The organism is Azospirillum sp. UENF 312511, assembly GCF_058780635.1.
The window spans coordinates 2191889-2304201 of sequence record NZ_JBSNCG010000003.1; the positions used below are offsets into that span (position 1 = coordinate 2191889).

Here is a 112313-nt window from a genome sequence, read left to right on the forward strand (position 1 = left end):
ACCCGCACGCCGGCGTGCTGTCCGCCTACGGCATCGGCCTCGCCGACACGGTGGCGATCCGCGAGCGCGCGGTGGAGGCCCGCCTCGACGACGCCCTGGTGGACGAGCTGACCGCCACGCTCGCCGCGCTGGAGGCCGAGGGGCGGATGGAGCTGGCCCGCCAGGGCGTGCCGGAGGACCGTCTCGCCGTTCTGCGCAAGGCGCACATCAAGGTGGAGGGCTCCGACAGCCCGCTGGTCGTCGATTTCGGGCCGCTCGACGCCATGGCCGCGGCCTTCGAGGCGGCGCACCGCCAGCGCTACGGCTTCATGATGGAGGGCAAGGCCTTGGTGGTCGAGGCCGTGTCGGTGGAGGCGGTGGGCCGCACCGAGAGCGCCGACGACCAGGACCTGCCCAGCGTCACCGGCGCCCTGCCGCGCCGCCTCGCCACCGTCACCCTGCACACCGGCGGCGCCGACCGCGAGGCCCCGGTCTACGACCGTGACCAGCTCCAGCCCGGCAACCGTGTGACCGGCCCCGCCGTCATCAAGGAGAAGATCGCCACCACGGTGGTCGAGCCCGGCTGGATCGCCGAGGTGACGCGCAAGAACCACCTCGTGCTGACCCGCTTCGAGGAGCTGCCGCAGCGCCTCGCCATCGGCACCAAGGCCGATCCGGTGATGCTGGAGGTCTTCAACAACCTCTTCATGTCCATCGCCGAGCAGATGGGCTTCACGCTGGAGAAGACCGCCTATTCCGTGAACATCAAGGAGCGTCTGGACTTCTCCTGCGCCCTGTTCGACGCCGACGGCGGGCTGATCGCCAACGCCCCGCACATGCCGGTGCATCTCGGCTCCATGGGCGAGAGCGTGCGCGCCATCGTCGAGCGGCGCCACGGCGCGATGAACCCCGGCGACGTCTACATGCTGAACGACCCCTATCATGGGGGCACGCATCTGCCGGACATCACCGTCATCACCCCGGTCTTCGACGAGGCCGGCGAGCGCGTGCTGTTCTACGTCGCCTCGCGCGGGCACCACGCCGACGTCGGTGGGATCACCCCCGGCTCGATGCCGCCGGACAGCACGACCATCGACCAGGAGGGCGTCCTCCTCGACAACATCCAGCTGGTCGAGCGCGGCCGCTTCCTGGAGGAGGAGGTCGTCGCCCTCTTCACCGCCGGGCCGCAGCCGGCGCGCAACGTGGCGCAGAACCTGGGCGACCTGAAGGCCCAGATCGCCGCCAACGAGCAGGGCGCGCGGGAGCTTCGCCGCATCGTCGCCCAGTTCGGGCTGGAGACGGTCAACGCCTACATGAAGCTGGTCCAGGACAACGCCGAGGAACAGGTCCGCCGCGTCATCGACGTGCTGACCGACGGCGAGTTCGTGCAGGAGCTGGACAACGGCGCGGTCATCAAGGTCCGCATCACCATCGACAAGGACGAGCGGTCGGCGCGGGTGGACTTCACCGGCACCAGCCCGCAGCTCACCAGCAACTTCAACGCCCCGACGGCGGTGTGCCGGGCGGCGGTGCTCTACGTCTTCCGCACACTGGTCGACGACGAGATCCCGATGAACGAGGGCTGCCTGAAGCCCATCGAGATCGTCATCCCGCCGGGCACCATGCTGTCGCCCAGCTACCCCGCCGCGGTGGTGGCCGGCAACGTGGAGACCAGCCAGTGCGTCACCGACGCGCTGTACGGCGCGCTCGGCGTGCTGGCCTCGGCCCAGGGGACCATGAACAACACGACTTTCGGCAACGAGCGCTACCAGTATTACGAGACGGTCTGCGGCGGCTCCGGCGCCGGTCCCGGCTTCGACGGGACGGACGCGGTGCACACCCACATGACCAACTCGCGTCTGACCGACCCGGAGGTGCTGGAGTGGCGCTTCCCGGTGCTGCTGGACAGCTTCCGCATACGCCGCGAATCGGGCGGGGCGGGGCGCTGGCGTGGTGGCGACGGGGTGGTGCGGCGTCTGAGGTTCCTGGAGCCGATGACCGCCGCCATCCTGTCCAACCACCGCCGCGTGCCCCCCTTCGGTCTGAAGGGCGGTGCCCCCGGCCAGATCGGGCGCACCTGGGTCCAGCGCACCGACGGCTCGGTGGAGGAACTCGGCCCCCAGGACAAGACCGCCATGGGGGAGGGCGACGTGCTGGTCGTCGAAACCCCGGGCGGCGGCGGCTACGAGGAAGTGTGACGGCGCCAATCCCCTCTCCCCTCCGGGGAGAGGGTTAGGGTGAGGGGGTTGCGCGTGGCGATACGTCCGGCAAAAGCGCAACCCCCTCACCCTCCCCGCGCCTGCGGCGCGGGTCCCCTCCCTCTCCCCGGAGGGGCGAGGGGCTTCCAAAAGCGCAAGCCCCCCACCCATGCGCGCGAGTCGCTTGTCTGCGCGGGCGGCGGGGCTTAGCTTCTCCGGTCCTACCACCGCACGGCTTCGTGCCAAAAGGACCCCCGGGGAGATTCGTCCATGACCGCCGTACCCGCCGCCCAGCCTCGCGTCGCCTTCACCGACGAGATGAAGGCCGAGTTCAAGGCCCTGCTTGGGGACCGCTTCACCACCGCCGCTGCGGTGCGCGAGCATCACGGCAAGGACGAGTCCTACCACCCCAACTTTCCGCCCGACGGCGTCGCCTTCGCCACCTCCACCGAGGAGGTCAGCGCCATCGTCAAGCTCTGCGCCAAGCACAAGCTGCCGATCATTCCCTTCGGGACCGGCACCTCGCTGGAGGGTGGCGTTGCCGCGCTGGCCGGCGGCGTCTGCATCGACGTGTCGAACATGAAGGAGGTCCTGCGCGTCAGCCCGGAGGACCTCGACGTCACCGTCCAGGCCGGCGTGACCCGCAAGCAGCTCAACGAGCATCTGCGCGACACCGGCCTGTTCTTCCCCATCGACCCCGGCGCCGACGCCTCGCTCGGCGGCATGGCCTCCACCCGCGCCAGCGGCACCAACGCCGTGCGCTACGGCACCATGCGCGAGAACGTGCTGGGGCTGACGGTGGTTCTGGCCGACGGCCGGATCATCAAGACCGGCGGGCGCGCCCGCAAGTCGGCCGCCGGCTATGACCTGACCCGCCTGTTCGTCGGGGCGGAAGGCACGCTCGGCATCATCACCGAGGTGACGCTGCGCCTCTACGGCATTCCGGAGGCGATCTCGTCGGCGGTCTGCCCGTTCAACGACATCCGCGGCGCCGTGGACACCGTGATCCAGACCATCCAGTCGGGCATCCCGGTCGCCCGCATCGAGCTGCTGGACGAGGTCCAGATGGACGCGGTGAACAAGTATTCCAAGCTGGACTACAAGGTCGCCCCGACCTTGTTCTTCGAGTTCCACGGCACCGCCGCCGGGGTGAAGGAGCAGGCGGAGATGGTCTCGGCCATCGCTGCGGAGTTTGGCGGCAGCGAATTCACCTGGGCGACCCGTCCGGAGGACCGCTCCAAGCTCTGGCAGGCCCGCCACGACGGCTATTACGCGGCGCTGGCGCTGCGCCCCGGTTCCAAGGGCTGGCCGACCGACGTCTGCGTGCCGATCTCGCGGCTGGCCGACTGCATCCTGGAGACCAAGAAGGACATCGCCGAATCCTCGATGCTGGCCCCGCTGGTCGGCCATGTCGGCGACGGCAACTTCCACCTCGTCTACGTCATCGACCCCGACAAGCCGGAGGAGATGGCCGAGGCCAAGCGCCTGAACGACCGCATGGTCGACCGGGCGCTCGCCATGGGCGGCACCTGCACCGGCGAGCACGGCATCGGCTACGGCAAGATGGAGTTCCTGGAGAAGGAGGCCGGCGATGCCTTCGCCGTGATGGGCGAGCTGAAGCGCGCCTTCGACCCGGAGAACCGGATGAACCCCGGCAAGGTCGTCCGCATCTGAGGACAAAAAAAGGGGAGCGCCGCGGCGCTCCCCATCTCCTTTCCCTCAGCGCGTCAGCCGCGTCATCAGGCTGGAGGTGTCCAGCCGATTGCCGCCCATCCCCTGGACCTCGGCGTAGAACTGGTCGACCAGGGCGGTGACGGGCAGGGTGGCGCCGTTGTTGCGCGCCTCGTCCAGCACGATGCCCAGGTCCTTGCGCATCCAGTCCACGGCGAAGCCGAAGTCGAACTTGCCGTCCAGCATCGTCTTGGCGCGGTTGTCCATCTGCCAGGACTGCGCCGCCCCCTTTCCGATCACGTCCACGACCTTGTGCCCGTCCAGACCCGCCTTCTGCGCGAAGGCCATGCCCTCGGCCAACCCCTGCAGCAGCCCGGCGATGCAGATTTGGTTGACCATCTTGGTCAGCTGACCGGCTCCCGCCGGCCCCATGTGGGTGACGGAGCGGCCGTAGCAGGCCATCAGCGGCTGGACGCGGGCGAAGGCGTCGGCGTCGCCGCCCACCATCACCGTGAGCACCCCGTTCTCCGCCCCGGCCTGCCCGCCGGACACCGGCGCGTCGAGGAAGAACAGGCCGCGCGCGCGGGCCAGTTCGGCCATCTCGCGCGAGACGGTGGCGGAGACGGTGGAATGGTCGGCGACGATGGTGCCGGGCTTCATGGCGCCCATCGCCTCGCCGGCCACCGCCCGCACGTCGTCGTCACCGCCGACGCAGAGGAATACCACCTCGGCGTCGCGGGCGGCCTCGGCCGGGGTGGCGGCGCTGGCGCCGCCGAAGCGGGCGGTCCAGGCCTCGGCCTTGGCGGCGGTGCGGTTGAAGACGGTCACCCGGTGGCCGCCCCGGACGGCCAGATGGCCGGCCATGGGAAAGCCCATCGTCCCAAGCCCCAGAAAGGCGATGGAGCGGGAAGCGGTCGCGGTGTCGGCCATGGTCCTGTCTTTCTTCGTTGTATCGGCTGCGGATTGCTTTTGTCGGCGATCGCCTTTTGTCGGCGTCTGCCCTTGGACCGCAAAGCTAGGCCGGGAGCGCTCCCCGATCAAACGCCGTCCGTCGAACGCAGCGCGATTGAAGCGCGGCGGGGTCCTTCCCCCATCCGGCATCCCTGGGGAGCGGCACTCTGCCGCGGGAGGCATGACTCTTTCGAACGAGGTTGTCTTGCCGCGCCCTTGCTACCGGCGCGTGATGTGTTAAGACGTTGAATGCCGGGTTTGCAGCGCAGCACCCGGCCATGCCGGCGCAACGGCGCCGGTGAACCAGGGCAGAGCCGGGGCCGCAAGACCCGGGCCGGAGAACAAGGGAAGGATAGCCGCATGACGAATCAGTCGGGTTTCCAGGATGCGCCGCCGGACGAGCGTTCGAACCTCACGGACGAGCAGGAAAGCGCCATCCGCGTCCTCGCCAACAGCCTGCACCGCCTGAACGACGCCGTCGTCAAGGCCGTGGAAGCCGGCGTGACGGTCGAGCTGATGCGCACGGCCCGCTATCACAACGCGACGGGCAACTGGGGCGACCAGCTCACCCCGATGATCCGCACCAAGTAAGCGGCTCGTCCCATCCGACCGGAAGGCCTCCCGTCCGAAAGGACAGGGAGGCCTTTTCCTTTTCGGCATGCCCTATCCTGCCTGATCGATGTTCCTGCCGCGCGGCGGAACCGCGGCGCCCTTCACCGGTTCCTTCCTTTTGGCCCCCAGCAAGGAAACGGTCATGAAGGACGCTCAGAACCACACCCCGCAGCGTCAGGGGCAGCGTCAGGGCATGAACGACCGCGAAGCGTTCTGGCGCATGCACTGCCTGTCGGAACCGACCTTCACCGACCTCACCCACGGCATCTTCCTGGGGCTGATCTGGTCGGCGGTGCTGTGGGCGCCGATGTTCATCAGCGTTCTGCTCTGACCCTTCCAGCCGTCAGGCGGTCTTCGCGGTGCGGAGCAGGGCGCGGACGCGGGCGGCGAGCTGGTCCGGGGTGAAGGGCTTGGGCAGGACGGCGGCATCGGCCTTGAGCCCGCTCAGCGATTCGGGGCTGTAGCCGGAAATCAGCAGGACCCGGATGCCGGGCCAGCGCTCCTGGACCCGCCGCGCCAGATCGATTCCCGACACGCCGTAGGGCATCACCACGTCGGTCACGATCACGTCGAAGGCCGCGTCCTGCTCCAGGATCTCCAGCGCGGCGGCGCCGTGGTCGGCGGTCTCCACCTCGAAGCCCTCCTGGGTCAGCCCCTCCACGGTGGCCATCAGGACCAGCGCGTTGTCCTCGACCACCAGCAGGCGGACCGGGCCGCTCGGCGCCGACTCCGCCGCGTCCGGCACGGCTTCCGGCTCCGGCGCCCGGCCGGACACCGGCAAGGAAACGCGGACGACCGTGCCGCGGCGCGGCGCGCTGGAAATGGTCGCGTTGCCGCCCGACTGCCGGGCGAAGCCGTAGACCATCGACAGGCCCAGGCCCGTCCCCTTGCCGTGCGGCTTGGTGGTGAAGAAGGGCTCGAAGGCGCGGGCGGCGACCTCCGGGGGCATGCCGCCGCCGGTGTCGGTGATCTCCAGAACGGCCAGCGGGCCGTCGGGCGTTTCCTCCTGCCGGACGGCGATGCGGATGCGCCCGCCCGACGGCATCGCGTCGCGGGCGTTCACCACGAGGTTCAGCACCGCCAGTTCCAGCTGGACCGGGTCCACCTCCACCCGCAGCGGGGCGTTGGATAACACCCAGTCCAGCGCGATGTCGGCGCGGATGGAGCGTTCCAGCAGATCGGCCATGGCGCGCAGGGCATCCCCCAGATCGATCACCTTGGGGTCCACCGCCTCCTGGCGCGAGAAGGCCAGCAATTGCCCGGTCAGCGTCCGGGCGCGCTCCAGCGCGGTGCGGGTGCCGTCCAGATAGCGCGTGCCTTCCGCCGGCAGGTGCCGTTCCATCAGATGCAGGTTGGTCAGGGCGGCGGTCAGCAGGTTGTTGAAGTCGTGGGCGACGCCACCCGTCAACTGGCCCAGCGCCTCCAACTTCTGCGACTGGCGCAGCGTGTTCTCCAAGGACTCGCGGACACGGGCCTCCTCGGTCCAGCGGCGGACCGCCCGCATCTCGCTCTGCGCGCGGCGCAGCGCCAGCAGGGTGATGCCGACCAGAGCCAGCATCGCCGGCACGGCGAAGCTGGCGTACAGAAGGATGTTGCGCGCCCAGCTGGCCCGGATCTCGGAGATCGGGATGCCGTAGGTGACGTAGATCGGGTAGGGGGTGACGTGCATGAAGCCGTTGAGCCTCGGCATGCCGTCCATGCGGCCCCGAGAGCGGAACACGCCCTCGGTCCGCCCGGTCGCCATGGCGCCGAGCAGAATGCTGTCCGCGGCGTGGCGGGCCTGCCGGTCGCCCATCGAGGGGAAGCGGACCAGGACCGAGCCGTCTTGGCGGACGAGGGAGATCGACTCCTTCGGATCGGAAACGACGAGCTGGTAGAAATCCACCAGATAATCGGTCAGCACCGCGGTCAGCAGGACGCCGTTGAACGGCCCCTCCGGTCCACCCGCGGCGGTGCGGCGGCGCGTGACGTTGAACTGCCGCTTGCCCGAGCCGCGCCCCGTGATCGCCTCGCTGACGAAGATGCCGGCGTCCGCGGCCGCCTGCGTGCGGAAATACTCGCGGTCGCCGACGTTGATCGACGAGGTGGGGAACAGGCGGTTGTCGTTGCGCACAGCGCCGTTGGGATCGATCAGCCCGACGACGCCGATTTGCGGAAGCTCTTCGATCAAGGTGCGCAGATAGCCGTGCAGATCGTCGGAACGGCCGATCTCGTCCCAGCTCATGCCGGCGCTGCGCTCGTCCAGCCGGTCGAGAACCTGTTCGACCGTGTCGAAGACCTTCTGCATGTGCTCGTGCAGGATCAGCACGGTCTTGCGGATGTTGCGCTCCGCCTCGGCTTCGGCCTCGTGATAGTCGTGCCAGGCGATGGCCGTGAACAGCAGGGCGGGGACCAGGATGGCGGCCACCAGCAGGATGCGCAGAAGACGCACCATTCCCGCCGATTCGGTTGCCAGGGCATCGAGGTAGCGAAGAGGCATGGGCTGCGGAGCTGCGGAGCTGTGTGGCGACGGGGGGAGGGCGATCGCGGGCGGCGGTGGGGCGGGACACCATGCGCGGGCCAGCGCGGTCAGGAAGCTATGCCGGTCCGGGACAACCGGGGCAACCTGAACTTTCCGGCATCCCTATGACTTTCAGCGTGGTTGGGGGTAGGGCCTAAGCCATTCCCCGTGGCCCCGCCGTGCGGAAGCGGCGAGAATGCGGCGAAGCCGGTGCCCCCACCGATGCCAACGCTGCCGAGGAGACCATCCACCATGCCCCTGAAGCCCATCGAGCACGCCGACGCCGCTCCCGAGGTGCGCGCCGTCTACGACGACATCAAGGCGGCCCGCAACGTGCCGGACGTCAACAATTTCTGGAAGATGGCCGCCCATCACCCGCCCACGCTGAAGCGCACCTGGGAGAGCCTGAGGGAGGTGATGGCTCCCGGCGCGCTGGACCCGCTGGTCAAGGAGATGATCTTCGTCGCGGTCAGCGTGACCAACGGCTGCGACTATTGCATCCGCTCGCACGAGGCGGCGGCGCGGCGCGCCGGCATGACCGACGCCCAGTTCGGCGAGCTGATGGCCGTCATCGGCATGGCCAACGAGACCAACCGCCTCGCCAAGGGCTATCAGGTGGAGATCGACGAGGCGCTGAAGTAGCGCGTCACGCGATGTCGTCGAGGGCGTCCTCCAGCGACGGGTAGATGCCCTCGGCCAGCGAGCCGTCCACCCGCACCGGCCGGGGCAGGACCGCCACGGCGTCCAGCGCGCCGCGCAGCGTCAGGCCGGTGACCTCGACGAAGCCGCCGCGGTTGCCGTAGCGCCCGGCGGTCCATTCCGCCCGGTCGGGGTCGCCGGACAACCGTCCGTTGCAAGTGATCATCTCGTGGGTGTCGTCGCCGCCGCGCCGGTTCCAGGCCATGCCGCCGCCCAGGCCGCTGCCGATGTCGCGGGGACGGAAGCCGTGGGGCTGGAGCAGGTCACGCACCGCGCGGGACACCACCACGGCCTTGGGGTCGATTTCGGTCCCCACCGGGCCGCCCGCCGCCTGGGGTTCCTGTCCGATCGCCTGTTCCATGGGTCCGCTCCCCGTCTTGTGTCGCTTACCAGGGACAACAGGCGGGAGCGCGGCCTGTGCCGCGGCGGCGGAGCGGAAACGCGAAAGGGCCGATGCGTTGCTGCATCGGCCCTTTTCGTGTTGGTCGGAGAGAGAGGATTCGAACCTCCGGCCCCTGCCTCCCGAAAGCAGTGCTCTACCAGGCTGAGCTACTCTCCGGTCCAGTCGGTGCCGCCGTTGCCAGCGTCGCCGTGGAGCGGGTGTATAGACCCATTGCCCGCGGGCTGCAATGGGAATAAGCGGCATTTGCGGAATGTTTTTTTTGCCGGGCGGCGAAAGCCGGTGCGCAGGCCGCTGCAACGGCTGGTTGGCCGGGCCGGAAACGCGAAAGGGCCGATGCGTTGCCGCATCGGCCCTTTTCGTATTGGTCGGAGAGAGAGGATTCGAACCTCCGGCCCCTGCCTCCCGAAAGCAGTGCTCTACCAGGCTGAGCTACTCTCCGGTCCGTCGGTGGCGCCGTCGCCAGCGTCACCGTGGGCCGCGTATATAGCCGCTCGATCCGGGGGCTGCAACGTGAAAATCACCCCCGGCGGCGAAAAAGTTCCCGAAGCTTAGAAATCGCGCTCGATCACGAAATCCAGCACCTCCAGCAGGGCGGCCTTCACCGGCGTGTCCGGGAACAGGCCCAGCGCGTCGCGCGCGATGGAGCCGTAGTGGCGTGCGCGCTCCACGGTGTCCTTCAGCGCGTTGTGCTTGGCCATCAGCTCCTGGGCGCGCTCCAGGTCGCCCTCCTGCTGGTCCAGCTCCTCCATGGTGCGGCGCCAGAAGGCCCGCTCCTCGTCGTTGCCGCGGCGGAAGGCCAGCACGACGGGGAGGGTGATCTTGCCCTCGCGGAAGTCGTCGCCGACCGTCTTGCCCAGCTTCGCCTGCTTGGCCGAATAGTCCAGCACGTCGTCGACGAGCTGGAAGGCGATGCCCAGGTTCATGCCGTAGTCGTAGAGGGCCAGCTCCTCCGCCTGCGGGCGGGCGGCCACCACGGCGCCGACGCGGCAGGCGGCGGCGAACAGCTCCGCCGTCTTGGCCTTGATGACCTCCAGATAGGCCTGCTCGCTGGTCTCGGTGTCGTTGGTGGTGCGCAGTTGCAGCACCTCGCCCTCGGCGATCACCGCGGACGCCTTGGAGAGGATGCGCAGCACGTCCAGCGACCCGACCTCCACCATCAGCTCGAAGCTGCGGGAGAACAGGAAGTCGCCGACCAGCACGCTGGCCTTGTTGCCGAACACCGCGTTGGCCGAGGCGAGGCCGCGGCGCAGGTCGCTCTCGTCCACGACGTCGTCGTGCAGCAGGGTGGCGGTGTGGATGAACTCCACCACCGCGGCCAGCATCTTGTGATCCTCGCCCTTGTAGCCGCACAACTCGGCGGCGGCGAGGGTGAGGACGGGGCGCAGGCGCTTGCCGCCGGCGGCGATGAGATAGCCGGCAAGCTGCGGGATCATATCGACGGATGAGTGCATCCGCTGGACGATGATCTCGTTCACCGCGCTCAGGTCATCGGCCACCAGGGCGGTCAGATCGTCGAGCGGGGTGGACTTCCGCCGTTTCGGCTCGAGGTTGGTCACGACCGCCAAGGTCGACTCCAATGATGATTGACGTGACGAATTCCGGCAGGGAGCATAACGGCATAGCCTCTTCGGTCAAGTCCGCAAGGCGAATAAGGGCACAGAACAGCCGGGATTTCATGAAGGAACTGCTGCGCACCACCGATCCGGTCCGTCTGAGCTGGCTTCTCGCCCTGCTGACCGACGCGGGAATCGAGGGGATCGTGCTGGACACCCACACCAGCATCCTGGAGGGCTCCATCGGCGCGATCCCCCGCCGCCTGATGGTGGCGGAGGAGGATCATGCGGCCGCCTGCCGCCTGCTGCGCGACGCCGGGGAGGAGCTGGGGGCGTGACGATGGAGAGCGACGCGGCGTTCGACACGCTTCTCGACGGGCGCGTCCGCCTGCACCAGCCGCAGGCCGGCTACCGCGCCGCCATCGACCCGGTGCTGCTCGCCGCCTTCACCGCCGCCGGGGCGGGGGAGCGGGTGCTGGACGTCGGCACCGGCACCGGGGCGGCGGCGCTGTGCCTCGCCGCCCGCGTGCCGGGTGTCGTGGTCGTCGGGCTGGAGAAGCGGGCGGAGGCGGCGGCGTTCGCCCGGCGCAACGCCGCCCTCAACGGGCTGGAAAGCCGGGTGGGCGTCCTTGAGGGCGACTTGCTGGCCCCGCCGCCGGAGCTGGTTCCCGGAATCTTCGACCGGGTGATGATGAATCCGCCCTATCTGCGCGCCGGGGCGGCCAGCGTCCCGCCCGATCCCTGGAAAGCCGCGGCGAACGTGGAGGGGGAGGCGGGGCTGACCGACTGGGTGCGCTTCGCCGCCGCGATGCTGAAGCCGCGCGGCACGCTGACCATGGTCCATCGGGCCGACCGGGTGGACGAGATCCTGGCCGCCCTGCACGGCGCCCGATTCGGCTCCCTGACGCTCGTCCCACTCTGGCCGAAGGCGGGGGAGGAGGCGCGGCGCATCCTGCTGGCGGTGCAGAAGGGGGGGCGATCGCCGGCGCGATTCACCGCAGGGCTGGTGCTGCATGGCCCCGATGGTGCCTATGGCGGGCAGGCGCAGCGGATTCTGCGCGACATGGAACCGCTGATCGCTTAAGCCAACGCTTTCAATCCGGCGTCAGCGCCACCATTTCAACCGGCGATGAACATGACGAAGCTGCTCGCCAAACTCCCGTTCGGCCCCTGGCGCGACGCCGGGCCGATCGTGTCCGTCCTCCGCCTGTCCGGTGTCATCGGTCAGGCCGGAGCCTTCCGCCAGGGCCTGACCATGGCCAACATGGCCGGGCTGATCGAACGCGCCTTCGCGCCGAAGGGTCAGGCGGCGGTGGCGTTGGTCGTCAACTCGCCGGGCGGGTCGCCGGTGCAGTCGGCGCTGATCGCCAAGCGCATCCGCGACCTCGCCACCGAGAAGAAGGTTCCCGTCTTCGCCTTCTGCGAGGACGCGGCGGCGTCCGGCGGCTATTGGCTGGCCTGCGCCGCGGACGAGATCTGGGCGGACGAGAGCAGCATCCTGGGGTCCATCGGCGTGGTGTCCGCCGGCTTCGGCGCGCACGAGTTCATAGAGCGCTACGGCATCGAGCGGCGGCTCTACACCGCGGGCGACAAGAAGGTGATTCTCGACCCCTTCTCGCCCGAGCGGGAGGACGGGGTGGCCCATCTGAAGGCGATCCAGGCGGAGATCCACGACGCCTTCAAGGCGATGGTGCGCGACCGCCGTGGCGCCCGCCTGTCCGGGGCGGAGGAGGAGCTGTTCTCCGGTGCCTTCTGGGCGGGGCGGCGCGCTCTGGAACTGGGGCTGATCGACGGCATCGGCGACCTGCGCACCGTGCTGCGCGGCCGCTTCGGCGAGAAGGTCCGGCTGCGCGTGGTGCAGGAGGACCGGCGCTGGTTCCGCCGCATGGGCTTCCGCGTGGATGCGCCGGTGGGCACGGCCGCGCTGGACCGTCTTGCGGCGGACCTTCCCGCGGCGGCTCTGTCCGCCGTCGAGGAGCGCGCGCTCTGGTCGCGCTACGGCCTCTGAGTTTTCCGTTTGTGGTCGCCGTGAGGCCCGGTTCGAGGGCTCATTCCCTCTTACCGGGGCTCCGGACTCTCACTGGGTGACCTCGCGCAGGCGTTCGGACGGAGGCGGGACCGGCGCGCCGGTGCGGCGGGCGTTCTCGATCCAGGCGGCGATGGCGTCGAGCGCCGCCGTGCTGGCGTCGGCGGGGGTGGCGCCGCCCGCGGTGCAGCCCGGCAGGTCGGGCACCTCGGCCACATAGCCGACACCCTGTTCCGGGGGCAGGGGGCGGACGATGACCGGATAGGCGCTGGCGTTCATGACGTTGCGTCTCCTCTGCGCACGGTTTTCATCCATTAGGTGCCGCTTCCGCTGCGGACGACAAGGATTCTTTGCGCTGGACGGGCGCTTCTTTCGAAGTTCGATCCATTTTCGATGGTTCAACCGTTCGAGGTGCGTTCGGGGTGAAGGCCGCTCTTGACCGGGCGGCCCCGCACCCCCTAATCCTCCTCCCATGTTCAGTCTCTCCAAGATCCTGTTCCTGGTCCTGGTGATCGGCGCCGTGTGGTTCGGCTGGCGCTGGTACAACCGCGTCGGCGCGGTCGGCCGGGAGCGCCTGCGCGAGCGGGAGCGTCGCGGCTCCGGAAAGCCCACCTCCACCAGCGGCGGCGGCTCGCCCCGGGTGGCCGCGGAGGACATGGAGAAGTGCCCGGAATGCGGCGCCTACGTCGCCCCGCGCTCCGCCGTGGCCTGCGGCCGGCCGGTCTGCCCCTACGGGCGCTGAACCTGTAACCCTTGGCGGGCGCTTGATTCCGGGGATACCGCCGCGTATCGTGCGGCGCGTTTTTCCACACCAATCATAAGTGACCGCCGATGGCCTCCCCGAGCGGGTCTTCCCAAGACAGCCGCGGCCTGTCCTTTCAGGCCCTGATCCTCAAGCTCCACCAGTTCTGGTCGGAGCAGGGCTGCGTGATCCTCCAGCCCTACGACATGGAGGTGGGTGCGGGCACCTTCCACCCGGCGACGACGCTGCGCGCGCTTGGCCCGCAGCCGTGGAAGGCGGCCTATGTGCAGCCCTCGCGCCGCCCGAAGGATGGCCGCTACGGCGAGAACCCGAACCGGCTCCAGCACTACTACCAGTATCAGGTGATCCTGAAGCCCTCGCCGGCCAACCCGCAGGAGCTGTATCTGGAAAGCCTGAAGGTGCTGGGAATCGACCCGTCGCTGCACGACATCCGATTCGTCGAGGACGACTGGGAAAGCCCGACGCTGGGCGCCTGGGGCCTCGGCTGGGAGGTCTGGTGCGACGGCATGGAGGTCACCCAGTACACCTACTTCCAGCAGGTCGGCGGCATCGAGTGCGACCCGGTCGCGGTCGAGCTGACCTACGGGCTGGAGCGTCTGGCCATGTATGTCCAGGGCGTGGAGAACGTCTACGACCTGGACTTCAACGGGCAGGGCGTGAAGTACGGCGACGTGTTCAAGCGCGCCGAGGTCGAGTATTCGGCCCACAACTTCGAACACGCCAACACCGACATGCTGCTCCAGCATTTCAAGGACGCCGAGGCGGAGTGCCAGTCGCTGATCGCCAAGGGCGTCGCGCTGCCGGCCTACGACCAGTGCATCAAGGCGTCGCACCTCTTCAACCTGCTGGACGCGCGCGGCGTCATCAGCGTCGTGGAGCGCGCCGCCTACATCGGCCGCGTGCGCGCGCTGGCGAAAGCCTGCTGCGAGGCGTGGACCGCCGGGGGGGCCAAGTAACATGTCGGTCAACATGCCCGAACTTCTGATCGAGTTCTTCTCCGAGGAAATTCCGGCGCGCATGCAGGCGCGCGCGGCGGACGACCTCAAGCGCCTCGTCACCGAGAAGCTGGCCGCCAACGGCCTGATCTTTGCATCGGCCGAGGCCCATTCCACCCCCCGCCGCCTCGCGCTGGTGATCGATGGCCTGCCCGAGCGCACCGCCGACGTCCGCGAGGAGAAGAAGGGGCCGCGCGTCGGCTCGCCCGAGCAGGCGGTCGCCGGCTTTCTGAAGTCCGCCGGCCTGACCAGCCTGGACCAGTGCGAGCAGCGCGATACCGGCAAGGGCGTCTTCTACTTCGCCGTGGCGGAAAAGAAGGGCCGCGCCACCGCCGAGGTGCTGGCCGAGATCATCCCGGCGGTCATGGGCGACTTCCCCTGGCCGAAGTCGATGCGCTGGGGCACCGGCACGGTGCGCTGGGTGCGCCCGCTGCACTCGATCATCGCGCTGTTCGGCGGCGCGGTGCTGGAGGGTTCGTTCGACCTGGGCGGCGCGCAGGGCAAGCTGGCCTTCGGCAACAGCACGCGCGGCCACCGCTTCCTGTCGCCGGACGCCTTCACGGTCACCGATTTCGCCGACTACAAGGCCAAGCTGCGCGCCGCCCACGTCGTGCTCGACCGCGCCGAGCGCAAGGCCAAGATCAAGGCCGACGCCGAGGCGCTCGCCGCGCAGGAGGGCCTGACCCTCTCCCCCGACGACGGGCTGCTGGAGGAGGTTGCCGGCCTCGTTGAATGGCCGGTCGCTCTGGTCGGCACCATCGACGAAAAGTTCATGGATGTGCCGTCGGAGGTCCTCATCACCTCCATGCGCACGCACCAGAAGTATTTCGCGCTGCTGGACAAGACCGGGACGATGGCGCCGCGCTTCGTCGTGGTCGCCAACACGGTGACGGCGGACGGTGGCAAGGCCATCGTCGCCGGCAACGAGCGCGTTCTGCGCGCCCGCCTGTCCGACGCCAAGTTCTTCTGGGACCAGGACCGCAAGACGAAGCTGGAAGACCGCGTGTCCAAGCTGGGCGCCATCACCTTCCATGCCAAGCTCGGCACGGTGGCGGAGAAGGTCACCCGCGTCCAAGTGCTGGCTGCCGAGATCGCCCGCGCCATCGGCGCCGACGCGGACGCCGCGACCCGCGCCGCCCTGCTGTCCAAGGCGGACCTCGTGACCGAGGTGGTCGGCGAGTTCCCCGAGGTCCAGGGCATCATGGGCCGCTACTACGCGCTGGGCGAGGGCGAGAACCCGGCGGTGGCCGAGGCGATCGCCGAGCACTACAAGCCGCTCGGGCCCTCCGACAGCTGCCCGACGGCGCCGGTGTCGGTCGCCGTGGCGCTGGCCGACAAGCTCGACACGCTGGTCGGCTTTTTCGCCATCGACGAGAAGCCCACGGGCTCCAAGGACCCCTACGCGCTGCGCCGCGCCGCGCTGGGCATCATCCGGCTGATCCTGGAGAACGGGCTGCGGTTGAACCTGACGCAGCTGTTCAAGGCGGCGCACGGCGCTTACACGGTCGGCGGTTTCGCCGCTGCCGACGGCGTCGCCACCGACTTGATGGCCTTCTTCGCCGACCGCCTGAAGGTCACGCTGCGCGACCAGGGCGTGCGGCACGATCTGGTGGACGCGGTGTTCGCGCTGGGCGGCGAGGACGATCTCGTCCGTCTGCTGGCCCGCGTGAAGGCGCTCCAGACCTTCGTCGGGTCGGAGGAGGGGGCGAACCTGCTCGCCGCCTACAAGCGCGCCAGCAACATCGTCCGCATCGAGGAGAAGAAGGACGGCAAGGCCTACGACCAGCCGGTCGATCCGGCCCTGCTGACGCTCGCGGAGGAAAAGGACCTCTACGGCGCCCTGTCCGCTGCCGGCGAGACGGCCCGGCCGCTGCTGGCGAAGGAGGACTTCACCGGCACCATGGCGGCACTCGCCCGCCTGCGCGGCCCGGTGGACGCCTTCTTCGACAAGGTGACGGTGAACGCCGAGCAGGCCGACCTGCGCGCCAACCGCCTGCGTCTGCTCAGCCAGATCCGGGCGACGCTGAACGCGGTCGCGGACTTCTCGCGCATCGAGGGGTGATGGGGGAGGGGTGCCGCGGTGCCCCCTCCCTCCCACGCTTGCGCGTGGGTCCCTCCCTCCCCCGCTTTCCGGGAGAGGGGAAAGTTCCAAAGTCCCCTCCCTCGCCGCAGGCGGGGGAGGGTTAGGGAGGGGGCCCAGCGCCAGCACTCCCATCCAACAAAAAAGGGGCGCCCCACCGGGCGCCCCTTTCTCATGTCCCCGAACCCCTTACCGCGCGGCGCGGTTCGCGGCGCTGACCAAGGCGCGCAGCGAGGCGGTCACGATGTCCGCGTCCATGCCGACGCCGAACAGCGTGCGGTCGTCGTTGGTCTTCACCTCGACATAGGCGCAGGCCTGGGCGTCCTCGCCCTCGCCGACGGCGTGCTCGCGGTAGTCCACCACATGCAGGTCGATGCCGGTGCCCTGGCGCAGCGCGTCCAGGAAGGCGTCGATCGGCCCCTTGCCCGAGCCCTTCAACGTGCTGACCACGCCGTCGCGCGACACCACCACGTTCAGCACGCGGGCGCCGGAGTTCGGGCCGCGCGGCTCGGTCGAATGCTCGATCAGGGCCAGCGGGGCGTCGATGTCCAGATACTCCGCCTTGAAGGCGTTGTGGATGTCGGCGGGGGCCAGCTCCTTGCCGGTCTCGTCGGCGATGCGCTGCACCGTCTTGGAGAACTCGATCTGCAGGCGGCGCGGGATCTGGATGCCGTAATCCTTCTCCAGCACATAGGCGATGCCGCCCTTGCCCGACTGGCTGTTGATGCGGATCACCGCCTCGTAGCTGCGGCCCAGGTCCTGCGGGTCGATGGGCAGATACGGAACCTCCCAGGTGCCGTGGTTGGACTTGGCCAGCGCCTTCAGGCCCTTGTTGATGGCGTCCTGGTGCGAGCCGGAGAAGGCCGTGAAGACCAGCTCGCCGGCGTAGGGGTGGCGCGGGTGGACGGGCAGCTGCGTGCAGTATTCGGCGACGCGGACGATCTCGTTGATGTCGTCGATGCGCAGCTCCGGATCGACGCCCTGGGTCAGCAGGTTCAGCGCCAGCGTGATGACGTCCACGTTGCCGGTGCGCTCGCCGTTGCCGAACAGGGTGCCTTCCACGCGGTCGGCGCCGGCCAGCATGCCCAGCTCCGCCGCCGCGACGCCGGTGCCGCGGTCGTTGTGCGGGTGCAGGGAGATGATCGCCGCGTCGCGGTTCTTCATGTTGCGGCAGAACCACTCGATCTGGTCGGCGTGGATGTTCGGGGTGGACATCTCCACCGTCGCCGGCAGGTTCAGGATGACCTTGTTGGCGGCGTCGGCGCCCCAGGTCTCCATCACCGCTTCACAGATCTCCAGGGCGAACTCCAGCTCGGTCCCGGTGAAGCTCTCCGGCGAGTACTGCAGGACGATCTCGGTGTCGGGATGCTCGGCGGCCAGCTGCTTGATCAGCTTGGTGCCGGCGACGGCGATGTCGACGATGCCCTGGCGGTCCAGCCCGAAGACGACGCGGCGCTGCAGCTCCGAGGTCGAGTTGTACAGGTGGACGATGGCGCGCTTGGCGCCCTTGATGCCCTCGAAGGTGCGGCGGATCAGTTCCTCACGGGCCTGCGTCAGCACCTGGATGGTCACGCTGTCGGGAATCTTGCCGCCCTCGATGATCTCGCGGCAGAAGTCGAAATCGGTCTGCGAGGCGGCGGGGAAGCCGATCTCGATCTCCTTGAAGCCCATCTTCAGCAGCGCGTCGAACATCGCGCGCTTGCGGTCCGGACCCATCGGCTCGATCAGCGCCTGGTTGCCGTCGCGCAGGTCCACGGAGCACCAGACCGGCGCCTTCTCGATGGTCCGGTTCGGCCACTGGCGGTCGGTCAGCTTCACCGGGGCGAAGGGGACGTACTTCTCATGCTTGGCAGAGGTGGCGGCGGCGGGGGTGGCGATGTGGTTCATGACGCTTCGTGATCCCTTGGGAGCCCCGGTTTGTGCAGCGGGGCGTTGTCTCGTGTGGTGTGGGGACCGGCGGGACTACGGTCGCCGAGCTGCCGGACGGCTCAGCGACCGTTCCTAAGTCGCAGCCCCGGCCCCAGCCGGGAGACACGCTTCACCCCGCAAGGGCGCGTGCCGAAAGGACGCGTGCAATAGGTGCTCATGGGAAAACAGACACTTCGACCAGAGAACAGGGCAGACGAACGCAGACGACCCGGACGCTCAAAGCGCCGGGGTGATAAGTCGCAGAAGGGCGTTCGTGTGGTCGATGCGGGTCATGGGGCACACTCTGCGCAGGCAGGCTTGCTCTGTCAAGCCACGTTTCCATGAAATCTTCTGTCGCGGAACGGGGCTTCACGTGAAGAACAGGCGGTAGAGGACCGGCAGAAGGATCGCCGTCACCAGCCCGTTCAGCCCCATCCCCAGCCCGGCGAAGGCCCCCGCCACCTCGTTGACCTGGAGCGCGCGGGCGGTGCCGATGCCGTGGGCGGCCACCCCCAGGCCGAAGCCGCGCGCCCGCCAGTCCGTCACCCGGACGAGGTTCAGCACCCAGGTGCCGAAGGAGGCGGCGATGATCCCGGTCAGGATCACGAAGACCGCGGTGAGGGAGGGCAGGCCGCCGATCTGTTCCGACACGCCCATGGCGATGGGGGAGGTCACCGACTTCGGCGCCAGCGACAGCATGGTGCGCTCCGACGCGCCCAGCGCCCAGGCGATGGCGACGGCACTCAGCGCCGACGCGGCGGAGCCGGTCAGCAGGGCGACCAGCAGCGCCACGGCGGAGCGGCGGACCTGCTGGAACTGGCGGTAGAGCGGGACCGCCAGAGCCACCGTGGCCGGGCCGAGCAGGAAATGCACGAACTGCGCGCCGTCGAAATAAGTACGGTAGTCGATCCCCGCCACCATCAGCGTCGCGGCGATCAGCAGCACCGCGATCATCACCGGGTTCAGCGCGGGCCGCCGGCCGAACCGCTCGAACACCCACATTCCCGCCTGATAGGCGGCCAGCGTCAGGGTCAGGCCGGCGAGCGGGCTGGCCGACAGATAGACCCAGATCTCGTGGAAATCGGGACTCACGGCGCGTCCTCCCCATTGCCGGTTTCGGCGTCGGGGCCGCGGCGGCTCAGCACGCTCATCACCCAGGCGGTCAGCGCGACGCCGATCAGCGTGCTGCCCAGCAGGGCGGCGGCGATGGGCAGGGCCTCCGCCTCCAGCCGGTTCAGGTGCGCCATCACCCCGACGCCCGCCGGAACGAAGAGAAGGGACAGGTGGCGCAGGATGCCGCCCGCCGTCTCCTGCAACGGCTCCGGCACGCCGCCGCGGACCAGCAGGCCGACGAACAGCAGGACCATGCCGAGCACCGGCCCCGGCACGGGCAGATGCAGCAGGCGGGCGGTCAGTTCCCCCGCCAGCTGGCAGGAGAGAAGAAGGGTCAGGGTGCCGAGCATCGGCAGGCTCCGGGCTTTTCGGGGAGGTGGCCGCAGCCTAATCCCGGAGGACGCCGTGGGGGAGAGGATATGCCCTACCGCGCCAGCAGTTGAGCCTTGAGCCAGTCGCGCACCTCGCGGCAGACGGCCTCGGCGGTCTCGTCCAGGCAATGGCCGGCGCCGGGCATCAGGACCAGCTTTTTCGGCTCGCGCGCCATGCGGTGGACGTGGATGGAGCACATGGGCGTCAGCACCTCGTCGGCCTCGCCATGGACCAGCAGCACCGGGCAGCTCAGGTCCGCCACCGCGTCGGTGCCCAGCCCCTGGGTCGCCAGCGTCACCACCGTGCAGACCGCGCCACGGTTCGAGGCCGCGGCCTGGATCGCCACCGCCCCGCCGAAGGAGTGGCCGACCAGGGCGACATGGTGGATGCCCATCCGGCCGAGGAAGGTCAGGCCGCACAGCGTGTCGTACACCGCCTCGTCCAGCGCGCGGGGGTTGCGGTAGCGGACGCGCAGCGAGGCGATGCCGTCGGGCCTGAGATCCTCCGCCAGCCGCGGATACAGCCCATGGGCCGGCGAGTCGAAGCCGCCGCCGACGCCGCCCAGCCAGATGACGCCCAGCGTTCCCGCCGCCTTATGCCCGTCCGGGGCGGCGTAGAGGCGGGCGTCCACGGGGCCGCGGTCGGTCTCCAGGCGCACGGGGGCGAACCCCTCGTCCAGGGTATCACCGATCTGCGCCGACAGGAGCGGCATGGGTGTTCTCCGGCTTGCCAAGGTCTTGCGGGGATTAACAGGTCACCGGGCATCTGTGTTGCTTCGGAACCTCGCCGCACCGTCTCCGGTTGTGCCGAGAGGCGGTTCGCGACACGGGCTCCGCGACAAGGGGTGCGGGCAACGCCCCGCTGCGCCAAGGCCGCCAAACCGACAAACCACACCGGGAGAAACCCCATGTCCCGCAGCAACCGCGACACCGAGCAGGAAAAGCACCAGTCCGGCGGTGCCGGAAAGGCCGCCAAGTCCGGCCATGAGGACCCGGACAAGGCCGCCGGCAACAAGCCCGGCCAGAACCAGTCCAGCGGGCAGGGGCGCGAGCGTGGCTCGGGCTCCGGCGGGTCCCGCGGCGCCTCCGACGAGCAGCGCAAGCGGGACGGGTGACCGGGGTTCCTCCGCGACGAACCCCCAGCCCGGCTGTTGGCGTCGGGCAAAGCCGTGCAACTGAAAAGAAGTGCGACACATGCTCAAACAGATTTCGGTCGATACCGTGAAGCAGGCCGCCGACCTCGCGTACGAGGCCGTGGCCGACCGTCAGCGTTTCCTCGCGGGAATGCGCAACATCGACCTCGGGGAGCAGACCAGCGAACGCGGTTCGCGGAACCCGACCGATCTCGACGCCCTCAGCATCCTGTCCTCCGACGCCAGCGGCGCGCTGAGCCAGTTGAACCGGATGCTGGAGGACCTGACCCCCGAACAACGGATGGAACTGCGCGCGGTCATGTTCGTCGGGCGCGGCGATTTCGCCGGAAACCAGTGGGACCGCGCGCTGGACGAGGCCGGGCGGGCCCCGGACGCCACCCACTACACCGACATCGCGGAGCGCATCGACCTGCACCGCGACCTGATGAAGGGGCTGTACGAGCTGGACCTGCTGAAGAAGAAGGACGGGCAATGACCAGGGGCCGGGACGGCAGGCGGCGCCCGGAGGGCTCCGCCGGGACGCTCGAACGCTGGGCCGCCATCCTCGGCGGCACGGCGCTGGGTTTCGCCGGGGTGCGGCGGGGAAGCTGGGCGCTGGGCGCGCTCGGCGGCGGGCTGTTCCTCGCCGGGGCGGCGGGGGTTCCGCTGTCCAGCCCGCTGCGGCAGGCCGCGCTGCCGGCGCTGCGCCGGGAGCCGACGACCACCCAGGCGAACGTCACCATCGCGGTCCCGGCCGAGAAGCTGTTCCGCCACTGGCGCAACGTCCGCCATCTGGCGGCGCTGTTCCCCCACCTCGACGCCGTGGAGATCCTGTCCGACACGGAAAGCCGCTGGAAGGCCCATGGCCCCGGCGGCGTTCCGGTGGTCTGGAACAGCCGGCTCGACAAGATCCGGGAAAACGAACTCATCACCTGGCACACGCTGGAGGGGGCCGACCTGCCGCACCGCGGCACCGTCCTGTTCCGTCCGGCGCCGGGCGGCCGAGGGACGGAGGTCAGCCTGACGCTGGCCTACCACCCGCCGGGCGGTGTCGGCGGAAACGCCGTGTCCCGCCTGTTCGGGTCCGCGCCGGAGCAACAGGCGCGCGAGGCGCTGCGCCGCCTGAAGCGGATCATGGAGGTCGGCGAGCTTCCCACCATCAAGGGCCAGCCGAGCGGGCGGGCCGAGCGGGGCGGGGCCGACACGCGATTGCGGGAGGTGACGGGATGAGGGCGCTCTGCTGGAACGGCGTGAATGACCTGCGGGTGGAGCGGGTGCCGGACCCCACGATCCTCGGTCCGCAGGACGCGATCATCAAGGTCAGCCTGTCCTCGGTCTGCGGGTCGGACCTGCATCTGATCGGCGGCTACGTCCCAACCATGCGGGCCGGCGACATCATCGGCCATGAATTCCTGGGCGAGGTGGTTGAGAAGGGGCCGGAGGTGACGCGGCTGAACCGCGGCGACCGGGTGATCACCGTGTCGATCATCGGCTGCGGCAAATGCTGGCACTGCCAGCACGAGGAGTTTTCGCTCTGCGACAACTCCAATCCCCAGCCGGCCTTCGAGGAAGCGGCCTACGGGCACTGCACCGCCGGCATCTTCGGCTACAGCCACGCCTTTGGCGGCTACGCCGGAAGCCACGCCGAATACATCCGCGTCCCCTTCGCCGACACCAACTGCTTTCGCGTGCCGGAGGGGGTGACGGACGAGCAGGCGGTCTTCGTCTCCGACGCCGTGCCGACCGGCTACATGGCCGCCGACATGGGCAACATCAAGCCGGGCGACGTGGTGGCCGTCTGGGGCTGCGGCGGCGTCGGCCAGATGGCGATGAAGAGCGCCTTCCTGATGGGGGCGGAGCGGGTGATCGGCATCGACCGCTTTCCCGACCGGCTGCGCGCCGCCCAGATGAAGGCGGGGGCAGAGACGCTGGATTACAGCCGCATGGACATCTACGACGCCCTGCTGGCGATGACCGGCGGGCGCGGGCCGGACGTCTGCATCGACGCGGTGGGCATGGAGGCGGACAGCGGCGCCTCGGCCATCGAAGACCTTTATGACCGCGGCAAGCAGGCACTGCGGCTGGAGAGCGACCGGCCCGCCGTCCTGCGCCAGATGATCCAGTGCTGCCGCAAGGGCGGCACCCTGTCCATTGTCGGCGTCTATGGCGGTCTTCTCGACAAGTTCCCCATGGGCGCGGCGATGAACAAGGCGCTGACCTTCCGCATGGGCCAGCAGCACGGCCAGCGCTACGTCAAGCGCCTGTTCGAGCACATCGAGAAGGGCGATCTCGATCCCGCCTACCTGTTGACCCATAAATGGGCGTTGGACGACGCGCCCCAGGGCTACCGCATGTTCAAGGAGAAGGCCGACGACTGCATGCGGGTCGTCTTCGCGCCGTGACGGCGGGCCGAAACGAGGGGTGGAAGGCCATGAAGATCGTCTACGCCTACCCGGCGGAGAAAGGGCGCGGCGTCGAGGCGGAGATCGTCGGGGGCTTGCGCGACCGCTGCGGCCATGTCGTCCAAACCGCGCGCGAGGAGCGTGACGCGGAGCGCGGCGGCGCCGTCGATGTCATCGTCACGCTGGAACTGGACGATGCCCAGCGGGACACCGCGCTCAACCGGCTGCGCGCCCACCCCGCCGTGATCGACGCGGCGGCGGAGAGCTTCGGGGAACGGGTCTGACCCCTTCATGATCGCCGCGGGATCGGCTCCAGCGGGGTGGTCCGCCGTCCTCGCACCGGCGCCTCCAGCCCTTCCGGCCGCGCCGCCCAGCGGACGGCGTTGAGGATCACGCGCTGGATCTGCGGGTGGTGGTAGGTGGGGTAGGTTTCGTGGCCGGGCCGGAAGTAGAAGATGCGGCCAAGCCCCCGCCGCCAGCCGCAGCCGCTGCGGAACACCTCGCCTCCCTGGAACCAGCTCAGGAAGACCAGATCGTCCGGTGGCGGGATGTCGAAGGGCTCGCCGTACATCTCCTCATGGTCCAGTTCGATGCAATCCGCGATGCCCGCCGCCACGGGGTGGCCGGGATCGACGACCCACAGCCGTTCCTTCTCCGCCGCGACGCGGTATTTCAGGAAGCAGCCGGTGCCCATCAGCGCCAGGAAGGGCTTGGAGAAGTGGCTGGAATGGAGCGCCACGAGACCCATCCCCTGCTCGGTCACCCGCCGCTTCACCCGCTCCACCACCGCGTCCGAGACCTCAGCGTGGGCGCGGTGGCCCCACCAGACCAGCGTGTCGGCGGCGTTCAGCCGCTCTTCGGTGAGGCCGTGCTCCGGCTCGTCCAAAGTGGCGGTCTCCACGGTCAGGCCGGCGGCGCGCAGAGGGGTGGCAAGCGCCTCGTGGATGCCCTGGGGATAGTGGGCCCTCACCGTCTCGTCCCGGCGTTCGTGAATGAACTCGTTCCAGATCAGGACGCGCGGCGACGGGAGCGGCATGGCGGGAAACCTTTTCAAAGGGATGGCGGAGGCTCCAATGGAATCGCCCATGGGACGAAGGCAGGCGGCGTCTGTTGGTGGGCCGTTGATCGAAACATTGCGGTGGGAGCGTTCCGTGTCGAAGTCCTCCCGATGCAGCGCACGCCGGCGGTTCGGCCTTCGCCGTCCGCCGTTGCCCCATAGGCGTCGAACCGGCGCCCGGCGACCGGGTGCTGGCGCGGGTCTGGGCGCCCGCCTGCCGCGGCGTCCACCTGCTGGTCGGGCCGGAGGAGCGCGCGGTGGCGCTGGACGCGGAGGGGGACGGCTACTTCTCCGCGATGGTCGAAGGGGTGCCGGTGGGCAGCCTCTACCGGTTCCAGCTCGACGACGGCCCGGCCTTCCCCGACCCGGCGTCCCGCTTCCAGCCCGACGGGCCGGAGGGGCCGTCGCAGGTGGTGGATGCGTCCGCCTTCGCCTGGACCGACGCCGGCTGGGCGGGATGCGGTCTGCGCGGACAGGTGATCTACGAGATGCACATCGGCACCTTCACGCCGGAGGGAACCTGGGCGGCGGCGGCGCGCGAACTGCCAAGCTTGGCAGAGCTGGGGGTGACGGTCCTCGAACTGATGCCGGTGGCCGAGTTTCCAGGCCGCTTCGGCTGGGGCTACGACGGGGTGGACCTGTTTGCCCCGACCCGGCTCTACGGCGGGCCGGATGACATGCGGCGCTTCGTGGACCGCGCCCACGCGCTCGGCCTCGCGGTGATTCTCGACGTGGTCTACAACCACCTCGGCCCCAGCGGGAACTTCCTGTCCCGCTTCTCCCCGGACTACTTCACCACCCGCTACAAGAACGAGTGGGGAGACGCGCTCAACTTCGACGGCCCGAACTGCGGCCCGGTTCGGGAGTTCTTCCGGGCGAACGCCGCCTTCTGGGTCGACGAGTATCATCTGGACGGGCTGCGTCTGGACGCCACCCAGCAAATCTTCGACCGCTCCACCCCGCACATCATCCAGGAGTTCGGGCAGGCCGTCCGTCAGGCGGCGCGCGGGCGCGGCACCCTGCTGATCGGGGAGAACGAACCCCAACTGGCCACCATGGCCACACCGGTGGAACAGGGTGGTTGCGGGCTGGACGCCCTGTGGAACGACGATTTCCACCATACGGCCCGGGTCGCGCTGACCGGGCGGAACGAGGCCTACTACACCGACTACCGCGGCACGCCGCAGGAACTGCTGTCGGCCGTCAAGCACGGCTTCCTCTACCAGGGGCAATGGTACCGCTGGCAGGGCAAGCGGCGGGGCTTGCCGGCTTACGGGTTGCCGCGCCCGGCCTTCGTCACCTTCCTCCAGAACCACGACCAGATCGCCAATTCCGGCCGTGGCCAGCGGATCCACGCCCTGACCACGCCGGGGCGCTTCCGGGCGCTGACCGCGCTGACGCTGCTGGGTCCCGGCACGCCGATGCTGTTCCAGGGGCAGGAATTCGCGGCGAGCGCGCCCTTCTACTACTTCGCCGACCACGAACCCGATCTGGCCGCCAAGGTGGAGACGGGACGGGCGGAGTTCCTGTCCCAGTTTCCCAGCCTCGCCACCCCCGCCATGCGCGCCCATCTGACGCGCCCGCAGGACGCGGAGACCTTCCGGCACTGCAAGCTCGACCACACGGAGCGGGAGGCCCACACCGAGGTCTGGGCGCTGCACCGCGACCTTCTGCGCCTGCGCCGCGAGGACCCGGTGTTCCGCGCCCAGGGCGACGGCGGGCTGGACGGCGCCGTGCTGGCGGAGGAGGCGTTCGTCCTGCGCTTCTTCGGCGCGAAGGAGGGTGGGGCGGGGGACGACCGGCTGCTGCTGGTCAATCTGGGCCGCGACCTGCGGCTGGACATCCTGCCGGAACCGCTGCTGGCGCCGCCGGTTGGCAGGGACTGGACGCCCTTGTGGTCCAGCGAGGACCCCCGCTACGGCGGCTGCGGCATCGCCCCGCTGGAATCCTCGGACGGCGGCTGGCGGCTCCCCGGCCACGCTGCGGTCGTCCTGGCCGCCACGGACATTGTTCCGGACCAGGAACGGGGCGAAGGCAACGGTACGAGCGCTCAGGAGACCCATGGCTGATTTCATCCGCAAGATCACCCGCGACGCCCTGCGATCCGCGCCGGACGCCGCGCTGTCCCGCGAATGGCTGGTCGCCAACGGGCTGGGCGGCTACGCCTCCTCCTCCCTGTCTGGGGCGGTGACGCGGCGCTATCACGGGCTTCTGGTGGCCGCCCTGCCGGCGCCGCTGGGCCGGGTGGTGATGCTGAGCCAGCTCAACGACGTGCTGATCGAGCGCGACGGGACCGAGCGGCGGCTGACCGGCCACAACCCGCAGGCGGACCAGTGGCCCGACCCGAACTACCCGTCCGATGCCGCGCCCTCCGGCCTCGCCGAGTTCCGCATGGAATCCGGCCTGCCGGTCTGGCGCTACGAGATCGGCGACGTGGTGATCGAAAAGCAGATCGTGTTGCCGCACCTGCAGAACATCGTCCATGTCACCTATCGGGTGGTGAAGGCGCCGCAGCCGATCTGCCTTCGCCTTCGCCCGGTGATGGCCTTCCGCAAACTGGAATCCGCGGTGGACGAGCCGTTGGCCCGCGACTACCGCGTCACCGCCCGTGGTCACGAGTACGAGATATGGGCTGGGCCGGAACTGCCGGTGCTGCGCATGACCATCGAGGGGGCGGAGCTTCCGCTGACGCTGGACGGCGGGGCGCGGCGCGACATCGTCTATCCGGTGGAGGCGGAGCGCGGCTATGAATCGCGCGGCTCGCTGTGGACGCCCGGCTATTTCAGCGGCCCCCTCAGCCAGGGCCAGACGCTGAGCTTCGTCGCGGCGACCGAGCCGTGGCAGCGGCTGTGGGCGCTGCCGCCCGCCGACGTCCTGCGCTTCGAGAAGGAGCGGCGGCGGCGCATCGTCGGGACGGCCCATCCGTCGCTGCGCGAGGGGGCGATGGCGGAGCTGGTGCTCTCGGCGGACAGCTTCCTGTTCGTCCCGGCCGGCCGCGTCGCCGACCAGATGCGCGCCCGCGCCGAGGGCGACGAGGTGCGCACGGTGATCGCCGGCTACCACTGGTTCACCGACTGGGGCCGCGACACCATGATCAGCCTGGAGGGGCTGACCCTGACCACCGGGCGCCACATGGAGGCCGGCTGGATCCTGCGCACCTTCGCGCACTACATCCGCGACGGGCTGATTCCCAACATGTTCCCCGACGGCAAGGACGAAGGGCTGTACCACACCGCCGACGCCACCCTGTGGTTCTTCCACGCGCTGAACCGCTACGTCCAGGCGACCGGGGACCGCCACACGCTGCAATTGCTGCTGCCCCGGCTGGTCGAGGTGATCGACCATCACCGGCGCGGCACCCGCTTCGGCATCGCCGTGGACCCCGGCGACGGGCTGCTGCGCCAGGGGCGGGAGGGCTACCAGCTCACCTGGATGGACGCGAAGGTCGAGGACTGGGTGGTCACGCCGCGCCGGGGCAAGGCGGTGGAGATCAACGCGCTCTGGTACAACGCCCTGTGCCTGACCGCCGGCTGGCTGACCGAGGAGGGGGACGCCCAGGCCGCCCGCCCGCTGGCGGAGCTGGCGGAGCAGGCCCGCGCTTCCTTCAACGCGCGCTTCTGGTGCGCCCACGCCGGGCATCTCTACGACGTGGTGGACGGGGAGCGGGGGGACGACGACGCCTGCCGGCCCAACCAGATCTTCGCCGTCTCGCTCGACAACCCGGTGCTCGACCGCGCCCGCTGGGAGCCGGTGGTGGAGACGGTGCGGCAGCGGCTGCTGACCCCGGTCGGGCTGCGCTCGCTGGCGCCGGGGCAGCGCGACTACAAGCCGAAATACTTCGGCGATCTGCGCGCCCGCGACGCCGCTTACCACCAGGGCACGGTCTGGGGGTGGCTGATCGGTCCCTACGTCGACGCGTGGCTGAAGCTGCATCCGGACGACAAGGCGGGGGCGCGGGAGCTGCTCCAAGGCTTTCTGCCGCATCTCGATCAGGCGGGGATCGGCACCATCTCGGAGATCTTCGACGCCGAACCGCCTTTCAGCCCGCGCGGTTGCATCTCGCAGGCCTGGAGCGTGGCGGAAGTCCTGCGCTGCTGGGCGGCGACGGCGGAGGATCGCTGACGCCGGTCTTCCCAACACAACGCCTATGAAAAGCGTCATAAGAACTTAAGCAGAGAGGGTACGAAAGCCGTTTGGTTACTGAACAGAAAGCGGCGGGGTGGATAAAGCGCGAATCGATGACGGCGCTATAACATTCGCGAAACCCACATTTTGTTGAAGGTTTCTGCCGCCCGTGCCTATCATTGGTAGCGGGTCGAAAAGAAAACGGACGAACACACGGCCGTGTAACCGACCCGCCCAGGATGAGGACGGGAGGGGTCATGCTGGCACTGCTGTCGAAGCCCACGCGCCCGGCGGTCGATTGGGACCGCTTGAGCCGACGAATTCTGGATCGGAGCGCGCAGGCCTGCTGGGTGGTGGATCGCGAGCTGGTCACCATCGGCGTCAACCCGGCGCTGTGCGCCTTGCTCGGCTACCGGGCCGGGGAGCTGGTGGGAACCCACCTTCTGGCTTATGTGGCCGAGGAAAGCCGAAGCGTCCTGGAGCGGCAGGCGGCCATCCGCGACCTGACCCCGCACCGCAGCTACGACGTCACCCTGATCCGCTCCGACGGGATGCCGCTCCGCGTGATCTTCAACGACTCGTGGCTGGACGGCGACGCCAACTCGGACGAGGGGCCGGCGCCGGGCTTCTGCATCTTCGTCACCGACATCACCCGCCGTGTCGAGGAGGAGACGCAGCGCGCCCTGCGGGTGGACCAGCTGGCGGACGCGGTCGCGCGCATGAACCGCTTCCTGGGGCAGATCTGCCAGGAGCTGAAGGACCCGCTGAGCGCCATTCTCGGCGCGACGCAGATGATCTCCTCCGACGCGGCGCTCCCCGACCCGGCGGGCGGCGGTTCGGCGGTGGGGAGCGCGCATCTCGACGCCTACGCCGCGCTGTGCAGCGACGCCGGGCGGCAGATGATGCGGACCATCGAGAACCTGTCGCTGTGGTCCCGCCTGCAGTTGAATCAGGTGCCGCTCGATCTGCGGAGCTATGAGCTGGGCGGCCTGCTTCAGGACGTGCTGGAGGAGTTGGCGCCACGCGCCCGCGCCCGCGACATCCTGATCGTCAACCGCATCGTCGCCACCCCGGTGCTGGGCGACCTGTCCGCGCTGAGCACCGTGCTGAAGCATCTGGTCGAGAACGCGGTGCGCTTCTCCCCCTCGGGGAGCATGGTCATGCTGTCCGCCGCTCTGGCGGACGGGCGGGTGACCGTGCGGGTCCAGGACAACGGGATGGGCATTCCGGAGGATCTGCAGCCCCATCTGTTCCGCATCGACCCCCACCACGCCGCCCCCGGCGCCGACGGCGAGGTGGGGAGCGGCCTTGGCCTGCTGATCTGCAAGGCGCTGGTCGAGCGCATGGGCGGCGGCATCCGCGTCTTCAGCAAGGCGGGCGGCGGAACCGCGGTCACCGTGACCCTGACCCAAGGGGCTTGCGCCGGATTGTAACACCGGCAAACGGATGGTCGTACAAACCGTTTCCTCCGCCCGGGGTGAGCGGCGGCGGGATCGGGGTGCCCCATGCGGGGAATCCGAACATTCAGTTGTCAACAGGGCACAGACCCGCGCGAAATCGCCGCGCCGGGAGTCCGGCGTCAGAATCCAATTGACAGGCGTGAGCGCTGCAACACCCTTCGGAATCGGGAAAGGCAATGCATTTCAATGGTTTGTGTGACATGCTCAAAAAATGGGCAAATCGCGCTATGGCCTTGTCGCGCTTGACTCGAATCGGGAAAAGCCGGGCCTTGTCAACACAGTTATCCACAGACTCTGTGGAGAGCCTACGCGGGAGGTGAAGGGACGTGCCACCCGGCCCATAACCTTTGGCGGGAGGCCCGTCCAATCAGAATAAGTACTTCAGATTTTAGGCTTCGCGCATTTTTGCCGCTATAGTGGTCGCGCCTCATCCCACCGTGTTGCTCCAATCCAACCGGCACCGGATGAGCAGTGACGGAAGGAGTGCCCATGCTGGATGTCTATGGGACGTCTTGCCCGGCGGCGCGTCCACGCTGGTCATCGCGCGCGGCGACCGGTGAAACACGCGGCCGACGCGTGCAGGGATTTGCCGCTCCGGCTTTGGCGGCGGTGATGCTGTCCGCGTTGATCCTCCATCTCCTGCTGACGCTCGCCGCTCATCTGGGCGGGGCCGACATGGCTGGGGTGCTGGCGGTGGCGGTGGGCATGGCGGCGGTGCTGGTGGTCTTGCTTCCCTTTGCCCTGCTGTGCGTCCGGCGGGCTCAGGAAGCGCTGGCGGCCGGCTCGGATCGCCGCGGGAGGACGGCCTCGCCGCAAGGTTGAAGCGGCGCCGGTCGGGGAAATCCCGGTTGCCCCCTTTTGTAAGTCCGCGCATAAAGTGATGACGCCGTGGCGATGAACGGCGCTGTTCGGCGGGGGCTGTGCATGGGGTTGTTCGATTTTCTGAAGGTCACCGTCAAGGATGAGAAGAAGGCGGCACCGCGCCGGCCCAATCCACCCGGTGGCCCGTCGAATGTGATCGAGTTCGACGGCAAGAGCTTTCCGTTGGCCGGGGTCAGCCACAAGGGCTTCGTGGCGACCGGCTTCGACGGCTCGCTCATTCCCAGCCAGACCGCGCGGATCACGGTGCGGATCGACGACGCCTGCGGGAAGTTCACCTTCGCCGCCACCGTGACCATCGAGGAGGTCAAGGGCGGGTCGGTGTCCGGCGCCTGGAACATGCTGCCGCCGGAGGTCGAGACGACCATCCGCAAGTACCTGCAGATCCGCAAGCAGAAGACCGGAAAGTAAGAGGCACGGTCTTGACCGGGCGACCGCCGTTCAGTTGGCGGCGCGGAGCGCCGCGTCGCCGGCTTTTCCCCCGGCCTTGACAGCGGCGTTCACCCCGGCGTTCACCCCAGCGTTCACCAGGGTCGGGGCCATGGCCGGCGTGGCGAGCTGGTGCATCCGCTCGATCCATTCCGACAGGGTGACGAATTCGCAGCCCTTCGCGCGCATCGCGGCGATCACGCGGGGCAGGGCGTTGAGGGTGGATGGGTAGGTGGAGTGCAGCAGAAGCACGCTGCCGGTTCCCGCCTCGGTCTTCACATGCTGCACGATGCGGTCGGGGTCGCGGACCTGCCAGTCCCGGGTGTCCACGGTCCACAGCACCGGGCTCATGCTCTCCTCGCGGGCGATGGCCAGCAGGTCCGGCGTGTAGCGCCCATAGGGCGGCCGGAACAGCACCGGGTTGGCGCCGAATCCGCGCAGGATGCGGTTGGCCTCGGCAATCTCGTGGCGCTGCGCCTCGGGGTCCATGGCGCGCAGGTCGGCGTGCGTCAGGCTGTGGTTGCCGATCTCGTGCCCGGCGGCGATGAAGTCGCGGATCACCTCGCCCTGGTTCTCGGCGACGCTGGCGACCGGAAAATAGGTTGCGGGGATCTTCTCGCGGTTCAGCACGTCCAGGATCTGGCGGGTGACCACCCGGTGCGGCCCGTCGTCGAAGGTGAGGGCGCAGAGATTCCAGCCCTCCTCCTTCAGCGTCGCCGGCATGACGTCGAGCGTCGTGTCGGGAACCACCGCGCCCAGCCGGCCCTTGCGGCGCCCAGACTTCTCGATGGCGGCCATGGTCCGGGCGGCTTCCGGCGGGTAGGTGAGGGCGACGTCGGCCTTGCCGTCCCCGCCGGGGCGGGGCGGGGCGAGTTGCGCGCTGTCGGCGGGCGGCCTGATCTCCGGTGCTTGGGGCGATGCCTGAGGCGGCGCGGGCAAGGGAGGGGCGGGCGGAGGCGCGGCCGGAGGTGCGGGCGGAGGCGCGTCGAGGACGAGGCAGCCGAACCCGGCGCCGAGCATGCGGCGGCACAGCGCCGTCACGTCCAGCCCCACCGGGGCGGTGGCCCGCAGGGCGACGCCCTCGCCCTGGCGCCGCGCGTCGAGCGGAACGACCGCCGGGCTGAGGCCGTCCGCCAGATCGGGGGAGCGGCGGCGCAGGCTGTCCCACGCCCACCAGGCATCCCCTTCCCTTTGGAAGAGGCCGAGTTGCAGCAGCGACGGCCCATCCGCGGCGCGGGCGGCGGTGTTTGGGAGCGCCATCAGCACTCCCGCGGCCAGCGGCAACGCGAACAGGGAAGAGCGGAAGCGGCGCATGCCCATGAGGAGGGAGGACGTGAGGGAGCGTCCGTGTTCAGGCCGATTCACACGTTTCTCCTCCGGATCGTCGCCGTCGTCGAATACCACCCCTTCGGGATTAATTCAAACGGCGCGGCCTCCGTCGGTTTGCCCGCTCCGATCATCCCTTCGGGAGGAACCTTCGGTGTTCCGGCGCGGTTGACGGGAAGCGCGCCCGGCCCAAAGGCCCATCCCGCAGCGGGGTGTGGGCGGCGCGGAACAAGAACGGACAGGAGGCAGCCCGGATGGCGGATGATTTGGAAAGCCGGATCAGAGCGCGCGCTCACCAGATCTGGGAGCGTGAAGGCCGTCCGGAGGATCGCGCCGAAGACCATTGGAAGCTGGCGAGCGAGGAAATCGCCATCGAGGACAATTACCGGGACACATTGCGCCCGAATCCGGCGCGCGGCCCCGACGACACCGCGGAACGGACCGAGCCGGTCGAACCCGTGCTGAGCATGGAGAGCCAGGGCGAGATGCCCGGCATCGCCGACCAGGGCGAGGAATTCCGCATTCCCGGCCAGGCCCGCGACTCCTGACGGCGGCTCCCACCGCTTTCCTCACGTCGTGCTTAGAGAGGACCCCCATGGACACGAACCTGGAAATCGCCTTCCACAACATGGACTCCCAGCCCGAGCTGGAGGCCTACATCCGCGAACGGGCGGAGAAGACGGAAAAACTGTTCGACCGGCTGGTCGGCATGCGGGTCGCCGTGGAAGCCCAGCATCGCCAGCACAAGACCGGCAACGTCTTCGACGTCCACATCGAGCTGATGGTGCCGGGCCAGGACATCGTGGTCAGCCGCAAGCCGAACAAGGCGAAGGAGCGCTACGCCAACCCCGACGCCCGCACCTCGATCCGCGACGCCTTCGAAGCCGCGGAGCGGCAGTTGAAGGAGTACAAGGACAAGATGCGCCGCGACGTGAAGGTCCATGATCCGGAGCAGCCCGGCCGCGTCTCGCAGCTCAACCCGACCGAGGACCACGGCTTCATCACGACCAACACCGGGACGCAGCTCTATTTCCACCGGAACAGCTGCCTGAACGTGGACATGGACCAGCTCAAGACCGGCGACCCGGTGAAGTATGTGGAGGCGACGGGCGACACCGGCCCGACCGCCGCCAAGGTGTGGCGGGCATCCGGGTCCGACACCGAATTGCGGGCCACCTGATGAAAAAGCCCCCACCAACCGGCGGGGGCTTTTTCTTGGAAGGGTTTTCCTTGAATTCAGGCTCTTTGGGCTGGAGGCATCGGGTCGGCCGAGGTCGGACCGCTCGGGTCCGGTGCCGCGGCTGGAACGGTGTCCTCGTTCAGGTCATAGATGTCCGGGTGCAGGCGGACGGCGTCGCGGTCGTCCACCGTCGCGGTCCAGTAGACGAAGCGCACCGGCACCGGCTGGGAAAGCTTGATCCATTGCGGTTCCTGCCGGTCCAGCATGCGGTCGAGCCGCGCCGTGGACACATGCTCGGTCGCCAGAAGCGCCTCGGCCATGCCGCGCGCGTCCTCCAGGCGGACGCAACCGGAGCTGACGGTGCGGATCTCGCGGTCGAACAACCGCGGCTCGTTGGTGCCGTGCAGGTAGATGTTGTAGGGGTTGGTCATGTTGAACCGGTACCGGCCCAGCGCGTTGTGGTCGCCCGGCTGCTGGACGATCCGCACGCGGCGCGGCGAGACGTTGCGCCAGTCCACGACGCCCGGTTCGACCGGGGCGCCGTCCAGATAGACCACCGCGTTGGCGATGCCCGGCGTGCCCTTGGCCCGCAGCAGGGGCAGCTTGTCCTCCTTCAGGACGGTGGGCGGCACGGTCCAGGTCGGGTTGACGATGACGTGGGTGATCTGGTCCTGAAGCAGCGGCGTCTCGCGCGACGGGCGCCCGACGATGGAGCGCATGGTCAGCGCCTCCTCCCCGTCGCGGACCAGCGTGGTGGTCTGGCTGGGCAGGTTCACCAGGATCACGGTGTCCGGCGCGGTGTCGCGGAAGGCGCGCATGGACAGCGCGCTGCGCCGCATCTGGGCGGCCGCCTCCTGCGGGCTGCGGTCCAGCGCCACCCGCGTGCCGCCGCCGACCAGCCCGTCGACCTTCATGCGCTGGCTGAACTGGAAGGCGCGCACCGCGGTGTCCACCTCCTCGTCGTACAGATCGCCCCGGCGCAGCCGGTCGAGGAAACCCAGTTCGGCCAAGCGCTGCGTCAGCCGCTCCACGCGTTCGCCGCTGCTGCCCGTCTTGAGAAGCGGGCCGGACCCGATGCGGGTGATGGGACGCTCCGGTTCCGCCTCCAGCACCGTGGCGGCGGCGTCCAGCCGGTCGGCCCAGCCGGTCAGCGTGTCGCGGTAGGGGGCCGCCTCGGCGGTGGCCGGGGTGGCGGTAAGGGTGGCGGCCGTGCCGGCGATCACGGACAGCGCCAGCGTCAGCGCGGCCAGGACCGGCGCCGGGCGGCGTGGTTGGTCGGTAAGCGTCTGGGATGTGTGCATGATCCGTCCTCGGCTGGCAGGTGGTCCGATCCCCTGTCCTTTCTATCGAATGTAGTACGTGAAGCCCCGTCCGGCGAGGCGGGGACGCGCGTTCCAGGGGTCGGGAAATCGGCGTACGGCCTCCGGCCAGGGGGCAACCAGTGCGGGTGAGGGCGCCGAGGGCCGATTTGTGACCGATTCGGGCCATTTTCGGGTTGATCCCGGCCAAGCCCTAGCCTATAGGGAATAGTCGTTCGCTATGACCACAATATTTTGGTCCTATCCGAACAATCCCTAGGGGGCCGGCCGGCGCTGGAACGGTGCGGCCCGATCACCAAAATGCATAGGGAGTGATGCTTTTGGGGAGTGACGACCGTGCCGCGCCGATGAATGGGCGCGAGACTGGCCGCCGTGGGTTTCTGACCTTCGCCGCCGCGACCCTGACCGCCCTGGCCGTTCCGGTCCTGGTGCCCGCCGCGCCGGCCCTTGCGGCCCCCCTGGCCGGCGGCGTCCGCCGACTGGCCCTGCACAACATCAACACCAACGAACAGTTCAGCGGCGTCTATTGGGCCGATGGCGCTTACCGACCGGACGCGCTGAAAAGGCTGGACGTGCTGCTGCGCGATCATCGGGCCAAGCAGGTCGGCCGCTACGACCCCCGCCTGTTCGACGTGCTGGCCCGTCTGCATCAGACGCTGGACAGCGACGAGCCCTTCCGGGTCATCTGCGGCTACCGCTCGCGCCGCACCAACGCCATGGCCCGCCGCCGCTCGCGCGGGGTGGCGAAGGAAAGCTACCACACCCGCGGCATGGCCATCGACGTGATGCTGCCGGATGTCGAGTTGAAGGCCATCGCCACCGCGGCCCGCGGCATGGAGGCCGGCGGCGTCGGCTACTACCCGCGCAGCGGCTTCGTGCACATCGACACCGGGCCCGTCCGCACCTGGTGACGTCGGACCTGGGGTGGGGCCTGGGGTGGGGCCTGTGGTCGGCCGCGATCCTCGTCGCGGGCGTCATAGGCCGGGTTGCCGTACGCCCTGTTCCGGGCGCCTGCCCAGTCGGTAGGCACCCCGGAACCATGGCCCGGCGCGCCGGTTGCTCCAATCGGAATTCCCCGAACGAGCAACACGGAGGGCGACGAAGGCGATGTTCTGCAAACACGATCTGGAACGACTCCTGACCGTCGATGCCGCCCCGGCGGTGTCCATCTTCCTGCCCACCCACATCGCCGGGCGCGACATCCGCCAAGACGTGATCCGGCTGCGCAACCTGCTCGCCAAGGCCCAGGACCAGCTGTGCGAGAAGCACGGCCTGCGCCGGCCCGACGCCGAAGCGTTCCTAAAGCCGGCCTCCGACCTGCTGGAGCAGAACGAGTTCTGGCGCCATATGGACCGTGGGCTGGCGATTTTCCTGGCCAAGGGCGTGTCGGCCATCCACCGCGTGCCCGTTGAACTGCCGGAGGAGGTCGTCGTCAATGCGCGCTTCACGCTGCGGCCTTTGCTGCCGCTGTTGGCGGATGACGGAACCTTCATGATCCTGGCCGTCACCGCCGGGCGGGCTCGGCTGTTCTGCGCGACCCGCCACGGCATCGCGGAGGAGGATGCCGGCCTGCCGCAGGGTGTCGCGGAAATCCATGCCGAAACCAATTACGAAAACAACCTGCACTCAGCCCCGCCGGCCCGCCATGCCGACCGCACGGACCGCGGCGGCGTGTCGATGGTCAAGACGCACAATTTCGGCGAAGATCCCGAGGAACTGCGCAAGGCCCATCTCATCGAGTATCTCGGTCGGGTCGGTGGTCGCGTGCGCGATCACCTGAAGCCTTTCCGCGGCCCGCTCGTCTTGGTGGCGGACGAGGAGATCCAGGGGCATTTGCGCAAGGACGCGCATCTTCAGGGACTGCTGGAGCAGGGGGTGGTCACGAACCCCGATGCGCTGGATGTGGAGGAGTTGCACCGTCGCGCCTACGCGGTGGTCCAGCCGATGTTCGAGTCGACCCGGCGGACGGCCGTGGAGCGCTTCAACGCCCTGTATGGCGACCGCAACACGGCGGAACGGACGACGACGCGGGCCGAGGATGTGATGGTGGCGGCGCGCGAGGGACGGGTCGGGGTTCTGCTGGTGGCCGGGAACGAGAAGGTCTGGGGGCATTTCCGGGAGGACTATCACCGGGCCTTCCCGTTGCATCATGAAACGGACGGCGCCATCGACCTCGTCGAGGAGGCCGCCACCGAAACGCTGCTGCGCGGCGGCGAGGTGCATGTGGTGACCAAGGAGGAGCTGCCCTCCGGCGCCTCGACCGCAGCGATCCTGCGCTTCTGATCGCCGATACCAGGAGTCGTTCGGTTTGGGCGGTGTCCTGTGGGGCGCCGCCCCACCGGCGTTTCGCCGTCAGGTGGACGCCTTGCTGGGCTTGCCGGCGTGGTAAATGTCGGCCGGATCCCAGACCGCGCCATGGCGCCGCCGCTTTCCGCCGGTCGTCTCGACCTTGATGCGGGACTTGGCGGGCGCTTTCGCTGCCATCTTTCCCACCGGCGTCTTTCCCCCGGGTGCCCTTCCCACCAGCGCGTTCGACGCCGTCGGGACCGTCAGCGTACTCCTCTCTCCCGGGAAGCCGTTCGGCGCGCTTCCCATGAGCGCGGCGCTCGCCAGTCCACTCTCCTCCTCATCCCGCGCCTCCTGCAGGTGAGGCGACAGGGAGCTGAGGAGCGACAGGAGTTCATCGCCAACACTGTCCGGTGCGGCCCGCCACAAGCGCAGCATGCGCGCCTCGCGGCGGCTGATGGAACTGTCGCTGATTCGCGCGTTGTCCGCGCTGGGCGTCCTCGTGACGGAGGCTTGCGGATCGTCGTAGCAATCGAAGAAAAAACTGACGGGAACGTCAAGTACCTGCCCCAGACGATACAACGTTCCGGCCGAGATCCGGTTGGAGCCGCGCTCGTATTTCTGGACCTGTTGAAACGTCAGGCCAATGGCTTCGCCCAGCTTTTCCTGGCTCATGCCCATCAAGGTGCGGCGCATGCGAACGCGCTGCCCGACATGTGCATCGACCGACCAGGATTCGGGCGATCCGCGCCGCCCCCTTTTGCGCACCGCAGGTTCGCTCATGGACCCGGAACTCCAATGCTTGCGAATAAATATGTAGGATTTGAGAATGTTAAAGAGATTGTTCACACAGAACTTTCCGGTGCGCAAGCGGAATCTCTGAAATTACTGCTCTATGGTTGTTGTTTAGGCATGAATGAGGGCATATGAATTCCCTGGTCCCTTGCGGTCCGGTGTGTTGAAGGCACTGATTGCGGCGCTTTGCCTGCGTCGCGCGTGACGGTTGCACGCTTCCACAGGGCGTTGAACTGGAAATAAATGGCGCAAAATCGCGCTCTATATAAAAATAATATTTTAATTTATGGTGATTTTGCCGCCTCGTCCTGGTGTGGAAACACTTTGATAATCAAATTCGGATAGGCCGGATGAGATAGAATTCGCGCCACAGGCTGCGCCGGGTCCGGGTGCCGGACCGGCGGGGAAGGGTGGCGGCGACGGTCGGCTGCGACGGTCGGCGGCGAGTTTCCTTGCGCTGCCGCGTCGCAATCAAAGGATCAGGTCGATGCAGACAAGCAGTCTGGCGGGACGCTTCAAGGTCGGGACCCGCATTTACTTTGGTTTCCTCGTGGTGTTGCTGCTGCTGGCGGTGGTGGTCGCCATCGGCGTGCGGGGCCTCGGGGTGGCGCGGGACGGCTTCGAATCCTATGCGGCGGTGAGCAACCACTCGATCCAGGTCAGTTCCATCGACGCGCAGGTCGCCCAGATGCGCCGCCTCGCCCTGACCTTCAACACGTTCGGCGACCCGAAGGTGGCGGATCAGGTGCGCGCCGTCCAGGCGACCCTCGTCAAGGATCTGCGGAGCGCCCTGGACGGCACGACCGGCGAACGCCGCGCCCTGCTGGAGCGGATGAATCAGGTCTTCGCCAACTATGTGACCGACTTCAACACGCTGGCGGAGCTTCGCCTGCGCCGCGACCGCCTGTACACCGAGCAGCTCGTCCCGGCGGGCGAGAAGGCGCGCGAGACCGTGTCGCAGCTCGTCTCCACCCTGATCGCCGACGGCGAGCACGAGGCCGCGGCCAACGCCGCCCTCGCGCAGGAGCAGCTTCTGCTGGCGCGGCTGGCCGCGTCGCGCTTCTTCACCAGCCCGAACGAGTCGATCATCACGGAGGTGTCGGCCCGTGACGACGCCTTCGGCGAGGCCATCCGCCGGGCGACGGAGCGGCTGAACAACCCGGCGCGCCGGGCCGCGGCGCTGGCCGCCGACCAGCTGGCCGACCGCTACGTCTCGCTGTTCCGCGAAACCGCCGCCGTCATGCTGGAAAACACCCGGCTGGTCGACGTGATGGGCGCCCGCGGCGTCGAGTTCGCCGATCTTTCCGACCGCACCGTCGCGATCGAGGGCAAGGACCGCGAGGGCGTTCTGGCCGAAACCACCGGCAGCATGGACCGCACCCTGTCGGCCAACGTGACGATTGCGGCCGGCGCCTTCCTGTTCGGCCTGCTGCTGGCCTGGGCGGTGGCGCGGTCCATCGTGAAGCCGGTCGTGTCGATGACCGAGACGATGACCAACCTCGCCGGCGGCGACTTGACGGTGACCATCCCGGCGCTGGCCAACCGCGACGAGATCGGGCAGATGGCGCAGGCGGTGCAGGTGTTCAAGGACAACGCCATCCAGAAGAAGGCGATGGACGAGGCCGAGCGCGAACGTCTGGAGGCCGAACGCCGCGCCGACGAGGCGCAGCGCGCCCGCGAGACCGCCATCGGCGAGGAGATCGCCGCGCTGATCGACGGCGTGTCGAAGGGCGACCTGTCGCGTCGCCTGGAGCTGACCGGCAAGGACGGCTTCTACAAGACCATGTCGGAGGGCATCAACCGCCTGACCGACACGGTCGAGGCGGTCATCGCCGACCTCGGCGCGGTGCTCAGCGCGCTTGCCCAGGGTGACCTCAACAAGCGGGTGGAGCGCGACTACCAGGGCGCCTTCCAGACGCTGAAGACCGACGTCAACACGACATCCGCCAAGCTCGGCGAGATCGTCGGCCAGATCCTGCGCGCCACCGACGCGATTTCCGGCGCGGCCTCCGAAGTCTCGCTGGGGTCGAGCGACCTCGCGGAGCGGACGGAGCAGCAGGCCTCCTCGCTGGAGGAGACGGCGGCGAGCATGGAGGAGCTGGGGGCAACCGTGCGCTCCAACGCTGACAACGCCCAGCGCGCCAACGGCATGGCCGCCGACGCCCGCACCGCTGCGGAGTCCGGCGGGACGGTGGCGGATTCGGCCATCGACGCGATGAAGCGCATTGAGGCGTCGAGCCGCAAGATCACCGACATCATCGGGGTGATCGACGAGATTGCCTTCCAGACCAACCTGCTGGCGCTGAACGCGGCGGTCGAGGCGGCGCGGGCCGGCGACGCCGGGCGCGGCTTCGCGGTGGTGGCGCAGGAGGTGCGCAATCTCGCCCAGCGCTCCGCCCAGGCGTCCAAGGAGATCAAGGGCCTGATCCTCGACAGCGACAGTCAGGTGAAGGACGGGGTGGAGCTGGTCAAGAAGGCCGGCGACGCGCTGGAGGGCATCGTGTCGGGCGTCCAGCAGGTTGCCGGGCTGATCGCCGAGATGGCCTCGGCCTCTTCGGAGCAGGCGGCGGCGCTCGACGAGATCAACGCCACCGTCTCGCAAATGGACGAGATGACCCAGAAGAACGCCGCGCTCGTCGAGGAAACCACCGCGGCGGCCCAGTCGCTCGCCAACCAGGCGACGGACCTGCGGTCGCTGGTCAGCTTCTTCAAGCTGGACGCGGCGGCCCTTGCGGCGGCGCCCGCCGTCCACCATGGCGGGGCGTCGCCGGCTTTGCGGCGCAGCATTGCTCCGACCAAGCCAGCCCCCGCCAAGCCCGCGGTGCGCAAGGCGGCGGCTCCGGCCCGTCCGGTGGCGGCGGGCAAGGCGGCTTCGGCGACCTTGCAACGCGCTTCCGCCGATGAGGACGATTGGAAGGAGTTCTGAGTCGAGCTGCGCTGAAAAAAGCGTGCGATGGAAAGGGCGGCGCGGACGTTTGTCAGGGTAGGCCATCACACCGGCCTCATCCACCAACCGGGAGTGACGAACCCATGACCGCGCGCCGCCCCATCCCCGTAAGTCTCATGGCGCCTCTGTTCCTTGCCGGCGCCCTGTGGACGGTGCCGGCGGGCGCCGCCGACACGCCGCCCCCGCCCGGCGCCACGCCTCCGGCCCCCGGGGCGCCCAGCACGCCGGGCGAGCAGGCCCGCCAGGGCGTGGAATTGCTGATGAAGGCTCTGGAGGGGTGGGTGCGGCAGGTGCCGATGTTCGCTCCCCCCGAAGTCACGCCGGAGGGCGACATCGTCATCCGGCGTCTCGACCGTTCCCGCCCGGCACCGCCCAACCCTGGGCCGGCCGAACCGGCGCCGCCGAAGTCCGAACCACCGAAGTCCGAACCGCCGGTGCCAAACGCACCGACCGACCTTTAAGGCCAGCGGCGAAGCCCGATACAGCGTGTCACGCAGCGCGCCGGCGTGGTCTTCGATGCGTGGCGAAGCCTTCAAGCAGCCTTAACGCTCCCTTAATTCATAGTTAACGGTAGGTTAACGACCGTTTGCGGGCCGAACAGAGGCCGCACGGGGCGGTCTGCGTGACGCGCTGTATCGGCCTTTCCGGTCTGCCGGTCAGCCGGCGTGCCAGGGGCCTCCGGGGCGGGCGAAGCCCTCCACCTGATCGCGCAGCTTCTGGATTTGCGACGGGGTGAGGGTGAGGCCAAGACGCGCGGCGAAGGCGGCGGCCAGCGCGCCGCGCGTCGGGCGCTCCCCCCGGTCCGACAGGGTGCGGTACAGTTCGAACGCCGCGGCGTAGCGTTGCAAGGCGTCCGGGCGGCGGCGCAACTGGGCCGCCTGCGGGGTGGCGGCCCCCTCCAGATGGGCTTCCAGGCGGCGCAGGGCGTCCGCCGCCGACAGGGCGGGCAGGGAAACGGGCGGCTCGGGTTCCCGCTCGGGCCGGCCGATGGCCGCCTTGGCGCGGTGCCGCCGCTGGCGCAGCCGGTCGTCGTTGCGCAGGCGCTCCGCATAGGCGGGGTCGCTGCGCCGCCGCTCGGTGCGGGCCCGGTTGGCGCGGGCGTTGCGCTCCTCCCGATCCGCGTGGCTCTGCGGATCGCTGAGCAGGAAGGCCAGCTCCTCCGCGGTCAGGCGCAGGGAGTCGGTGTCGGGGTCGTTTTCGGCAGTCATGCCGAAAGCAACGTTTCGGGCGCCGGTTCCGATCCATACCACCAAAGAAGGTCACAGTTCGGGGAGCGCGTCAGGCCGCGTGGTGCATCTCCCGGCCGTCCGGGCAGGGGCCGGTTTCGACCTGGACCGTGGCGTGGCCGATGCCGAAGCGTCCGCGCAGGGTCTCGACCAGATCGCGCAACACCGCGTCGCGGTCGGTTCCCGGCGGCACCACGGCGTGCATGGTCAGCAGCGGCCGTTCCGCCGTCAGCGACCAGACATGGACGTGATGGATGTCGGTGACCGCCGGCACAGCCTCGTGCAGGGCGCTGCGCAGCTCGTCCACGTCGATGCCGACCGGCGTGCCCTCCACCAGGATGTGGGCGCTCTGCCGCACCACCTCCCAGGCGCCGCGCAGGATCAGCAGGGCGACCAGCACCGACAGGATCGGGTCGATGGGTGTCCAGCCGGTCGCCAGGATGATGCCCGCCGCCACGACCGCCGCCACCGAGCCGAGCAGGTCGCCCAGCACGTGCAGGGCGGCGCCGCGGACGTTCAGGTTCTCCCGGTCGCCGCGGTGCAGGATGTAGAGGCCGGCGAGGTTGCCCAGCCCGCCCAGCACCGCCACCGCCATCATGGTGCCGCCCAGGACCGGCTGGGGTTCCATCAGCCGTTGCGCCGCCTCCCACAGGATCCAGGCGGAGAGCAGGAACAGGCTGAGGCCGTTGACGAAAGCGGCGAGGACCTGGAGCCGGTGGTAGCCGAAGCTGCGCCGCCGGTCCGACGGGCGCCGCCCCAGCCGGAAGGCCAGCCAAGCCAGCGCCAGCGCCGCCGCGTCGGTCAGCATGTGCCCGGCGTCGGCCAGCAGGGCGAGCGACCCGGACAGCACGCCGCCCACCACCTCCGCCACCATCAGGCTGGCGGTCAACAACAGGACCAGCAAAATCCGCCGCTCGCTGTCGGCCGTCACCGTCGCGGTGTGGGCATGGCCGTGGCTGTGGGCATGTCCGTGGTCATGGCCGTGCTCATGCCCATTCCCGTGCTCATGATCATGGTCATGATGCTGGTGGTCGTGGTCATGATCGTGGTCATGGGCACCGTGGCCCTGCGGTCCCTGCGTCACTGGCCTGCCCCCTCGCGGTCATGCTTGGAATAGGACGACGGCGTCAGGATAGGACCGATGCTGCGCCGCCGTCACGGCGTTTCCGGTCACGGCGATTTCGCTGTCCATCGCAACGGCCCCTCGTGCTAGAGAATGCCTCCGACACGACACGTCACCCCATTTCACAGCAGACGGGACCCGGCCGGCCATGACCCCCAGGCAAGCCCTCCAGCAGCGCCTCGCCGCCCTGGACGCGCATCTCCGCGCGGAAAACCCGAACCTCCTCCCGGTCATTCCGACCTTCCGCAATTTCGACCGGGTGCTGGTCCGGCTGGGCCTGCTGGGGCCGCACGAGTCGCTGACCACGCGCATTCCGTGGTGGCCGATGATCGCGGTGCTGGGGACCTTCTCCGCGGGCAAGTCCACCTTCCTCAACGGCTATCTCGGCGCGCCGCTGCAGAACACCGGCAACCAGGCGGTGGACGACAAGTTCACGGTGATCTGCCACGGTCAGGAGACCCGGCGTGAGGCCCTGCCGGGCACCGCGCTGAACGCCGACCCGCGCTTTCCCTTCTACCGGATCGCCGACGAGATCGAGAAGGTCGCGGCGGGCGAGGGCAAGCGCATCGACAACTACCTGCAGCTCAAGACGCTGTCCGGCGACCGGGCGCGCGGCAAGATCTTCATCGACTCGCCGGGCTTCGATGCCGACGACCAGCGCCGCTCGGTGCTGCGGCTGGTCGATCACATCGTCGAGCTGTCCGACCTCGTGCTGGTCTTCTTCGACGGGCGCCATCCGGAGCCGGGGGCGATGCAGGACACGCTGAAGCATCTGGTGGCGAAGACGGTGGACCGCGCCGATGCGCGCAAGGTCTGCTACATCCTGAACCAGATCGACACCACGGCGAAGGAAGACAATCTGGAGGCGGTGTTCGGCGCGTGGCAGCGCGCCATCGCCCAGGCCGGTCTGGTGTCCGGCCGCTTCTACGCCCTCTACGACAGCAAGTCGGCGGTCGCCATCGCTGACGACGCGGTGCGCGCCCGCTACGAGGCGAGGCGCGACTCCGACCTTGCCGAACTCCAGGTGCGCATCAACGAGGTGGAGGTCGCCCGCGCCTACCGCATCGTCGGCATGATCGACAGCCTCGTGAAGGAGTTGAAGGGCGAGATCGTCCCGCAGCTCGCCGCGGCGATGAAGCGCTGGCGCAAGCTGGTGCTGATCGGCGACGCGGTGTGGCTGGCCCTGCTCGCCCTGCTGTTCGGCGGGATCGCCAGCCTCGCCGGCGGCGACACGGTGTCGGCGTTCCTGACCTGGCTGACCCAGTCGCAGCCGGCCTGGGCCGGCGGCCTGCCGGTCGGGGTTCTGGCGGCGCTGGTGGTGCTGGGCGGCCTGTTCGGCGCGGGGCATTTCTGGCTGCGCTCCTTCATGGCCCGGCGGGTCGCCCGCAGCCTGCCGGAGCGCTACGGCGACGTGGACCTGAACCTCCAGCAGGGCTTCCTGCGCAACACCCGCTTCTTCCGCTCGATCTTCCGCAAGAAGCCGGTGGGCTGGAGCGGCGGTGCGGAAAAGCGCATCTTCTCCATCCGCGAGGCGGTGGCGGAGCATGTCCAGCGCATCAACGACCTGTTCACCGACCCCGCCGGGCGGCGCAACCGCGCCCCGGCGGAGTGAGCGGGCGTCTGCGGGAGAGGGGTTAGGGGATAGGCGATGGCGGGGCGGCGGTGTCTTCTGACCATGCTCCTGCTGTTGGCGGCGGTCGGCCCCGTCCGGGCGGCCCCGCTCGATTCGGCGCTCCTTGGCTCGGCCCCCCTCAACTCGGCCCCCCTCGACTCGGCCCTGGACCTGGTCACCGGCAACGACTTCGCTCCCTTCACCGGGGAGGATCTGCCGGAGGGCGGTCTGCTGGCCGAGATCGTGCGCCGCGCCTTCGGCGAGGTCGGGCTGCGTTACGAGGTGCGCTTCATGCCCTGGCGCCGCGGCTACGACGGCGTCCTGGCGGGCAAGTTCCTGGGCACCTTTCCCTATGTCCGCACGCCGGACCGCGAGATGGAGATGCTGTTCTCCGACCCGCTGCTGGAGGTGCGCCAACTCGTCTACCTGTCCGCCCACAGCGGCATGGTGTTCCACACGCCGCAGGATTTCCGGGGCCGCACGGTCTGCGCGCCGGTCGGCTACGCCCTGCCGGCGGAGCTGGCGGAACTGGCCGCGGCGGGCGTACTGGCGCGGGAAAGCCCGGCGGACCTGCCGGCCTGCGTGCGGATGGTCGCCTCGGGCCGGGTGGACGCCTTCGTCATCGACGAATTCACCGGGCGGAGCGCGGTGGCGAAGGCGATGGTCGGGGACGAGATCCGCGTCGCCCCCTTGCCCTACGCCCGCGCCGGGCAGCACCTGATTCTCTCGCGTTCGTTGCCGGAGGCGGCGGCAATCCTGGCCGCCTTCAACGCCGGATTGAGGAAATTAAAGGATGGCGGCGCCTTCGAGGAGATCCTGCGCCGCCATCTGTCCGCCGCGCCGTGAGGCGTTTGGCGCCGAAGGGGGCAGAACACGCCGAATGGGCGTAACGTTTGCGCCATGCGGCATTGCCAGCGCGACGCAAAGTGCTATAAACGCGCGGACTCGATCTTGGAAAAGGGGCGTGGCCCGTGGCCATCGACGCTTCCGTTCTGGTCCTGAACGGACCGAACCTGAACATGCTGGGCGTGCGCGAACCGCACATTTATGGCTCCATGACGCTCGACGATCTGGAAGGCGCGTGCCAGGAACGCGCCGAACAGCTCGGGCTGGCCATCGACTTCCGGCAGTCGAACCACGAGGGCGAACTCGTTTCCTGGATTCAGCAGGCGCGGACGGAGCATGACGGCATCGTCATCAACGCCGGCGCCTACAGCCACACCTCCGTCGCCATCATGGACGCGCTGATCCTGTCCGAGCTGCCGATCGTCGAGGTGCATCTCTCCAACATCTACAAGCGTGAGGCCATCCGCCACCACTCGCACATTTCCGCGGTGGCCAAGGGGATGATCTGCGGCTTCGGCCCTCACGGGTATCTGCTGGCGCTGGACGCCATGGCGAATATCCTCGAGCGCGACTAAGGAACACGGGAAAAACGAACACCATGGCAAGCTTCGACATCGACGGCGATCTGGTCCGCAAGCTCGCGGATCTCCTGCGTGAGACGGGCTTGAGCGAGATCGAGTTTGCCGAGGGCGAGAAGCGGATCCGCGTCACCCGCCCGACGGCCGCCCAGGCGGTGGCCGTGCACGCTCCGGTCGCCGCTCCCGCCCCCGTTGCGGCTCCGGCCGCCGTCCCGGCGGGCAAGCCCGTCAGCCATCCCGGCGCCGTCACCTCGCCGATGGTCGGCACGGCCTACGCCGCGGCCGAGCCGGGCGGCACGCCCTTCGTTCGCGTCGGCGACACGGTGAAGGCCGGCCAGACCGTCCTCATCATCGAGGCGATGAAGGTCATGAACCCCATCAAGGCCCCGCGGGGCGGCACGGTTGTCGAGGTCCTGGTCTCCGACAGCCAGCCGGTGGAGTTCGGCGAAGTCCTTATGATCATCGAGTGAGCGGGGATCATCCCTTGGCGATGTTCGAGAAGGTCCTGATCGCGAACCGCGGTGAGATTGCTCTGCGCATCCACCGCGCCTGCCGTGAGATGGGAATCCAGACCGTGGCGGTGCATTCCACCGCCGACGCCGACGCCATGCACGTCCGCCTCGCGGACGAAAGCGTGTGCATCGGCCCCGCGTCGGCCCGCGAAAGCTACCTGAACATTCCGGCGATCCTGTCGGCAGCGTCGATCACCGGGGCGGACGCGATCCATCCCGGCATTGGCTTCCTGTCGGAGAACGCCCAGTTCGCGGAGATGGTGGAGGAGCACGGCTTCACCTTCATCGGCCCGACCGCGGAGCACATCCGCATCATGGGCGACAAGGTCACCGCGAAGAAGACGGTGATGGAGCAGGGGCTGCCCGTGGTCCCCGGTTCCGACGGCCCTGTGCCGACGCTGGAGGAGGCGGAGAAGATCGGCCGCGAGACCGGCTATCCGATCCTCATCAAGGCGGCGGCGGGCGGCGGCGGCAAGGGCATGAAGGTCGCCCGCAACCCCGACCAGCTCAAGGAAGCCTACCAGCTCGCCCGTGGCGAGGCGCGCGCCGCCTTCGGCAATGACGAGGTCTACATCGAGAAGTATCTCGGCAAGCCCCGGCACATCGAGATCCAGCTTCTCGGCGACGAGCACGGCAACTGCGTGCATTTCGGCGAGCGCGACTGCTCCGTGCAGCGCCGTCACCAGAAGGTCATCGAGGAAGCCCCGTCGCCGGCCCTGAACGCCGAGCAGCGCGCCTTCATCGGCGATCTGGCGGCCAAGACGGCGGCGGCCATCGGCTACCGCGGCGTCGGCACGATGGAGTTCCTGTTCGAGGACGGGCAGTTCTACTTCATCGAGATGAACACCCGCCTGCAGGTCGAGCACACGATCACCGAGATGATCACCGGCATCGATCTGGTGCGCGAGCAGATCCGCGTGGCGACCGGCGCCCCGCTCGGCTACGGCCAGGCGGACATCCGCTTCCAGGGCCATTCGATCGAGTGCCGCGTGAACGCGGAGCATCCGGAGACCTTCATCCCGTCGCCGGGCAAGATCGACGGCTACCACGCGCCGGGCGGCCTGGGCGTGCGCGTCGACTCGGCGCTCTACGACGGCTACCGCATCCCGCCCCACTACGACAGCCTGATCGCCAAGCTGGTCGTCCACGGCACCACCCGCAACGAGTGCCTGATGCGGCTGCGCCGGACGATCGAGGAGTATGTGATCGGCGGCGTCGACACCACGCTGCCCCTGCACCAGCGCATCATCGCGCAGCAGGCCTTCATCGACGGCAACTACGACATCCACTGGCTCGAACAGCTGATGGGCATGAAGAAGTAAGCCGTCGAACGGTTCGCCGAGCGGGTCAATGAAAAGAGCCCTTCTTCCCTGGTGGGGAGGAAGGGCTCTTTTCGTTTGGGGCAGATTCTAACCCTCTCCCTTCCGGGGAGAGGGAACATCGAAAGCGTTCATTTCGGATGTCACGGCGCCGCGGTCAGCAGCGCGTCGCGGCGGCAGCGGTCGACCACCTTGACGCCGCAGGGCATGAAGGACAGGTCCTTGTTCAGGCACAGCCGCACCTCGGCCACGTCGCGTTTGGAGCAGACCAGCGCCACCGACTCCGGTTCCAGCCCCGGATTGGCCTGCACGAACAGGCGCTCGACCTGGGTCGCCGGGATCGACAGGTCGGGCTTCGGGGCCTGGAGGGCCTCAGGGATATTCACCTTGGCGAAGGCCTTGCGGACCTGCGCGAAATAGTCGGTGACGGGCAGGCCGCTGCAGGTGCCGTGCTTCGTCCATTGGTGCACGATCAGCCCGACGCTGGGCATCACCGGCATGGTGGCGTCGACCACGGCGCGGGGGACCGTGCGGTCGCGGGTGCAGGTGGCCGGATAGCCGCCGTTGCTGTATTGCGGCCACAGGCCGTGGACGATGAAGCCGAACTTGCGCTCCACCCCGCACTGGTCGGGATCGGAATCGCCCTGATTCTTGGCGCAGTGGGTGGGCGACCAGGACAGGCTGAGCACATAGTAATCGAAGGTGCCGGGCTCCGCCTTGCGCTGCGCCCATGACGCGCCGGTCATCGAGAGAAACGCAACCACCGATACGGCGATGGCTGACAGAACCGTCTTCATGTTGGAACTCCTGCGATAAACACCTCTTTCCGTTGCATACCATGGTGGGAGCCACCTGTCGCGCGGAAGTGGTGCGCTGAGATAACGTTGCGGGGGTGAGGGGGCAAACGGCTATAGTGTCCGCGATGATCGAACTGTCCGCATCGCTGCTTCTGCGCGCCTACGCCGCCGGCATTTTCCCGATGGCGGAGAACGCCGACTCCGAGGAGCTGTACTGGTTCGATCCGGAGCGGCGCGGCGTCCTGCCGCTGGAGGGCTTCCACGTCCCGCGCAAGCTGCGCAAGACGGTGCGGCGCGGTCCGTTCGCTCTGCGCTTCGACACGGCTTTCCGCGCGGTGATCGAGGCCTGCGCGGAGCCGACCCCGGACCGCCCGAAGACCTGGATCAACGGCGACATCCTGCGGCTCTACACCGAACTGCACGAGCGCGGCTGCGCCCACAGCGTGGAATGCTGGAGCGGCGGCCAACTCGTCGGTGGCCTCTACGGCGTCGCGCTGGGCGGCGCCTTCTTCGGGGAAAGCATGTTCAGCCGCGTCACCGACGCCAGCAAGGTGGCGCTGGTGCATCTGGTCGCCCGATTGCGGGCGGCGGGCTACACGCTGCTGGACGCGCAATTCGTGACGGAGCATCTGAGCCAGTTCGGCGCCATGGAGATCCCGCGCGCCGAGTACCGCCGCCGGCTGGCCGCCGCCCTGGCGGTGCCGACCGACTTCGGCGGCGTCGACCAGGACGCGGCCATCACGGCGTTGTTCGGCGCGGAGGGCTGAAGGCGGGGCGCTGGGCCGGCCTCAGTCGCCCTCGCAGGACAGGACCCAGACGTCGTAGATCGGGTGCTCCATCGCCGACAGGGCGGGGCTGGAGGCGAACATCCAGCCGCTGAACACCGGCTCGGCCTGCTCGCCGGGCTTGCTCTCGATCACTTCGAGGAAGGCGGCGGTCTCCGGCGGCTCGATCGGCGGGTTCTCCTTGCAGGCGCGCAGGGTGATGCGCAGGCTGCCGAGCGCCTTGGTCTCGCCGACGGCGATGGTGAAGGTGGAGGTGCGGGCGGTGATCTTGTCCAGCCCCTGCAGCTTGGCGGCGGAGCGGCTGACCATCTCCTCCGGCACCGGGGCGGCGGCGGCCGGGCCGGTCAGGCTGGTCAGGCCCAGGGCCGGAAGGCAGAGCAGCGCGGCCGCCAGGGCCGCGTCGCGAACGCGTTTGCCACCGACCGGGCCGATGAGGCTTTTCGGAGTCGTCGTCACTGGGATCGTCGTCACTGGGGATCGCTTCCGTGATGTCGAACGGCGTGGGCCGAAACCCGACAGCCTTCTAGCCCGGAAGCGTCTCCCCGTCTACTCCGTGACCGCTTTGTCGGGGCCGCTTACTGGGTGATGCTGCCGCTGGGGCGGGTGCCGCCATAGGGGGCCTTGGTGGTGGACGGACCGGCGGTGCCCTCCTTCTCCTCGACCTTCTGGGTGGCGGTGCCGCCCGCGGCACCCGCGGCGCCACCGACCACCGCGCCGACCGGCCCGCCGACCACGGCACCCGCCGCAGCCCCGCCCAGTGCGCCGCTGGCGGCCTTCTCCTCGGTGTTGACGCCGCAAGCGGCGGCGAGCAGAGCGAGGCCGAGAACCAGGAAACGGGCTTTCATCGCTGATCTCCTTTGATGAGTCTGGCGTGATGGGTATGCCGTGTTGGGTCTGCGGAAGGAAACGGCAGCGTGGCCGCGGCTGTTCCGAAGGAGGCCGGGAAAAAGTGGGTGAGCAAACGAAAAAAGGGGCCGTGAGGCCCCTTCGTTCGTCGTCTCAATTGTGTGCAGCGTTTACAGCTTGGGCGGCTCGCCGCCCTCCTGGCTGGGCTTGCTCATGTTCTGCAGCGAGAAGATGACCTGGCCCAGGAGCTGCTCGATGCCGGGGGTGCTCTGCGTGTATTCGACGCGGCCGTCCGGCTTGAGCATGTCTTCTTCGCCGCCCGGCTCCAGCGACAGGAACTTGCCGCCCAGCAGGCTTTCCGAGGCGATGACCGCCGCGGTGTCCTTGGGCAGCTTGATGTCCGGGTGGATCGACATGTGCACGACCGCCTGATAGCTCTTCGGGTCGAGCGTCAGTTCGGTGACCGACCCCACCTTCACGCCGCTGATCCGCACGTCCGCACCGCTCTGCAGGCCGGAGATGCTGGTGAAATTGGCGGTGAGGGCGTAGCCGTTCACCTTGCGCAAATCGGCGCTGGTGTAGGCGAAAGCCAGAAAAAAGCCGGCCACGGCGAGGACGACCCCGCCGAGCACGGTTTCAATCACATTGCGGCGCATGAGGGATTCCTAAGGGACCGCGTGGGCGTCTCAGCCCGGAGTCCAGGGTTCGTAATCGCCGGTGGCGCGCACGCGCTGCCCGCCCGCATACTGGTGCCCGGGCGGCCGGTAGGCCTGGAGCGAGCCGGACAGGTTCGGGAGATGTTCCTTCTGCCACGGCTTGTGGAAGGCGCTGTTGCCTTCCGGCAGCGGCTCCTTGGTGGTGTGGTGCAGCCAGGAATGCCATTCCGGCGGCACCTTGGAGGCATCCGGCTCGCCGGCATAGATCACCCAGCGGCGTTCCTTGACGCCGGCGATCGCGCTCGGGGAGCGGTAATAGGTGTTGCCGAAGCGGTCGGTGCCGACCTTGTTGCCCCGGCGCCAGGTGACAAACCGGATGTGGATGTTCGCCATCCAGGTGATCAGGGAGATCTTCTCGCTCATCGTCGCTCGCGGTCGGTAAGCCATTCGGCCGGACGGGCTGGCCGGTTAAACGCGGGCGGCACTATGACACCCCCGGCCACGCTCGTCCACTGACTCCGCAACGTCTTTTCCCGCCTGACGGATTTGCCGTCAGGCGATGCGCCGGTCGGTCAGCAGCAGGCGCAGCGCGAAACCCAGGAACAGCACCCCCGCGACACCGTCCAGAACCGCCCGCACCCGCGCGCTCGACAGGGCGCGGCGTGCGGCCCCGGCGCTGAGGGCGGCGACGCCCAGCAGGTAGAGGCCGCCGATGACGCCGAGGATCGAGCCGAGCAGGAAGATCTGCAACGCGACGTGGCCGAGCGCCGGTGCGACGAATTGCGGCACGAAGGCGAGATAGAAGAGGATGACCTTCGGATTCAGCAGGTTGGTCAGCAACGCCTGGAGGAAGACGCGGTGCGCCGGGGCCGACTCGGGCTTGGCGGTGGTCGCCTCTTCGCCGCCGCGGCGGCCGAAGCCGGTCCGCAGGGCGCTCCACAGCGCCCGCCCGCCGATCCAGCCCAGATAGGCCCCGCCGGCGTAGCGCAGCACGTCGAACAGGGCCGGCGAGGCGGCGACCAGTGCCGAGATGCCGGCGGCGGCGAGCAGCGCGTGGATCAGGTTGCCCAGCGTGATGCCGGCGGTGGCGACCACCCCGGCGTTGCGCCCCTCCATCACGCTGCGCGACAGGACGAGCAGCGAATCCGGTCCCGGCGCCAGCGTCAGGACCAGCGCCGCGACGAGGTAGAGCTGAAGCAGATGCGGGTCGAGCGGCAGGGGCATGGAAGTCTCCGTCAGTCGGGCCAGCGCCGGTGCAGCCAGAGCCATTCGGCGGGGCGCTCGCGAATCCATTGCTCCAACAGGGCGTTCAGACGCTCCATCAAAATCCGCACATCAGCGTTGCGGTCGCCGCTGTTCGGTGGCTCCACCGGCGGCAGGACGGTGATGCGGAAGCGCGCGCCGTTCAGACGCTCGGTGCGCGCCGGCACCAGCGGGATGCCCAGCCGCAGGGCGAGCTGTGCCGCCGCCGGGGCGGTCATGGCGTCGCGCCCGAAGAAGGGGACGGGCATGCCGTCGTTCATCTTCTGGTCGATCAGCATGCCGACATGCCCGCCCTTGGTCAGCACCCGGATCAGCGTGCGCGCGCCCTCAGGCCCCTTGGGAATGTGCGTGCCGCCGGCGGCCCCCCGCAGTTCAGTCAGCAGCCGGTCGACATAGGGGTTGTTGGGCGCGCGGTAGACCACCGCCAGTTCCAATCCCATCTTGCGGGAGCAGACGGGCTTCACTTCCCAGTTGGCGAAATGGCCGGACACCAGGATGCCGGCCTTGCCGTCCTCGCGCAGGGCGTCGATGTGCTCCGCCCCGATCACCTCGGTCCGCCCGCCGGGGCCATAGGCACCGATGGCGTCCAGATGCGGGTACTCGGCGATGACGCGGCCCAGATTGTCCCACATGCCGAGGATGATCGCGTCGATCTCCGCGGGGGATTTCTCGGGGAAGGCGCGCTCCAGGTTGCGGCGGGCGGTGCGGGTGCTGCGAAGGCGCGGGCCGACGGTCCGTCCGATCCAGCCGCCGAGCGCCGAGGCGCGGTCGACCGGAAGGGCGCGGAACAGGCCGCAGAAGCCGTGGACGAGAACGGCCTCCAGCGGGTAGCCGACCCGGCGGGTCAGCCAGGACACCAGGGGGCCGCGCGGCTTAGCCATTGGGAACTCCAGTCGGAAGCCCGGTCAGAAGAGGGGCGAGCAGGCGGTCGAGGGCGGCGGGGTCCCGCCAGACGGCGCGCACCGGCACCGCCCGGACCAGGGCGCGCAGAGGGTCCGGCAGGCGGACGGCGTCCTTCACGGTGGTGACCGGCAGGGCGCCCAGCGCGGTGGCGCGGTCGACCAGCGCCATCACCTCCTCGGGGCGGTAGGGATGGTGGTCGGCGAAGGCGGCGCGCTCCACCACGCGGGCGCCCAGCGCCTCCAGCGTCGCGAAGAACTTCTCGGGCCGCCCGATGCCGGCGAAGGCGAGGACCGCTTGTCCGGCCAGCGCGCGGGCGCTTTCCACCGGTTCCAGGCGGGCGTGCAGGACGGGCAGGGCGCCGGCCACGCGCCGCTCCACCCCGGTGCGGTCCTCGCCCACGACCACAACGGCCCCGGCGCGGGCCAGGCCGCGCTCCACCGGTTCGCGGAGGGGGCCGGCGGGGATGAGACGGCCGTTGCCGAAGCCCACCGCCCCGTCCACCACGATCAGCGAGAAATCCTTGGCGAGGCCGGGATTCTGGAAGCCATCGTCCATCACCAGCACGGGCGCGCCGGCGGTGATGGCCGCTCGCGCCCCGGCGGCCCGGTCGCGCGCCACCCAGCAGCGGCCGTGGGCGGCCAGCAGCAGCGCCTCGTCGCCCACCGCGGCGGAATCATGGACGCCGAGATTGACGGCCAGCGGCCCTCGCTCGCGCCCGCCATGGCCGCGGGTGAGGAAGGCGGGGGCGATGCCGCGGGCGCGCAGGGCGTCGGCCAGGGCGATGCAGACCGGTGTCTTGCCGGCCCCGCCCGCCACCAGATTGCCGACGCAGATCACGGGGACGGCGGCCTGCTCCGGCTGCTTCGCCGCCATGCGCAGCCGTCCGGCCAGCCCGTAGAGCGCGCCCAGCGGGGCGAGCGCCCAGCCCAGAGCCGCCCCGGCGGCTCCGCCGGACCCGTACCAGAAGCCGGGCGTCCTCATGCCGCCGGCCGGACGCTGCCGATGCCCAGGACAGGGGCGAGGGCCGCCAGCGCGCGGTCGACGATCCGCCGGTTGCCCCCGGTCACCGCGGCCGCCCCGGCGGCGACGCGGGCGCGGGCGGCCTCGTCGGCCAGCAGGCGCCCGACCGCGTCGGGCAGCGCCTCCGCTCCGGCCACTGGCAGGGCGCCACCGGCGGCTTCGAGCTGGCGGGTGATCTCCGTGAAGTTCCACATGTGCGGACCGTAGAGAACGGCGCAGCCGAGCAGGGCCGGCTCCACCGGGTTCTGGCCGCCGTGGGGCACGAAGGAACCGCCCATGCAGACCACCGGGGACAGCCGGTAGAACAGCCCCATCTCCCCCATCGTGTCGGCGATATGCACAGCATCGGCGGCGGTGGGCAGGGTGCCTTCGCTGCGGCGCGAGACGGTCAGGCCGCGCCCGCGCAGCAGCGCCGCGACGTCGGCGCCGCGGTGGGCGTGGCGGGGGATCAGCAGGGTCAGCAGGCCGGGCAGGCGTGGGGCCAGCGCCTCATGCACCGCGGCGGCCAGCTCGTCCTCGCCGGGGTGGGTGCTGGCGAGCAGCCAGACGGGGCGCCCGGCGCAGGCCGTGCGCAGCGCCGCCAGTGCCGCCGGGTCGGCGGGGGGCGGCTCGGCGGAGAATTTCAGGTTGCCGACGCTGACAACGCCCCGAGCGCCGAGACGGCGCAGGCGGTCGGCGTCCTCCTCCGACTGGGCCAGCGTGACCTGGAAGGTGGAGAGCAGCGGCGTGATCAGGCCCGACGCGCAACGCCAGCGGTTGAAGGAGCGCTCCGACATGCGGGCGTTGACCAGCGCCGCCGGAATGCCGCGCGCCCGCACGGCGCCGAGCAGGTTGGGCCAGATCTCCGATTCCGTCCACAGCACCAGATCGGGGCGCCAATGGTCGAGGAAGCGGTCCACCGCCGCCGGCAGGTCCACCGGCACATACTGGTGAAAGGCGCGCTCCGGCAGGCGGCGGGCCATCAGCTCCGCCGAGGTGACCGTGCCGGTGGTCATCAGGACCGTCAGGTCCGGCGTCTCGTCGAGCAGGCGGTCGATGAGGACGAGAACCGAGTTGGCTTCCCCCACGCTGGCCGCGTGAATCCAGGCGAGCCGTCCGGGCGGGCGCGGGCGCGCGGCCGTGCCGAACCGTTCCCCCCGGCGGGCGGAGTCCTCCTTGCCGGCGGCAAGCCGTCGGTCGAGGTACAGACGAACCGCCGGCCCGGCGAGGGTCGTCAAGCCGCGGTAGAGTGATTGAAGCATGCGGGTCGAAACGCCATCCGACAAAACCAACGCGGCCAAGTTTCCCGGCCGCGGTCCCCACCACTTTAGCACGGGGGGCTGTGGCAGAGGTAAGGCTTTGCGCTAGTGCCCGCCGGAAGGCTGATGGCCGTATGGGGTTTGCTCGCATACTAGGGTATGACGATTTTGCGACCCATTATGATAATTTTGAAGCAATCCGCTGCTATCCTGGTGGCGTAGAAACGTTGGCAGTTTCGAGGGAGGCGGGCAATGCGCCGGTCTCCAACATTTTGGGATGATAACATCATGGCGGGCGTACAGGAACGTGACGGCCAGGAAAACCGGCTCCGGGCCTTCAACATCACCGAAGCGGACATCGCGCGCCTGCGCGCCAACCGGGAGTTCGCGCAGCACCGTCTGCCCGTGCTTCTGGAACAGTGGCACAGCGCCTTCGCGGCGTGGCCGGAGATCCGCGACGCCCTGACCGTGCCCGACGTCCACGCCGCGCGTGTCGCCCATTGGAGCCGCGTGGTTTCGGGCGACCTCGGTGCGGGCTTCCTGGATTCCGCCCACCGGCTGGCCAAGGCCTTCTACGACAACGGCGTGCCGGGCTATGCGGTGGCCATCTGCCATCACACGGTGTCCAACGGCATCGTCCGCGAGCTGGGCCTCGACGCGGCGGCGGGGCAACGGTCGCTGTTCGGAGCGAAGAGGGCGGCGGAGGCCGCCGCCCTGCGCGACACGCTGGGCCGCGTCGCCTGGCTCGACCTCGAGGTGCTGCTGGAGACCTACGCGGCGGCCGAGCAGGAGAGCAAGCGCGCCATCCTGAGCCAGCTCGCCGACAGCCTGGAAGGCAGCGTCAGCGGCATCGCCGACAACACGGTGGCCGCGTCGGACGAGATGAAGGGCAACGCCCAGCGCATGGCGCAGATCGCCGCCGCCACCAACCGGCAGTCGCTCGCCGTGGCCGCCGCCGCCGAGCAGGCGTCCGCCAACGTGCAGACGGTCGCCGCCGCGTCGGAACAGCTCACCAGCTCCATCGGCGAGATCAGCCGGCAGGTCGCCCAGTCCTCGCAGATCGCCCGCGGCGCGGTGGCCGAGGCGGAGCGGACCAACAGCACGGTGAACGGTCTGGTCGACGCCGCCCAGAAGATCGGCGCGGTGCTTCAGCTCATCAACAGCATCGCCGGGCAGACCAACCTGCTGGCGCTGAACGCAACCATCGAGGCGGCTCGCGCCGGGGAGGCCGGCAAGGGCTTCGCCGTGGTCGCGCAGGAGGTCAAGAACCTCGCCAACCAGACGGCCAAGGCGACCGAGGACATCTCCGCCCAGATCGCCAGCATCCAGGAGGTGGCGCGCGGTTCCGCCGAGGCGCTGAGCGGGATCGGCGCCACCATCGGCAGCATCAACGACATCGTCATCACGGTCGCCGCCGCGGTGGAGCAGCAGACCAGCGCCACCCAGGAGATCGTCCGCAACGTCCAGGAGGCCGCCCGCGGGACCCGCAGCGTGAGCGACACCATCGGCGCGGTGACCCGCGGCGCGTCGGAGACCGGCAGCCTCGCCGAGGAGGTGCTGGGGTCCGCCGGCAACCTGCACCGCGAATCCGACCGCCTGCGCGAGAGCGTGGACCTGTTCATGCAGCGCATCCGCGCCGCGTGATCGGGGGAGCGGGGGCGGCCGTGCGCCGGTCCCGCTCCATGTCCTCCTCAGGCGAAAGCAACCGTGTTTTGCTAAGCGGGAACTACGCCTTTGGACGCAGTTCTTGTTTGGATCCCGCGTGTCTTTAATGTCGAGTTAAAGGAGGTGGCCGTGTGGCAGCGGAGCAGGAAAACCAGGTAACGGCTAGATTCTAGAAAACACGGCGTTTCCTCTAAGCGTCCGTTTCGGCAGACCTTTTCACGAGGATGAGGACCTTGCGGCATTTGCTCTCATTCGAAGGATTTCATGTGCGACGTCGCGAGCTTGCCGCCCATTGGCTATTGCTTCATCGGCACAGATACGGGCCTCTACAGCCGCACTGAGGAGCGTTTCAGACCTGGCTCTAGCCCGGCGAGCCATGTCCTGAAGGCGGCTCGATTGATCTTGGAGTTGTTGCCGTAGCATGGGCAGTCTTTCTCTATGGCGCAGAGAATGAACAGCCGAAGTGGGGTGTCGTCTCTGGTGTAGACCCAATCGAGGCACACTGAGAGTTTACCTGGGTTTTCTGCTCCGCTGCTACTCACCTTTCGGCCGGCAAACATATGGTCTGGAGCGCGCGATTGAACCGGCGGTGCTCCGCGTCAAGGCGGGCGCAAACGCGCCCCCGCCCTGCGGGCGGCCTTGGCCTTGACCCGTCCGCGCCGCCGGTTCGATGTGTTCGGCATCGGTCGACGGCGAGCGCCGACCGTCGGCCTTTCACGCCGGTTTGGCTTCCCAATTGGCTCCCTGGGCGACCATGGCGTTGAGGCGGACAATCAGTTTGCGCATGCAGGCGGCCAAGGCGACCTTCGGTGGCTTCCCTCGTCCGATCAGGCCCTCGTAGAAATCGGCGATGACGCCCTTGGCGTGGGTGGCAGCGGACAAGGTGGCCAGATACAGGGCACGGCGGACATCGGCCCGCCCGCCGGCGATGTGGCGTTGGCCGCGCAAGGTGCCGCTGTCGCGGTCGAAGGGTGCGACGCCGACCAGGGCAGCGATCTTCCCGCCGGAAATCCGACCCAACTCCGGCAGCAGGACGGCCAGCGTCACCGCGGTCAAAGGACCGATGCCCGGTGCGGTCTGGAGATCTTGCACCGTTCGGGACAGGGATGACAGGGTTTTGGCCGTCTGTGCGATGGCGGCGTCCAGCGTGGCGATCTCCTGTGCCAGATGCTCGACCGCGTTGGTCAGCGCCTCCCGGGCGGCGGCTGGGGCATGGGGGATGCCCTTGCCGAGATCAGCGCGTTTGCTGACGAGCAGGCGGCGCGCCTTGATCAGGCCGGCCAGTTCCTCGCGGGCCGGGTCGGCCGGAAGCAGCAGTTCCGCCGTCTGGGTGGCTGTGAACTCGGCGATTACCGCCGCGTCGAGGCGATCGTTTTTGGCCCGCCGCCCCTTGGCTTTGGCAAAATGGCGGACCCGCGCTGGATCGAACACCCGGACCGATACCCCGGCGGCGCGCAGTGCGTTCCGAACCGGACGTTCATAGCCGCCGCTGGCTTCCAGACCGACGACGCCGATTGCCCGTTCCGTGATCCAGGCCACCAGCTCCCGGTGTCCTTCGGACGTGTTGGCCACCCGATGCCAGCCGGCGCCGGGGAACACGGCAACATCCAGGAAATCCTTCCCGCAATCGATCCCCACGGCTCGTTCAGATTCCGGCATCCTCGTGATCCTTCCTTGTGATGCGAGCTCGTGCTCAAGCAACCGTTCGGACTTGCAAGGATGGTTGGCCGCCCTCAAGCTTTCACTCGGCTTCGGAGCCTTGGGCGCGACGGGGTCGGTCAACCTGGACGACAGGTCGCCACCAGCCGTCCAGGGTTAAATATGGACTGAGCTTGTCATACAAGGGCGCAGGTTCGCCAGGAACTGCTCGGCGGAGCGCCGCCAGGAGAAGTTCAGGGCATAGTCCCGGCACAGGTCCGGCGGAATGGTCAGGGCGCGTTCGACCGCCCCCTTCAGATCCTCGTCCAGGCAGCCGACGCCGGAGCCGTCGACCACGTCCAGCGGGCCGGGCACCGGGTAGGCCGCCACCGGCACGCCCGAGGCCAGCGCCTCCAGCAGCACCAGGCCGAAGGTGTCGGTGCGCGACGGGAAGACGAAGACGTCCGCCGCGGCGTAATGCTGGGCCAACTCCTCGCCATGGCGGGCGCCGGCCCAATGGACGTCCGGGTATCTCTGCTGAAGCTCCGCGCGGGCCGGGCCGTCGCCGACCACCAGCTTGCTGCCCGGCAGATCGAGCTTCAGGAATTCCTCCAGGTTCTTCTCCACCGCCACGCGCCCGACATAGAGGGCGATGGGGCGGGGCAGCGCCAGGAAGCTCTTGGCGCGGGGGCGGAACAGCTCGGTGTCCACGCCGCGCGTCCAGCGCCGGATGTTGGTGAAGCCGCGGGCGGCAAGGTCGCTCTCGATGGATGGCGTCGCCACCATCACCGCCGAGGACGGTTTGTGGAAGCGGCGCACCACCGCGTAGCTGAGGGCCAGCGGCACCGGCGCCCGGTCGCGCACATATTCCGGGAAGCGGGTGTGGTAGGCGGTGGTGAAGGGCTTGCCGCGGCCGAGGCAATAGCGCCGGGTGGCGAAACCCAGCGGCCCTTCGGTGGCGATGTGGATGCAGTCGGGGCGCAGCGCGTCGATCATCGCGGTCAGCCGCCGTCCCGCGCCCAGCGCCAGCCGGATTTCCGGGTAGGTGGGCATGGGCACGGTGCGGAAGCGGTCGGGGCCGATCACCTCCACGCGGTGGCCCATGGCCTCCAGCTCCGAGCGGACGGTGCCGATGGTGCGCACCACGCCGTTGACCTGGGGGAGCCAGGCGTCGGAGACGATCAGGATGTTCACGCCGCAACCGACTCCTTGGCCGCCTTCTCCTTCTCCGGCTTCTCCTTGGCCGGGATGTGGGCTGGCAGCGTCGTTGCGGTGCGCCGGCGGATGTCCGCCGCCCAGTCGATGATCTCCAGCCGGCCGCAGGGGTGCTCGACCAAGGCGGTGCAGGACTCGACCCAGTCGCCGTCGTTGCAATAGAGGATTCCTTCCATGTCGCGGATTTCCGCGGTGTGGATATGACCGCAGACGACCCCGTCGACCTTGCGGCGCCGGGCCTCGTCGCCCAGCGCGGTCTCGTAGTTGCCGATGAACTCGACCGCCGTCTTCGTCTTGTGCTTCAGGAAGGCGGACAGCGACCAGTAGGGGAAGCCCAGCTTGCGGCGGACCCAGTTGAACAGCGTGTTGGCCTGGAGCAGGACCACGTAGGCGTTGTCGCCGATGAAGGCCAGCCAGCGGGCGTACTTCACCACCACGTCGAAGCGGTCGCCGTGGGTGACCAGCAACTGCCTCCCGTCGGCGGTGACGTGGATCATCTCCTCCACCACCTGGACGCCGCCGAACTGCAGGCCGGCGTAGTCGCGGGCGGCCTCGTCGTGGTTGCCGGGGATGTAATAGACCTGCACGCCCTTGCGCGCCCGGCGCAGGATCTTCTGCACCACGTCGTTGTGCGCCTGCGGCCAGTACCAGGTCTTGCGCAGCCGCCAGCCGTCCACGATGTCGCCGACGAGATAGAGATGGTCGGATTCGTTGTGCTTCAGGAAATCGAGAAGATACTCCGCCTTGCATCCCCGCGTGCCCAGATGGACGTCGGAGATCCAGATGCTGCGGTATCGCTTGACGTCGCGTGATGCGCTCATGCCCCGCTCCATCGCCGTTCCGGCAAAGTTTCGGTGAAACGCTTTCCCTATATCCGCGGGTCATTGTCTTGACAATGATTTCGAGTGCTCGCATCTGTTGGGGAAAACGATTTCGATAAGACTTCTTGTCGACGTAACAAAGGCGCAAAATGACTTTATCAAAACTGAAACGGGATGGTCATATTGGAGGCTGGCGTGGCTGACGGGGCCGAATCGGTGCCTGAGGCGTCCGGGCCGGCCGCGGCAACCCGGCGGCGCCTTCTGATCATCCACAACCCGGTGGCCGGCGCCCGTCGGGCGCGCCGTCTGGGTGCGGTGCTGGAGCTGCTGGAGCAGCGCCACGGGGCGGTGGTGACGCTTCGGGCCACCGGCGGGCGTGGCGACGCGGAGGCGATGGCCCGCGCGGTGGCGCCCGCCGCCTTCGACGCGGTGGTCGCGGCGGGTGGCGACGGCACCATAAACGAGGTGGTCAACGGGCTGGGCGCGCGCGGAGGCGGGGAGACGACGATCCCCTTGGGCATCGTGCCGCTGGGCACCGCCAACGTGCTCGCCCATGAACTGGACCTGCCGCTGGATGCGGAGGGCGTGGCGCGGGTGTTGGCGGAAGGGCGCACGATGCCCGTGCATCTGGGTGTGGCGAATGGCCGCGCCTTCGCCATGATGGCCGGCGCCGGCCTGGATGCCCGGGTTGTCGAGCGGGTGGACACGCGGCTGAAGCGGCTGATCGGCAAGGGCGCCTATGCGGTGGAAACGCTGGCCCGGATCGCCGCGGGCGGTGGCGGCCCCTATCGTGTGGCGGTGGACGGCGCGGAACCGGTGGAGGTCGCCTCCGTCATCGTCGCCAAGGGGCACTTCTACGGGGGGCGCTTCGTCTGCGCGCCCGACGCCCGGCTGACCGACCCACGGCTGCACGTCTGCCTGTTTCCGCGGGCGGGGCGGGGGAACGCCCTGCGCTACCTCTGGGGCGTCACTGCCGGGCGGTTGCCGCGCTACCCCGATTACCGCGTCCTGCCCGCCCGCCAAGTGGTCATCGAGGGGCCGGTGGGGGAGCCCGTGCAGGGCGACGGCGACGTGATCGCCTGTCTGCCGGTGGAGATCGCGTTGGCACCGTGGGTTCTGCCGGTGCTGGCGCGCTGAACAATGTTTTAAGAGTCCGTTAAGGGGTCTCTGGGGAAAATTACTTGGGAACATTCGATAATTACTTCGATCTCTAAGGATCAAGGCCCCGCGGCTCAGGCGGGACCGCAAGGGGGAAGCCATGTCCACGTCGATCAACGCCCTGTTTTCAGCCACCGCGGCCAGCAGCACCGCGACCGCCACCAAATGGAAGCCCGCCGGGGGGGCCGCAGAGGCGGAGGGGACCTGGAAGGCGGCCTCCGACGCCGGGTCCTCCGCGGGCTCCGCGGCCCTGGCCGCCCTGAAGGGCGAGGACAGCGTGGAACTCAGCGGGCTGGCCAAGTCGCTGACCGGCGTGGCGGGGAAGGTCTTCGCCTCCATCGGCTCCAAGGGCCGCGCGATGCTGGAAGACTTCGTCAAGTCCGGCAAGATGACCGAGAAGGACGTGGCGTTGGGACTGCGCCAAATGGCGACCAACGCCGTGAAGGACCGCTTCATCAAGGAGCGGCCCGAGGATGAGGAGGACAAGGCCTGGGCGGAGAAGCTCGGGGCGGCTGAAAAGGCCTTCAAGACCAAGACGGAACGCATGGACAAGGCCATGTCGGCCCTGAACGAGGCGCGCACCGCCGCTTTCGCCGCCTTCGGGAAGGACGAGGACACCGAGGCGTTCCAGGCGGCGATGGCTCCGGCCAATGCCCTCTTCCGCGCGGAGTTGGCGGACATCGACCGCGAGATGATGGAAACCGTCGGCGGCGACCCGAACAAGATCAAGGGGAATGCCTTCAGGTATTTCGCGACGAAGGGAGAGGACGCGTTCGAAAAATTGGATTTCGGCGCGGAAGCGGAAGGCGGCGAGGGTGGGCTGCTGTCACCGGACAATGAGAAGGGAAAGGCCGCCGCCAAGCTTATGTATGACCTGGGCTTCGAGGGGAAGCTCTGGGCGAATGGTCTCGCGCAGTACGCTGCGGATGTGGACATTCCCGGCATCGGACGCGGTGAGGTCGACAAGAGCCGCCCAAGTGGCAAAGGCTACGAACCCTCCGCCAAGGAGGAGGCGGAGGCCGCCGGCCTGCCGCCGCCGCCCACCACGGTGCTGACCACCAGCCAGACGCCGGGTCTCCAGGGCTTCGCGAAGGTCATCCAGGACGCCCGCGATTCGCTGGACGCCACCTACACGGCCATGGCGAAGGAAGGCAAAGGGGTGAACTACTCCGACCCGACCGGAAAGGACGTGGAGCGGCTGTTCGGCGGCTTCGATCGGCGCAGCCTCCACGCCATCGCCAGCAACAAGGACGGAACCTTCTCCAAGAACGAGCAGGAGGCGGCGCAGTCCGTCATGGCCCGCCAGCAGAAGCAGGCGATGGACGCCGCCGACCCTCTCGGCACCGACAAAGCCGCCGCCTACCGCGCCGGGGTGAAGTTCCTCGACGAGGCCAGCCAGGAGGAGAAGGAGTTGGTCAACTGGTCGGTCCAGCGCGCCGCGCTCCAGTACAGCTACGAGAAGACGATGAAGGAGACCGGCGCGCCGATGGAGCGGCTGGGCAACGGCAGCGCGCTCGCCTCGGTACTGAAGGACGCGCTGGAGGCCCAGGACGCGAAGACCGCCGACGTGATGAAGAGCGTCGGCGGGAAGGTGATGGGCGGGGAGGGCACGGGCTATGTGTCCGACCTGAAGAGCCTGTCGCTGTTTCGCGACTTCCTGCCCAACCTGTCGGTGCGCGGCGCCGGTGGTCCGATGAGCGTGACGGTCTGATATCCCGTTCTTGCCACAGGCCGGCGGTGACGCCAGCGGCTAATCCGATGGGGGTAGGGTCGCGGGTTGCGCTGGCGGCCCACCTTCGGCAGGCAGGGGAATGCGGATCATGAGCAGGGATCGGATGCGGCATTGGGATGGGCGTGCCGCGCTGGCGCTTCTGGCGGTGCTGTGCATCACCGGCCCGGCGCTGGCAGACAAGCCCGACTGGGCCGGTGGTCCCGGTGGTGGGCACGGCAAGCCTCAGGGTGGGCCATCTTATGAATCCCAGGGGCGCGACTCAAAAGGGCGCGCCTCCGGAGGGTCGGTGTCCCGCGGCGAGGTGACGATCATCCGCGATTATTTCGTCGCCCATCCGGTCGGGACGACAGCCCTGCCGCCGGGGATCGCGAAGAAGCTGGCGCGGGGCCAGCCGCTGCCGCCGGGTGTTGCCAAGAAAATGGCGCCCGTCGATCTGCGCCAGCGGGTGCCGGTGTGCATGAGCGGCTGGGAATGCATCCTGGCCGGCGCGGACATGCTGATCCTGGACGCGGTGCACGGCACCATCGCCGACATCGTCCGCGGCGTGGTTCGTTAACAGGGGGTCCGCTGACAGGAAGAGGGGGCGCCTTGCGGCGCCTCCCGTTGCGCTCACAGCCCGGCGATGGTCAGCCCGTCGATGCGGATGGTCGGGGCGTCCATGCCGAAGCGCAGTTCCAGGTCGCTGGCCGGCTCCAGGTTCAGGAACATCTCCTTCAGGTTGCCGGCGATGGTCAGTTCGGTGACCGGATAGGCGATCTGGCCGTTCTCGATCCAGTAACCAGCGGCACCCCGGCTGTAGTCGCCGGTCACCCCGTTGACGCCCGTCCCCATCAGCTCCGTCACGTAGAAGCCGTTGGGGATTTCGGCCAGCAGCTCGTCGCGGCTCTTGGCGCCCGGGGCCATGTAGACGTTGGCCGGGGCCGGACCCGGCGGGCCGGAGGTGCCGCGCGCCGCGTGACCGGTCGTCGACAGGCCGAGCTGGCGGGCCGAGCGCAGGTCGAGCAGCCACGTGGTCAGGTGCCCGTCCTCGATCAGGTTGCGGCGGGTGGTGGCGATGCCCTCCGCGTCGAAGGGGCGGGAGCGCAGGCCGCGCTTCACATGCGGATCGTCGACGATGGTGATGCCGGCGGCGAAGATCCGCTGCCCCATCTTGTCCTTGAGGAAGCTGGTGCCCCGCGCGATGCTCGGCCCGCTGATCGAGCCGGTCAGATGGCCGAGCAGCCCGCGGGAGACGCGGGGGTCGAACACCACCGGCACCTTGCAGCTCTTGACCCGGCGCGGGTTCAGGCGGCGGATGGCGCGCTCGCCGGCCTCGCGCCCGATCGACGCCGGGTCGCGCAGGTCGGAACCGTAGACCTTGCTGTCGTAATCATAGTCGCGCTCCATCCCCGTGCCCGTCCCGGCGAGCACCGAGGCCGACAGCGACTGCCGCGACACGCCGTAGCGGCCGGTGAAGCCGTTGGACGCGGCGATGGCGATGGTGGAGCGGCTCCACCCGGCGTCGGCCCCTTCGGAGTTGGTGACGCCCTCGACCGCCAGCGCGGCCCCCTCGGCGATGCGGGCGCGTTCGATCAGCAGCTCCGCCGAGGGCTCCGACGGGTCGCAGACGTCGAGATCGGGGACGGTGGTGTAGATCTGCTCCGGGTCGGCGAGGCCGCAGAAGGGGTCCTCCGGCACCACGCGGGCCATGGCGACGGCGCGCTCCACCAGCTCGTCCAGCGCCTTGGCGCTGCGGTCGGTGGAGGAGACGATGGCCTGCCGTTTGCCGATGAAGACGCGCAGGCCCAGGTCGCCCGACTCGGACCGCTCCAGCTTCTCCGTCTTGCCGAAACGCTGGCTCAGCGACAGGGAGGCGCTGTCGAACAGCACGGCGTCGGCGGAGTCGGCCCCGGCGCCCTTCGCCTTGCGGATCAGATCGTCCAGCAGGTTCAGAACGTCGGGCTGCGAGGTGGTCGAAACGGGCATTACGGTCTCCGCTAGGTCTCCGGCTTGTCTAGCAAATGGGAGCCCGGAGAAGAAGAGGAAGGGGCATATCGCCTCAGGTCCGGATTGCCCGCCGCGCAAATGCGGCGGCGCGCGGGGGGGCTGGTGCCCGCCCGCGCGCTGCTCGTCATGCTCGCTTCAGGGTCAGGCCAGCCGGTTCTGAAGGGCGCTGCGGCCGGCGGTCGGCAGCTTCAGGGCGAAGGCGCCGTCGCCCAGCAGGGCCTGCACGCCGAGCAGCACCGTCCAGAACACCGGGAACTCCCAGCCGCCGCCCTGGGCCGAGAAGACCCAGCCGTTGCCGGTGTGCTGGAGCGTCGCGCCGATCAGGATCGGCAGCAGGGCCAGCGAAATCCAGCGGGTGAAGACGCCGGCCAGCAGCAGCAGGCCGCCGCCGATCTCGCCGAGGATGACCAGATAGGCGAAGAGGCCGGGGTAGCCGAGGCTCTCGAAGTAGCCGACCGTGCCGGCGATGCCGAAGGTGAAGACCTTGAGGATCAGGCCGTGGGCGATGAACAGAAGGCCCAGGCTGACGCGCAGCAGGAAGGCGGCGTAGGGGGCGGTGCGGGTGTCGATGGCGGCGGTGTTGGCGGTCATGGCGTGGTCTCCTTGTCTCAGCGTGGCGCCCCGCGTCGGGGCCGTTGTCGTCTGAGGGCAAGAATAGCGATGTCCACGTTTGGGATAATCCGCTTAATCATGCACTGATTGTTGCATCAATGAGAACGACGACTCACGCCCGGAAGGCGTTGGCCGGATCGTAGCGGGAGGGCAGGGCGAACAGGTCGGCGGTGGTCCCGGCACCATGCCGGCGCGCCTTGGATGGGCTGTCATAGACCACCAGAAGGGCGGGCGGGGCGCCGTCGCGGCGGACGCAGGCGATGCCCTCCGCGTGGTCGTCGCCCTTGCCATAGGGCAGGTTCAGCAGGGGAACCAGCCGGTCGCGCGGGATGACGGTCTCGTGGGTGACGGACAGGGCGTCGGTCCAGCGCCACACGGCGACGGGACCGTCGAGGTCCATGGTCGGTCCGGCCAGGATGACCAGATCCTCGCCGTCGAAGGTCAGTTCGCGGATGCCCAGACCGTCCAGATCGACGAAATGCTTGCGGTACTTCTCGCCGTTCGGCCCGATGGGGCACAGCCGCAGGCGTTCCTCGACGTCCGGGTGATCCTCCACCGCCAGTTCCAGGATGCAGGCCCAGCCGCGCAGCACCGGGCCGCGCAGGCCCAGCCAGACCCGGTCGCCGTGGGCGGCCATGCCCTCCACGTCAAAGCCGTTCTCCTTGGCGGGAACCGCGACGAAACGGGCCAGATGCTCGTCTTCCGCCAGCGCCTTGGTCAACGCGTTGCCGCCTTTGCGGAACTTCAGGCAACCGGCCGTCCGCTTCCCGTCGCGGCGGACCGGGGTGAGGCGCCCATCCGCCTCGGTGACCAGCGGGATGCGGCCGAGCAGGAAGCGGTTGGGATCGCAGCGCACCTCGGTCAGCCGCTCCAGCGCCTTTTCGGTGCCGTTCTCCGCGCGCTCCGGCTTCTTGCGGGCCAGCGCGTGCGAGCCGGTGACCCACAGCCAGCCGTCGGCGATGGCCATGCCTTCGATGTCCGCCTCGTCCTTCCCCGGGATCGTCACCGGCAGGGTGAAGGCGTCTGCCAGGGGAAAGGTGGCGTCCTGGCGGTAGAGGGTGCCGCCCTCCTCGGCCATCATCCGGACGACCCGCGCCCCCTCATCCGACGCCACGAACAGGGTGTCTCCCGACCGCTCGGCCACCGACAGGTCCCCGGCGGTCTCGCCGCCGTCGCGGAAGACCAGACGGACGGTGGCGATGGGGCGGGCGATCTCGCTGGGCATGGCGGGGGTTCCCTGGAGGGTGCGGACCGTCCCTTAACGCCTCACTTCCAGATCGGGGTCCCGCTGCCCGGAAGACCGTAGGACGCCCATTTGCGCGACACCTCGTCGACCACGCCCTGGTCCATGCGGATCTTCTGGCCCCACTCGCGCTTGGTCTCCGGCGGCCACTTGTTGGTGGCGTCCAGCCCGACCTTGCCGCCCAGGCCCGACTCAGGGCTGGCGAAGTCCAGATAGTCGATGGGGGTGCCCTCGATCACGGTGATGTCGCGGGCGGGGTCCATGCGGGTGCTCATCGCCCACATCACGTCCTTCCAGTTCCGCGCGTCGATGTCGTCGTCCACGACGATCACCCATTTCGTGTACATGAACTGGCGCAGGAAGGACCACACGCCCATCATCACGCGCTTGGCGTGGCCGGGATAGGCCTTCTTCATGCTGACCACGGCGATCCGGTAGGAGCAGCCTTCCGGCGGCAGCCAGAAATCCACGATCTCCGGGAATTGCTGGGTCAGCAGGGGGATGAAGACCTCGTTCAGCGCCTCGCCCAGCACCGACGGCTCGTCGGGCGGGCGGCCGGTGAAGGTGGACAGGTAGATCGGGTTGCGCCGCATGGTCATCGCCGTGACGGTGAAGACCGGGAAGGGCTCGACCGAGTTGTAATAGCCGGTGTGGTCGCCGTAGGGCCCCTCGTCGGCGTATTCGTCCAGGCTGACATGGCCTTCCAGGATGATCTCGGCCTGGGCGGGCACCTTCAGCGGCACCGTCTTGCAATCCACCAGCTCGACCTTCTTGCCGCGCAGCAGGCCGGCGAACTGGTATTCCGACAGCGTGTCCGGCACCGGCGTGACGGCTGCCAGGATGGTGCCGGGATCGGCACCGAGGACCACCGCGCAGGGCAGCGGCTCGCGCTTGCCGCTGGCGGCCCAGCGGTGATGGTGCTGCGCGCCGCCGCGGTGCTTCAGCCAGCGCATGATCGTCTTGTTCTTCCCCAGCACCTGCATCCGATAGATGCCGAGGTTGAAGTCGTCCTCGCGCTTGCCCGTGGGCCCCTTGGTGACGACCAGCGGCCAGGTGATGAGGGGGGCCGGCTCGCCCGGCCAGCAGCTCTGCACCGGCAGGCGGCCAAGGTCGATCTGGTCACCGGTCAGCACCACCTCCTGGCAGGGGGCGGAGCCGACCGTCTTCGGCTTCATCGACAGCACGGTCTTGGCGAGGGGGATCAGCTCCATCGCCTCGCGGAAGCCGCCCGGCGGCTCCGGCTGCTTCAGGAAGGCCAGCGTCTCGCCGACGCCGCGCAGCTCGTGCGGCTCGCGGTCCATGCCCCAGGCGACGCGCTCCACCGTGCCGAACAGGTTGACCAGCACCGGCATCTCCGAGCGGGTGCCGTCGGCCTTGATGACGTTCTCGAACAGCACCGCCGGGCCGCCTTCGGCGAGCAGGCGGGTCTGGATCTCGGTCATCTCCAGCGCCGTGGACACCGGCTCCCGGACCACCACCAGCCGCCCGGCCTTCTCCAGCCGGTCGATGAAGTCGCGCAACGAGGTGTAGGGCATGGTCGAGGGTCCGTTCGGATGCGATGGGTTCGGATCAGGAGAAGGCGCTTAGCATCGGCCTGGAGGGCGCCGCGTCAAGGGGGGAGGTGCCGCCTCACGCGGGTTCCTTCACGCTGCGCAGGGCGCGGCGGACGATGCGGCGGGTGGCGTCCGGGTCGGGGCTGTCCGTTTCCCAGCGGGCGCAGAGGGCCTGCACCCAGCCGGGTTGGTTCTTCGCCGCGTCGTTCAGCCAGTTGGCGACCGAATCCTGGACGTAGCGCGCGCCGTCCGCCCGCAGCGGGTCGAGGACCGGCAACCCGCGCGCCGGGTCGGTCTTCAGCACGCCGATGTGGCTGCACCAGACGCCGCGGGGCCGGGTGGCCTCGCTGGCGAAGCGGCGCAGCCGCTCCGACGGTTCGGCGGTCCAGGGCGTGAGGAGGTCCAGCGCCTCGTCGATGGCGGCGGCGATGTGGGGGCGCAGGGCCAGCCACGCCCATTCGCGCACGCCGAAATGCGGATCGTCGGCCAGCGGGCGGATGCGCTCCAGCCGGTCCGCCAAAGTCAGGCCGGGGGCCGCCGCCAGCGCGTAGCAGGCCCAGCCGCGCACCGTGTCGGAGGGGTGGGCGGCCAGCCGCTCCACGGCCCCCAGACCGAGACGCTCGACGGCCGCGCTTCCCGCCGCCGCCATGCGCCGGGTCACGCCGTCCTTCGGGTCGAAGGACACGGCGTCCGCGGCTTCCGGAACGGCGGCGGCCAGCAGGGCGGCGAAGTCGATGGCGAGCGATTCGGCCAGCGTGGCGGTCTCGCGCCGGCCCGCGTTCAAGTCGGCCAGCACGTCCGGCGGGATGTCGGCCATCCGGGTGGCGCCCTTTCGCGGGGCGGTCGTGGTCATGCTCAGGCCTCCGGCAGCAGGCGCCAGATCACCGTTTCGCGCATCTCGCGGTCCTCCAACTCCAGGGAGGTCGGGACGCTGTACTGCGCGACCCGCTCGATTCCGTTGAGCGGGACATAGGCGCGGCCCGGATCGCCCAGCAGGACCAGCGTGCCGGTTGCGGCGATTCCGCGCAGCCAGGCGGTCACCCGGTCGGCCATCGGCTTCTCGTAGCAGACGTCGCCGGCCAGGACGACGTCGATGCCGGGCAGGGGACGGTCCACCAGATCGGCGCTGACCGCCTTCACGTCGACTCCGTTGGATTCGGCGTTCAGGGCGATGGCGGACAGGGCGAAACGGTCGATGTCGCAGGACTGAACGCGCGCCGCTCCGGCCATCATCGCGGCGATGCCGACCAGCCCGGTGCCGGCGGCGAAATCCAGCACCGACTTGCCCGCGACCAGCTCCGGCCGGTCGAGGACGAGCCGGGCCACCGCCTGACCGCCCGGCCAAGCAAAGGCCCAATAGGGCGGCGGTACATTGGACTCTTTCAAAGAATCCTCCGTAGCCTCCCACAACGGCGTGATTTCCGTCGCCAGATGCAGCGCGATTTCGGGCAGCAAAGGAGTCCGCGTTACGACCGTGTTGGAGCGGATGAAGTCGATTTGAGAAAAGTTGTTCATAACTGGACTCTCACCGGAGCTGCGCGGGGATGGATGATCTATCCACAACCGGTTTTGGTTACATAATTCAAACGGAGTAGACACACCTGCTGTCCCGTGTTACCCGTTCGAAAGGAGAAAAACAAAGGTCATGGGGTCGATATGCGGTCGAAAGGGATTGCACTCTGCGCTTCGTTCGCGGCGTTCATCGCCCTCAGCCCGTTCACCATATCCCAAGCCCAGGCCCAGGACGGGGATTGCGTCCGCACGCTGCGTTCCATATCGGATTTCGAGATCCGGGGCGATGCCTGGACGTGGTGGAACACCGCCGCCGAGCAATATGAGCGCGACAAGCGCCCGGCGCTCGGTTCCGTCCTCGTCTTCAAGCGGTCGCAGCGGTTGGGTCGCGGCCATGTCTCCCTGGTCAGTCACATCATCGACCGCCGCACCATCGAGGTGGACCACTCCTGGCTCGATGGCCGTGGCCTGCGCCGCAACATGCGTGTGGTCGACGTGTCGCCGCGCAACGACTGGACGGCCGTCCGCGTCTGGCACGAGCCGTCGGACCAGCTCGGCCTGCGCGTCTACACCACCTACGGCTTCATCCTGCCGGAGGGCGAGGAGGCGGAGATCCGTCAGGCCGATGCCCGGGATGCCGGCATTGGCAGCACCTTCGCCGTGGCTCCGCAGGGCCGCGCCGCGCCCAAGCCCGCCGCCGGGCCGCGCCTGATGGAAGCCTCCCTGAAAGGCCACGCCGTCGCCGTTCCGGGCCGCAAGCCGCAGGTGCTGACCGCATCCCTCACCCTCTCCGGCAAGGGTATCGCCGCGAAGATGGTTCCGCCGCTTCAGACCGCCGCCGTGCTGCCGGCCCGCAAGCCGACCCAGCCGGCCGCGCAGAAGGGCGTCGAGATGGTGGCCTCCACCGAGGGCATCCGTGCGGTCCTGCCGCCGCGCAAGCCGGGCTCCGGCGACAGCACCGTCGCCGAGCTGACGCGCTGAAACCTCCCTCCAAGTCCCCTACCGCCTAAATTTTCCCGGCCAGGAAGGCCGCCAGCACCAGCCAGCCGAACCAGCGGTTCGACTTGAACTTCTTCAGGCAGTCCGTCTGATCGTCGGGGTTCCAGGTCGCCACCTGCCAGGACAGCTGCAGCGCGGCCAGCGAGAGCAGCGGCAGGAACAGCCCGCCCAGCCCGGCCAGACGCCCGGCGATGCCGATCCCCACGAAGGTCAGCGTGTAGAAGCCGTAAATCCAGATCTTGCTCTGGTCGCCCAGCCGCAGGGCTGTGGACTTCACGCCGATTCGCGCGTCGTCCTCCTTGTCCTGGTGGGCGTAGATGGTGTCGTAGCCCAGCGTCCAGACGATCCCCGCGGCGTACAGCGCCAGCGCGGGCCACTCCAACTCGCCGCGCACCGCCGTCCAGCCCATCAGGGCGCCCCAGTTGAAGGTCAGCCCCAGGAAGGCCTGTGGCCACCAGGTGATGCGCTTCATCAGCGGGTAGGTGAAGACCAGCACCAGCGACAGCACGCCAAGCCCGATGGTGAGCGGGTTGAACTGCACCAGCACCGCCAGCCCGATCAGGAGCTGGAAGCCGAGGAAGGCCAGCGCCTGTTTCACCGACACCTGCCCGGAGGGGATTGGGCGCGTCCGCGTGCGCTCCACCATGGCGTCGAAGTCGCGGTCGAGGATGTCGTTGACCGTGCAGCCGGCCCCACGCATGACCACGGCGCCGATCGCGAACAGGGCCATCAGCCAGAGGTCGGGCAGCGGTCCCGACCCGGCCAGCGCGATGCTCCACCAGCCGGGAAACAGCAGCAACCACGTGCCGATGGGCCGGTCCAGCCGCGCCAGCCGCAGATAGGGCCGGACCGCCGCCGGGGCGAAGCGGTCGATCCAGTCGCCGCGCCGGATGTCGGTGAAGTCGCCGGGGGCGGGGGAGGCGGGGCTGGTCATGGCGGACTCAGGAAATGGGATTGCGGGATGGAGAGTGGAAGAAGCCGGGGGCAAGGTAGCGGCGGGGGTGGGTCCCCGCAAGGCTGGGCCGTTTCCGCCCCGCAGCGTTATCGCTATAGTCGGCGCCGCACACCGGAGACCTCGCGCCATGTCAATCCAACCGAAGACCCGCCTCTATGTGGACAGCCCCCTCGGCGAGGGGCAGGCGGTGGGGCTCGACCCCGAGCGGGCGCATTTCCTGCGTCATGTCCTGCGGCTCGACAAGGGCAACGTCGTGGCCGTCTTCAACGGGCGGGACGGCGAATGGCTGGCCGCCATCGACGGCTTCGGCAAGGGTTGGTGTTCGCTTACCGTGACGGAGCAGCGGCGTCTTCAGGCGGCGGGCCCGGACCTCTGGTTGCTGTTCGCCCCGATCAAGCGCGGGCGCATCGATTTCGTCGCGGAGAAGGCCAGCGAGCTGGGCGTGTCGCGGCTGTGGCCGGTCTTCACCCGCCGCACCGACCCCAACCGCGTCAACACCGACCGCCTGCTTGCCAACGCCATCGAGGCCGCCGAACAGTCGGAGCGGCTGACCGTGCCGGAGATGGCCGACCCGCTGCCGCTGGACAGGGCGCTGGCCGGCTGGCCGGCCGAACGTACGCTGTACCTGTGCGCCGAGGCCGGGAACGTACGCCCCATCGCGGAGGCCGTCCGCGGGCGTCCGCGCGGCCCCGCCGCCTTCCTGATCGGGCCGGAGGGCGGCTTTGCGCAGTCCGAACTTGACGAAATTTGCAAACTCCCCTTTGTTGTTCCCGTCGGTCTGGGGCCCCGCATTCTCCGGGCCGACACGGCGGTGGTCGCGGCGCTCGCCTGCTGGCAGGCCCTTGCGGGGGACTGGACGGCGGACGGCGGCGACACCCGACCGCCCTTCCGCGCGCCGGCCGACCCCACCGTCGGGGAGTAAGGGCCGCTCGACGCGCCGCTGTTCCGAGGCGGGCCGTTTGACACTTTGGCGAATTCAGACTTTTTGAAAGCGGGAGCTTCCATGTCCGCACCTCCGCAGACGCGTGGTGAACCGATCACCGACCGCCGCCAACTGGCGGCCTATCTGGAATCCGGCAACAAGCCGGCCGACCAGTGGCGCATCGGGACCGAACACGAGAAATTCGCCTACCGCGTCTCCGACCACCGGCCGCTGCCCTACGAAGGGCCGGACGGGATCGGCGAACTGCTGACGCGCCTGCAGCGCTTCGGCTGGGACCCGGTGGAGGAGAAGGGCAACCTGATCGCCCTGACCCAGGGCATGGCGAACATCACGCTGGAGCCGGGCGGGCAGGTGGAGCTGTCCGGCGCCCCGCTGGAGACCCTGCACCAGACCTGCGCCGAGGTGCACCGCCACCTCGATCAGGTGAAGGAGATTGGCGGGGAACTGGGCATCGCCATGATGGGCCTCGGCTTCCAGCCGAAATGGCGGCGCGACGAGATCCCCTGGATGCCCAAAGGCCGCTACAAGATCATGGGCGACTACATGCCCAAGCGCGGCAACCTCGGCCTGGACATGATGATGCGCACCTGCACCGTGCAGGTGAACCTGGACTTCGCGTCGGAAGCCGACATGGTGAAGAAGTTCCGGGTCAGCTTGGCGCTTCAGCCCATCGCCACGGCGCTGTTCGCCAACTCGCCCTTCACCGAGGGCAAGCCGAACGGCTTCCAGAGCTTCCGCAGCCACATCTGGACCGACACCGACCCCGACCGCACCGGTGATCTGCCCTTCGTGTTCGAGGACGGCTTCGGGTTCGAGCGGTATGTGGACTACCTGCTCGACGTGCCGATGTACTTCGTCTACCGCGACGGCACGTACATCGACGCCTCCGGCCAGTCCTTCCGCGACTTCATGCAGGGCCGCCTGCCGGCGCTGCCGGGCGAGGTCCCGCTGATCACCGACTGGGCCGACCACATGACCACCTCCTTCCCCGAGGTGCGTCTGAAGAAGTATCTGGAGATGCGCGGCGCCGACGGCGGTCCGTGGCGCCGCCTGTGCGCCCTGCCGGCCCTGTGGGTCGGGCTGCTCTATGACAGCCACGCGCTCGACGCCGCCTGGGACCTCGTGAAGGGCTGGACGACGGAAGAGCGCGCCCATCTGCGCGCCGAGGTGCCGCGCCATGCCCTGCGCACCCCCTTCCGCGGCCGCACGGTGCGGGAGGTCGCGCTTGAGGTTCTGGAGATTGCCCGCGGCGGTCTGGCCCGCCGCGCCCGCAACGACAACTGGGGCGACGACGAGGCGCATTTCCTGAACACGCTGCTCGACATCGCCGAATCCGGCCAGACCCCGGCCGACGAGCTTCTGGCGAAGTTCAACGGCCCCTGGGGCGGCAGCGTCGATCCGGTGTTCAAGGAATACGCGTACTGAGTTCCGCCCTGGCGGCTGTTTGGCAAAGTGGTCGCGTTGAGCCCCCACCCTAACCCTCCCCCGCTATCGCAGGGGAGGGGACTGCCGCCGCTTCGCAGAAGGCACCCTCCTTTGCGCAGCTCTCGCGCAAACCAAAGGTTTGCGCTGACGCGGCAGGCGGACCTTTGGTCCGCCGAGAGCGGGGGAGGGTCGGGGTGGGGGCTCGGTGCGAGAGGACCGAAGGGTTATCCTACCTCTTCCAGGCGATCAGCCGCCGGGCCGCCTCGGCGATGGTCGCCTCCGAGCCGGCGAAGCTGAAGCGCACGAAGCGGAGGCCGCGGGCCGGGTCGAAGTCGACGCCGGGGGTGCAGGCGATGCCCGTCTCCGCAAGGATGCGCTTGCAGAAGGCCTCGCTGTCGTCGGTCATCTCCGTCACATCGGCGTAGATGTAGAAGGCGCCGTCGGCCGGAGCCAGCTTGTCGAAGCCGGCCTTCGGCAGTTCCCTCAGCAGAAGCTCGCGGTTGCGTGCGTAGCGGGCGACGTGGCCGTCCAGCTCCTCGGTGCAGTTGAACGCCGCGACCGCGGCGGCCTGCGACAGGCTGGGGGCGGAGATGAACAGGTTCTGGGCGAGGCATTCGACCGAGCGGATCAGGTCGTCCGGCACGATCATCCAGCCCAGCCGCCAGCCGGTCATCGAGAAGTACTTGGAGAAGCTGTTCACCACCAGCGCGCTTTCGCTGACCTCGGCGGCGGTGACGGCCTCCGGCCCATAGGTCAGGCCGTGGTAGATCTCGTCGGAGACGAGGCGCACCCCCTTGGCGTCGCACCAGGCGGCGAGCGCGGTCAGTTCCTCGCGGCTCAGCATCGTGCCGGTCGGGTTGGCCGGGCTGGCGACGATCAGCCCCTGGATGGGCGGATCGAGCTGCTCCAGAAGCTCGATGGTCGGCTGGAAGCGGTGCTCCGGCCCGGTCGGCAGCTCCACCGGCTTGACCCCGATGGCGGTCAGAGTGTGGCGGTAGGCCGGGTAGCTGGGCGAGGCCATGGCCACCCGGTCGCCCGGATCGAAGGCCGCCAGGAAACCGAGCTGGAAGGCCCCGGACGAGCCGGTGGTGACCACCACGCGCCGCTCCGGTACGTCGATCCCGTAACGGTCGCGGTACCAGCCGGCGATGGCCGCCCGCAGCGCCGGAATGCCCAGCGCCCCGGTGTAGCCCAGCACGTCGGCGTCGAGCATGCGGTGGGCGGCCTCCAGCACGCCCTTCGGCGCGCCGGTCGAGGGCTGCCCGACCTCCATATGCAGGACCTCAAGGCCGGCGGCCTCGCGCTCGGCGGCGGCGCGCATCACTTCCATGACGAAGAAGGGCGGGATGGCGCCCCGTTTGGAGACTTTGGGTGCTTTGCTCATGATTCCAGACTTTTGAACATCAACGCTCGGTTTCGACCAGGATGCCCAGGGCGTGGGCGCGCGGGTCGGCGGCGATCTGGCATTCCTTCCAGCCGCTCTCGATCGAGGTCTGGCAGGTGACGAAGGTGGCCCGGCCCGGCCCGCTCGCGGCGCGGCTGACCCGGATGGCGGCGCCCGGCTCCTTGTCCAGCGCGGCGGGCAGGGCGGCGGTCAGCAGGGCGGCGGGCGCGGCGGCGGGGCCGTCGTTGCCGGCGGCGCTGGCCGCACCGGCGAACTGGGTGCGGCCGACGATGGCGTTGGTGAGCAGGCCGGGCGCGCCGAAGCCGGCGCCGTCCACCCCGCGGGCGGCCAGAAGGCCGGTGCCCGGCACCATGCGGCCGCTGCCGAAGGGTGCCCCCATGGTGAAGGAGCAGGCGACCCCGTTCTCCTCATGGTCGATCACGACGAGGCCGGCGCCGGGCGCGGAGGCGCCGTTGGAGACGCCGTTGGAGACGCCGTTGCCGGTGGCGCCCAGCGCCTGGGCGACGCGGGCGGCGCGCTGGTCGGACGGCAGGTCGGCGGCGGCGTTCCAGGCGGCGGTCAGGGCGGTTCCGTTGTTGGTCTCGGGAAGCTGGGCGAAATGCATGGAGACGATGCCCAGCGGAACGGCGGCGGTGCCGGTCCAGCGCGGCTGGAAGCCGCGGACGGTCGCCGGATCGATGGCGGCGGCCTGCGCCACGGCACCCCCCAGCGGCCCGCCATACATCGCCGCGATGCCGCTGCGCCGCACCTGCGACAGGGTTGCGGCCAGCTCCGGCTGGCTCAGCAGCGCGCCCTCGGCCAGCGGTGCGCCGGTCGGCAGGAAGACGCGGCGCGCCTCCGGATCGGCGGACAGGCGGGCGGCGGAGTCAGTGAGGTCGCGCGCCAGCGCCCGGCTGACCGGGGTGGAGCGGGCGAGCTGCTCGGCCGGGACCACCGCCTGCTCCCAGCGCATCGCCCCATTGGCGGCCTGGAGCGCGTAGACGCCGCGCAGGAAGCCGGGCAGGGCCGCCCCTCCAGTGCCGGCCGGGCGGGGAAGGAAATCGAGCGTGCGGGTTTCCTTCTTCGCCGCATCGAACACCAGGCAGACGCCGCCGCCGGTCATCCCGACGCGCGACGGCAGGGTGACGGTCATCGCCATCGCCATGGCGGCGGCGGCGTCGCCGGCCTTGCCGCCCTGGGCGATGATGTCGCGCCCGATCTCCGCCGCGCGCGGCTCGTCCGCCGCGATGTAGTTCTGGGCGGGGGCGCCGGTGCGGTATTTCGTGTTGACGCAGCCGCCGACCAGCGATGCGGCTATGGCAATCGCGCCCAACCCTTGCCAGATTCGGCGGGTGGAATGGGGCGCCCGGACCGGCATCTTGACCGGCTGCCCGGTGCCCCGGTGTGCGGAGGAAGTAACGGTGCGCAAGCCCAGCAGGCTGGTTTCGGTCATCGCCATGGTTGCCGTGATGGTTCTGTCGTGGTCGCCGCCCGCGGGCGCGCAGCGGCGCCAGGAGATGCAATTCCTGAGCGACGCCGAGACGGAACATATCATCCGCGACATGGCGCGGCCAATCTTCCAGGCCGCCGGCATCGATCCGGACGCGGTGAACATCGTCCTGGTCAACGACAACACCATGAACGCCTTCGTCGCCGGCGGGCAGAACATCTTCCTGCACACCGGCCTGCTGCTGGGGCTGGAGGACGCCGGGCAGTTGATCGGCGTGATCGCCCACGAGACCGGCCACATCGCCGGCGGCCATCTGGTCCGCGGGTCGGAGGCGATGGAGAACGCCTTCCTGTCCTCGCTGATCGGCATGGGCATCGGCATCGTCGGCGGCATCGCCGCGGGCAACGCCGGGGCCGGTGCGGCGGGCGTCATGCTGGGCCAGCATCTGGCGGAGCGCAACTTCCTGTCCTTCTCGCGCAGCCAGGAATCCTCGGCCGACCAGGCCGGCCTGTCCTACATGGAGCAGTCCGGCATCTCGGCGGAGGGGCTGGTTACCTTTCTGGAGAAGCTGGGCGCCGCCGACGACCCGCTGCTGGTCGACCGCGACGCCGGCTACCGGCGCACCCACCCGCTGACCCGCGAGCGCATCGAGACGGTGCGCAATTTCGTGGAACGGTCGCGCGCCGGCAAGAAGCCGGTGCCGGCGCAGTGGAACGAGGAATTCCGCCGCATCCAGGCCAAGCTCTACGCCTATCTCGACCCCAACGGGGCGCTGCGCCGCTACAAGGCGGACGACCCGTCCTTCGTGGCGCGCTACGGCCGGGCCTACGCCTATTTCCGGCGCGGCGAGGTCCGGCAGGCCCTGCCTCTGGTCGACGGGCTGATCGCCCAGGAGCCGAAGAACGCCTTCCTCTACGAGATGAAGGGCGACCTGATGCTTCAGAATGGGCGGGCGGTGGACGCCGCCGCCCCCTACCGCAAGGCGATCGAGCTGGAGCCGGACGCCGGCAGCATCCGCGTCTCGCTGGCCCATTCGCTGATGGAACAGAACGACAGCCGGCTGGCCGACGAGGCGCTGCGCAACCTTCAGGTGGCGTCCAAGACGCAGGCCCAGTCCGCCTTCCTGTGGCGGCTGATGGCCCAGGCCTGGAGCATGAAGGGCAACGCCGGCATGGTCGCCTACGCCACCGCCGAGGAGGCCTTTGCCCGCGGCGACAAGCCGATGGCCCGCTTCCAGGCGGAGCGGGCGGAGAAGCTGCTGCCCGCCGGTTCCCCTGGCTGGTTGCGCGCCCAGGACATCCGCGGGCAGGCGGGCGGCAAGTGAGCCTTCTCCGTTCGCGCGCCCTCCGTTTGCGCGGTGCACAGCCGTCTTGCCTGACCCCGCCGTCCCGGTCCACAGTATCGCCCCGATTCGCGCCGTTTTGGCTCCCCACGAGAGAGTTCGACATGACCCGCTTCCGCCCCGCCGCCCTGGCGCTCGCCGCCGCGCTGGCCCTTCCGACGGGGCTGCTGGCCCCCGCCCTCCAGGCGCAGAGCCCGATGGACGACGCGCAGCGCAAGGCCGTAGAGGAGGTCGTGCGCGACTACATCCTGAAAAACCCCGAGATCATCCTGGAGGCCGTGGACTCGCTCCAGAGGCGCCAGAAGATGGCCGAGGAGCAGAAGGCCAAGACGGCGCTGGCCGAGAACAAGGCGGCGTTGTTCCAGAACCCCGCCGATCCGGTGGCCGGCAACCCCAAGGGCGACGTGACGGTGGTCGAGTTCTTCGACTACCAGTGCGGCTACTGCAAGGCCGTGCAGGCCGACACCGAGCGCCTGATCAAGGACGACGGCAAGCTGCGCTTCGTCTTCAAGGAGTTCCCGATCCTCAGCCCGGCCTCGCTGACCGCGGCCAAGGCGGCCCTGGCGTCGCGCGGGCAGGGCAAGTATCTGGAATTCCACAACGCGTTGATGGCCCACCGCGGCCAGCTCGACGACGACGTGATCCAGCGGCTGGCCAAGTCGGTCGGGCTGGACACCGACAAGCTGAAGAAGGACATGAACAGCCCCGAGGTGCTGAAGGTCATCGCCGCCAACCAGGCGCTGGCCGAGGAGCTGGGCATCCGCGGCACCCCGGCCTTCGTCATCGGCGACGAGCTGGTCCCCGGCGCCATCAAGCTGGACCAGATGAAGGAACTCGTCGCCGCGGCCCGCAAGGGCTGAGGGTGGGGCGGGAATTGACGATGACCAAGCCGACCACCGTCGTCTTCGACATTGGGCAAGTGCTCATCGAATGGGATCCGCGGCATCTCTACCGCGAGCTGTTCGACGGGTACGAGGACCTGATGGAGGACTTCCTCGACACCGTCTGCACCCCCGCCTGGAACTTGGAACAGGACCGCGGCCGTCCGTGGGACGAGGCGGTCGCCACGCTGGCCGCCGAGTTCCCCGACTGCCGCGAGCTGATCCGCGCCTACCACGAGCGGTGGGAGGAGATGGTGCCCGGCCCCATGGCCGGGACGCCGGAAATCCTGATGGAGCTGAAGCAGCGCGGGACGCCGCTCTACTCCATCACCAACTTCTCGTCGGAGAAGCTGGCGCTGACCCGCAGGCGCTTCGATTTCCTGAACGTCTTCGACGGGATCATCGTGTCCGGCAACGAGAGGCTGGTGAAGCCGGACCCGGCGATCTTCCAGCTTCTGCTCGACCGCTATGGTTTGTCGGCGGCAGACTGCTGTTTCATCGACGACAGCCCGGCCAACGTCGAGGCCGCCCGCACCATCGGCATGACGGCGCACCGTTTCTCCGGCGCCGCCGGCCTGCGCGCCGAACTGGAGGAGCTGGGGCTTCTGTAGCCCCCAGCCTTCCTTACGCCGCGTCGCCCGGATAGCGGATGGCGACGACCTCGATCTGCTCAAGCCCGGCGGGGGTGCGCAGGTCCACCACGTCGCCCTCCTGCGCCTTCAGCAGGGCGCGGGCGATGGGCGAAATCCAGCTCACATGGGCGCGGTCCATGTCCACCTCGTCGGCGCCGACGATGGTGACGGTGTTCTCCGTCCCGTCCTCCCGCGCGTAGGTGACGGTGGCGCCGAAGAACACGCGGTCGCGGTTCTTCTGGAGGGTGGGATCGACCACCTCCGCCGATTCCAGGCGCTTGGTCAGGAAGCGGATGCGCCGGTCGATCTCGCGCAGGCGCTTCTTGCCGTAGATGTAGTCGCCGTTTTCCGAACGGTCGCCGTTGCCGGCCGCCCAGGACACCACCTCGACCACCTTCGGACGCTCGACGCGCAGCAGCGAGCGCAGCTCCTCCTGCATGCGCTGGAAGCCTTCGGGCGTCATGTAGTTCTTCACGCCCTTGGGCAAGGGTTTGGGATCGTCGGCCTCGTCGTCGTCGGGGGCGGAGTCGTTCTCCTGGGTGAAGGCCTTGCTCATGGTCGGGACCCTTCGCGGTTCTCAGGAAAAGGAAAAGGCGCCGTAAGGCGCCTTTTCCAGTCTTTACGGCGATAAAGCGCGCGCTTAGCGGCTCCACCAACCCCGGCGCGGCTTGGCCTCCGGGGCGGCGCTAGCGCTGGCCGGCTCATTGGCCGGGGCCGGAGCCGCCGGCGCTTCGCTGACCGCCGGGGCGGGCGCGGCCTCGGCGGGGGCGTCCGCCGCGGTCTTGCGCTTGCGCGCCGGGCGCTTCTTCGCCTCCTCGGCGACCGGAGCAGCGACCGGGGCCGGAGCGGGCGCGGCCTCGGCGGGAGCGTCCGCCGCGGTCTTGCGCTTGCGCGCCGGGCGCTTCTTCGCCTCCTCGGCGACCGGAGCAGCGACCGGGGCCGGAGCGGGCGCCGCCTCGACGGCCGCGGTCTTCGCCTTGCGGCTGCGCGACGGCTTGGCCGGCGGCGGAGCGGTTTCCTCCGGAGCGGCAGCTTTCGCCGCGGCCTTGCCACCCTTGGCGGTGCCCTTCGCGGCGCGCTTCGGCTTGGCGGCGGGGGCCGCTTCCGGCTCTGCGGTCACCACTTCGGCGGCCTCGGCGGCAGTCGCCTTGGCGCGGCCACGGCGCGGCTTGCGGGCCGGAGCCTCCTCGGCCACCGGGGCGGCTTCCTCGGCGGCCGGACCCTCCGTGGCGGTGTCCGCCGCGGTTTCCGGAGCAGCCTCGGCGGCCACCGCGCTGGTCAGGACCCAGTCGAACTCAACCGGTTCCATGTCCGCCGGCAGTTCCGGCGGGTTGACGGCGCGGCCGGCCTCGACGGCGGTCGGGAAGGACTCGGCTTCCGCCTCGCCTTCGGCGCCGTCGGCGGGCAGGCCCTCGCCGGCTTCCAGGCCCTCGCGCTGGCGGGACCGCCGGCGACCACCGCGCTTGCCGCGGCGGCGCTTCTTGCGCTCTCCGTTACCATCGCCGTCGCCGTTCGGCTCGAACGCGTCGGCGCCGTCCTCCGCCTCGGACGCGGCCAGATCGGCGTCTTCGTCCTCGTCGTCCTCGATGTGGGCGGGGCCGACATCGACGTCGTTGATGACGAACTCCGGAGCGTCGATCTGGGCACGCTCGATCGCTTCCTCGTCGACCGCCGTCTCGTCGATGTCGGCGTCGGCGGCGGCCTCCGCTTCGACCTCGTCGCCCTCGGTCGCCTCGTCGGCGGCTTCGGCGGAGTCGCCGAACGGCGCGCGGCCATCCTCGCGGTCACGCCCGCGGCCACGGCGGCGGCGGCGGCGGCGGCGGCGGTCGCCCTCGCTCTCCCCGGCGGCGTCGGCGCGTTCCGTGACCTCGGCCCCGGCGACCTCGGCGGCCTCGACGACGGGCGCCTCCTCCTCGGCCTCCTCGGCTTCGGCGGCCAGGATGCGGTCGGTCTCGGCCAGGACGCGCTCGGCGCTGACCAGCGGCACGTCGTCTTCCGGCGTGCGGGCCTTCACGCGCTCAAGCCGCAGGTCCGGCGCAATCAGCGTGTCGTCGGCCTGGACCATGACGCGGAACCGGTAGCGGTCCTCGATCTTGGTCAGTTCGCCGCGCTTCTGGTTGAGGATGTAGAGCGCGATGCGGGTCGGCACGAAGACGGTGATCTCCGACGACCGCTTGCGGATGCCCTCCTCCTCGATGGCGCGCAGCACGTGCAGCGAGGCGGACTCCACCGAGCGGATGACGCCGGTGCCGGAGCAGTGCGGGCAGCGCTCGAAGTTGGTTTCCAGCAGCGACGGGCGCAGGCGCTGGCGCGACAGCTCCAGCAGGCCGAAGGCGGAGATGCGGCCGAGCTGGATGCGCGCCCGGTCGTTCTTCATCGCCTCCTTCAGGCGGCGCTCCACCGCGGCGTTGTTGCGGGGCTCCTCCATGTCGATGAAATCGATCACGATGAGGCCCGCAAGGTCGCGCAGGCGGAGCTGGCGCGCCACCTCGTCGGCGGCTTCGAGGTTGGTCTTGTAGGCCGTTTCCTCGATGTTGCGCTCGCGCGTCGACTTGCCCGAGTTGACGTCGATGGAAACCAGCGCCTCGGTCGGGTTGATGACGATGTAGCCGCCGGAGCGGAGCTGCACGACCGGGCTGTGGATCGCGTCGATCTGCGTTTCCACCTGATAGCGGTGGAACAGCGGGATCGTGTCGTCCTGGTACTGCATGACGCGCTTGCTGTGGCTCGGCATCATCATGCGCATGAAGTCGCGCGCGGTGTTGAAGCCGGCGCTGCCCTCCACCCAGATCTCGTCGATGTCGTCGGTGTAGAGATCGCGGATCGAGCGCTTGATGAGGTTCGCCTCCTCATAGATGAGGCAGGGTGCGGAGGACTTCAGCGTCTGGACGCGGATGTCGTCCCACAGGCGCAGCAGATATTCGAGGTCGCGTTTGATTTCCTGCTTGGAGCGTTCCAGCCCCGCGGTGCGCAGGATGACCGCCATGCCTTCCGGAATGTCGAGATCGGACAGGATCTCCTTCAGGCGCTTGCGGTCGGCGGGGTTGGTGATCTTGCGGGAAATCCCGCCGCCGCGGCCCGTGTTGGGCATCAGCACGCAGTAGCGGCCCGGCAACGACAGGTAGGTGGTCAGCGCCGCGCCCTTGTTGCCGCGCTCCTCCTTGGTCACCTGGACCAGCATGACCTGCCGGCGCTTGATGACTTCCTGGATCTTGTAGCTGCGCAGCGGGCGGGCACGGCGGCGGTGGGCCTCCTCGACCTCGTCCCCGCCGATGACGTCCGGGCTTTCGGCCGGAGCGGCGCCTTCCGGAGCCTCGTCCGAATCCGCGGCCTCGTCCGAACCGCCATCCGAACCGGCGTCCGTGGCGAAAGCCGGGATGTCGCCCTCGAACCCGTCGCCCTCGGCCTCGGCGTAGGAGCCCGGCATCGGGGAGTTTTCCTCGACCACCACATCCGGGCGGATCGGCTCGGCCATCACGGCGCCGTCGGCGGCGGCCTCGGCGCGGGCCTCGGCCTGCTCCTCCAGCCGGCGCTCCTCGGCCAGCAGGGCCTCACGGTCGGCGATCGGGATGCGGTAATAGTCGGGATGGATTTCCGAGAAGGCGAGGAAGCCGTGGCGGTTCCCGCCATATTCCACGAAGGCCGCCTGGAGCGACGGCTCGACCCGGGTCACCTTGGCAAGGTAGATGTTGCCCTTGAGTTGCTTCCGGGTGGCGATTTCGAAGTCGAGGTCTTCGAGTCTGTTTCCATTGACCACGGCAACCCGGGTTTCCTCCGGGTGCGTGGCGTCCACCAGCATGCGCTTGGCCATACAAGATCCCCATGACGCCCCAGGCCGCCCGCGCGACGGTCAAGCCGCCGGGGCGCGTCATCGTTGTGAGCGAAGCCTGCGGAACCGGCCCCTAACCCGTCGAACGGCGCTGACGAAGCAGCCAGGACGGGTCGGGCTTCGGCCTCCGGGTTACGGCCTTGCGGCCGGCACCAGCTTCGAGGTTTCGTCCCAATCCACCGGCAACCCAGAAGCGTCACGCCCCGGACCGCGCCCGATGATGTAAATTTCGGCCGTGGGGGTCCGCGGGCGACGCCCACAGTCACCCCAAAGAGAAACCTCTCGGAAGAGTGGGCTGGTGGGTCGCGGTATGTCGCAGAGCTACCATAGACAAGCACGAAACCATGCACAACGTGGAATTCGGCGAAAGTTGCGGTCCGTCGCATCCGGTTCGGCGGCATTCCACCGGGATGGGGGCGAAGCAGGGCAGTGTTGCACGAACGGCACCCTCGCCGACAATTCCGCCACGCCCCCGGAAACCACCGTTGAGCGCCTTGATTTCGCTGCGCTATAGCTGACCGCTGGCTTTGCCGGTTTGTGGTTTCTGGTGGAACGGATGCCCCGATTGCTCGCGATTGTCGCTGCGCTGGGCGCCCTTCTGGGGGCGGTCGCCCTGCCGTGCGCCCCGGCGCAGGCCCAGACCACCGCGGCGCTGCCCTTTCCGCCGCCGGTGCAGGAGCGGGTGTCCGTCCTGAACGCGCGGCTCGGCCTGCATCCCGACAAGACGCGGCTGGTGCTGGAGCTGACCGACTCGGTTCCCTTCACCGTGTCGGTGCACGGCTCGCCCTACCGCGTCGTGATCGATCTGCCGGACGTGAGCTGGCCGGGCGGCAACACGGTGATGGCGGGCAAGGGCGTGGTCGCCCGCTACCGCTTCGAGGGGCGCGACGGCGGCGCCTCCCGCCTCGTGGTGGAGACCGATGGCCCGGCGCGGGTGGTCGAGTCCTACCTCATCCCGCCGCGCGACGGCTTCAAGCCGCGCTTCGTCCTCGACATCGCCCGCACCACCCCGGCGCAGTTCGCCGCCTCCGCCCCGGTCGCCGCCACCACGGCCACCGCGTCGGTGAGCCGCGAGGCGGTCCGCCCGCCGGCGAAGAGGGACCCCATCGTGCCGGTCGCCGCGGCCCTGCCGCCGCCGGTCCCGCCGCGGGCGGCGCCGGTGCCGGAAAAGCCGATGGTCGTGGTCGATCCCGGCCATGGCGGCGTCGATCCCGGCGCGGTCGGCGTCGGCGGGGTCTATGAGAAGGACATCACGCTGGCGATGGCGCGGGAGCTGAAGCGCCAGTTGGAAGGCTCGGGCCGCTACCGGGTGCGGCTGACCCGCGACAAGGACGTGTTCATCCGCCTGCGCGACCGCGTCGCCATCGCGCGGGAGGCCAACGCGGACCTGTTCCTCTCGCTGCACGCCGACAGCATCGGCTCCGCCAACATGCGCGGTCTGTCCATCTACACCCTGTCCGACCGGGCGTCCGACCGCGAGGCGGAGATGCTGGCCGCCAAGGAGAACCGGGCCGATGCGCTGGCCGGCATGGACCTGTCCTCCGAGAACGATCTGGTGGCCTCGATCCTGATCGACCTCGCCCAGCGCGACACGATGAACCACTCCAAGCGCTTCGCCAACATGGCGCTGGAGCATCTCGGCCGCGAGGTCAAGCTGATCCCCAACAAGCCGCACCGTCAGGCCGGCTTCGCCGTGCTGACCGCGCCGGACATGCCGTCCGCGCTGGTCGAGATGGGCTACCTGTCGAGCCCCCAGGACGTCAGCCTGCTGAGCAAGTCGGCCCACCGCGAGAAGCTCGGCCGCGGCATGGTCCGCACCATCGACGCCTATTTCAAATGGCTGACCGGGGCGCAGAAGAGCTGAGGCTCGGGTGAAGCGAAATTGGCCGCGCCGGGCACCGTTGCCCGGTGCAGCCATGCGGGCGGAGGCGGTCGGGCATACGCCTTACCCGGTCACCACTTTCTTGCATGCGCCTTGTGGCCGTCACATTTTCCTGACATGGCTGCGAGGGAGTCGGACTGCCGCCCCTCGCGGTGTAGGATGCCGCCCATCGGACGGTTCCGCGTCTTCCCGGTCTCTGTCCCGGACGAAGGCGGCGGGACCGCCGCCATGCCTGTCTGGGAACCGTCATGCGCTTTATTCTGTCCGCCCTGATGGCCGTCGTGATCCTCGCCCTGGCCGGGGCGGGGGGGCTGGTCTACATGCTGGACCATTACGATCACGAACTGCCGGACTACACCAAGCTCGCCAACTACGAACCGCCGGTGACCACCCGCGTCCATGCGGGCGACGGACGCCTGCTGGCGGAGTTCGCGTCGGAAAAGCGCGTGTTCGTCCCCATCGACGCCATGCCGAAGCGCGTGACCAACGCCTTCCTGTCCGCCGAGGACAAGAATTTCTACGACCACAAGGGCATCGACCCCGTCGGCATCGCCCGCGCCATCCTGACCAACGTGGAGAATCTCGGCCGCGACCGCCGGCCGATGGGCGCCTCGACGATCACGCAGCAGGTCGCCAAGAACATGCTGCTGACCAACGAGGTGTCCTTCTCGCGCAAGATCAAGGAGGCGATCCTGGCGGTCCGCATCGAGCGGGCCTTCAGCAAGGACCGCATCCTCGAGTTGTATCTGAACGAGATCTTCCTGGGATACCGCTCCTACGGCGTGGCGGCGGCGGCGCTGAACTACTTCAACAAGGCGCTGGACGAGCTGGACATCGAGGAGGCGGCCTATCTGGCGGCCCTGCCCAAGGCACCCAGCAACTATCACCCGGAACGCCAGCGCGACGCCGCCATCGCGCGGCGCAACTGGGTGATCGGGCGCATGGCCGAGGACGGGCACATCACCCCGGAAGAGGCCAGGATCGCCCAGTCCAAGCCCCTGGTCGTGCGCAAGCGCGACGAGCAGGAGTATGTGACGTCGGAGTATTTCGCCGAGGAGGTCCGGCGCGAGCTGGTGAAGCTCTACGGCGAGCAGGCGCTCTACGAGGGCGGCCTGTCGGTCCGCGCCTCGATGGACCCGGTGCTCCAGCAGGCGGCGACCAAGGCGCTGCGCACCGGGCTGGTGCAGTACGACCGCCGCCACGGCTACCGCGGGCCGGTCGGCAAGATGGAGAATTTCGACAACTGGGCGAAGAAGCTCGCCTCCATGGCGCCGCCTCCGGGGTCCGAGGGCTGGCATCTGGCGGTGGTGCTGAAAGACGACGAGGCGGCGGCGCTCGACATCGGTCTGCCGGACGGCTCGCGCGGCCGCGTGCCGCTGGCCGAGCTGCGCTGGGCGCGGGCGCAGCGCGACGACAACCGGCTCGGCCCGGAAATCCGCCGCCCCTCCGACGTCGCCAAGCTGGGCGACCTGATCCTGGTCGAGGCCGCCGGCAAGGACGAGAAGGGCAAGGAGCCGCCGGCGGGCACCTACGCGCTGCGGCAGGTCCCGGCGGTGCAGGGCGGTCTGGTCGCGCTCGACCCGCACACCGGCCGCGTGCTCGCCATGGTCGGCGGCTTCTCGCCGCACATGAGTTCCTTCAACCGTGCCACCCAGGCGATGCGGCAGCCGGGCTCCTCCTTCAAGCCCTTCGTCTATCTGACGGCGCTGAACCAGGGCTTCACCCCGTCCTCGCTGGTGATGGACGCGCCGTTCGAATACGACCCCGGTCACGGCCAGCCGATCTGGAGGCCGGAGAACTACAGCCACGAGTTCTACGGCCCGACGCCGCTGCGCGCCGGCATCGAGAAGTCGCGGAACGTCATGACCGTCCGTCTGGCCCAGGCCGTCGGCATGGACAAGGTGAAGGCGGTGGCCGAGAATTTCGGCATCACCGACAACCTCCAGCCCTACCTGCCGATGTCGCTCGGGGCGGGCGAGACGACGGTGCTGCGCCTCGCCACCGCCTACGCCATGCTGGCCAACGGCGGCAAGCGGGTGAGCCCGACCTTCATCGACCGGGTGCAGGACCGCAACGGCAAGACCGTCTTCCGCCACGACACGCGCCCCTGCGCCTCCTGCAACCAAGTGGCCTGGAGCGACGGGCTGACCGTTCCCGCCGTCGCCGACACGCGGGAGCAGGTGAACGACCCGCGCACCGTCTACCAGATGGTCTCCATGCTGGAGGGCGTCGTCCAGCGCGGCACGGCGACGAAGCTGCTGTCGCTGGGCAAGCCGCTGGCCGGCAAGACCGGCACGACCAACGACAGCCACGACGCGTGGTTCATGGGCTTCTCGCCCGACCTAGTCGTCGGCACCTACATCGGCTTCGACCAGCCGCGCTCGCTGGGCGCCCGCGAGACCGGCGGCTCGGCGGCGGTGCCGGTGTTCAAGGACGTGATGGAGGTGGCGCTGAAGGACCAGCCGGCCACGCCGTTCCGCGTGCCGCGCGGCCTGCGCCTCGTCCGTGTCAACCCGGAGAACGGGCGTCTCGCCCAGCCCGGCGAGCGCAAGGCGATCTGGGAAGCCTTCATCCCCGGCACCGAGCCGAACCCCGACCAGCCGCAGATGGTGCTGGACGGCTCCGCCCACGCCGCGGACGGCGGCTGGACCGGTGGGGTGTCCGGCGGCGATCCGGCGGCCCAGCAGCCGGGTGGCTGGGGCGCTCCGGCGGCTCCGCCCTCGGCGGCGACGGTGGGGACCGGCGGCCTCTACTGACCGCGTTCCCTCGGCAAGAAAAAAGCCCCGCTTCCCGGTTCGGGAGGCGGGGCTTTTCTTTTATGCGAAACCTCAGGGCCGGGCGGCGGTGTGGGTGTCCGTGCGGATCTGGGCGATGGCCTCGACCGGGGCCGTGTCGGTGGGGCAGTCGGCCAGCGGGCGCAGCCGGTCCTCCATCCGCGCCAGCATCACGCGGACCCCCTCCTGGTTGATGTGCAGGGCGTCCACGAAATGGGCCTCGTCCTCGACCTCGCGGCGGGTGTCGATGACCGGCACGTCGGGCGGCAGGCGGGCTTTCAGATCCTCGAAGAAGGCGTCGAAGTTGGTCACCTTCTCGATGTAGCCGGGGAAGAAGGGCGTGATGACCACGGCGACCCGCGTGCCCTTCTCGCGCGCCGTGCCGATGATGCGGTCCAGCGCGTCCCAGTTCGGCTGGAAGCCCTCCATCCGCTCCGTCGGCGCCTTTTCGAGCTGGGCCTTGAGGAAGGGCGACATGGTGCCGCTCAGCGTCCGGTCCCCGGTCGGGTGCAGCCCGTCGAAGGCCAGCCGGATCGTCTGGTTGTTGTTGAAGATCAGCGTGTTGAACAGCTTGTTGGAGGCCCACATGGTGGCGTCGACCTGCCGGATGAAGCCGTCCACCCGCTCCGAGTAGTAGGCCAGCAGCGGCAGGTCGGCGAGCGCCTTGGGATCGTCGACCACGCTCGTCGGCTCGACCAGCAGCAGGCGGGGGGCGCCGTGCCGGTCCAGATAATCCTCCCACAGCAGGTCGCCGACCGTGGTAGGGGCGCCGCCCATGCCCAGGTTCAGCACCCGGCCGCAGGTCAGCGCCTGCACCTCCTCCACCGGGAAGTGGTTGTCGGCGCGGGAGTTGCCCAGGATCACCACGTCGGCGGGCGGCCCGTTGCGGTAGACGGTCATGAAGCGGTCCGACGACTGGAGGAGCGTGTCGCCCATCCAGGACGCCACCGCGCGGTCCATGGCGACCACCATGCCCAGGATCAGTCCGACGACGGCCAAAAGGCGGATCATGGTTCGGGCTCCCTCAGAACTGGAAATAGATGAAGGATCGGTTGGCGAAGTTGCCGAAAAGCAGGAGCATCAGGATCAGCGTGGCGCAGCCGGCGGAGCGGACCACGACGTTCACCCCGGCGTAGCGGCGGCCGGCGCCGAACTCGATCATCGCGTCGATCATCAGCACGACGAGGCCGAACAGGGCGACGCGGACCAGATAGCTCATCTGCTGCATGCCGCGCGGCAGGCTGAAATCGCCCTCGGCGATGATGCCCAGGATGGTCCGGACCGTGTGCATGTCGTCGGCGCGGAAGGGCAGCCAAGTCAGCGTGATCAGCAGGAAGACCAGCCCGACGGTCAGCAGCTTGCCGGCCATCAGCGGCGCGCCGCTCAGCCGCAGCGGGCTGCGCTTGGCCAGCCAGCGCAGGCCGTCCTCCGCCGCCATCAGGGTGGCGTGCATGGCGCCCCACAGGACGAAGGTCCAGGCGGCGCCGTGCCACAGGCCGGACACCAGCATCACGATGGTCAGGTTGCGGATGCGCAGCCAGTGGGTGCGTCCGCCGCCCATCGGGATGTAGACATAGTCGCGGAACCATGTGGACAGCGAGATGTGCCAGCGCCGCCAGAAGTCCTTCACGCCCAAGGCGAAGTAGGGGCGGGCGAAGTTCTGGCAGAGCGTGTAGCCGAAGATCTGCGCCAGACCGATGGCGATCAGCGAGTAGCCGGCGAAGTCGCCGTAGATCTGGAGCGAGAAGCAGATCAGCCCGATGACGTGGTTCAGCGCGTTGAAGAACTCAGGCTGGGCGAAGCGCGCGTCGACCACGGCGGCGGCGTTGTCGGCCAGACCAAGCTTGAGGAAATAGCCCCAGATGATCTTCTCCAGCCCGGCGAAGCGGAAGGCAAAGCTGACATCCTGGCGGGGACCGTTCTGGATCTGGGGCAGCAGGTCGCGCGCCCGGACGATCGGCCCGGCGACGAGCTGCGGGAAGAAGGCGACGAAGGTCGCGTAGCGCAGCAGCGACCGCTCCGGCTTCTCCAGATGGCCGAGATAGAGGTCCAGCGTGTAGCTGAGATTCTGGAAGGTGTAGAAGGAAATGCCGACCGGCAGGATGATGGACAGCGTGCGGTGACCGACGTCGAGGCCGAGCGAGGCCAGCGCCACCTGCGCGCTGTCGATGAAGAAGTTGAAGTATTTGAAAAAGAACAGGATCGCCAGATTGGTCGCCACGCTGATCTGCATGAAGATGCGCGCGGTGGCCCGGTTCGGCGCGTCGGCGATGCGCAGGCCGCAATAGAAGTCGAGCAGCGTCGTGCCGGCGAGCAGCAGGCAGAAGCGGTAATCCCAGAAGCCGTAGAAGATGTAGCTGGACACCAGCAGCAGCGGCGTGAACAGCCGCGTCCTGGCGAGCATCATAAAGCCCGCCGTGAAGGCCGTGATGAACAGCAGGAACCCCAGGCTGGTAAAGTTCATCGGGGGGCCACGCTATTGTTGTTGGGAAACGGGGGCGCCGATAGCCCGCGCCCGCCGGACGACGGGCACGAACGTCGGTGACGCTATCACGGGGGGCTGCCACTTATTCGCGCCGCGAAAGTGGTTTTGCGGCGCAAAAACGGTTTCATCCGAGTGGGTTGCCCAGCTGTCCCTGTGACGGCGTGGCGCTCCGGCGGGTTACCGTTCCGGTCTGGTCCAGCGTCGCGGAAGCCGGGGAGGCTGTGGAATAAGAGGGTGCAACGCCGCTCCCAACCCGCTACATAAGGGCCAAGACACTGGTTCAACTCTGGCTGACGAGGAGGCACTGCGATGCGGGCCGAGATCGAAGCGGCCGCCGGCGAGATTAGAGAATCGCTGGCGCTGCTGAGGAGGCATCTTTGACTGGGATAACGCGCTGCGTCGTCTCGACGAACTGAACGCCCACGCCGAAGACCCCAAGCTGTGGGACGACCCGTCCCGCGCGCAGACCATCATGCGCGAGCGCACCCAGCTCGAAAATTCCGTGAACGGTTACCGCGCGCTTGAGCGCGACCTGTCCGACAGCCTGGAACTGATCGAGATGGGCGAGGCCGAGGGCGACGCGACCGTGGTCGCCGATGCCGAGGCCCAGCTCTACGCGCTGCGCGACCGTGCCGCGAAGCTCCAGATCGAGAGCCTGCTCTCGGGCGAGGCGGACGCCAACGACTGCTTCATCGAGGTGAACGCCGGCGCTGGCGGCACGGAGGCCCAGGACTGGGCACTGATGCTGATGCGCATGTACCTCCGCTGGGCGGAACAGCACGGCTACAAGACGCAGTGGCTTGAGGAAAGCCCCGGCGAAGAGGCCGGCATCAAGTCCGCCACCGCGCAGATCAGCGGCCACAACGCCTATGGCTGGCTGAAGACCGAGGCCGGCGTGCACCGTCTGGTGCGCATCAGCCCGTTCGACAGCCAGGCCCGCCGCCAGACCAGCTTCGCCGCCGTCTCGGTGTCTCCGGTGATCGACGACAAGATCAACATCGAGATCAACGAGAAGGACTGCCGCATCGACACCTTCCGGGCGTCGGGCGCCGGTGGCCAGCACGTCAACAAGACGGACTCGGCGATCCGCATCACCCACTTGCCCACCGGCATCGTGGTGGCCTGCCAGCAGGAGCGCTCGCAGCACAAAAACCGCGCCAAGGCGTGGGACATGCTGCGCGCCCGCCTGTACGAGCGGGAGCTGAAGATCCGCGAGGACGCCGCCGCTGCCCTTGAGGCGACCAAGAGCGACATCGGCTGGGGCCACCAGATCCGCTCCTACGTCCTGCACCCCTACCAGATGGTGAAGGACCTGCGGACCGAGGTGGAGACCTCGCAGAGCCAGGCGGTGCTGGACGGCGACCTGGACATGTTCCTGGAAGCCGCACTGGCCGCCCGGCTTAAGGGGCAGAGCGACGACGCGGCTGCGTGAGGTTGCGCTTGCCCCCTCCCTAGTCCTTCCCCGCTTTGCGGTGGAGGGGATAATCTCCCTCCCCTGCGATAGCGGGGGAGGGCCGGGGAGGGGGCAAAGGCGCCCCCTAATTTTATCCCTTGGGAAGAAACGCGGCCTCTGCGTTGTTGATCTCCGCAACAAGAAACGGAGAGAGACCATGAACCGCAGCCTGTTCGCCGCCTTCCTCGCCGCCACGGCCTTCGCGGCGCCGGCCTATGCCGCCTGTCCGACGGACTCGATGACGCCGGACATGTACTTCGCCTATGTGGAAGGCATCCAGAAGACCCTGACCGAGCAGGGCTTCCGTCCAGGCGTGATCGACGGGAAGATCGGCCCCAACACCCGCTCCGCCATCCGCGCCTATCAGAAGGCCGCGAAGCTCCCGGTGGACGGCTGTCCGACGCAGGAGCTTCTCGACCATATCAACTTCTCCCAGCCGAAGGTCTACGGACCGGGCAAGCGCTGAACCCTACGTCCCCTCTCCCGGGGCGGGAGAGGGGTTTGGCGAGCAACTTACTTGACGAAGGTCAGGTCCATGACGGACTTGGCGTCCAGCGCCTTGTCCACCTGACCTTCGGACTGCCAGAACTTCACCTGATTGAAGACGTCGTCGACCAGCAGCTTGCCCTTCGGCTCGACATAGGGCAGGCCGGCGGCGACGACCTCGGGCTTCTGCTTCGTCGCCTCGGCGATGATCGCCAGAAGCTCGTCGTAGCCGGGGCCCTTCACCACGGCGCCCGACGCGTCCTTGGCGTTGAAGGCGGCGTGGTATTCGGCCAGCCCGGTCAGATAGGCGCTGACGAACTTCTCGGCCAGCGGGCGGCGCTGGGCGACGGTCTTCGGGCTGGTGAAGAGGGCGCCGAGTTGCCACGGCGTCTCGTCGCCGACCCAGCCCAGGATGGTGCCGGAGCCTTCGGCGGCGAGCTGGCGGGCCACCGTCACCGGGGCGATCACCGCGTCCACCTGACCGCCCTTGAAGGCGGCGACCATCTTCGGCACGTCCTGCATCGCCACCATGGTCACGTCCTTGACCGTGAAGCCGTGCTTCTGGCCGAGCAGGCCGACCATGTAATGGAAGGTCGAGCCCACCGTGGTGATGGCGATGCGCTTGCCCTTGAGGTCCGCCGGCTTGGTCAGCCCGGCGTCGTGCGCCGCCTTGGTCGCCACATAGGCGCTGAGCTGGAAGCCCGGCTCGTCGCGGCTCTGCGCGGCGATCATGGTGACGGCACCCTTGGCGGCGAGGTTGTAGAAGCCCGCCGTCAGGCCGGTGACGCCGAAATCCACGTCGCCGGAGGCCACGGCCACCGGCACCTGCTGGGCCGAGGTGAACATCTTCAGATCGACCTCCAGCCCTTCCTTCTCGAAATAGCCCTTCGACTTGGCGATGAAGATCGGGCCGGAGGACGCCAGCGCCAGCACGCCGATGGAGGTCTTCTCCAGACCCTGCGCCTCGGCGGCGGGCGTCCCGGCCAGCGCCAGGGCCGCAGCACCCATTGCACCCAGAACCAAACGGCGGCTCCAACGCACGACGGTCATTCTCAGTCTCCCATTCTCAATCATCATTTTTCTCACCGCCATTTCAGCAGGCGGCGTTCCAAGATGGACAGCACGGTCCCGATGCTCAGGCCGAGCAGCGAGAGAACCAGCACGCCGGCCAGAAGCTGGTCGGTCAGCATCAGGTTGCCGGCGGTCAGGACGAAGGCGCCGATGCCGTATTCCGCGCCGATCATCTCCGCCGCGACCACCAGGATCAGCGCGATGGAGGCGGTGATGCGGAAGCCGGCGAGGATGCCGGGCAGGGCGCCGGGAAGCACGATCTTGCGCAGGATCGACGCCCAGGGCAGGCCGAAGCTCTGCGCCATGCGGATCAGGTTGCGCGGCACCGAATCGATGGCGCTGTAGGTGGCGATCACGGTCGGGAAGAAGACGCCGAAGCCGATGGTGGCGAACTTCGACGGTTCGCCGATACCGAACCACAGGATGAACAGCGGCAGCAGGGCGATCTTCGGGATCGGGAAGAAGGCCGAGACGAGGGGCACGCCGACCGCCCGCGCGACCGAACCGATGCCCATGGCGAAGCCCACGGTCATGCCGGCCACCGTGCCCATGACCCAGCCGACGCCGATGCGCATCAGCGACGCCTTCAGGTGCTGCCACAGCGACCCGTCCTGCGCCATGGCGGCCAGCGCCGAGGCGACCGCGCTCGGCGGCGGCAGGAACAGCTCGCTGACGAGGCCGAAGCGGTTGGTGGATTCCCACACCGCGATCAGGACCACGAAGGCGAGCAGCGCCGCCCAGCGGTGCCCCTTGACCGTGAAGCCGCCGCCGCGGAAGCGGACGGGCTGAGATGGGGAGCGATCCTGAAGGGGGAGGCTGGTATCAGGCATCGGCGATCTCCCGGTCGGCCAGTTGGGCCTCGGCCCGGATCAGGTGCCACAGCCGGTCGCGCACCTCCGCCAGATGGGCCTGGGCGGAGGGTTCCAGCCGCTGGTCGCGCGGCTCCTCGATGGTCACGATCTCGCGCAGGCGGCCCGGACGGCGGCTGAGCACGACGACCCGGTCGGCCAACCGCAACGCCTCGTCCAGATTGTGGGTGACGTAAAGGGCGGTCGTCCGCTCGCGCTGCCAGAGCGACAGGAAATCCTCCATCAGCAGTTCGCGCGTCTGGGCGTCGAGCGCCGACAGCGGCTCGTCCAGCAGCAGCATGGCCGGGCGCACGGCCAGCGCGCGGGCGATGCCGACGCGCTGGCGCATGCCGCCCGACAGCTGCTTTGGCAGCGCCTTGCGGAAGTCCCACAGCCCCATGCGGCGCAGGCCGGACTCGATGCGCTCCCGCCGCTCGGCCGCCGACAGCGGGTGGTGTTCGAGGACGAGTGACAGGTTGTCCTCGACGCTGCGCCAGGGCAGCAGGGCGAAATCCTGGAAGATGAAGGTGATCGGGTTCAGGCAGCCGTCCGGCACCTCGCCCGCCACCGCGATGGTGCCGGAGCTGGGCGCCACGATGCCGCCGGCGATGCCGAGCAGGGTGGACTTGCCGCAGCCCGACGGGCCGATGACGGCCAGAACCTCCCCCTCCTGCACCGTCAGGTCGATGCCTTCCAGCACGACGAGGTCGTCGTAGCGGTGGCACAGGTCCTTGATGATAAGCCTCATTGTCCCTTTCCTGTTGCCGACCCCGCCCAGGCGATCAGCAGTTCGTCGCGCGAGGTCAGGCCCGCTTCCGGCAGCGCGTGGTTTACGACGGCCTTGGCGGCGCCGCCGGTCGCTTCCGGCAGGCGGTTCTCCCACATGGCCTGATGGAGCGTGGGCAGCTCGTCCCAGTTACCGAGGTATGTCGTTGGCACACGGACCGCCCCCGACGCAATGACGCGGTTCAGCCCTGCGATTTCCGCAGCGTTCGAAAGATGCGTACCGACGATGGACGCGGATGGCATCAGGATGCGGCGCTGGCGCATCCACACCTGCGGCGCGTAGAAGCTGTAGCGACGACCACTCATATCGCCGCAATAGACCACGCGCCCCGTGTGCGGCTTCACGAGCATGGTCGAGACGGCCAGCGTGTCGCGCCGCGCCCGCTCCACCACCACATCCGGCATGCCGCGCGGGTTGTCGGCGGCGCGCAGGATGCGGCCCACCGCCTGGCCCAGCGGCTTGAACGTGTCCTCGGTGAACAGGCGCACGGCCTCCTTGAAGGCGGCGGTTTCGCGCTGCGGGTCGGGCAGGTCCGGCATGGTGTCGGGCCAGTCGAAATGCGGGACGCGGCGCTTGATCTCGGCCAGCGACACGGCGCCGGCCAGCGCCTCGCCGTAGCCCAGCGACAGCACGAAGTCGCGCTCGGAATCCCGGTCGGTGACGACGCAGACGCGGGCGCCGGACTCGCGCGCCGCCTCGATGGCCGAGAGCGCCATGTCGTCGCGCAGGCCCACCGCCCCGGCGCCGTAGAAGACCAGAACGGCTTCGCCGGGGCGCAGGCGGGCGCGGCGCAGCATCGCGGCGGGCTCGGCGGAACCGGGCTTGCCGAGGAAGGTCATGTGGTAGCCGCTGGAGGCGCCGAAGAAGGTCAGCGCGCCGCCGTCCGCCAGCGACTGGAAGGTCCGGGGGAAGGTCGTCTCGCCGGCGTGGCTGACCGCGTAGTCCACGAGCTGGCCGCCATTGGCGGCGCGAAGCGCGTCGAGGTAGGGGCGTCCGGCCTCCTCCCACGCCGCCCACTGCGCCGGGTCGGCGGGGATGCGGGTGAAGGCGGCCTCGGCGACGGAGCGGTCCACCGCCCCCGCCCCGCGGGCGCGGATGGCGGCGGCGCGGCGGTCCGACGACACCATGCCGGTCACCTTCATGCGCCGGGCCAGCGCCAGTTCCACCGTCCAGGCGCCGGTGCCGCCCGCCGCACCCTCCACCAGGAGGCGCTTGCCGGGCTGCACGTCGAGCGCGGTGAACAGCGCGCGGTAGCCGGTGCCGGCGGCGAGCATGTAGCTTCCCGCCTCCTCCAGCGCGAGGCCGGGCGGCAGCGGGAAGAGCTGCGGCCCGTCGGCCAGCATGAACTGCTGGTGGCTGCCGTCCGGCGACTGGTAGCCCTGAATGTGGAAGTCGGTGAACATCGGGTCGGCCCCGGCCTCCGGGTCCAGCAGGTCGGAGACGCCGGAATAGACGGCGACCAGATCGCCGACCGTCAGCCGCCCCTGCGCCTGCAACGCCTCGCCCATCCGCACGACCATTCCAACGCCGCCGGAGCCGGTGACGTGCACGTCCTCGTCATGCTCGTCGAACAGGGAGATGGGGATGCCGGTCAGCGCCCAGACGTCGTTGTAGTTGACCTCCGACGCGAGGACGTAGACGAGCGCTTGGTTGGGGCCGGGCTCGGGAACGGGGATGATGACCTCGGTTTCGGCCTGCGCCGGGTCGCCGTGGGCGGCCGCGCCGGTTTCCAGGTCGCGGACGACGGCCTGGGCGAGCTGCCAGCGGGGCAGGGGTGTTGCGCCGGGGACGAAGGGACTGCCGATGGGCAGCACGCCGTCGCAGCTCGCGCGTCTTGGTCGTGCGGGCAGGGACGGGGACTTCTTCTCCAGGAACAGGGCGATGCCCTTCTTGGCGCCGTTGTCGGAGTCCAGCAGGAAGCGGGCAAAGGCGTCGATCTCGGCCTTGCTGCCGGCGTCGAAGCCGTCGCGCAGGCCGGTGTCGACCAACCGGACGATGGTGTCGGCCACCGGGCCGCGGCCGACGCTGTGGGCTTGGCGGAGGAGGCGCATCACCTCCGGCCCCCTCCCGCCCGCTTCGCGGGCACCCTCCCCCGCCTTTGGCGGTGGAGGGGAACAGGCCCCCTCTCCCGCGAAGCGGGGGAGGGCTGGGGAGGGGGCATGAGAAGTGGAGGGGGCCAGCGCCGCCTCCCTTGCCATCGCCTTCGCCAGCGTCAGCGCGTCGTCCGCCCCGCGCGCCACCACATCGACCAAGCCATACTCCAGCGCCGTCTCGGCGTCGATCTGGCGCCCGGACAGCAGGATCTCCAACGCCCGCCCATAGCCCCGTTCCGGGTCCTTACGCAGCAGCAAGCGCGGCAGGCGCTGCGTCCCGCCATAGCCCGGCGGCAGGAACAGGTTGATCTCCGGCTGGCCCAGCCGGGCGCGGGGATCGGCCACCCGGACGTGGCAGGCCATGGCCAGCTCGCAGCCGCCGCCCAGCGCCACGCCGCGGATCGCCGCGAACACCAGCTTGTTCAGCGCCGCGATGGCGCGGAAGACGGCATGAGCCTTGGCGGGCAGGGCGCGGGCCTCGCTCTCGTCCCGCACCTCGTCGAGAAGCTGGCGGATGTCGGCGCCGGCCACGAAGTTGCGGCCCGTGCCGGTGACCACCACCGCCCGTACATCGTTCCGGCGGGCGAGATGGGCGATCAGCGTGTCCAGCTCGTCCAACAGGCGGTCGGACAGGGCGTTGACCGGCGGGTTGTCGATGGTGACGGTCGCCATCCGCACACCGTCGGCCAGCCGGTCGTACTGGACGGACAGGAAGCGCTGCCGCTCGATGAGGGTCTGTTCCTCGGCGCGCTGCTGGCCGCGCTTCCAGGCGGCGATGCGCGCCTCCAGGTCGGTCAGGCATTCCGGGTTGCGCAGGGTGGAGGTGTCGCCCAGCGGCTCCCCGTTCATCATCGCCGTCAGGAAGCGGCGCATGTATTTGCCGGACCGCGTCTCGGGAAAGGCCGGGACAGAGAGGATGTCGGAGGGGACGGCGACCGCACCCTTCTCCTGCCGCACCAGATCCTTCAGCCGGCGTTCGTCGTCGGCGGTGATGTCGCGGCCCTTGGCGGGCAGGACGAAGGCGACGGGGGTCAGGCCCTTCTCGCGGTGCGGGGCGCCGACCACGATGACGTTGCCGACCGGGCTGTCGGGGTTGATCTGCTTGTCGCGCAGGATCGCGCCCTCGATCTCCTCCGTGCCCATGCGGTGGCCGGACACGTTGATGACGTCGTCGGACCGGCCGTGCAGGCTGAAGCTGCCGTTGTCGTAGCGCCGGGCGAAGTCGCCTTGCAGATAGGCCCAGACCGGATTGCCGTCGGCGTCCCGGAAGCGCCCGAAATAGGTCGCCACGAAGCGCTCGAAGTCACCCTTCCAGCCGGGTTGGCCGACATTCTCCGCGTCGCCCCAGATGGTCCGGGTCAGGTAGGGATAGGGGGCGGTGACGACGATCTCGCCCTTCTCCTCCGCTTCGGCGGGGCGGAAGGCGACGCGGCCCGCGGTGTCCGGTTCGCTCTCGGGGACCCAGACGTCGCCCAGCACCCAGGGCAGCGGGTAGGTGTGGGCGTCGGCGCGCAGCGGCTGGTCGGGGTTGCCGTAGGGGTGGGTCCAGACGATGCCGCCATGCTCCGTCGCCCAATAGCTGTTGATGTATTGCGGCGTCATCACCGCCATGCCGAAGGCCTGGACGGCGGGGCTGGTCGGCTCCGCGCAGAAGGTGGCGACCCGCAGGCTGCTGCGATCGTAGCGCTCGACGTCGGCGCGGTTCTCCGGGTGGGTCATGACCGTCTTCAGGAAGGTCACGCCCGCCTTGAAGATGGTTACCTTGTGCCGCTCGATGATCGAGGCGAAGCGCCCGGCGTTGGGGAAGACCGGCGCCCCCTCCGTCACGATGCCGGGGATGCGGGCGGCGAGGCTGGCGGTGATGAGGTAGCTCTGCCCGGTGATCCAGCCGGGATCGGCGACGACGTAGATCGCGTCGCGGCCCGGCAGGGCGTCGAAGCTGACCTTCATGGTGTGGGCGAGGCCGGCGACGTAGCCGCCATGGACATGCACCACGCCCTTCGGCTTCCCGGTGGAGCCGGAGGTGTAGATGATGAACAGCGGATACTCGGCATCTACCGGAACGCAGGGCACGGCCTTCGCCACGGCGGCGTAGAGCGCCCGGTCGTCCAGCGCGCGCAGCGCGTCCATGCCGGGCAGGACGGTGTCCGGAAGTCCGGCGGCGGCGCACAGCTCCGCCTCGGCCTTCGCCAGCAGCTCGTGCGCCCAGACGTCGCGGCCGTTGGTCCAGGGGATGTCGGGAAGCCCGGCGTGGCGGACAACGATCACCGCCTCAACCCGCGGCGGGGCGGCGGTCAGCGCCTCGGCAACGCTGGCGCGCAGGTCGGCCACGGTGGCGGCGTCGAGCGTCCCGGCGCGGTCCAGCGCGCGGCCCAGCTCGCGCATGACGTCGGCGGGAGCGACGGTGATCTCGCCCGCCAAGCCGCGGCGCACCGGCTCCATCAGGGTGTCGTCTCCCAGCTTGGCGCGCAAAACCTCCTTGGTGATGCGCAGCGCCGTGGGCAGGGCGACGAAGCGGTCGAGCGCCGGGTCGCTGTAGGCTTCCTTGAAGGGGGCCATCTCGGCGTTGCGGCTGGCGCCGTCGGCGGTGATGACGACGCGGGCGCCGGCGTTCTCGATGCGGTCGGACAGCGTCTTGTCCGAGAATCCGCCGAAGACGGCGGTGTAGATGACGCCGATGCGCTTCGCCCCCTCCGTCCAGACGATCTGGTCGAGGATGTTGGGCATGTTCAGCGCGATGCGGTCGCCTTGCCTCAACCCCAGCCCGCGCAGCGCCAGAGCGGCCAGCGCGGAGCGGACCAGCAGCTCGCGCCGGGTCAGCGTGACGTGATGGACCGGGCCGCCGCGCCCGCCGTTGGCGGCGGCGTCCCAGCGGTCGCCCTCGTACCAATAGGCGGTCTCCGACCCATGGCCGGACAGGACGTGGCGGTCCACCTCGTTGAAGGCGGCGTTGGTCAGCCCGCCCGCGAACCAGCGGTAGAAGGGCGCTTCCGATCCGTCGAAGGCCTGGGTCCAGGGCGTCCAGTCCGCCCTTTCCGCCGCCTTGCCCGCCGGTTCGCCCGTGGCGGCGTCCCAGCCGCGCCACACGCCGTCCGCCTCGCGCATCAGCCAATTCGCGCCGTCGAACCAGTGGATCGTCTCAGCGGCGATGGCGCCGTGGAAGGCGCCGGGATCGGCCGCGCAGGCGTCCCGCTGGCTCTGCCAGTCCGCGGCGGAGCGGATGGGGTTGACGGCGACGTCCTGCGGCAGCGGCGGCTGTCCGGCGGACTCCGCGACGGCGTGATCCATGCTTTCCTCCCGATCGGGCATTTCTTCCTTGGCGGCCACGTCTTGTGCGCGGCGGGCATCACTATAGCGCGGCGCCCTGCATGGGCCGCAATGGCGCCGTGCGCGGCGGGGGTATGCCGTATACGCGGCTTTCGGTCATACTCGGTGCAATCAATGACGATGGGAGGAAACGGCATGTCGAAAAACGACGCGCCTGCGAACGATTCGGTGACCTTCGCGGTCAGCCATCCCGACCCGGCGGACTTCAAGCGCGACGGGCTGCGGCCCTTCTTCGAATACCGCGATCTGGGCATCCGCGCCGCCACGGCGGGCAAGGCGAACGCCCACGTCATCCGCGCCCGGCCCGGCGAGCCGTCGCACGGCGGCTGGCACCGGCACGCGCTGGATTTCCAGATGGTCTACGTGCTGAAGGGCTGGGTGAAGTTCGCTTACGAAGGCGTGGGGGAGGTGCTGTTGCAGGCCGGTTCCTGCGTGCACCAGCCGCCGGGCATCCGGCATGTGGAAATCGCCCATTCCGACGATCTGGAAATGCTGGAGATCACGCTTCCCGCCGACTTCCCGACCGAAGGGGCCGAGCCGCCCACCGGGAACTGACGCTGCATCCGACAAAAAAAGTGCCGGTCGCACCCGTCGTGGAAACGACGGTGCGGCCGGCCAGATGCTTTGGAGGAATCGCCGCCATGGCCACAGGGAACGACGCGGCCACGGGACGCTTCGTTGCAAAGGAAAGCAATGCCCATGCCAGAGCTTGGGCGGGCTCCCGGAGCCGGTTTCCCGTGCTTTCGGCAAGAACCTCCGGACCGCACCTGTCTGGAAGACTGGACAGGTGACCGGATCGCTGGACAGACGGGTGGGCGCCGCTGTTCTGGCATGTTGGGCGTGTCGAGGGTATTAGGGCGGTGTGTGGCGGCGTGATGAGGATGCGGACGGGATGCCCGAGGTCGAGATCTCCCGCGAGGACAAGGGGCAGGCGACGGTGTTCGAGGCATCGCCATCCAGCGTGCCGCCCCAGCGTTACGCCCATCTCCTCTACGCCGCCCTGCTGCTGGCCGGTTTCGTCGTCGTGGCCGAACTGACGCTGGAGCCGACGGCCTCGATGCTGCGCTGGCTGGGCGTCCTGTGCGCGGTGCCGCTTCTGCTGATGTGGATGATCACGCTGCTGCGGGCCGCGCGGCGCAGCGCCGTGCGGCTGGTCGTGGCGCCGGAAGGATTGACCGCCCATGGGCAGCTTGTCCCCCACGACACGATCCGCGGGGTGGCGCTCTACCCGCCGCAGGGCAAACGTCCGCTGTTCGTGGCCCGCATCCAGACGATGACCCTGCAGCAGCACCAAAAGGAACTGGCGCTGGCCGGCGGGGACGTGGATGCGGAGGAGGACGGGAAACCGGGGAAGGGCCGTCGGCGACGCGCCGGCTACCGGCTGCTTCTGCTGCGCCGGAACCATCTGCCGGCGCTCGTCCTGGTGCGTGGCCTCACCCTGTCGGGCGGCGAGACGCTGATGGCCGGGCTGGCCGCGGAACTGCGCCGCCACAGCCGGCCGGGCTGACATTCGCCCTGAGTTCTATCGGCGAGTTCCATCGGCGCGCGGGCAAGCGCCCCTCCCGCCGCGGGGCGGGAGAGGACCGCGCTGGAAGGACGCCGGAAGGGCGTGACTCAGCGACGGGCCGTCGGGGCTGCCGGCAGGTCTTCTTCCAGAATGACGACGTGCAGGGCGTAGGAGACCTCACCCTCGTCCACGTCGCGATGCAGGGTGCCGACGAACTCGTCGCCCAGCATGACTTCTGCGGACTGGCCGGCCTTCTCGGGCGGCTGGATGATGATCTTGTCGTTGCCGAGCGTCTTGCGCAGATAGCTCTGCACACGGGCGATTTCGGTTTCGGTCATCTTGGCGACCGTCGGCTTGGCGGGCGGCATGGCATGATCCCTGTGTTGTCGAAGGGGTCATATAGAAACCTTTCGGGCAAAGGGAAAGCACAACATCGCCACGGATCGCGCATTCGCCGCTCCGCCTGCCGCAGGCCCCCATCTTTCTTGCGGGGGGGCATACCCCCGCCTGTGGAGAGCCCTTAGCCGGTTTTGTCCTCTTGTTCCTGGGGGCGCGGCCAAATACTGAACGGATTGGAATGTGGGGGCGTCCTCGCTCCGCCGTCCGGTGACCATGGCATGGGGTGCCCATGGCTGCGCGCCTTCGCCGTTTCGTCTCGTTCCGCATCCTTCTGGCGCTGACCGCCGGCCTGCTGCTGGCCGTGGCGGCGTGGGCCGTACCCGGTCTGGCCGCCACCGCGCCGGAGCAACGCATCGCCCTGGTCATCGGCGTCGGCGCCTACCGTCACGCAACCGAGTTGCCCAACCCGCGCAACGACGCCCGCGCCATGTCGGCGGCTTTGCGCAAGATGGGCTTCGCAGTGGAGGAGCGCTACGACCTCGACAACCGCGGCATGGCGGAGGCGTTGCGCGGCTTCGGCATCCAGGCGGCGCAAGCCGACGTGGCGCTGCTCTACTTCGCCGGCCACGGCATGCAGGTCGGCGGCACCAATTTTCTGATCCCCGCCGACGCCCGTCTGGAGCGCGAGCGCGATCTGGTCTACGAGGCGCTGCCGCTGAACCTGCCGATGGGCGAGCTGGCCCAGGCGCGCAAGCTGGGCATCCTGATCCTGGACGCCTGCCGCAACAACCCCTTCGCCGACCGGCTGGTGCGGTCCGGCACCAAGAAGACGGAGGTGCATTCCGGTTTCGCCCGCGTCGACGACACGCCGACCGACACGCTGGTCGCCATGGCCACCCGCGCCGACGCGGTGGCGGAGGACGGGCAGGGCGACCACAGCCCCTACACCGCCTCGCTGCTGAAGAATTTCGACGTGCCGGGGCTGGAGCTGAGCCTGTTCTTCCGCCGCGTGCGCGACGACGTGATGCAGGTCACCCAGGGCCGGCAGGAGCCGTTCCTCTACGGCTCGCTGGGCGCCGCGCCCTTCTATTTCAACCCGCTGCCGGAGAACCGGCCGCCGCAACTCGCCGCCTTCAAGACGCTGGAGGTCTTCGACCGCGGCGGGACGGAGGGGTTGGGCATCGCGCGGCCAAGCGATCCCGACAACGACCAGCTCTTCGCCCAGGTGACCGGCCTGCCGCGCGGCGGCGGGGTGCGCATCGGCGACCGGGTGGTGCTGATCGGCGACTATCTGACGCTCGACCAGCTCACCGCCGCGACCTTCCGGGCGGACGCCACCCACCTCGGCGACGCCGGCAGCTTCGAGTTCGCGGTGATGGACGGGCGCGGCGGGGTGGCGCGGGGCGCCGTGCCGATCGTCATCAAGCCGAGCAACCGCCCGCCGGTCGCCGTCGCCGAGCGCAGCGTGCGCGCCGTTGTCAACAGCCTGCGGCTGGAGGTGCCGACCGACCCGGACGGCGACCCGCTGACCTTCACCGTCAGCGCCGTGCCGGAGCGGGGCAAGGTCCACGACGGCACCACCCCGCTGAAGCCCGGCGACAAGCTGGCGCCGGAGCGCCTGACCGCCCTGACCTTCGACCCGGAACGGGCACCGGCGGGCCGCGCCGGGGTGTTCAGCGTGCTGGTCGAGGACGGGCGCGGCGGGCGCACGACGATGAGCGCGCTTCTGGAGGTCGAGGAGGCCGGCGCCCCGCCGCCGCAGGCCGATCTGGAGGAGTCGCTGTGGCGCCGCGTGCGCGACAGCCGCGACGCCGACGCGCTGGACGCCTTCCTGCGGCTGTTCGGCACCGGCCCCTTCGCCGCCCCGGCGCGGGACCGGCTGAACCGGCTGCGCGCCGAATCGGCCAAGGTTGCGGCGGCGTCTCCAACGGGCGGTGCGGGGAGCAGCGGGTCGTCGGGCAATGGGGCGGGGAATGGAGCGCCCGGCGGCAAGGCGTCTCCGCCACCGGAACTCCAGCTCGACACCGCCGGGGAGGGGATGTATGTGGCCGTCGCCGACGCGGAGCTGCGCGCCGGGCCGGACGCGCGGTCGGAACGGGTCGGCGCCTTGGCCAAGGACGGCGCGGTGCGGGTGCTGGGCCGGGTGGCCGACGCCGACTGGTACCGGGTGGCCCTGGATGACGGCACCCAAGGCGGCGTGCAGGGCTTCGTCCGCGGTCCCGCGCTGCGTCCCGCCGGGCCGGAGGACCGCCAGCGGCTGGCGCTCGCCGCACCGGTCCAGCCGGGGGGCTCGCAGGGGCGGGCGCAGGGCAACGGCAGCAGCTTCCAGGATTGCCCGGAATGTCCGCCGATGATGCGGATTCCCGCCGGCAGTTTCGTCATGGGCAGCGAGCGCGGCGACACCAGCCAGCGCCCGCCCCGCCGCGTCACCTTCGCCCGGCCTTTCGCCATCGGGGTCTACGAGGTGACGGTCGCCAACTGGCGGGCCTGCGTGGAGGGCGGCGGCTGCGCCGCCATGCCGCGGATGCGCAATCCCACCGACGACATGCCGGTGCACAACATCCATGTCGAGGACGCGCTGGCCTACACCGAGTGGCTCAGCCGCAAGACCGGCCAGCGCTACCGCCTGCCGAGCGAGGCCGAGTGGGAGTATGCGGCGCGCGGCGGCAGCGCGGCGCGCTTCGCCTGGGGGGACAGCCTGACGCCGGGGGCGCGGCTGGCCAACTGCCGTGACTGCGGCGGGGCCGCCGACCGCTCCCTGCCGGCGCCAGTCGGCAGCTTCCAGCCCAACGCCTTCGGCCTCTACGACACCAGCGGCGGGGTGGCGGAGTGGGTCGCCGACTGCTGGAACCCCGGCTACAAGGGCGCCCCGACGGACGGCAGCGCCTGGACGGAGGGTGATTGCCGCAAGCGGGTGTTGCGCGGCGGCTCCTGGCGGGATGGGCAGGACGCCATCGCCGTCACCGCCCGCATCGGCTACGACGCGGACGTGCGCTATTTCGCCGACGGGTTGCGGGTGGCCCGCGACCTCAACTGACTCCGCTTGCGTTCGTTGGTGGGACGCACCGTCTGCGGATGGGACCACGGCGCCCCCGAAATTGCAGAAATTGGTGTTGGGCCAATGCGCTAGACTTGGCTGTTCAAGGCTTGGCGATCTGCGGACCGGACGGCCCGACAACGGAAGGCCGGCGACTGCTTCGACCAAATTCGTTACAGCCGCCGTGGCCTGAGACTCCCTAAAGGGGTGGTCAAAGAGAAGATCAGGTGGAGGGTATCGACGTGTTGCGCTGGCCCCGGAGCGCCGTTTGGACTGTTGCGCTGGTCCTGGTGACGGCGAACGTTGCCTTTGCCCCCCTGGCGTTCGCCGACGACAAGCGCGTCGCGCTGGTGATCGGCAACGCGCAGTACCAGGAGGGTGGCCCGGCCGCCGGGGTGGGCGCCAACACGGCGGTCGTCGCCGACGCGCTGCGCCGCGCCGGCTTCACCGTCACTGCCGCCGAGAACCTCGACCACCGCGGCATGGTCGCGGCGTTGAGCCGTTTCCAGGACGCTCTGGGGCAGGCCGACCTGGGCTTCCTCTATTACTCCGGCGTGGCGCTGAGCCTGTCGGCCAAGGGCTTCCTGGTGCCGGTGGATGCCAAGCCCGGCTCCGAATACGACGTGATCTTCGACACCATCGAGCTGGACTACGCGCTGAAGGAAATTCAGCGCAGCGGGCGTAAGGCCGTCGCCGTGTTCGACCCGGTGCCCGCCCACCCGCTGGCCGACCGGCTGGCGTCGGCGATGGGCGAGGAGGGGCGGTCCGTGAAGCCGGCGCTGGCGGCCCCGGCGGCGCTCGACAACCTGTTCGTCGTCTACTCGCACCGGCCCGGCACGCCGCCCGCCTCGCCGCCCGGCAAGGGAGCGGACGTTTTCTCCACCGCCCTGGCGCAGGAGATGGTCAAGCCGGGCGTGCCGCTGCGCGACGCGCTGGCCGAGGTTGCCCGCACCGTCGTCGGACGCACCCGCGGGACGCAGCACCCCTGGCTCCAGGACCGGCTGGGCACGGATCTCGTGCTGGTGCCCGGCCCGCGCGCGCCGTCCGCCCCCGTCGCTGCCCGGACTGAGGAGGCGCCGCCCGCCGTGGAGGCGACGGCCCCCGAACCGAAGCCGGCCGAATCCAAGCCAATCGAACCCAAGTCAGTCGAGCCCAAGCCAATCGAGCCCAAGTCAATCGAACCCAAGCCGCTGCCGCAGAAGGCGGAGGAAAAGCCCGCCGCCCTGGCGGTCGCCGAGGTCGAGGTGGACCCGCTGAACGAGAAGCGGGTGGTGACGCGCGACACCAACCTGCGCGCCGGTCCCGACACCAAGGCGGCGGTCGTCGGCACGCTGCGCCACGACAGCGAGGTCACGGTCACCGGGCGGACCCGGCGCAACGGCGGCTGGCTGCGCGTCGAGCAGGACGGCAAGACCGGCTTCGCCTTCTCCAGCAACCTCGCCAAGCCGGAGGAGGTGCCGGTCGCCTCCGCCCAACCGACGACGCCCCAGCAACCGCCCCAGCCGGCGATGCTGGCTCCCGGTGTCTATACCGTGGCACGCGACGCCAACCTGTTCGCCCGCCCGGTGCTGGGCGCCCGCAGCCTGCGCGATCTGGAGCAGGGGCAGCGGGTGACGCTGCTCCAGGCGGCGCCCGACTCCGGCTGGGTGCTGGTGCGGGATTCGTCGGGGCAGGAGGGCTACGTCACCACGGGGACACTGGCCGGCCGGTCGGGCGAGGCGGTGTCCATGGGTGGTGCGGCGCCCAACGCCTACCCGCCGCCCACGGTGGTTCGCAACGACGTCGATCCGGTGGCCGGCGCGCTGTCCGGCACGACCGGTCCGACGCGGCTGGCGGCTTTGCCGGACATCAGCGGGCAAAGCGCCGCGGGGCGCTCCACCTCCGGTACGGACCCGGTCGTCGCCGGGCTGGCGGAACCTTACCGCGACGCCGTGCAGGCGGGCCGCAACGCCGCCGCCCGCGCCGCCCGTTCCGCCACCGCCGGGCGCGGGGCGGAGGCGAAGGCGCGCGAGGCCCAGGCCGCCGCCCGACGTGCTGCTGGTCAGGCCCGCGGCGGGGAGTCGGGCTACGGGGTGCACCGCTTCCCCAACGGCGACGTCTATGAGGGGGCGTGGAACCGCGGTCTGGGCAATTTCTCCCTCCAGGGAACGATCAGCCGCAACGGCGTCGGCGTCTACCGCTTCGCCAACGGGCAGGTCTATGAGGGAGAGTGGAAGGACGACCAGATGTCCGGCTACGGCGTTCTCGGTTTTCCGTCCGGCGACCGCTTCGAGGGGACCTTCGTGAACGCCGTGCCGAACGGGCCGGGCGTTTACCGCTTCGCCAACGGCGATTCCTACGCCGGCGAGGTCCGCCAGGGCCGAGTGGACGGCCATGGCGAATTGGCCTTCACCAACGGAGAGCGGTTCAGCGGCGTGGTGGTGGACCGGCTTCCGGCGGGGCCGGGCGAATTGTCGATGCGCGGCGGCACCCGCCATGTCGGGCAGTTCCGCGGCGGCATCCAGGACGGTCCGGGAGCGGCCATCGACACCACCGGTGCGATGCAGCCCGGCATCTGGCGCGGCGCGACGCTCTTGAGTCGGTAACGCCGCTTCGTCTTTCCGTTTCGGCTGATATGCTCCACATTGGAACGCATTGCGGCTCGCCCTCCGGCCGCGCCATGCGAGGACCCGGCCTGGATGGACACGCTGACCGACCCGAAGAAGACCGCTTCCGCAGCCAAGCCGGCCCCAATTAAGCCGGCCAAGGCCGCGAAGGTCACCCGCGACCCGGAGGGCACCCGCGCGCGCATTCTCGCCGCCGCGACGGAGGAGTTCGCGCGCCATGGGCTGGGCGGCGCCCGCGTGGAGCGGATCGCCGAGGTCGCCGGCACCAACAAGCGCATGCTCTACTACCATGTCGGCAACAAGGAGAGCCTGTACCTGACCGTGCTGGAGGGCGCCTACGCGCACATCCGCGCCACCGAACGCACGCTGAGCCTGGAGACGCTGGACCCGCCCGCCGCCATCGCCCGGCTGATCCACTTCACTTGGCAGTATTTCCTCGACCATCCCGAGTTCATGGCGCTGCTGAACATCGAGAATCTGCACCGGGCGAAGTTGCTGAAGACCTCCGACAAGGTGCACGCCATGCATTCGCCCTTCGTGCAGATGATCGCCGACGTGCTGGCGCGCGGCGTCGCCACCGGGATTTTTCGGACGGGAGTGGACCCGGTGCAGCTCTACATCTCCATCGCCGGGCAGTCCTACTTCTACCTGTCCAACGTCCACACCCTGTCGGTCATCTTCGGCCGCGACCTGCTCGCCGAGGAGGCCAAGGCGGAGCGGCTGGACCATATGGTGGAGCTGATCCTGTCGTCGCTGCGGGCTTGAGCCGCCGGTGGTTTCATCATGAATAATCCGCATACCTGACCATCCGTCCTACCTCTTTGGCAGGGTTGACCGCTTTGCCGCGCCGGGCTTACTTTTAACCAGCCGGTTAAAAGAGCGCCTCACGTCGGCGCCGCAACGACCGGGGAGGAGGAGCGATGGCTGTCGATGCGGCGGCTCACGGGAATGCGTCCCGTGGCGGTCCCGCTTCGGGAACGGCGGCGCGACGGGGCGGGGCGGGTGCCACGCTGCTGCGTTTGCTCAATTCCGGCTGGTTCCGGCCGGTGCTGTTCCTGGTGGTCCTGACCGTTCTGTGGGACCTGTCGGTGCGGATCTTCGCGATCCCGCCCTATCTGATACCGAAACCCGGCGACGTGGCCTTGGCCCTCGCCGCGGACTGGGACCAGCTCCTGGCGGCGTCGGTCCCGACCACGCTGGCGACCTTGGGCGGCTTCGCCCTGTCGGTGCTGTTCGGCATTCCCATCGCCATGCTGATCGCCGGGTCGAAGACGGTGGAATCCTACGTCTACCCGCTGCTGGTCTTCTCGCAGTCGATCCCGAAGGTCGCCATCGCGCCGCTGTTCGTGGTGTGGTTCGGCTTCGGGCTGCTGCCCAAGGTGATCTCCGCCTTCCTGCTGGCTTTCTTCCCCATCGTCGTGTCGGCGGTGCAGGGCTTCAAGTCGGTGGACGGCGACATGATGGACCTCGCCAAGTCCATGAAGGCGACGCGCCTTCAGACCTTCCGCATGGTCAGCCTGCCGCACGCCATGCCGGCCATCTTCGCCGGCCTGAAGGTGTCGATCACGCTGGCCGTGGTGGGTGCGGTGGTGGGCGAGTTCGTCGGGGCGAATTCCGGCATCGGCTTCGTCCTGCAACGCTCCATCGGCAATTTCGAACTTCCCCTGATGTTCGCGGCCCTGGTGGTGCTGGCGCTGATCGGGGTGGTGCTTTTCTGGGTCATCGACGTGATCGAGCGGCTCGCCATCCCCTGGCACGCGAGCCAACGCCACAACTACATCCCGACGTCGTAACGCCGACAACAAAACCAACAGCGACGCCGGATACCCTTCGGGAGGAGACGAGATGAAACGGACGCTCTTCGCGGCGCTCTGCGCCCTCACGGCCACGACGCTTCCGGCCCAGGCCGCGGACAAGGTCGTGCTGATGCTGAACTGGTACGTGTATGGCGAGCACGCCCCCTTCTACTACGGCAAGGACAAGGGCCTGTACGAAGCCGAGGGCATCGACCTGGAGATCCAGGAGGGCCGCGGGTCGGCGGTGACGACCCAGGCGGTGGCCGCGAAGACCGTCGATTTCGGTTACGTCGACGTGCCGACCATGATGAAGGCGGCGGTGAAGGGCGCCCCGGTCACCTCGCCCGGCGTGCTGCTCCAGACCAGCCCGATGTCGGCCATGGGCTTCACCGACAAGAACATCCGCAAGCCCGAGGACATCAAGGGCAAGACCGTCGCCATGACGCCGGGGGACAGCATGTCCCAGATCTGGCCGCTGTTCCTGAAGAAGACCGGCCTGAAGGACAGCGATTTCCGCGTCGTGTCGGGCGACGCCCAGACCAAGCTGAATGCCGTCATCAACGGGCAGGCGGACCTGCTGCTGGGCTACGTCATGGACCAGAGCATGAAGATCAAGGATGCCACCGGCAAGTCGGTGACGCCGATCCGCTTCGCCGATTACGGCGTCAACATGGTCTCCTCCGGCATCATCGCCCACACCGACACGCTGAAGGACAAGCCGGACCTCGTGAAGCGCTTCATGGCCGCGACGACCAAGGCGGTCGAAGGGGCGGAGAAGAACCCGAAGGAGGCCGTGGCCGCCATCCTCAAGGCCAACCCCAAGGGCGGCCAGGAAGCCACCCTGCTGGAGGGCTTCGAGCTGACCACGCCGCTCTACCGCACGGCGGAGACCAAGGGGCAGCGGCCCTTCCGCGTCACCGACGCCAACATGGCCGAGACCGTGGACCTGCTGGTCGAGTACGG

The 112313-nt window shown here is 69.2% G+C and carries 99 protein-coding genes and 2 tRNA genes (2 of these 101 running past the window's edge); 54 read left to right on the top strand and 47 right to left on the bottom strand.

Annotated features, from left to right (window positions below; translation table 11 throughout):
• Positions 1-2177, top strand: the 3' portion of a protein-coding gene (locus ACWPN7_RS21745) for a hydantoinase B/oxoprolinase family protein (protein WP_459195929.1). Its footprint begins 1432 nt before the window's first position; 2177 of the gene's 3609 nt are visible here — the last part of the coding sequence; its start codon lies beyond the left edge, outside the window; it ends in the stop codon at positions 2175-2177.
• Positions 2178-2447: 270 nt separating this feature from the next.
• Positions 2448-3851, top strand: coding sequence for an FAD-linked oxidase C-terminal domain-containing protein (locus tag ACWPN7_RS21750; protein ID WP_137103370.1), 1404 nt, complete (start codon positions 2448-2450; stop codon positions 3849-3851).
• 45 nt (positions 3852-3896) lie between these two features.
• Here the strand turns inward: ACWPN7_RS21750 and ACWPN7_RS21755 are convergent, their stop codons facing one another.
• The gene (locus ACWPN7_RS21755; protein WP_459195928.1) at positions 3897-4778 is read right to left on the bottom strand and encodes an NAD(P)-dependent oxidoreductase; all 882 of its coding nucleotides are present in this window, start codon (positions 4776-4778) and stop codon (positions 3897-3899) included.
• A 381-nt stretch (positions 4779-5159) separates the two neighbouring features.
• Here ACWPN7_RS21755 and ACWPN7_RS21760 point away from each other — a divergent pair, with 381 nt between their 5' ends.
• Together ACWPN7_RS21760 and ACWPN7_RS21765 are read left to right on the top strand one after the other, a co-directional pair.
• Positions 5160-5390, top strand: coding sequence for an SMc00767 family acetate metabolism repressor (locus tag ACWPN7_RS21760; RefSeq protein ID WP_014241201.1), 231 nt, complete (start codon positions 5160-5162; stop codon positions 5388-5390).
• 163 nt (positions 5391-5553) lie between these two features.
• The gene (locus ACWPN7_RS21765; protein ID WP_014241200.1) at positions 5554-5742 is read left to right on the top strand and encodes a hypothetical protein; all 189 of its coding nucleotides are present in this window, start codon (positions 5554-5556) and stop codon (positions 5740-5742) included.
• A gap of 12 nt (positions 5743-5754) precedes the next feature.
• Here the strand turns inward: ACWPN7_RS21765 and ACWPN7_RS21770 are convergent, their stop codons facing one another.
• The gene (locus ACWPN7_RS21770) at positions 5755-7845 is read right to left on the bottom strand and encodes an ATP-binding protein (RefSeq protein WP_459195927.1); all 2091 of its coding nucleotides are present in this window, start codon (positions 7843-7845) and stop codon (positions 5755-5757) included.
• Positions 7846-8163: 318 nt separating this feature from the next.
• Here ACWPN7_RS21770 and ACWPN7_RS21775 point away from each other — a divergent pair, with 318 nt between their 5' ends.
• Entirely contained in the window at positions 8164-8553 is a 390-nt protein-coding gene (locus tag ACWPN7_RS21775; RefSeq protein ID WP_038526550.1) for a carboxymuconolactone decarboxylase family protein, read from the top strand.
• Between the two features lie 4 nt (positions 8554-8557).
• Here ACWPN7_RS21775 and ACWPN7_RS21780 read toward each other — a convergent pair whose 3' ends face one another.
• From ACWPN7_RS21780 to ACWPN7_RS21795, 4 genes are all read right to left on the bottom strand, one after another.
• The gene (locus ACWPN7_RS21780; RefSeq protein ID WP_038526553.1) at positions 8558-8971 is read right to left on the bottom strand and encodes a hypothetical protein; all 414 of its coding nucleotides are present in this window, start codon (positions 8969-8971) and stop codon (positions 8558-8560) included.
• A gap of 121 nt (positions 8972-9092) precedes the next feature.
• Positions 9093-9169, bottom strand: a tRNA-Pro gene (locus ACWPN7_RS21785).
• 206 nt (positions 9170-9375) lie between these two features.
• A tRNA-Pro gene (locus ACWPN7_RS21790) sits at positions 9376-9452 on the bottom strand.
• 109 nt (positions 9453-9561) lie between these two features.
• Positions 9562-10578: a polyprenyl synthetase family protein gene (locus tag ACWPN7_RS21795; RefSeq protein WP_014241195.1), complete on the bottom strand. Its 1017-nt coding sequence runs from the start codon at positions 10576-10578 to the stop codon at positions 9562-9564.
• Between the two features lie 110 nt (positions 10579-10688).
• Between ACWPN7_RS21795 and ACWPN7_RS21800 the strand changes: the two genes are divergently transcribed.
• The 3 genes from ACWPN7_RS21800 to ACWPN7_RS21810 are packed head-to-tail and all read left to right on the top strand — an operon-like array spanning position 10689 to position 12574.
• On the top strand, positions 10689-10904 hold the full coding sequence (locus tag ACWPN7_RS21800) for a putative signal transducing protein (protein ID WP_014241194.1): 216 nt from the start codon (positions 10689-10691) through the stop codon (positions 10902-10904).
• A gap of 2 nt (positions 10905-10906) precedes the next feature.
• The gene (locus tag ACWPN7_RS21805; RefSeq protein ID WP_459196178.1) at positions 10907-11650 is read left to right on the top strand and encodes a tRNA1(Val) (adenine(37)-N6)-methyltransferase; all 744 of its coding nucleotides are present in this window, start codon (positions 10907-10909) and stop codon (positions 11648-11650) included.
• Between the two features lie 51 nt (positions 11651-11701).
• Positions 11702-12574 carry a S49 family peptidase gene (locus ACWPN7_RS21810; RefSeq protein WP_308217002.1) on the top strand — a complete coding sequence of 291 codons (873 nt, stop codon included), beginning with the start codon at positions 11702-11704 and terminating at the stop codon, positions 12572-12574.
• Between the two features lie 69 nt (positions 12575-12643).
• On the opposite strand, the gene ACWPN7_RS21815 is transcribed toward ACWPN7_RS21810, so the two are convergent.
• On the bottom strand, positions 12644-12871 hold the full coding sequence (locus ACWPN7_RS21815; protein ID WP_038526563.1) for a type II toxin-antitoxin system HicB family antitoxin: 228 nt from the start codon (positions 12869-12871) through the stop codon (positions 12644-12646).
• A gap of 193 nt (positions 12872-13064) precedes the next feature.
• Here ACWPN7_RS21815 and ACWPN7_RS21820 point away from each other — a divergent pair, with 193 nt between their 5' ends.
• The 3 genes from ACWPN7_RS21820 to glyS all read left to right on the top strand — a co-directional run bounded on the left by ACWPN7_RS21820 (position 13065) and on the right by glyS (position 16412).
• Positions 13065-13334 (top strand): hypothetical protein, encoded by a 270-nt coding sequence (locus tag ACWPN7_RS21820; RefSeq protein WP_459195926.1) that lies wholly within the window; start codon positions 13065-13067, stop codon positions 13332-13334.
• Between the two features lie 89 nt (positions 13335-13423).
• Entirely contained in the window at positions 13424-14311 is an 888-nt protein-coding gene (locus ACWPN7_RS21825; protein ID WP_035675330.1) for a glycine--tRNA ligase subunit alpha, read from the top strand.
• 13 nt (positions 14312-14324) lie between these two features.
• Complete coding sequence (gene glyS, locus ACWPN7_RS21830) at positions 14325-16412, top strand: glycine--tRNA ligase subunit beta (RefSeq protein WP_459195925.1); 2088 nt, start codon at positions 14325-14327, stop codon at positions 16410-16412.
• A 207-nt stretch (positions 16413-16619) separates the two neighbouring features.
• Here the strand turns inward: glyS and leuA are convergent, their stop codons facing one another.
• The 4 genes from leuA to ACWPN7_RS21850 all read right to left on the bottom strand — a co-directional run bounded on the left by leuA (position 16620) and on the right by ACWPN7_RS21850 (position 20535).
• On the bottom strand, positions 16620-18317 hold the full coding sequence (gene leuA, locus ACWPN7_RS21835) for a 2-isopropylmalate synthase (protein ID WP_459195924.1): 1698 nt from the start codon (positions 18315-18317) through the stop codon (positions 16620-16622).
• Between the two features lie 390 nt (positions 18318-18707).
• On the bottom strand, positions 18708-19430 hold the full coding sequence (locus ACWPN7_RS21840) for an LrgB family protein (protein ID WP_038526571.1): 723 nt from the start codon (positions 19428-19430) through the stop codon (positions 18708-18710).
• A complete protein-coding gene (locus ACWPN7_RS21845) occupies positions 19427-19801 on the bottom strand; it encodes a CidA/LrgA family protein (RefSeq protein WP_103039205.1) in 375 nt (124 codons plus the stop codon). Before ACWPN7_RS21845 ends, ACWPN7_RS21840 begins: the two co-directional genes overlap by 4 nt.
• Positions 19802-19875: 74 nt before the next feature.
• Positions 19876-20535, bottom strand: a complete 660-nt coding sequence (locus ACWPN7_RS21850) for an alpha/beta hydrolase (protein WP_038526577.1) — start codon at positions 20533-20535, stop codon at positions 19876-19878.
• A 195-nt stretch (positions 20536-20730) separates the two neighbouring features.
• Between ACWPN7_RS21850 and ACWPN7_RS21855 the strand changes: the two genes are divergently transcribed.
• The 5 genes from ACWPN7_RS21855 to ACWPN7_RS21875 all read left to right on the top strand — a co-directional run bounded on the left by ACWPN7_RS21855 (position 20731) and on the right by ACWPN7_RS21875 (position 23641).
• Entirely contained in the window at positions 20731-20937 is a 207-nt protein-coding gene (locus ACWPN7_RS21855; RefSeq protein WP_038526580.1) for a hypothetical protein, read from the top strand.
• 79 nt (positions 20938-21016) lie between these two features.
• Complete coding sequence (locus ACWPN7_RS21860) at positions 21017-21451, top strand: DUF3775 domain-containing protein (RefSeq protein ID WP_038526583.1); 435 nt, start codon at positions 21017-21019, stop codon at positions 21449-21451.
• Positions 21448-22185, top strand: a complete 738-nt coding sequence (locus tag ACWPN7_RS21865) for an SRPBCC family protein (RefSeq protein ID WP_200775666.1) — start codon at positions 21448-21450, stop codon at positions 22183-22185. Before ACWPN7_RS21860 ends, ACWPN7_RS21865 begins: the two co-directional genes overlap by 4 nt.
• On the top strand, positions 22182-23357 hold the full coding sequence (locus tag ACWPN7_RS21870) for a zinc-dependent alcohol dehydrogenase (protein WP_200775665.1): 1176 nt from the start codon (positions 22182-22184) through the stop codon (positions 23355-23357). The genes ACWPN7_RS21865 and ACWPN7_RS21870 overlap by 4 nt, the downstream gene beginning before the upstream one ends.
• Before the next feature lie 29 nt (positions 23358-23386).
• Positions 23387-23641, top strand: a complete 255-nt coding sequence (locus ACWPN7_RS21875; RefSeq protein WP_103039202.1) for a hypothetical protein — start codon at positions 23387-23389, stop codon at positions 23639-23641.
• Between the two features lie 5 nt (positions 23642-23646).
• Here the strand turns inward: ACWPN7_RS21875 and ACWPN7_RS21880 are convergent, their stop codons facing one another.
• Complete coding sequence (locus ACWPN7_RS21880; protein WP_103039201.1) at positions 23647-24393, bottom strand: ThuA domain-containing protein; 747 nt, start codon at positions 24391-24393, stop codon at positions 23647-23649.
• A gap of 209 nt (positions 24394-24602) precedes the next feature.
• Here ACWPN7_RS21880 and treZ point away from each other — a divergent pair, with 209 nt between their 5' ends.
• The 5 genes from treZ (at position 24603) to ACWPN7_RS21905 (ending at position 31289) form a co-directional block, all read left to right on the top strand.
• On the top strand, positions 24603-26483 hold the full coding sequence (gene treZ, locus ACWPN7_RS21885; RefSeq protein WP_492273439.1) for a malto-oligosyltrehalose trehalohydrolase: 1881 nt from the start codon (positions 24603-24605) through the stop codon (positions 26481-26483).
• Complete coding sequence (locus ACWPN7_RS21890) at positions 26476-28536, top strand: amylo-alpha-1,6-glucosidase (protein ID WP_038526592.1); 2061 nt, start codon at positions 26476-26478, stop codon at positions 28534-28536. Before treZ ends, ACWPN7_RS21890 begins: the two co-directional genes overlap by 8 nt.
• Positions 28537-28796: 260 nt before the next feature.
• The gene (locus ACWPN7_RS21895) at positions 28797-29972 is read left to right on the top strand and encodes a PAS domain-containing sensor histidine kinase (RefSeq protein WP_492273440.1); all 1176 of its coding nucleotides are present in this window, start codon (positions 28797-28799) and stop codon (positions 29970-29972) included.
• Positions 29973-30488: 516 nt separating this feature from the next.
• Entirely contained in the window at positions 30489-30821 is a 333-nt protein-coding gene (locus ACWPN7_RS21900) for a hypothetical protein (RefSeq protein ID WP_456521605.1), read from the top strand.
• 72 nt (positions 30822-30893) lie between these two features.
• Positions 30894-31289, top strand: a complete 396-nt coding sequence (locus tag ACWPN7_RS21905; RefSeq protein WP_407825655.1) for a hypothetical protein — start codon at positions 30894-30896, stop codon at positions 31287-31289.
• A 30-nt stretch (positions 31290-31319) separates the two neighbouring features.
• On the opposite strand, the gene ACWPN7_RS21910 is transcribed toward ACWPN7_RS21905, so the two are convergent.
• Positions 31320-32567: a polysaccharide deacetylase family protein gene (locus ACWPN7_RS21910; RefSeq protein WP_247881615.1), complete on the bottom strand. Its 1248-nt coding sequence runs from the start codon at positions 32565-32567 to the stop codon at positions 31320-31322.
• A gap of 320 nt (positions 32568-32887) precedes the next feature.
• Here ACWPN7_RS21910 and ACWPN7_RS21915 point away from each other — a divergent pair, with 320 nt between their 5' ends.
• Together ACWPN7_RS21915 and ACWPN7_RS21920 are read left to right on the top strand one after the other, a co-directional pair.
• A complete protein-coding gene (locus ACWPN7_RS21915) occupies positions 32888-33181 on the top strand; it encodes a DUF2934 domain-containing protein (protein WP_038526604.1) in 294 nt (97 codons plus the stop codon).
• 47 nt (positions 33182-33228) lie between these two features.
• Positions 33229-33813 carry an HPF/RaiA family ribosome-associated protein gene (locus tag ACWPN7_RS21920; protein WP_051657770.1) on the top strand — a complete coding sequence of 195 codons (585 nt, stop codon included), beginning with the start codon at positions 33229-33231 and terminating at the stop codon, positions 33811-33813.
• Positions 33814-33869: 56 nt separating this feature from the next.
• Here ACWPN7_RS21920 and ACWPN7_RS21925 read toward each other — a convergent pair whose 3' ends face one another.
• Complete coding sequence (locus ACWPN7_RS21925; RefSeq protein WP_456521604.1) at positions 33870-35114, bottom strand: L,D-transpeptidase family protein; 1245 nt, start codon at positions 35112-35114, stop codon at positions 33870-33872.
• Between the two features lie 332 nt (positions 35115-35446).
• Here ACWPN7_RS21925 and mepK point away from each other — a divergent pair, with 332 nt between their 5' ends.
• Together mepK and ACWPN7_RS21935 are read left to right on the top strand one after the other, a co-directional pair.
• Positions 35447-36043 (top strand): peptidoglycan L,D-endopeptidase MepK, encoded by a 597-nt coding sequence (gene mepK, locus ACWPN7_RS21930; RefSeq protein ID WP_051657771.1) that lies wholly within the window; start codon positions 35447-35449, stop codon positions 36041-36043.
• Positions 36044-36239: 196 nt separating this feature from the next.
• Positions 36240-37415, top strand: a complete 1176-nt coding sequence (locus tag ACWPN7_RS21935) for a baeRF3 domain-containing protein (RefSeq protein ID WP_137114911.1) — start codon at positions 36240-36242, stop codon at positions 37413-37415.
• Between the two features lie 69 nt (positions 37416-37484).
• Here ACWPN7_RS21935 and ACWPN7_RS21940 read toward each other — a convergent pair whose 3' ends face one another.
• The gene (locus tag ACWPN7_RS21940; RefSeq protein ID WP_456521603.1) at positions 37485-38201 is read right to left on the bottom strand and encodes a helix-turn-helix domain-containing protein; all 717 of its coding nucleotides are present in this window, start codon (positions 38199-38201) and stop codon (positions 37485-37487) included.
• Positions 38202-38700: 499 nt separating this feature from the next.
• Between ACWPN7_RS21940 and ACWPN7_RS21945 the strand changes: the two genes are divergently transcribed.
• A complete protein-coding gene (locus tag ACWPN7_RS21945) occupies positions 38701-41139 on the top strand; it encodes a methyl-accepting chemotaxis protein (RefSeq protein WP_149648431.1) in 2439 nt (812 codons plus the stop codon).
• A gap of 104 nt (positions 41140-41243) precedes the next feature.
• Positions 41244-41621: a hypothetical protein gene (locus tag ACWPN7_RS21950; protein ID WP_137103352.1), complete on the top strand. Its 378-nt coding sequence runs from the start codon at positions 41244-41246 to the stop codon at positions 41619-41621.
• A 195-nt stretch (positions 41622-41816) separates the two neighbouring features.
• Here the strand turns inward: ACWPN7_RS21950 and ACWPN7_RS21955 are convergent, their stop codons facing one another.
• Positions 41817-42368, bottom strand: coding sequence for a hypothetical protein (locus ACWPN7_RS21955; protein ID WP_149648433.1), 552 nt, complete (start codon positions 42366-42368; stop codon positions 41817-41819).
• Between the two features lie 70 nt (positions 42369-42438).
• The gene (locus ACWPN7_RS21960; RefSeq protein ID WP_459195923.1) at positions 42439-43470 is read right to left on the bottom strand and encodes a cation diffusion facilitator family transporter; all 1032 of its coding nucleotides are present in this window, start codon (positions 43468-43470) and stop codon (positions 42439-42441) included.
• Between the two features lie 187 nt (positions 43471-43657).
• On the opposite strand from ACWPN7_RS21960, the gene ACWPN7_RS21965 reads away from it, so the two are divergent.
• The 5 genes from ACWPN7_RS21965 (at position 43658) to accC (ending at position 48379) form a co-directional block, all read left to right on the top strand.
• Complete coding sequence (locus ACWPN7_RS21965; protein ID WP_459195922.1) at positions 43658-45121, top strand: dynamin family protein; 1464 nt, start codon at positions 43658-43660, stop codon at positions 45119-45121.
• Positions 45122-45184: 63 nt separating this feature from the next.
• On the top strand, positions 45185-45967 hold the full coding sequence (locus tag ACWPN7_RS21970) for a substrate-binding periplasmic protein (RefSeq protein ID WP_492273441.1): 783 nt from the start codon (positions 45185-45187) through the stop codon (positions 45965-45967).
• Between the two features lie 125 nt (positions 45968-46092).
• Positions 46093-46542 carry a type II 3-dehydroquinate dehydratase gene (gene aroQ / locus ACWPN7_RS21975; protein ID WP_014241158.1) on the top strand — a complete coding sequence of 150 codons (450 nt, stop codon included), beginning with the start codon at positions 46093-46095 and terminating at the stop codon, positions 46540-46542.
• A 23-nt stretch (positions 46543-46565) separates the two neighbouring features.
• Positions 46566-47015 (top strand): acetyl-CoA carboxylase biotin carboxyl carrier protein, encoded by a 450-nt coding sequence (accB, locus tag ACWPN7_RS21980; protein ID WP_451992580.1) that lies wholly within the window; start codon positions 46566-46568, stop codon positions 47013-47015.
• A gap of 20 nt (positions 47016-47035) precedes the next feature.
• Entirely contained in the window at positions 47036-48379 is a 1344-nt protein-coding gene (accC, locus tag ACWPN7_RS21985; protein ID WP_014241156.1) for an acetyl-CoA carboxylase biotin carboxylase subunit, read from the top strand.
• A gap of 140 nt (positions 48380-48519) precedes the next feature.
• On the opposite strand, the gene ACWPN7_RS21990 is transcribed toward accC, so the two are convergent.
• Positions 48520-49173 carry a ribonuclease T2 family protein gene (locus ACWPN7_RS21990; protein ID WP_200475640.1) on the bottom strand — a complete coding sequence of 218 codons (654 nt, stop codon included), beginning with the start codon at positions 49171-49173 and terminating at the stop codon, positions 48520-48522.
• A gap of 125 nt (positions 49174-49298) precedes the next feature.
• Here ACWPN7_RS21990 and aat point away from each other — a divergent pair, with 125 nt between their 5' ends.
• A complete protein-coding gene (aat, locus tag ACWPN7_RS21995) occupies positions 49299-49940 on the top strand; it encodes a leucyl/phenylalanyl-tRNA--protein transferase (protein WP_149648437.1) in 642 nt (213 codons plus the stop codon).
• Between the two features lie 21 nt (positions 49941-49961).
• On the opposite strand, the gene ACWPN7_RS22000 is transcribed toward aat, so the two are convergent.
• The 8 genes from ACWPN7_RS22000 to ACWPN7_RS22035 all read right to left on the bottom strand — a co-directional run bounded on the left by ACWPN7_RS22000 (position 49962) and on the right by ACWPN7_RS22035 (position 55887).
• Positions 49962-50429, bottom strand: a complete 468-nt coding sequence (locus tag ACWPN7_RS22000) for a DUF2155 domain-containing protein (RefSeq protein ID WP_349618748.1) — start codon at positions 50427-50429, stop codon at positions 49962-49964.
• A gap of 104 nt (positions 50430-50533) precedes the next feature.
• Positions 50534-50803 (bottom strand): YMGG-like glycine zipper-containing protein, encoded by a 270-nt coding sequence (locus ACWPN7_RS22005; RefSeq protein WP_038526642.1) that lies wholly within the window; start codon positions 50801-50803, stop codon positions 50534-50536.
• 171 nt (positions 50804-50974) lie between these two features.
• Positions 50975-51460 carry an outer membrane lipid asymmetry maintenance protein MlaD gene (mlaD, locus tag ACWPN7_RS22010; RefSeq protein ID WP_459195920.1) on the bottom strand — a complete coding sequence of 162 codons (486 nt, stop codon included), beginning with the start codon at positions 51458-51460 and terminating at the stop codon, positions 50975-50977.
• Between the two features lie 30 nt (positions 51461-51490).
• Positions 51491-51883 carry an NADH:ubiquinone oxidoreductase subunit NDUFA12 gene (locus tag ACWPN7_RS22015; RefSeq protein WP_038526645.1) on the bottom strand — a complete coding sequence of 131 codons (393 nt, stop codon included), beginning with the start codon at positions 51881-51883 and terminating at the stop codon, positions 51491-51493.
• A 129-nt stretch (positions 51884-52012) separates the two neighbouring features.
• Positions 52013-52684, bottom strand: a complete 672-nt coding sequence (locus ACWPN7_RS22020; RefSeq protein WP_038526648.1) for a LysE family translocator — start codon at positions 52682-52684, stop codon at positions 52013-52015.
• A gap of 11 nt (positions 52685-52695) precedes the next feature.
• Positions 52696-53604 (bottom strand): lipid A biosynthesis lauroyl acyltransferase, encoded by a 909-nt coding sequence (locus tag ACWPN7_RS22025; RefSeq protein ID WP_459195919.1) that lies wholly within the window; start codon positions 53602-53604, stop codon positions 52696-52698.
• The gene (lpxK, locus tag ACWPN7_RS22030) at positions 53597-54607 is read right to left on the bottom strand and encodes a tetraacyldisaccharide 4'-kinase (RefSeq protein ID WP_200475638.1); all 1011 of its coding nucleotides are present in this window, start codon (positions 54605-54607) and stop codon (positions 53597-53599) included. The genes ACWPN7_RS22025 and lpxK overlap by 8 nt, the downstream gene beginning before the upstream one ends.
• Positions 54604-55887, bottom strand: a complete 1284-nt coding sequence (locus ACWPN7_RS22035) for a 3-deoxy-D-manno-octulosonic acid transferase (RefSeq protein ID WP_451992572.1) — start codon at positions 55885-55887, stop codon at positions 54604-54606. Before ACWPN7_RS22035 ends, lpxK begins: the two co-directional genes overlap by 4 nt.
• Positions 55888-56172: 285 nt before the next feature.
• On the opposite strand from ACWPN7_RS22035, the gene ACWPN7_RS22040 reads away from it, so the two are divergent.
• Positions 56173-57528 (top strand): methyl-accepting chemotaxis protein, encoded by a 1356-nt coding sequence (locus ACWPN7_RS22040; protein ID WP_459195918.1) that lies wholly within the window; start codon positions 56173-56175, stop codon positions 57526-57528.
• A 735-nt stretch (positions 57529-58263) separates the two neighbouring features.
• Here the strand turns inward: ACWPN7_RS22040 and ACWPN7_RS22045 are convergent.
• From ACWPN7_RS22045 to ACWPN7_RS22055, 3 genes are read right to left on the bottom strand one after another with little or no spacing between them, the layout of a single operon-like run.
• The gene (locus tag ACWPN7_RS22045) at positions 58264-59331 is read right to left on the bottom strand and encodes an IS110 family transposase (RefSeq protein ID WP_144019213.1); all 1068 of its coding nucleotides are present in this window, start codon (positions 59329-59331) and stop codon (positions 58264-58266) included.
• Positions 59332-59364: 33 nt separating this feature from the next.
• Entirely contained in the window at positions 59365-60381 is a 1017-nt protein-coding gene (locus tag ACWPN7_RS22050) for a glycosyltransferase family 4 protein (RefSeq protein WP_492273442.1), read from the bottom strand.
• Positions 60378-61223 carry a UDP-2,3-diacylglucosamine diphosphatase gene (locus ACWPN7_RS22055; RefSeq protein WP_103041161.1) on the bottom strand — a complete coding sequence of 282 codons (846 nt, stop codon included), beginning with the start codon at positions 61221-61223 and terminating at the stop codon, positions 60378-60380. Before ACWPN7_RS22055 ends, ACWPN7_RS22050 begins: the two co-directional genes overlap by 4 nt.
• 195 nt (positions 61224-61418) lie before the next feature.
• Between ACWPN7_RS22055 and ACWPN7_RS22060 the strand changes: the two genes are divergently transcribed.
• The 3 genes from ACWPN7_RS22060 (at position 61419) to ACWPN7_RS22070 (ending at position 64669) form a co-directional block, all read left to right on the top strand.
• On the top strand, positions 61419-62360 hold the full coding sequence (locus ACWPN7_RS22060) for a diacylglycerol/lipid kinase family protein (protein WP_459195917.1): 942 nt from the start codon (positions 61419-61421) through the stop codon (positions 62358-62360).
• Between the two features lie 121 nt (positions 62361-62481).
• Complete coding sequence (locus ACWPN7_RS22065) at positions 62482-64092, top strand: hypothetical protein (protein WP_492273443.1); 1611 nt, start codon at positions 62482-62484, stop codon at positions 64090-64092.
• 109 nt (positions 64093-64201) lie between these two features.
• On the top strand, positions 64202-64669 hold the full coding sequence (locus ACWPN7_RS22070; RefSeq protein WP_451992567.1) for a hypothetical protein: 468 nt from the start codon (positions 64202-64204) through the stop codon (positions 64667-64669).
• A gap of 53 nt (positions 64670-64722) precedes the next feature.
• Here the strand turns inward: ACWPN7_RS22070 and ACWPN7_RS22075 are convergent, their stop codons facing one another.
• The 6 genes from ACWPN7_RS22075 to ACWPN7_RS22100 form a co-directional block, all read right to left on the bottom strand.
• Positions 64723-66078 carry a TldD/PmbA family protein gene (locus ACWPN7_RS22075; RefSeq protein WP_451992565.1) on the bottom strand — a complete coding sequence of 452 codons (1356 nt, stop codon included), beginning with the start codon at positions 66076-66078 and terminating at the stop codon, positions 64723-64725.
• A 162-nt stretch (positions 66079-66240) separates the two neighbouring features.
• The gene (locus tag ACWPN7_RS22080) at positions 66241-66690 is read right to left on the bottom strand and encodes a DoxX family protein (RefSeq protein ID WP_038526665.1); all 450 of its coding nucleotides are present in this window, start codon (positions 66688-66690) and stop codon (positions 66241-66243) included.
• A gap of 133 nt (positions 66691-66823) precedes the next feature.
• Positions 66824-67936 (bottom strand): DUF3616 domain-containing protein, encoded by a 1113-nt coding sequence (locus ACWPN7_RS22085; RefSeq protein WP_451992563.1) that lies wholly within the window; start codon positions 67934-67936, stop codon positions 66824-66826.
• Between the two features lie 41 nt (positions 67937-67977).
• The gene (locus tag ACWPN7_RS22090) at positions 67978-69489 is read right to left on the bottom strand and encodes a UbiD family decarboxylase (protein ID WP_200475631.1); all 1512 of its coding nucleotides are present in this window, start codon (positions 69487-69489) and stop codon (positions 67978-67980) included.
• Between the two features lie 94 nt (positions 69490-69583).
• Entirely contained in the window at positions 69584-70360 is a 777-nt protein-coding gene (locus tag ACWPN7_RS22095) for a HEAT repeat domain-containing protein (protein WP_451992561.1), read from the bottom strand.
• A 2-nt stretch (positions 70361-70362) separates the two neighbouring features.
• On the bottom strand, positions 70363-71022 hold the full coding sequence (locus tag ACWPN7_RS22100; protein ID WP_014241133.1) for a class I SAM-dependent methyltransferase: 660 nt from the start codon (positions 71020-71022) through the stop codon (positions 70363-70365).
• Positions 71023-71163: 141 nt separating this feature from the next.
• Here ACWPN7_RS22100 and ACWPN7_RS22105 point away from each other — a divergent pair, with 141 nt between their 5' ends.
• The gene (locus tag ACWPN7_RS22105; protein ID WP_014241132.1) at positions 71164-72000 is read left to right on the top strand and encodes a CHAP domain-containing protein; all 837 of its coding nucleotides are present in this window, start codon (positions 71164-71166) and stop codon (positions 71998-72000) included.
• A gap of 25 nt (positions 72001-72025) precedes the next feature.
• Here the strand turns inward: ACWPN7_RS22105 and ubiA are convergent, their stop codons facing one another.
• Entirely contained in the window at positions 72026-72952 is a 927-nt protein-coding gene (ubiA, locus tag ACWPN7_RS22110; protein ID WP_051657776.1) for a 4-hydroxybenzoate octaprenyltransferase, read from the bottom strand.
• A gap of 148 nt (positions 72953-73100) precedes the next feature.
• On the opposite strand from ubiA, the gene ACWPN7_RS22115 reads away from it, so the two are divergent.
• Complete coding sequence (locus tag ACWPN7_RS22115; protein WP_459195916.1) at positions 73101-73895, top strand: 16S rRNA (uracil(1498)-N(3))-methyltransferase; 795 nt, start codon at positions 73101-73103, stop codon at positions 73893-73895.
• 81 nt (positions 73896-73976) lie between these two features.
• On the top strand, positions 73977-75341 hold the full coding sequence (locus ACWPN7_RS22120; protein ID WP_459195915.1) for a glutamate--cysteine ligase: 1365 nt from the start codon (positions 73977-73979) through the stop codon (positions 75339-75341).
• A 229-nt stretch (positions 75342-75570) separates the two neighbouring features.
• Here ACWPN7_RS22120 and ACWPN7_RS22125 read toward each other — a convergent pair whose 3' ends face one another.
• Both ACWPN7_RS22125 and ACWPN7_RS22130 read right to left on the bottom strand, forming a co-directional pair.
• Entirely contained in the window at positions 75571-76725 is a 1155-nt protein-coding gene (locus tag ACWPN7_RS22125; protein WP_459195914.1) for a pyridoxal phosphate-dependent aminotransferase, read from the bottom strand.
• A gap of 19 nt (positions 76726-76744) precedes the next feature.
• Positions 76745-78178: a gamma-glutamyltransferase gene (locus ACWPN7_RS22130; RefSeq protein ID WP_459195913.1), complete on the bottom strand. Its 1434-nt coding sequence runs from the start codon at positions 78176-78178 to the stop codon at positions 76745-76747.
• Between ACWPN7_RS22130 and ACWPN7_RS22135 the strand changes: the two genes are divergently transcribed.
• The 3 genes from ACWPN7_RS22135 to ACWPN7_RS22145 all read left to right on the top strand — a co-directional run bounded on the left by ACWPN7_RS22135 (position 78147) and on the right by ACWPN7_RS22145 (position 81009).
• Positions 78147-79499, top strand: coding sequence for a M48 family metalloprotease (locus ACWPN7_RS22135; protein WP_247881621.1), 1353 nt, complete (start codon positions 78147-78149; stop codon positions 79497-79499). The genes ACWPN7_RS22130 and ACWPN7_RS22135 overlap by 32 nt on opposite strands.
• A gap of 122 nt (positions 79500-79621) precedes the next feature.
• The gene (locus ACWPN7_RS22140; protein ID WP_459195912.1) at positions 79622-80377 is read left to right on the top strand and encodes a DsbA family protein; all 756 of its coding nucleotides are present in this window, start codon (positions 79622-79624) and stop codon (positions 80375-80377) included.
• 20 nt (positions 80378-80397) lie between these two features.
• Positions 80398-81009, top strand: a complete 612-nt coding sequence (locus ACWPN7_RS22145; RefSeq protein ID WP_200775624.1) for an HAD family hydrolase — start codon at positions 80398-80400, stop codon at positions 81007-81009.
• Positions 81010-81022: 13 nt separating this feature from the next.
• Here ACWPN7_RS22145 and greB read toward each other — a convergent pair whose 3' ends face one another.
• Both greB and ACWPN7_RS22155 read right to left on the bottom strand, forming a co-directional pair.
• Positions 81023-81586: a transcription elongation factor GreB gene (gene greB / locus ACWPN7_RS22150; RefSeq protein ID WP_459195911.1), complete on the bottom strand. Its 564-nt coding sequence runs from the start codon at positions 81584-81586 to the stop codon at positions 81023-81025.
• An 84-nt stretch (positions 81587-81670) separates the two neighbouring features.
• On the bottom strand, positions 81671-84841 hold the full coding sequence (locus ACWPN7_RS22155) for an Rne/Rng family ribonuclease (protein WP_456530146.1): 3171 nt from the start codon (positions 84839-84841) through the stop codon (positions 81671-81673).
• 574 nt (positions 84842-85415) lie between these two features.
• Here ACWPN7_RS22155 and ACWPN7_RS22160 point away from each other — a divergent pair.
• Both ACWPN7_RS22160 and ACWPN7_RS22165 read left to right on the top strand, forming a co-directional pair.
• Entirely contained in the window at positions 85416-86723 is a 1308-nt protein-coding gene (locus tag ACWPN7_RS22160) for an N-acetylmuramoyl-L-alanine amidase (protein ID WP_247875066.1), read from the top strand.
• 266 nt (positions 86724-86989) lie between these two features.
• Positions 86990-89497: a penicillin-binding protein 1A gene (locus ACWPN7_RS22165; RefSeq protein ID WP_459195910.1), complete on the top strand. Its 2508-nt coding sequence runs from the start codon at positions 86990-86992 to the stop codon at positions 89495-89497.
• A 72-nt stretch (positions 89498-89569) separates the two neighbouring features.
• Here the strand turns inward: ACWPN7_RS22165 and ACWPN7_RS22170 are convergent, their stop codons facing one another.
• Together ACWPN7_RS22170 and ACWPN7_RS22175 are read right to left on the bottom strand one after the other, a co-directional pair.
• A complete protein-coding gene (locus ACWPN7_RS22170; RefSeq protein WP_451992544.1) occupies positions 89570-90526 on the bottom strand; it encodes an SGNH/GDSL hydrolase family protein in 957 nt (318 codons plus the stop codon).
• A gap of 13 nt (positions 90527-90539) precedes the next feature.
• Positions 90540-91979 carry an MBOAT family O-acyltransferase gene (locus ACWPN7_RS22175; protein WP_103041138.1) on the bottom strand — a complete coding sequence of 480 codons (1440 nt, stop codon included), beginning with the start codon at positions 91977-91979 and terminating at the stop codon, positions 90540-90542.
• A 330-nt stretch (positions 91980-92309) separates the two neighbouring features.
• Between ACWPN7_RS22175 and prfB the strand changes: the two genes are divergently transcribed.
• A protein-coding gene (prfB, locus tag ACWPN7_RS22180) for a peptide chain release factor 2 (protein WP_103041137.1) occupies positions 92310-93432 on the top strand; the annotation gives its coding sequence in 2 pieces (ribosomal slippage) (positions 92310-92378 and positions 92380-93432; 1122 coding nt in all).
• Between the two features lie 178 nt (positions 93433-93610).
• Positions 93611-93919 (top strand): peptidoglycan-binding domain-containing protein, encoded by a 309-nt coding sequence (locus tag ACWPN7_RS22185; protein ID WP_038526709.1) that lies wholly within the window; start codon positions 93611-93613, stop codon positions 93917-93919.
• Positions 93920-93966: 47 nt separating this feature from the next.
• On the opposite strand, the gene ACWPN7_RS22190 is transcribed toward ACWPN7_RS22185, so the two are convergent.
• From ACWPN7_RS22190 to ACWPN7_RS22205, 4 genes are read right to left on the bottom strand one after another with little or no spacing between them, the layout of a single operon-like run.
• Positions 93967-94989: an ABC transporter substrate-binding protein gene (locus ACWPN7_RS22190; RefSeq protein ID WP_459195909.1), complete on the bottom strand. Its 1023-nt coding sequence runs from the start codon at positions 94987-94989 to the stop codon at positions 93967-93969.
• 32 nt (positions 94990-95021) lie between these two features.
• Positions 95022-95840: an ABC transporter permease gene (locus tag ACWPN7_RS22195; protein WP_459195908.1), complete on the bottom strand. Its 819-nt coding sequence runs from the start codon at positions 95838-95840 to the stop codon at positions 95022-95024.
• Positions 95833-96606 carry an ABC transporter ATP-binding protein gene (locus tag ACWPN7_RS22200; RefSeq protein ID WP_038526718.1) on the bottom strand — a complete coding sequence of 258 codons (774 nt, stop codon included), beginning with the start codon at positions 96604-96606 and terminating at the stop codon, positions 95833-95835. The genes ACWPN7_RS22195 and ACWPN7_RS22200 overlap by 8 nt, the downstream gene beginning before the upstream one ends.
• Positions 96603-102026 (bottom strand): AMP-binding protein, encoded by a 5424-nt coding sequence (locus tag ACWPN7_RS22205; protein ID WP_492273444.1) that lies wholly within the window; start codon positions 102024-102026, stop codon positions 96603-96605. Before ACWPN7_RS22205 ends, ACWPN7_RS22200 begins: the two co-directional genes overlap by 4 nt.
• Positions 102027-102200: 174 nt before the next feature.
• Here ACWPN7_RS22205 and ACWPN7_RS22210 point away from each other — a divergent pair, with 174 nt between their 5' ends.
• Both ACWPN7_RS22210 and ACWPN7_RS22215 read left to right on the top strand, forming a co-directional pair.
• Positions 102201-102620, top strand: coding sequence for a cupin domain-containing protein (locus ACWPN7_RS22210; protein WP_149648460.1), 420 nt, complete (start codon positions 102201-102203; stop codon positions 102618-102620).
• A 337-nt stretch (positions 102621-102957) separates the two neighbouring features.
• On the top strand, positions 102958-103572 hold the full coding sequence (locus ACWPN7_RS22215) for a hypothetical protein (RefSeq protein WP_014241109.1): 615 nt from the start codon (positions 102958-102960) through the stop codon (positions 103570-103572).
• A gap of 107 nt (positions 103573-103679) precedes the next feature.
• Here the strand turns inward: ACWPN7_RS22215 and ACWPN7_RS22220 are convergent, their stop codons facing one another.
• Entirely contained in the window at positions 103680-103940 is a 261-nt protein-coding gene (locus tag ACWPN7_RS22220) for a DUF3126 family protein (protein ID WP_014241108.1), read from the bottom strand.
• Positions 103941-104200: 260 nt separating this feature from the next.
• Between ACWPN7_RS22220 and ACWPN7_RS22225 the strand changes: the two genes are divergently transcribed.
• The 5 genes from ACWPN7_RS22225 to ACWPN7_RS22245 form a co-directional block, all read left to right on the top strand.
• Complete coding sequence (locus tag ACWPN7_RS22225) at positions 104201-106948, top strand: SUMF1/EgtB/PvdO family nonheme iron enzyme (RefSeq protein ID WP_051657779.1); 2748 nt, start codon at positions 104201-104203, stop codon at positions 106946-106948.
• A 242-nt stretch (positions 106949-107190) separates the two neighbouring features.
• Positions 107191-109533 (top strand): SH3 domain-containing protein, encoded by a 2343-nt coding sequence (locus ACWPN7_RS22230; RefSeq protein WP_459195906.1) that lies wholly within the window; start codon positions 107191-107193, stop codon positions 109531-109533.
• A gap of 93 nt (positions 109534-109626) precedes the next feature.
• A complete protein-coding gene (locus tag ACWPN7_RS22235) occupies positions 109627-110319 on the top strand; it encodes a TetR/AcrR family transcriptional regulator (protein WP_201044371.1) in 693 nt (230 codons plus the stop codon).
• Positions 110320-110474: 155 nt separating this feature from the next.
• Positions 110475-111347, top strand: a complete 873-nt coding sequence (locus tag ACWPN7_RS22240; RefSeq protein WP_200776838.1) for an ABC transporter permease — start codon at positions 110475-110477, stop codon at positions 111345-111347.
• Between the two features lie 52 nt (positions 111348-111399).
• Positions 111400-112313, top strand: the 5' portion of a protein-coding gene (locus ACWPN7_RS22245; RefSeq protein WP_014241101.1) for an ABC transporter substrate-binding protein. The gene runs 85 nt beyond the window's last position; only the first 914 of its 999 coding nucleotides appear in the window; it begins with the start codon at positions 111400-111402; its stop codon lies beyond the right edge, outside the window.

Excerpts from the sequence above, each read along its gene's own strand:
- ACWPN7_RS22165 (WP_459195910.1), top strand. The coding sequence starts at position 86,990 with ATGCGCTTTATTCTGTCCGCCCTGATGGCCGTCGTGATCCTCGCCCTG.
- ACWPN7_RS22055 (WP_103041161.1), bottom strand. The coding sequence starts at position 61,223 with ATGAGCGCATCACGCGACGTCAAGCGATACCGCAGCATCTGGATCTCC.
- ACWPN7_RS21925 (WP_456521604.1), bottom strand. The coding sequence starts at position 35,114 with ATGCACACATCCCAGACGCTTACCGACCAACCACGCCGCCCGGCGCCG.
- ACWPN7_RS22190 (WP_459195909.1), bottom strand. The coding sequence starts at position 94,989 with ATGACCGTCGTGCGTTGGAGCCGCCGTTTGGTTCTGGGTGCAATGGGT.
- mepK (WP_051657771.1), top strand. The coding sequence starts at position 35,447 with ATGCTTTTGGGGAGTGACGACCGTGCCGCGCCGATGAATGGGCGCGAG.
- lpxK (WP_200475638.1), bottom strand. The coding sequence starts at position 54,607 with ATGAGGACGCCCGGCTTCTGGTACGGGTCCGGCGGAGCCGCCGGGGCG.
- ACWPN7_RS21990 (WP_200475640.1), bottom strand. The coding sequence starts at position 49,173 with ATGAAGACGGTTCTGTCAGCCATCGCCGTATCGGTGGTTGCGTTTCTC.
- ACWPN7_RS22140 (WP_459195912.1), top strand. The coding sequence starts at position 79,622 with ATGACCCGCTTCCGCCCCGCCGCCCTGGCGCTCGCCGCCGCGCTGGCC.
- ACWPN7_RS22170 (WP_451992544.1), bottom strand. The coding sequence starts at position 90,526 with ATGATCCGCCTTTTGGCCGTCGTCGGACTGATCCTGGGCATGGTGGTC.
- ACWPN7_RS22015 (WP_038526645.1), bottom strand. The coding sequence starts at position 51,883 with ATGAGCGAGAAGATCTCCCTGATCACCTGGATGGCGAACATCCACATC.
- ACWPN7_RS21950 (WP_137103352.1), top strand. The coding sequence starts at position 41,244 with ATGACCGCGCGCCGCCCCATCCCCGTAAGTCTCATGGCGCCTCTGTTC.
- ACWPN7_RS22210 (WP_149648460.1), top strand. The coding sequence starts at position 102,201 with ATGTCGAAAAACGACGCGCCTGCGAACGATTCGGTGACCTTCGCGGTC.
- greB (WP_459195911.1), bottom strand. The coding sequence starts at position 81,586 with ATGAGCAAGGCCTTCACCCAGGAGAACGACTCCGCCCCCGACGACGAC.
- ACWPN7_RS22200 (WP_038526718.1), bottom strand. The coding sequence starts at position 96,606 with ATGAGGCTTATCATCAAGGACCTGTGCCACCGCTACGACGACCTCGTC.
- ACWPN7_RS22025 (WP_459195919.1), bottom strand. The coding sequence starts at position 53,604 with ATGGCTAAGCCGCGCGGCCCCCTGGTGTCCTGGCTGACCCGCCGGGTC.
- ACWPN7_RS22175 (WP_103041138.1), bottom strand. The coding sequence starts at position 91,979 with ATGAACTTTACCAGCCTGGGGTTCCTGCTGTTCATCACGGCCTTCACG.
- ACWPN7_RS22160 (WP_247875066.1), top strand. The coding sequence starts at position 85,416 with ATGCCCCGATTGCTCGCGATTGTCGCTGCGCTGGGCGCCCTTCTGGGG.
- ACWPN7_RS21970 (WP_492273441.1), top strand. The coding sequence starts at position 45,185 with ATGCTCCTGCTGTTGGCGGCGGTCGGCCCCGTCCGGGCGGCCCCGCTC.
- ACWPN7_RS21875 (WP_103039202.1), top strand. The coding sequence starts at position 23,387 with ATGAAGATCGTCTACGCCTACCCGGCGGAGAAAGGGCGCGGCGTCGAG.
- ACWPN7_RS21775 (WP_038526550.1), top strand. The coding sequence starts at position 8,164 with ATGCCCCTGAAGCCCATCGAGCACGCCGACGCCGCTCCCGAGGTGCGC.
- ACWPN7_RS22145 (WP_200775624.1), top strand. The coding sequence starts at position 80,398 with ATGACCAAGCCGACCACCGTCGTCTTCGACATTGGGCAAGTGCTCATC.
- ACWPN7_RS22105 (WP_014241132.1), top strand. The coding sequence starts at position 71,164 with ATGCGGTCGAAAGGGATTGCACTCTGCGCTTCGTTCGCGGCGTTCATC.
- ACWPN7_RS21905 (WP_407825655.1), top strand. The coding sequence starts at position 30,894 with ATGAACGGCGCTGTTCGGCGGGGGCTGTGCATGGGGTTGTTCGATTTT.
- ACWPN7_RS22130 (WP_459195913.1), bottom strand. The coding sequence starts at position 78,178 with ATGACCGAAACCAGCCTGCTGGGCTTGCGCACCGTTACTTCCTCCGCA.
- ACWPN7_RS21765 (WP_014241200.1), top strand. The coding sequence starts at position 5,554 with ATGAAGGACGCTCAGAACCACACCCCGCAGCGTCAGGGGCAGCGTCAG.
- ACWPN7_RS21895 (WP_492273440.1), top strand. The coding sequence starts at position 28,797 with ATGCTGGCACTGCTGTCGAAGCCCACGCGCCCGGCGGTCGATTGGGAC.
- leuA (WP_459195924.1), bottom strand. The coding sequence starts at position 18,317 with ATGAACCACATCGCCACCCCCGCCGCCGCCACCTCTGCCAAGCATGAG.
- accB (WP_451992580.1), top strand. The coding sequence starts at position 46,566 with ATGGCAAGCTTCGACATCGACGGCGATCTGGTCCGCAAGCTCGCGGAT.
- ACWPN7_RS21845 (WP_103039205.1), bottom strand. The coding sequence starts at position 19,801 with ATGCTCGGCACCCTGACCCTTCTTCTCTCCTGCCAGCTGGCGGGGGAA.
- ACWPN7_RS22185 (WP_038526709.1), top strand. The coding sequence starts at position 93,611 with ATGAACCGCAGCCTGTTCGCCGCCTTCCTCGCCGCCACGGCCTTCGCG.
- ACWPN7_RS21910 (WP_247881615.1), bottom strand. The coding sequence starts at position 32,567 with ATGGCGCTCCCAAACACCGCCGCCCGCGCCGCGGATGGGCCGTCGCTG.
- glyS (WP_459195925.1), top strand. The coding sequence starts at position 14,325 with ATGCCCGAACTTCTGATCGAGTTCTTCTCCGAGGAAATTCCGGCGCGC.
- ACWPN7_RS21820 (WP_459195926.1), top strand. The coding sequence starts at position 13,065 with ATGTTCAGTCTCTCCAAGATCCTGTTCCTGGTCCTGGTGATCGGCGCC.
- ACWPN7_RS22090 (WP_200475631.1), bottom strand. The coding sequence starts at position 69,489 with ATGCCCTACACCTCGTTGCGCGACTTCATCGACCGGCTGGAGAAGGCC.
- ACWPN7_RS22225 (WP_051657779.1), top strand. The coding sequence starts at position 104,201 with ATGGCTGCGCGCCTTCGCCGTTTCGTCTCGTTCCGCATCCTTCTGGCG.
- ACWPN7_RS21780 (WP_038526553.1), bottom strand. The coding sequence starts at position 8,971 with ATGGAACAGGCGATCGGACAGGAACCCCAGGCGGCGGGCGGCCCGGTG.
- mlaD (WP_459195920.1), bottom strand. The coding sequence starts at position 51,460 with ATGCGCCGCAATGTGATTGAAACCGTGCTCGGCGGGGTCGTCCTCGCC.
- ACWPN7_RS21800 (WP_014241194.1), top strand. The coding sequence starts at position 10,689 with ATGAAGGAACTGCTGCGCACCACCGATCCGGTCCGTCTGAGCTGGCTT.
- ACWPN7_RS22155 (WP_456530146.1), bottom strand. The coding sequence starts at position 84,841 with ATGGCCAAGCGCATGCTGGTGGACGCCACGCACCCGGAGGAAACCCGG.
- aat (WP_149648437.1), top strand. The coding sequence starts at position 49,299 with ATGATCGAACTGTCCGCATCGCTGCTTCTGCGCGCCTACGCCGCCGGC.
- ACWPN7_RS21760 (WP_014241201.1), top strand. The coding sequence starts at position 5,160 with ATGACGAATCAGTCGGGTTTCCAGGATGCGCCGCCGGACGAGCGTTCG.
- ACWPN7_RS21945 (WP_149648431.1), top strand. The coding sequence starts at position 38,701 with ATGCAGACAAGCAGTCTGGCGGGACGCTTCAAGGTCGGGACCCGCATT.
- ACWPN7_RS21890 (WP_038526592.1), top strand. The coding sequence starts at position 26,476 with ATGGCTGATTTCATCCGCAAGATCACCCGCGACGCCCTGCGATCCGCG.
- ACWPN7_RS22075 (WP_451992565.1), bottom strand. The coding sequence starts at position 66,078 with ATGCCCGTTTCGACCACCTCGCAGCCCGACGTTCTGAACCTGCTGGAC.
- ACWPN7_RS21880 (WP_103039201.1), bottom strand. The coding sequence starts at position 24,393 with ATGCCGCTCCCGTCGCCGCGCGTCCTGATCTGGAACGAGTTCATTCAC.
- ACWPN7_RS21825 (WP_035675330.1), top strand. The coding sequence starts at position 13,424 with ATGGCCTCCCCGAGCGGGTCTTCCCAAGACAGCCGCGGCCTGTCCTTT.
- ACWPN7_RS22220 (WP_014241108.1), bottom strand. The coding sequence starts at position 103,940 with ATGCCGCCCGCCAAGCCGACGGTCGCCAAGATGACCGAAACCGAAATC.
- ACWPN7_RS21915 (WP_038526604.1), top strand. The coding sequence starts at position 32,888 with ATGGCGGATGATTTGGAAAGCCGGATCAGAGCGCGCGCTCACCAGATC.
- ACWPN7_RS21955 (WP_149648433.1), bottom strand. The coding sequence starts at position 42,368 with ATGACTGCCGAAAACGACCCCGACACCGACTCCCTGCGCCTGACCGCG.
- ACWPN7_RS21850 (WP_038526577.1), bottom strand. The coding sequence starts at position 20,535 with ATGCCGCTCCTGTCGGCGCAGATCGGTGATACCCTGGACGAGGGGTTC.
- ACWPN7_RS22095 (WP_451992561.1), bottom strand. The coding sequence starts at position 70,360 with ATGACCACGACCGCCCCGCGAAAGGGCGCCACCCGGATGGCCGACATC.
- ACWPN7_RS22125 (WP_459195914.1), bottom strand. The coding sequence starts at position 76,725 with ATGAGCAAAGCACCCAAAGTCTCCAAACGGGGCGCCATCCCGCCCTTC.
- ACWPN7_RS22070 (WP_451992567.1), top strand. The coding sequence starts at position 64,202 with ATGAGCAGGGATCGGATGCGGCATTGGGATGGGCGTGCCGCGCTGGCG.
- ubiA (WP_051657776.1), bottom strand. The coding sequence starts at position 72,952 with ATGACCAGCCCCGCCTCCCCCGCCCCCGGCGACTTCACCGACATCCGG.
- ACWPN7_RS21920 (WP_051657770.1), top strand. The coding sequence starts at position 33,229 with ATGGACACGAACCTGGAAATCGCCTTCCACAACATGGACTCCCAGCCC.
- ACWPN7_RS21860 (WP_038526583.1), top strand. The coding sequence starts at position 21,017 with ATGCTCAAACAGATTTCGGTCGATACCGTGAAGCAGGCCGCCGACCTC.
- ACWPN7_RS21900 (WP_456521605.1), top strand. The coding sequence starts at position 30,489 with ATGCTGGATGTCTATGGGACGTCTTGCCCGGCGGCGCGTCCACGCTGG.
- ACWPN7_RS22205 (WP_492273444.1), bottom strand. The coding sequence starts at position 102,026 with ATGGATCACGCCGTCGCGGAGTCCGCCGGACAGCCGCCGCTGCCGCAG.
- ACWPN7_RS22115 (WP_459195916.1), top strand. The coding sequence starts at position 73,101 with ATGTCAATCCAACCGAAGACCCGCCTCTATGTGGACAGCCCCCTCGGC.
- ACWPN7_RS21855 (WP_038526580.1), top strand. The coding sequence starts at position 20,731 with ATGTCCCGCAGCAACCGCGACACCGAGCAGGAAAAGCACCAGTCCGGC.
- ACWPN7_RS22240 (WP_200776838.1), top strand. The coding sequence starts at position 110,475 with ATGGCTGTCGATGCGGCGGCTCACGGGAATGCGTCCCGTGGCGGTCCC.
- ACWPN7_RS22100 (WP_014241133.1), bottom strand. The coding sequence starts at position 71,022 with ATGAACAACTTTTCTCAAATCGACTTCATCCGCTCCAACACGGTCGTA.
- ACWPN7_RS21750 (WP_137103370.1), top strand. The coding sequence starts at position 2,448 with ATGACCGCCGTACCCGCCGCCCAGCCTCGCGTCGCCTTCACCGACGAG.
- ACWPN7_RS22040 (WP_459195918.1), top strand. The coding sequence starts at position 56,173 with ATGGCGGGCGTACAGGAACGTGACGGCCAGGAAAACCGGCTCCGGGCC.
- ACWPN7_RS21815 (WP_038526563.1), bottom strand. The coding sequence starts at position 12,871 with ATGAACGCCAGCGCCTATCCGGTCATCGTCCGCCCCCTGCCCCCGGAA.
- ACWPN7_RS22120 (WP_459195915.1), top strand. The coding sequence starts at position 73,977 with ATGTCCGCACCTCCGCAGACGCGTGGTGAACCGATCACCGACCGCCGC.
- ACWPN7_RS22080 (WP_038526665.1), bottom strand. The coding sequence starts at position 66,690 with ATGACCGCCAACACCGCCGCCATCGACACCCGCACCGCCCCCTACGCC.
- ACWPN7_RS22215 (WP_014241109.1), top strand. The coding sequence starts at position 102,958 with ATGCCCGAGGTCGAGATCTCCCGCGAGGACAAGGGGCAGGCGACGGTG.
- ACWPN7_RS22035 (WP_451992572.1), bottom strand. The coding sequence starts at position 55,887 with ATGCTTCAATCACTCTACCGCGGCTTGACGACCCTCGCCGGGCCGGCG.
- ACWPN7_RS21940 (WP_456521603.1), bottom strand. The coding sequence starts at position 38,201 with ATGAGCGAACCTGCGGTGCGCAAAAGGGGGCGGCGCGGATCGCCCGAA.
- ACWPN7_RS21755 (WP_459195928.1), bottom strand. The coding sequence starts at position 4,778 with ATGGCCGACACCGCGACCGCTTCCCGCTCCATCGCCTTTCTGGGGCTT.
- ACWPN7_RS21935 (WP_137114911.1), top strand. The coding sequence starts at position 36,240 with ATGTTCTGCAAACACGATCTGGAACGACTCCTGACCGTCGATGCCGCC.
- accC (WP_014241156.1), top strand. The coding sequence starts at position 47,036 with ATGTTCGAGAAGGTCCTGATCGCGAACCGCGGTGAGATTGCTCTGCGC.
- ACWPN7_RS21810 (WP_308217002.1), top strand. The coding sequence starts at position 11,702 with ATGACGAAGCTGCTCGCCAAACTCCCGTTCGGCCCCTGGCGCGACGCC.
- ACWPN7_RS21870 (WP_200775665.1), top strand. The coding sequence starts at position 22,182 with ATGAGGGCGCTCTGCTGGAACGGCGTGAATGACCTGCGGGTGGAGCGG.
- ACWPN7_RS22085 (WP_451992563.1), bottom strand. The coding sequence starts at position 67,936 with ATGCCCAGCGAGATCGCCCGCCCCATCGCCACCGTCCGTCTGGTCTTC.
- ACWPN7_RS21965 (WP_459195922.1), top strand. The coding sequence starts at position 43,658 with ATGACCCCCAGGCAAGCCCTCCAGCAGCGCCTCGCCGCCCTGGACGCG.
- ACWPN7_RS22005 (WP_038526642.1), bottom strand. The coding sequence starts at position 50,803 with ATGAAAGCCCGTTTCCTGGTTCTCGGCCTCGCTCTGCTCGCCGCCGCT.
- ACWPN7_RS21770 (WP_459195927.1), bottom strand. The coding sequence starts at position 7,845 with ATGGTGCGTCTTCTGCGCATCCTGCTGGTGGCCGCCATCCTGGTCCCC.
- ACWPN7_RS22195 (WP_459195908.1), bottom strand. The coding sequence starts at position 95,840 with ATGCCTGATACCAGCCTCCCCCTTCAGGATCGCTCCCCATCTCAGCCC.
- ACWPN7_RS22020 (WP_038526648.1), bottom strand. The coding sequence starts at position 52,684 with ATGCCCCTGCCGCTCGACCCGCATCTGCTTCAGCTCTACCTCGTCGCG.
- ACWPN7_RS22065 (WP_492273443.1), top strand. The coding sequence starts at position 62,482 with ATGTCCACGTCGATCAACGCCCTGTTTTCAGCCACCGCGGCCAGCAGC.
- ACWPN7_RS22235 (WP_201044371.1), top strand. The coding sequence starts at position 109,627 with ATGGACACGCTGACCGACCCGAAGAAGACCGCTTCCGCAGCCAAGCCG.
- ACWPN7_RS21805 (WP_459196178.1), top strand. The coding sequence starts at position 10,907 with ATGGAGAGCGACGCGGCGTTCGACACGCTTCTCGACGGGCGCGTCCGC.
- ACWPN7_RS21865 (WP_200775666.1), top strand. The coding sequence starts at position 21,448 with ATGACCAGGGGCCGGGACGGCAGGCGGCGCCCGGAGGGCTCCGCCGGG.